General features: G+C 46.1%; 107 protein-coding genes, 1 riboswitch and 2 other annotated features (1 of these 110 cut by a window edge). Of the genes, 38 read left to right on the top strand and 69 right to left on the bottom strand.

The features are described from left to right. Positions 1-712 carry the 3' portion of a TerC family protein gene (locus tag AC0VXY_RS03165; RefSeq protein ID WP_435993411.1) on the top strand. The gene continues 62 nt to the left of window position 1, outside the view, so the window shows 712 of its 774 coding nt (coding positions 63-774); its start codon lies beyond the left edge, outside the window; its stop codon occupies positions 710-712. 43 nt (positions 713-755) lie between these two features. Here the strand turns inward: AC0VXY_RS03165 and AC0VXY_RS03160 are convergent, their stop codons facing one another. From AC0VXY_RS03160 to AC0VXY_RS03125, 8 genes are all read right to left on the bottom strand, one after another. Beyond that, positions 756-1,877, bottom strand: coding sequence for an NADH-dependent flavin oxidoreductase (locus tag AC0VXY_RS03160; protein WP_475526854.1), 1,122 nt, complete (start codon positions 1,875-1,877; stop codon positions 756-758). Between the two features lie 171 nt (positions 1,878-2,048). Beyond that, positions 2,049-3,449 carry a 23S rRNA (uracil(1939)-C(5))-methyltransferase RlmD gene (rlmD, locus tag AC0VXY_RS03155; RefSeq protein ID WP_475526853.1) on the bottom strand — a complete coding sequence of 467 codons (1,401 nt, stop codon included), beginning with the start codon at positions 3,447-3,449 and terminating at the stop codon, positions 2,049-2,051. Between the two features lie 15 nt (positions 3,450-3,464). After that, positions 3,465-4,334, bottom strand: coding sequence for a DNA-3-methyladenine glycosylase family protein (locus AC0VXY_RS03150; protein ID WP_475526852.1), 870 nt, complete (start codon positions 4,332-4,334; stop codon positions 3,465-3,467). Between the two features lie 123 nt (positions 4,335-4,457). After that, the gene (pdaA, locus tag AC0VXY_RS03145; protein ID WP_442970836.1) at positions 4,458-5,231 is read right to left on the bottom strand and encodes a delta-lactam-biosynthetic de-N-acetylase; all 774 of its coding nucleotides are present in this window, start codon (positions 5,229-5,231) and stop codon (positions 4,458-4,460) included. A 194-nt stretch (positions 5,232-5,425) separates the two neighbouring features. Beyond that, positions 5,426-5,998 (bottom strand): DUF4825 domain-containing protein, encoded by a 573-nt coding sequence (locus AC0VXY_RS03140; protein WP_475526851.1) that lies wholly within the window; start codon positions 5,996-5,998, stop codon positions 5,426-5,428. A gap of 125 nt (positions 5,999-6,123) precedes the next feature. Then, on the bottom strand, positions 6,124-7,680 hold the full coding sequence (locus AC0VXY_RS03135) for a fumarate hydratase (protein ID WP_475526850.1): 1,557 nt from the start codon (positions 7,678-7,680) through the stop codon (positions 6,124-6,126). 82 nt (positions 7,681-7,762) lie between these two features. Continuing rightward, positions 7,763-8,209, bottom strand: a complete 447-nt coding sequence (locus AC0VXY_RS03130) for a GNAT family N-acetyltransferase (RefSeq protein ID WP_435993427.1) — start codon at positions 8,207-8,209, stop codon at positions 7,763-7,765. A gap of 219 nt (positions 8,210-8,428) precedes the next feature. Next, positions 8,429-8,611: an SE1561 family protein gene (locus tag AC0VXY_RS03125; protein WP_034761313.1), complete on the bottom strand. Its 183-nt coding sequence runs from the start codon at positions 8,609-8,611 to the stop codon at positions 8,429-8,431. Positions 8,612-8,727: 116 nt separating this feature from the next. Here AC0VXY_RS03125 and yfkAB point away from each other — a divergent pair, with 116 nt between their 5' ends. Beyond that, positions 8,728-9,855 (top strand): radical SAM/CxCxxxxC motif protein YfkAB, encoded by a 1,128-nt coding sequence (gene yfkAB / locus AC0VXY_RS03120; protein WP_475526849.1) that lies wholly within the window; start codon positions 8,728-8,730, stop codon positions 9,853-9,855. Positions 9,856-9,941: 86 nt separating this feature from the next. On the opposite strand, the gene AC0VXY_RS03115 is transcribed toward yfkAB, so the two are convergent. The 4 genes from AC0VXY_RS03115 to cax all read right to left on the bottom strand — a co-directional run bounded on the left by AC0VXY_RS03115 (position 9,942) and on the right by cax (position 14,997). Next, entirely contained in the window at positions 9,942-10,118 is a 177-nt protein-coding gene (locus AC0VXY_RS03115; protein ID WP_475526848.1) for a hypothetical protein, read from the bottom strand. Between the two features lie 104 nt (positions 10,119-10,222). Next, positions 10,223-11,065: a YfkD family protein gene (locus AC0VXY_RS03110; protein ID WP_475526847.1), complete on the bottom strand. Its 843-nt coding sequence runs from the start codon at positions 11,063-11,065 to the stop codon at positions 10,223-10,225. A 231-nt stretch (positions 11,066-11,296) separates the two neighbouring features. Then, the gene (locus AC0VXY_RS03105) at positions 11,297-13,756 is read right to left on the bottom strand and encodes a hypothetical protein (RefSeq protein WP_475526846.1); all 2,460 of its coding nucleotides are present in this window, start codon (positions 13,754-13,756) and stop codon (positions 11,297-11,299) included. 125 nt (positions 13,757-13,881) lie between these two features. Next, positions 13,882-14,997, bottom strand: a complete 1,116-nt coding sequence (cax, locus tag AC0VXY_RS03100) for a calcium/proton exchanger (protein ID WP_475526845.1) — start codon at positions 14,995-14,997, stop codon at positions 13,882-13,884. Between the two features lie 31 nt (positions 14,998-15,028). Between cax and AC0VXY_RS03095 the strand changes: the two genes are divergently transcribed. Then, positions 15,029-15,442 (top strand): pyridoxamine 5'-phosphate oxidase family protein, encoded by a 414-nt coding sequence (locus AC0VXY_RS03095; protein ID WP_435993440.1) that lies wholly within the window; start codon positions 15,029-15,031, stop codon positions 15,440-15,442. 111 nt (positions 15,443-15,553) lie between these two features. Here AC0VXY_RS03095 and AC0VXY_RS03090 read toward each other — a convergent pair whose 3' ends face one another. Further along, positions 15,554-15,964, bottom strand: a complete 411-nt coding sequence (locus AC0VXY_RS03090) for an OsmC family protein (RefSeq protein WP_475526844.1) — start codon at positions 15,962-15,964, stop codon at positions 15,554-15,556. A gap of 130 nt (positions 15,965-16,094) precedes the next feature. Between AC0VXY_RS03090 and AC0VXY_RS03085 the strand changes: the two genes are divergently transcribed. From AC0VXY_RS03085 to AC0VXY_RS03060, 6 genes are all read left to right on the top strand, one after another. Beyond that, a complete protein-coding gene (locus tag AC0VXY_RS03085; RefSeq protein WP_435993444.1) occupies positions 16,095-17,279 on the top strand; it encodes an MFS transporter in 1,185 nt (394 codons plus the stop codon). A 213-nt stretch (positions 17,280-17,492) separates the two neighbouring features. Further along, on the top strand, positions 17,493-19,409 hold the full coding sequence (locus AC0VXY_RS03080) for a heavy metal translocating P-type ATPase (RefSeq protein WP_475526843.1): 1,917 nt from the start codon (positions 17,493-17,495) through the stop codon (positions 19,407-19,409). 413 nt (positions 19,410-19,822) lie between these two features. Then, entirely contained in the window at positions 19,823-21,457 is a 1,635-nt protein-coding gene (locus AC0VXY_RS03075) for a PTS transporter subunit IIBC (protein WP_435993448.1), read from the top strand. 3 nt (positions 21,458-21,460) lie between these two features. Then, on the top strand, positions 21,461-22,258 hold the full coding sequence (locus AC0VXY_RS03070) for an endonuclease/exonuclease/phosphatase family protein (protein WP_475526842.1): 798 nt from the start codon (positions 21,461-21,463) through the stop codon (positions 22,256-22,258). Between the two features lie 164 nt (positions 22,259-22,422). Beyond that, positions 22,423-24,144, top strand: coding sequence for a pyruvate oxidase (locus AC0VXY_RS03065; protein ID WP_475526841.1), 1,722 nt, complete (start codon positions 22,423-22,425; stop codon positions 24,142-24,144). Positions 24,145-24,195: 51 nt separating this feature from the next. Beyond that, positions 24,196-25,776: an FMN-binding glutamate synthase family protein gene (locus AC0VXY_RS03060; protein ID WP_475526840.1), complete on the top strand. Its 1,581-nt coding sequence runs from the start codon at positions 24,196-24,198 to the stop codon at positions 25,774-25,776. A gap of 64 nt (positions 25,777-25,840) precedes the next feature. Here AC0VXY_RS03060 and AC0VXY_RS03055 read toward each other — a convergent pair whose 3' ends face one another. Together AC0VXY_RS03055 and AC0VXY_RS03050 are read right to left on the bottom strand one after the other, a co-directional pair. Continuing rightward, positions 25,841-28,798 carry a carbohydrate binding domain-containing protein gene (locus tag AC0VXY_RS03055; protein WP_475526839.1) on the bottom strand — a complete coding sequence of 986 codons (2,958 nt, stop codon included), beginning with the start codon at positions 28,796-28,798 and terminating at the stop codon, positions 25,841-25,843. A gap of 443 nt (positions 28,799-29,241) precedes the next feature. After that, complete coding sequence (locus AC0VXY_RS03050; RefSeq protein WP_475526838.1) at positions 29,242-30,267, bottom strand: LacI family DNA-binding transcriptional regulator; 1,026 nt, start codon at positions 30,265-30,267, stop codon at positions 29,242-29,244. A gap of 139 nt (positions 30,268-30,406) precedes the next feature. Here AC0VXY_RS03050 and AC0VXY_RS03045 point away from each other — a divergent pair, with 139 nt between their 5' ends. Beyond that, entirely contained in the window at positions 30,407-32,092 is a 1,686-nt protein-coding gene (locus AC0VXY_RS03045) for a DUF3159 domain-containing protein (protein ID WP_435993460.1), read from the top strand. A 38-nt stretch (positions 32,093-32,130) separates the two neighbouring features. Here AC0VXY_RS03045 and AC0VXY_RS03040 read toward each other — a convergent pair whose 3' ends face one another. The 12 genes from AC0VXY_RS03040 to AC0VXY_RS02985 form a co-directional block, all read right to left on the bottom strand. Then, positions 32,131-32,688, bottom strand: coding sequence for a GNAT family N-acetyltransferase (locus AC0VXY_RS03040; protein WP_475526837.1), 558 nt, complete (start codon positions 32,686-32,688; stop codon positions 32,131-32,133). A gap of 611 nt (positions 32,689-33,299) precedes the next feature. Further along, complete coding sequence (locus tag AC0VXY_RS03035; protein WP_156030071.1) at positions 33,300-33,473, bottom strand: hypothetical protein; 174 nt, start codon at positions 33,471-33,473, stop codon at positions 33,300-33,302. Positions 33,474-33,580: 107 nt separating this feature from the next. Continuing rightward, the gene (gene proS / locus AC0VXY_RS03030) at positions 33,581-35,011 is read right to left on the bottom strand and encodes a proline--tRNA ligase (protein ID WP_475526836.1); all 1,431 of its coding nucleotides are present in this window, start codon (positions 35,009-35,011) and stop codon (positions 33,581-33,583) included. Between the two features lie 78 nt (positions 35,012-35,089). Beyond that, positions 35,090-35,295 (bottom strand) — a binding site (T-box leader). 46 nt (positions 35,296-35,341) lie between these two features. After that, positions 35,342-36,367, bottom strand: coding sequence for a hypothetical protein (locus AC0VXY_RS03025; protein WP_475526835.1), 1,026 nt, complete (start codon positions 36,365-36,367; stop codon positions 35,342-35,344). A 27-nt stretch (positions 36,368-36,394) separates the two neighbouring features. Beyond that, the gene (locus tag AC0VXY_RS03020; protein WP_475526834.1) at positions 36,395-37,618 is read right to left on the bottom strand and encodes an MFS transporter; all 1,224 of its coding nucleotides are present in this window, start codon (positions 37,616-37,618) and stop codon (positions 36,395-36,397) included. 59 nt (positions 37,619-37,677) lie between these two features. Continuing rightward, positions 37,678-37,929 (bottom strand) — a binding site (T-box leader). Positions 37,930-37,981: 52 nt separating this feature from the next. After that, positions 37,982-38,545 carry a hypothetical protein gene (locus AC0VXY_RS03015; RefSeq protein ID WP_435993470.1) on the bottom strand — a complete coding sequence of 188 codons (564 nt, stop codon included), beginning with the start codon at positions 38,543-38,545 and terminating at the stop codon, positions 37,982-37,984. Between the two features lie 68 nt (positions 38,546-38,613). Continuing rightward, entirely contained in the window at positions 38,614-38,814 is a 201-nt protein-coding gene (locus tag AC0VXY_RS03010; protein WP_034761269.1) for a hypothetical protein, read from the bottom strand. A 326-nt stretch (positions 38,815-39,140) separates the two neighbouring features. Then, on the bottom strand, positions 39,141-40,589 hold the full coding sequence (locus AC0VXY_RS03005; RefSeq protein WP_475526833.1) for a carbon starvation CstA family protein: 1,449 nt from the start codon (positions 40,587-40,589) through the stop codon (positions 39,141-39,143). A gap of 303 nt (positions 40,590-40,892) precedes the next feature. Beyond that, entirely contained in the window at positions 40,893-41,606 is a 714-nt protein-coding gene (locus AC0VXY_RS03000; RefSeq protein WP_475526832.1) for a LytR/AlgR family response regulator transcription factor, read from the bottom strand. Next, entirely contained in the window at positions 41,603-43,342 is a 1,740-nt protein-coding gene (locus AC0VXY_RS02995) for a LytS/YhcK type 5TM receptor domain-containing protein (protein WP_475526831.1), read from the bottom strand. Before AC0VXY_RS02995 ends, AC0VXY_RS03000 begins: the two co-directional genes overlap by 4 nt. 117 nt (positions 43,343-43,459) lie before the next feature. Next, positions 43,460-44,302, bottom strand: coding sequence for a YihY/virulence factor BrkB family protein (locus AC0VXY_RS02990; RefSeq protein WP_435993478.1), 843 nt, complete (start codon positions 44,300-44,302; stop codon positions 43,460-43,462). A 17-nt stretch (positions 44,303-44,319) separates the two neighbouring features. Beyond that, positions 44,320-44,739 carry a hypothetical protein gene (locus AC0VXY_RS02985; protein ID WP_475526830.1) on the bottom strand — a complete coding sequence of 140 codons (420 nt, stop codon included), beginning with the start codon at positions 44,737-44,739 and terminating at the stop codon, positions 44,320-44,322. 255 nt (positions 44,740-44,994) lie between these two features. Between AC0VXY_RS02985 and AC0VXY_RS02980 the strand changes: the two genes are divergently transcribed. Continuing rightward, a complete protein-coding gene (locus AC0VXY_RS02980) occupies positions 44,995-45,222 on the top strand; it encodes a DUF1128 domain-containing protein (RefSeq protein WP_435993482.1) in 228 nt (75 codons plus the stop codon). A gap of 74 nt (positions 45,223-45,296) precedes the next feature. Here the strand turns inward: AC0VXY_RS02980 and AC0VXY_RS02975 are convergent, their stop codons facing one another. The 10 genes from AC0VXY_RS02975 to motA form a co-directional block, all read right to left on the bottom strand. After that, positions 45,297-45,812 (bottom strand): type 1 glutamine amidotransferase domain-containing protein, encoded by a 516-nt coding sequence (locus AC0VXY_RS02975; RefSeq protein WP_060671407.1) that lies wholly within the window; start codon positions 45,810-45,812, stop codon positions 45,297-45,299. A gap of 75 nt (positions 45,813-45,887) precedes the next feature. Beyond that, positions 45,888-47,195 (bottom strand): lysine N(6)-hydroxylase/L-ornithine N(5)-oxygenase family protein, encoded by a 1,308-nt coding sequence (locus AC0VXY_RS02970; protein WP_475526829.1) that lies wholly within the window; start codon positions 47,193-47,195, stop codon positions 45,888-45,890. A gap of 860 nt (positions 47,196-48,055) precedes the next feature. Then, positions 48,056-49,063: a class I SAM-dependent methyltransferase gene (locus AC0VXY_RS02965; protein ID WP_435993486.1), complete on the bottom strand. Its 1,008-nt coding sequence runs from the start codon at positions 49,061-49,063 to the stop codon at positions 48,056-48,058. Then, the gene (locus AC0VXY_RS02960; RefSeq protein WP_475526828.1) at positions 49,060-50,376 is read right to left on the bottom strand and encodes an FAD-dependent oxidoreductase; all 1,317 of its coding nucleotides are present in this window, start codon (positions 50,374-50,376) and stop codon (positions 49,060-49,062) included. Before AC0VXY_RS02960 ends, AC0VXY_RS02965 begins: the two co-directional genes overlap by 4 nt. A 274-nt stretch (positions 50,377-50,650) precedes the next feature. Beyond that, positions 50,651-53,056 carry a PAS domain-containing protein gene (locus tag AC0VXY_RS02955; protein WP_475526827.1) on the bottom strand — a complete coding sequence of 802 codons (2,406 nt, stop codon included), beginning with the start codon at positions 53,054-53,056 and terminating at the stop codon, positions 50,651-50,653. 158 nt (positions 53,057-53,214) lie between these two features. Next, positions 53,215-54,144, bottom strand: a complete 930-nt coding sequence (locus AC0VXY_RS02950) for a pseudouridine-5'-phosphate glycosidase (protein ID WP_475527800.1) — start codon at positions 54,142-54,144, stop codon at positions 53,215-53,217. A 19-nt stretch (positions 54,145-54,163) separates the two neighbouring features. Continuing rightward, positions 54,164-55,258: a carbohydrate kinase gene (locus AC0VXY_RS02945; RefSeq protein ID WP_435993492.1), complete on the bottom strand. Its 1,095-nt coding sequence runs from the start codon at positions 55,256-55,258 to the stop codon at positions 54,164-54,166. Positions 55,259-55,390: 132 nt separating this feature from the next. Next, the gene (locus AC0VXY_RS02940) at positions 55,391-56,782 is read right to left on the bottom strand and encodes an alanine/glycine:cation symporter family protein (RefSeq protein WP_435993494.1); all 1,392 of its coding nucleotides are present in this window, start codon (positions 56,780-56,782) and stop codon (positions 55,391-55,393) included. A 345-nt stretch (positions 56,783-57,127) separates the two neighbouring features. Beyond that, on the bottom strand, positions 57,128-57,919 hold the full coding sequence (motB, locus tag AC0VXY_RS02935) for a flagellar motor protein MotB (protein WP_435993496.1): 792 nt from the start codon (positions 57,917-57,919) through the stop codon (positions 57,128-57,130). After that, positions 57,906-58,697, bottom strand: a complete 792-nt coding sequence (gene motA, locus AC0VXY_RS02930) for a flagellar motor stator protein MotA (protein WP_435993498.1) — start codon at positions 58,695-58,697, stop codon at positions 57,906-57,908. The genes motB and motA overlap by 14 nt, the downstream gene beginning before the upstream one ends. 177 nt (positions 58,698-58,874) lie before the next feature. On the opposite strand from motA, the gene AC0VXY_RS02925 reads away from it, so the two are divergent. Both AC0VXY_RS02925 and AC0VXY_RS02920 read left to right on the top strand, forming a co-directional pair. Next, entirely contained in the window at positions 58,875-60,356 is a 1,482-nt protein-coding gene (locus AC0VXY_RS02925; protein ID WP_435993500.1) for a methyl-accepting chemotaxis protein, read from the top strand. 44 nt (positions 60,357-60,400) lie between these two features. Further along, positions 60,401-60,586, top strand: a complete 186-nt coding sequence (locus AC0VXY_RS02920) for a histidine kinase (RefSeq protein ID WP_159361192.1) — start codon at positions 60,401-60,403, stop codon at positions 60,584-60,586. Between the two features lie 38 nt (positions 60,587-60,624). Here the strand turns inward: AC0VXY_RS02920 and AC0VXY_RS02915 are convergent, their stop codons facing one another. Further along, a complete protein-coding gene (locus AC0VXY_RS02915; RefSeq protein WP_435993503.1) occupies positions 60,625-61,002 on the bottom strand; it encodes a DnaJ family domain-containing protein in 378 nt (125 codons plus the stop codon). Between the two features lie 172 nt (positions 61,003-61,174). Here AC0VXY_RS02915 and AC0VXY_RS02910 point away from each other — a divergent pair, with 172 nt between their 5' ends. Continuing rightward, entirely contained in the window at positions 61,175-61,342 is a 168-nt protein-coding gene (locus AC0VXY_RS02910) for a hypothetical protein (protein ID WP_435993505.1), read from the top strand. A gap of 165 nt (positions 61,343-61,507) precedes the next feature. On the opposite strand, the gene hmpA is transcribed toward AC0VXY_RS02910, so the two are convergent. Further along, complete coding sequence (gene hmpA / locus AC0VXY_RS02905; protein WP_475526826.1) at positions 61,508-62,716, bottom strand: NO-inducible flavohemoprotein; 1,209 nt, start codon at positions 62,714-62,716, stop codon at positions 61,508-61,510. Positions 62,717-62,877: 161 nt separating this feature from the next. Between hmpA and AC0VXY_RS02900 the strand changes: the two genes are divergently transcribed. Further along, complete coding sequence (locus AC0VXY_RS02900; protein ID WP_435993509.1) at positions 62,878-63,330, top strand: Rrf2 family transcriptional regulator; 453 nt, start codon at positions 62,878-62,880, stop codon at positions 63,328-63,330. Positions 63,331-63,461: 131 nt separating this feature from the next. Here AC0VXY_RS02900 and AC0VXY_RS02895 read toward each other — a convergent pair whose 3' ends face one another. Then, positions 63,462-63,854, bottom strand: a complete 393-nt coding sequence (locus tag AC0VXY_RS02895) for a hypothetical protein (RefSeq protein WP_034761232.1) — start codon at positions 63,852-63,854, stop codon at positions 63,462-63,464. A gap of 226 nt (positions 63,855-64,080) precedes the next feature. Between AC0VXY_RS02895 and AC0VXY_RS02890 the strand changes: the two genes are divergently transcribed. After that, positions 64,081-65,313: an aminopeptidase gene (locus AC0VXY_RS02890; RefSeq protein ID WP_475526825.1), complete on the top strand. Its 1,233-nt coding sequence runs from the start codon at positions 64,081-64,083 to the stop codon at positions 65,311-65,313. Between the two features lie 331 nt (positions 65,314-65,644). Here the strand turns inward: AC0VXY_RS02890 and AC0VXY_RS02885 are convergent, their stop codons facing one another. After that, complete coding sequence (locus AC0VXY_RS02885) at positions 65,645-66,226, bottom strand: DUF6944 family repetitive protein (protein WP_475526824.1); 582 nt, start codon at positions 66,224-66,226, stop codon at positions 65,645-65,647. A gap of 184 nt (positions 66,227-66,410) precedes the next feature. Here AC0VXY_RS02885 and AC0VXY_RS02880 point away from each other — a divergent pair, with 184 nt between their 5' ends. Continuing rightward, a complete protein-coding gene (locus tag AC0VXY_RS02880; protein ID WP_435993515.1) occupies positions 66,411-67,700 on the top strand; it encodes an MDR family MFS transporter in 1,290 nt (429 codons plus the stop codon). A gap of 42 nt (positions 67,701-67,742) precedes the next feature. On the opposite strand, the gene AC0VXY_RS02875 is transcribed toward AC0VXY_RS02880, so the two are convergent. Both AC0VXY_RS02875 and AC0VXY_RS02870 read right to left on the bottom strand, forming a co-directional pair. Continuing rightward, positions 67,743-69,068: a hypothetical protein gene (locus AC0VXY_RS02875; RefSeq protein WP_475526823.1), complete on the bottom strand. Its 1,326-nt coding sequence runs from the start codon at positions 69,066-69,068 to the stop codon at positions 67,743-67,745. 33 nt (positions 69,069-69,101) lie between these two features. Next, complete coding sequence (locus AC0VXY_RS02870) at positions 69,102-70,292, bottom strand: hypothetical protein (protein WP_475526822.1); 1,191 nt, start codon at positions 70,290-70,292, stop codon at positions 69,102-69,104. 383 nt (positions 70,293-70,675) lie between these two features. Here AC0VXY_RS02870 and AC0VXY_RS02865 point away from each other — a divergent pair, with 383 nt between their 5' ends. Continuing rightward, entirely contained in the window at positions 70,676-70,804 is a 129-nt protein-coding gene (locus AC0VXY_RS02865) for a YflJ family protein (RefSeq protein WP_098438104.1), read from the top strand. A 63-nt stretch (positions 70,805-70,867) separates the two neighbouring features. Here AC0VXY_RS02865 and AC0VXY_RS02860 read toward each other — a convergent pair whose 3' ends face one another. Further along, positions 70,868-72,682 (bottom strand): solute:sodium symporter family transporter, encoded by a 1,815-nt coding sequence (locus tag AC0VXY_RS02860; RefSeq protein WP_435993521.1) that lies wholly within the window; start codon positions 72,680-72,682, stop codon positions 70,868-70,870. 191 nt (positions 72,683-72,873) lie between these two features. Beyond that, positions 72,874-72,975: riboswitch (purine riboswitch) on the top strand. Between the two features lie 144 nt (positions 72,976-73,119). On the opposite strand from AC0VXY_RS02860, the gene AC0VXY_RS02855 reads away from it, so the two are divergent. From AC0VXY_RS02855 to AC0VXY_RS02815, 9 genes are all read left to right on the top strand, one after another. After that, on the top strand, positions 73,120-74,313 hold the full coding sequence (locus AC0VXY_RS02855) for a NupC/NupG family nucleoside CNT transporter (protein WP_435993524.1): 1,194 nt from the start codon (positions 73,120-73,122) through the stop codon (positions 74,311-74,313). A gap of 109 nt (positions 74,314-74,422) precedes the next feature. After that, the gene (locus AC0VXY_RS02850) at positions 74,423-74,908 is read left to right on the top strand and encodes an acyl-CoA thioesterase (RefSeq protein ID WP_475526821.1); all 486 of its coding nucleotides are present in this window, start codon (positions 74,423-74,425) and stop codon (positions 74,906-74,908) included. A gap of 271 nt (positions 74,909-75,179) precedes the next feature. After that, positions 75,180-76,157, top strand: a complete 978-nt coding sequence (locus AC0VXY_RS02845; protein ID WP_475526820.1) for a BMP family lipoprotein — start codon at positions 75,180-75,182, stop codon at positions 76,155-76,157. Positions 76,158-76,178: 21 nt separating this feature from the next. After that, a complete protein-coding gene (locus tag AC0VXY_RS02840) occupies positions 76,179-77,840 on the top strand; it encodes a methyl-accepting chemotaxis protein (protein ID WP_475526819.1) in 1,662 nt (553 codons plus the stop codon). Between the two features lie 456 nt (positions 77,841-78,296). Beyond that, entirely contained in the window at positions 78,297-79,301 is a 1,005-nt protein-coding gene (gene mreBH, locus AC0VXY_RS02835) for a rod-share determining protein MreBH (RefSeq protein WP_034761217.1), read from the top strand. A 191-nt stretch (positions 79,302-79,492) separates the two neighbouring features. Beyond that, positions 79,493-80,056, top strand: a complete 564-nt coding sequence (locus AC0VXY_RS02830; protein WP_475526818.1) for an RNA polymerase sigma factor — start codon at positions 79,493-79,495, stop codon at positions 80,054-80,056. Beyond that, positions 80,053-80,763 (top strand): anti-sigma factor, encoded by a 711-nt coding sequence (locus AC0VXY_RS02825; RefSeq protein WP_435993536.1) that lies wholly within the window; start codon positions 80,053-80,055, stop codon positions 80,761-80,763. The genes AC0VXY_RS02830 and AC0VXY_RS02825 overlap by 4 nt, the downstream gene beginning before the upstream one ends. Before the next feature lie 161 nt (positions 80,764-80,924). Then, complete coding sequence (locus AC0VXY_RS02820) at positions 80,925-82,280, top strand: copper amine oxidase (protein ID WP_435993538.1); 1,356 nt, start codon at positions 80,925-80,927, stop codon at positions 82,278-82,280. Positions 82,281-82,532: 252 nt separating this feature from the next. Then, complete coding sequence (locus AC0VXY_RS02815) at positions 82,533-82,754, top strand: hypothetical protein (RefSeq protein WP_435993540.1); 222 nt, start codon at positions 82,533-82,535, stop codon at positions 82,752-82,754. On the opposite strand, the gene AC0VXY_RS02810 is transcribed toward AC0VXY_RS02815, so the two are convergent. The 8 genes from AC0VXY_RS02810 to queF all read right to left on the bottom strand — a co-directional run bounded on the left by AC0VXY_RS02810 (position 82,705) and on the right by queF (position 90,029). Next, a complete protein-coding gene (locus tag AC0VXY_RS02810; protein WP_475526817.1) occupies positions 82,705-82,854 on the bottom strand; it encodes a nitric oxide synthase oxygenase in 150 nt (49 codons plus the stop codon). The two genes, AC0VXY_RS02815 and AC0VXY_RS02810, sit on opposite strands and share 50 nt — an antisense overlap. A gap of 139 nt (positions 82,855-82,993) precedes the next feature. Further along, positions 82,994-83,263, bottom strand: a complete 270-nt coding sequence (locus tag AC0VXY_RS02805; protein ID WP_475526816.1) for a hypothetical protein — start codon at positions 83,261-83,263, stop codon at positions 82,994-82,996. Continuing rightward, positions 83,260-84,231: an NAD(P)/FAD-dependent oxidoreductase gene (locus AC0VXY_RS02800; RefSeq protein ID WP_475526815.1), complete on the bottom strand. Its 972-nt coding sequence runs from the start codon at positions 84,229-84,231 to the stop codon at positions 83,260-83,262. The genes AC0VXY_RS02805 and AC0VXY_RS02800 overlap by 4 nt, the downstream gene beginning before the upstream one ends. A gap of 86 nt (positions 84,232-84,317) precedes the next feature. Next, complete coding sequence (gene abc-f / locus AC0VXY_RS02795) at positions 84,318-86,192, bottom strand: ribosomal protection-like ABC-F family protein (RefSeq protein ID WP_475526814.1); 1,875 nt, start codon at positions 86,190-86,192, stop codon at positions 84,318-84,320. A gap of 219 nt (positions 86,193-86,411) precedes the next feature. After that, on the bottom strand, positions 86,412-86,531 hold the full coding sequence (locus AC0VXY_RS02790) for an RAxF-45 family protein (RefSeq protein ID WP_475526813.1): 120 nt from the start codon (positions 86,529-86,531) through the stop codon (positions 86,412-86,414). 79 nt (positions 86,532-86,610) lie between these two features. Then, the gene (locus AC0VXY_RS02785) at positions 86,611-88,248 is read right to left on the bottom strand and encodes a DUF2339 domain-containing protein (RefSeq protein WP_475526812.1); all 1,638 of its coding nucleotides are present in this window, start codon (positions 88,246-88,248) and stop codon (positions 86,611-86,613) included. 110 nt (positions 88,249-88,358) lie between these two features. Continuing rightward, a complete protein-coding gene (locus AC0VXY_RS02780) occupies positions 88,359-89,207 on the bottom strand; it encodes a YitT family protein (protein ID WP_435993554.1) in 849 nt (282 codons plus the stop codon). A gap of 324 nt (positions 89,208-89,531) precedes the next feature. Next, on the bottom strand, positions 89,532-90,029 hold the full coding sequence (queF, locus tag AC0VXY_RS02775; RefSeq protein ID WP_113968655.1) for a preQ(1) synthase: 498 nt from the start codon (positions 90,027-90,029) through the stop codon (positions 89,532-89,534). 346 nt (positions 90,030-90,375) lie between these two features. On the opposite strand from queF, the gene AC0VXY_RS02770 reads away from it, so the two are divergent. The 4 genes from AC0VXY_RS02770 to AC0VXY_RS02755 all read left to right on the top strand — a co-directional run bounded on the left by AC0VXY_RS02770 (position 90,376) and on the right by AC0VXY_RS02755 (position 93,136). Further along, complete coding sequence (locus AC0VXY_RS02770; protein WP_475526811.1) at positions 90,376-91,026, top strand: cobalamin B12-binding domain-containing protein; 651 nt, start codon at positions 90,376-90,378, stop codon at positions 91,024-91,026. Positions 91,027-91,132: 106 nt separating this feature from the next. Continuing rightward, positions 91,133-91,630, top strand: coding sequence for a hypothetical protein (locus AC0VXY_RS02765; RefSeq protein ID WP_435993558.1), 498 nt, complete (start codon positions 91,133-91,135; stop codon positions 91,628-91,630). Positions 91,631-91,653: 23 nt separating this feature from the next. After that, a complete protein-coding gene (locus tag AC0VXY_RS02760; protein ID WP_475526810.1) occupies positions 91,654-92,211 on the top strand; it encodes a beta-class carbonic anhydrase in 558 nt (185 codons plus the stop codon). 481 nt (positions 92,212-92,692) lie between these two features. Continuing rightward, the gene (locus AC0VXY_RS02755) at positions 92,693-93,136 is read left to right on the top strand and encodes a GNAT family N-acetyltransferase (RefSeq protein ID WP_475526809.1); all 444 of its coding nucleotides are present in this window, start codon (positions 92,693-92,695) and stop codon (positions 93,134-93,136) included. 45 nt (positions 93,137-93,181) lie between these two features. Here the strand turns inward: AC0VXY_RS02755 and AC0VXY_RS02750 are convergent, their stop codons facing one another. Then, positions 93,182-93,496 carry a phospholipase gene (locus tag AC0VXY_RS02750; protein ID WP_475526808.1) on the bottom strand — a complete coding sequence of 105 codons (315 nt, stop codon included), beginning with the start codon at positions 93,494-93,496 and terminating at the stop codon, positions 93,182-93,184. Positions 93,497-93,669: 173 nt separating this feature from the next. Between AC0VXY_RS02750 and AC0VXY_RS02745 the strand changes: the two genes are divergently transcribed. Next, complete coding sequence (locus tag AC0VXY_RS02745) at positions 93,670-94,173, top strand: peroxiredoxin family protein (RefSeq protein WP_435993566.1); 504 nt, start codon at positions 93,670-93,672, stop codon at positions 94,171-94,173. 44 nt (positions 94,174-94,217) lie between these two features. Here the strand turns inward: AC0VXY_RS02745 and AC0VXY_RS02740 are convergent, their stop codons facing one another. Further along, positions 94,218-95,129 (bottom strand): phosphotransferase, encoded by a 912-nt coding sequence (locus AC0VXY_RS02740; protein WP_475526807.1) that lies wholly within the window; start codon positions 95,127-95,129, stop codon positions 94,218-94,220. A 110-nt stretch (positions 95,130-95,239) separates the two neighbouring features. Here AC0VXY_RS02740 and AC0VXY_RS02735 point away from each other — a divergent pair, with 110 nt between their 5' ends. Together AC0VXY_RS02735 and aldA are read left to right on the top strand one after the other, a co-directional pair. After that, complete coding sequence (locus AC0VXY_RS02735; protein WP_475527799.1) at positions 95,240-96,259, top strand: NADP-dependent oxidoreductase; 1,020 nt, start codon at positions 95,240-95,242, stop codon at positions 96,257-96,259. A gap of 169 nt (positions 96,260-96,428) precedes the next feature. Next, entirely contained in the window at positions 96,429-97,880 is a 1,452-nt protein-coding gene (gene aldA, locus AC0VXY_RS02730; RefSeq protein WP_475526806.1) for an aldehyde dehydrogenase, read from the top strand. A 183-nt stretch (positions 97,881-98,063) separates the two neighbouring features. Here aldA and AC0VXY_RS02725 read toward each other — a convergent pair whose 3' ends face one another. Together AC0VXY_RS02725 and AC0VXY_RS02720 are read right to left on the bottom strand one after the other, a co-directional pair. Next, positions 98,064-99,437, bottom strand: coding sequence for an IS1182 family transposase (locus tag AC0VXY_RS02725; protein WP_475526805.1), 1,374 nt, complete (start codon positions 99,435-99,437; stop codon positions 98,064-98,066). A 235-nt stretch (positions 99,438-99,672) separates the two neighbouring features. Beyond that, positions 99,673-99,906, bottom strand: coding sequence for a hypothetical protein (locus AC0VXY_RS02720; RefSeq protein WP_475526804.1), 234 nt, complete (start codon positions 99,904-99,906; stop codon positions 99,673-99,675). Between the two features lie 159 nt (positions 99,907-100,065). Here AC0VXY_RS02720 and AC0VXY_RS02715 point away from each other — a divergent pair, with 159 nt between their 5' ends. Then, positions 100,066-100,485 carry an RDD family protein gene (locus AC0VXY_RS02715; protein ID WP_475526803.1) on the top strand — a complete coding sequence of 140 codons (420 nt, stop codon included), beginning with the start codon at positions 100,066-100,068 and terminating at the stop codon, positions 100,483-100,485. Here the strand turns inward: AC0VXY_RS02715 and AC0VXY_RS02710 are convergent. After that, a complete protein-coding gene (locus AC0VXY_RS02710; protein WP_475526802.1) occupies positions 100,462-100,941 on the bottom strand; it encodes a GNAT family N-acetyltransferase in 480 nt (159 codons plus the stop codon). The genes AC0VXY_RS02715 and AC0VXY_RS02710 overlap by 24 nt on opposite strands. A 133-nt stretch (positions 100,942-101,074) precedes the next feature. On the opposite strand from AC0VXY_RS02710, the gene AC0VXY_RS02705 reads away from it, so the two are divergent. Both AC0VXY_RS02705 and AC0VXY_RS02700 read left to right on the top strand, forming a co-directional pair. After that, positions 101,075-101,875 (top strand): VLRF1 family aeRF1-type release factor, encoded by an 801-nt coding sequence (locus tag AC0VXY_RS02705; protein WP_475526801.1) that lies wholly within the window; start codon positions 101,075-101,077, stop codon positions 101,873-101,875. Between the two features lie 157 nt (positions 101,876-102,032). Next, positions 102,033-102,320: a hypothetical protein gene (locus AC0VXY_RS02700; protein ID WP_060671453.1), complete on the top strand. Its 288-nt coding sequence runs from the start codon at positions 102,033-102,035 to the stop codon at positions 102,318-102,320. Between the two features lie 49 nt (positions 102,321-102,369). Here AC0VXY_RS02700 and AC0VXY_RS02695 read toward each other — a convergent pair whose 3' ends face one another. Both AC0VXY_RS02695 and AC0VXY_RS02690 read right to left on the bottom strand, forming a co-directional pair. Continuing rightward, positions 102,370-104,328, bottom strand: coding sequence for a phospholipase D-like domain-containing protein (locus AC0VXY_RS02695; protein WP_475526800.1), 1,959 nt, complete (start codon positions 104,326-104,328; stop codon positions 102,370-102,372). A gap of 277 nt (positions 104,329-104,605) precedes the next feature. After that, a complete protein-coding gene (locus AC0VXY_RS02690) occupies positions 104,606-105,409 on the bottom strand; it encodes an RDD family protein (RefSeq protein ID WP_475526799.1) in 804 nt (267 codons plus the stop codon). Between the two features lie 104 nt (positions 105,410-105,513). Between AC0VXY_RS02690 and AC0VXY_RS02685 the strand changes: the two genes are divergently transcribed. Beyond that, complete coding sequence (locus tag AC0VXY_RS02685) at positions 105,514-106,470, top strand: stage II sporulation protein M (RefSeq protein ID WP_475526798.1); 957 nt, start codon at positions 105,514-105,516, stop codon at positions 106,468-106,470. Here AC0VXY_RS02685 and AC0VXY_RS02680 read toward each other — a convergent pair. The 10 genes from AC0VXY_RS02680 to AC0VXY_RS02635 form a co-directional block, all read right to left on the bottom strand. Further along, complete coding sequence (locus AC0VXY_RS02680; RefSeq protein ID WP_475526797.1) at positions 106,462-107,820, bottom strand: DUF58 domain-containing protein; 1,359 nt, start codon at positions 107,818-107,820, stop codon at positions 106,462-106,464. The genes AC0VXY_RS02685 and AC0VXY_RS02680 overlap by 9 nt on opposite strands. After that, positions 107,771-108,700 carry an AAA family ATPase gene (locus AC0VXY_RS02675; RefSeq protein WP_435993584.1) on the bottom strand — a complete coding sequence of 310 codons (930 nt, stop codon included), beginning with the start codon at positions 108,698-108,700 and terminating at the stop codon, positions 107,771-107,773. Before AC0VXY_RS02675 ends, AC0VXY_RS02680 begins: the two co-directional genes overlap by 50 nt. Next, on the bottom strand, positions 108,697-109,827 hold the full coding sequence (locus tag AC0VXY_RS02670; RefSeq protein ID WP_475526796.1) for a DUF4350 domain-containing protein: 1,131 nt from the start codon (positions 109,825-109,827) through the stop codon (positions 108,697-108,699). Before AC0VXY_RS02670 ends, AC0VXY_RS02675 begins: the two co-directional genes overlap by 4 nt. Positions 109,828-109,863: 36 nt before the next feature. Next, positions 109,864-110,493, bottom strand: coding sequence for a DUF4129 domain-containing protein (locus AC0VXY_RS02665; RefSeq protein ID WP_475526795.1), 630 nt, complete (start codon positions 110,491-110,493; stop codon positions 109,864-109,866). 63 nt (positions 110,494-110,556) lie between these two features. After that, positions 110,557-111,483: a hypothetical protein gene (locus tag AC0VXY_RS02660; protein ID WP_475526794.1), complete on the bottom strand. Its 927-nt coding sequence runs from the start codon at positions 111,481-111,483 to the stop codon at positions 110,557-110,559. A gap of 225 nt (positions 111,484-111,708) precedes the next feature. Next, positions 111,709-112,341, bottom strand: coding sequence for a response regulator transcription factor (locus AC0VXY_RS02655; RefSeq protein ID WP_475526793.1), 633 nt, complete (start codon positions 112,339-112,341; stop codon positions 111,709-111,711). Then, entirely contained in the window at positions 112,334-113,383 is a 1,050-nt protein-coding gene (locus AC0VXY_RS02650) for a sensor histidine kinase (RefSeq protein ID WP_475526792.1), read from the bottom strand. Before AC0VXY_RS02650 ends, AC0VXY_RS02655 begins: the two co-directional genes overlap by 8 nt. Beyond that, entirely contained in the window at positions 113,380-114,111 is a 732-nt protein-coding gene (gene liaF / locus AC0VXY_RS02645; RefSeq protein WP_435993596.1) for a cell wall-active antibiotics response protein LiaF, read from the bottom strand. The genes AC0VXY_RS02650 and liaF overlap by 4 nt, the downstream gene beginning before the upstream one ends. A 135-nt stretch (positions 114,112-114,246) precedes the next feature. Continuing rightward, positions 114,247-114,900 carry a PspA/IM30 family protein gene (locus AC0VXY_RS02640; protein WP_435993598.1) on the bottom strand — a complete coding sequence of 218 codons (654 nt, stop codon included), beginning with the start codon at positions 114,898-114,900 and terminating at the stop codon, positions 114,247-114,249. A 24-nt stretch (positions 114,901-114,924) separates the two neighbouring features. Next, positions 114,925-115,260, bottom strand: a complete 336-nt coding sequence (locus AC0VXY_RS02635) for a lmo0954 family membrane protein (protein ID WP_475526791.1) — start codon at positions 115,258-115,260, stop codon at positions 114,925-114,927. Positions 115,261-115,343 lie beyond the last annotated feature (83 nt).

The raw sequence follows: 115,343 nt of genomic DNA, 5'->3' as shown, positions 1-115,343 counted from the left end.
ATTATCAGCAGATAATGCCCTTGTCCTGGCCGTGATTGCAAAACATTTATCCGAAGAGGAGAAGAAGAAAGCCATTAAATATGGAATCTTCCTGGCGTTCGCCTTCCGGTTTGTGGCCCTCTTTGCCATTTCTTTCATCGCAAACGTCTGGCAGATTCAGGCGGTCGGGGCAGCTTATCTGCTTTATTTGGGTCTGAAACATGTCATCAAAGCGAAGTTTGGGAAGGACAATGAAAAGAATCAGGAAGAAACGGAAGAAGAAGCAGCAGGCAAAGGATTCTGGCCGACGGTTGGTAAAATCGCCCTGGCAGATCTTGCTTTTGCCATCGACTCAATCCTCGCTGCTGTCGCCCTTGCCCTTGGCCTGCCTGATTCACCACTCGGGGATTTCGGCGGCATGGACGGTGGCCAATTCATCGTGGTCGTACTTGGCGGTATTGCAGGATTGATTCTTATCAAATATGCAGCCACCTGGTTCGTTCAGCTTCTGGAAAAACGCCCGGCACTTGAAACGACGGCTTATGCCATTGTCGCCTGGGTCGGTGTGAAGCTTGCGGTCATCACCCTTGCCCATGAGGATATCGGGGTGCTGGATCATGATTTCCCACATAGCACCGTGTGGACCTTGATTTTCTATGGAGTCCTCGTGGGGATTGCCCTTTTAGGATGGTTTGCTCCTGGGAATAAAGGATCTAAGCAAAGTTCAGTGTAAAAGAAAACGTCCTGTGAACGAATCACAGGACGTTTTTTTCATATTATACTCCAGGGAACCAGCCAGGAGTGTTCACAATCGCATTCCATAACGGATCAGGAACGACCAATTCTTTCTGCTTTCCTTTGTCGATCTCCGTCACGATTTCATCTTCTTTTCCTTCTTTGATTTTTTTCAGCCAATCAGGATCGATGATGAGTTCGCGGCCGAGAGCAAGTAACGGGACGCCTGACGCGAACGCTTTATGGGCATCGTCTGCAGAGTAGATGGAACCTACCCCGATCAAAGGCGCGCGGTCACCGATCGTTTCCAACAGATAGTCCATTCTTGTTTTCTCCAGATCCGCAACGCCCCTTCTTGGCTTCGAGAAGAAATCGAACAGGGATACATGAAGGTAATCGAGATCCTTGTCTGCCAGTGCATCCACAAGGGAAAGGGTATCCCCCATCGTGAATCCATTGTCTTCAGGCTCCTCTGGTGAGAAACGGTATCCAACGAGGAATGATGGATCCGCATGCTCCTCGACCACACTCTTCACTTTGTCCACAATGGCAAGTGGGAACATCATGCGATTTTCAAGGCTTCCGCCAAAACGATCTTGTCTCTGATTGGTCAACGGTGAAAAGAACTGATGAATCAAGTACCCGTTCGCTCCATGAATCTCGACACCATCATAGCCTGCTTCAATCGCGCGGCGGGTCGTCTCACCGAAGGCTTCGATGATATTCTCGATTTCTGCTTCCGATAAGCCTCTCGCTTTCTTCTCTCCATTTTCACCCATGACGTCACTTGCACTCACAACATCCCCATCAGGAACCAGGTCAGGTGGGCATTGTACACCTCCGTGGAAAATCTGGAGAACGGCTTTAGCGCCCTGATCCTTGATTCCTTTCGCCAAACGTTCAAGGCTTGGAATCATTTCATCGGAATCCCCACCAAATTCACCGGGGAACCCCTTACCATCAGGCGTTACGTATGTGCAGGCCGTAATCACCATGCTGACATCCTTGGAACGTCTCGCATAGTAAGTAACCTCAGCGTCCGTGACGTTTCCATCCTCGTCCGAAGAAAAATTCGTCATCGGTGCCATGATGATCCGATTCTTTAATTCGACTCCGTTTTTAAATGTATAGGGAGATACTAACTCTTTATATTTGCTGTTCATGATTTTGCCTCCTTGTTGTTGTTCAAGGGACATATTAATGGAAGAAGCGGTTTTTGAACAGACATCTGCTTGGAGGATGTGTCCGCATGATCTAAAATGGGCCTCCCTCAAAAATTGAGGGAGGCCCTAGTGTTTGCATTAGAGTGTGGTTTTAACCAGGTTACTCGATATCTATTTCAGAACCAGCTTCGCCACAACCTCCACATGCGCAGTCTGCGGGAACATATCCACCGGCTGCAAATATTCCACCCGGTACTGCTTCTTCAAATAGTCGATATCCTTCGCGAGAGTCGACGGGTTGCAGGAGACATACACGAACGTCTTCGGCTTCACTTCTTTCAGCGTATCCAGAAGCTTGTTGTCACAGCCCGTCCTCGGCGGATCGACCACGACGACATCTGGACGCCAGCCTTCGTTTTTCCATTTTGGCATGAGGGTTTCGGCACCGCCGACAAAGTATTCGGCATGCTCGACTCCGAATTTCTTCGCGTTCTTCTTTGCGTCATCGATCCCTTCCTTGATGACGTCCATGCCGCGGATTTCTTTCGCTCCGTCTGCAAGCCATAACCCGATCGTTCCGACACCACAATAGGCATCGACGACTTTTTCTTCACCTGTGAGGGCCGATGCTTTCTTTGCTTCGTTATACAGCTTGCTCGTCTGGATCGGATTCAGCTGGAAGAAGGCCCGTGCGGACAGTTCATAGGTGAACTCTTCCAGACGTTCTTCGATACTTTCTTTACCAGACAAATGGATTGTTTCGTCCCCGAAGACGAGGGCCGTTTTCTGCGGATTGATGTTTTGGGCGATGGAAACGACTTCCGGAAGACGTTTCTGGATTTCCGAAATCAGCAATTCCTTGCGGGGGATTTTTTTCTCGGACGTCACAAGTACAACCTGAACCTCGCCTGTTTCAAACCCGACACGCGTCACAATCGTTTTCAGGATCGGCTTTTTCTTTTTATCATCAAAAACAGGGATGTTGAAGTCGTTGATGATCCGCTTGATTTCGTTTGTCACTTTATTCGTGAGCGGGTGCTGCACGATGCACTCATCAATGTCGATCAGCTTGTTGGAATTCATGCTGTATAAGCCTGCAATGGCCTTTCCGTTTTGTGTCCCGACCTGGAACTGACTTTTGTTCCGGTAGTGCCACGGGTTGTCCATGCCGATCGTCGGACGAATATCCATATCTTCAAGTTTGAGCTTCGTATGGCGCTCAAGTGATTGAAGAAGGATATCCCGTTTGGCGTCGAGCTGTCCTTCATATGACAGATGCTGAAGCTGGCATCCTCCGCATAGCTCATAGACCGGGCATGGCGCTTTCACACGCTCGGCTGACTTCTTCCGGATCTTTTTGATACGGGCTTCGGTGAATTTCGGGTGGACCTTGGTCACTTCAACGACCACTTCTTCCCCTGCAAGGGCTCCCGGTACGAAGACGATCTTGCGCTTGAAGAAACCGACTCCTTCCCCGTTGATGCCGATTTTCTTTATGGTCAGAGGAAATTGTTGTTTCAGCTCGATTTTCACTTCATTATGTTGTGGCTTTTTTGCGTATTGTTTTTTCATTGGTTCACGTCCGTTCTATTCGATACTTCTCCATAAATACAGTGATGCATAGCTTAAATAAGGGTGCCAGGCCGCGCTGAATTCATCCAGCTCGTCCATGGTCGGCTTTTGTTCCATTTGGAATAATTTTTTGATGGCGTTTTGAATGCCGATGTCCGCTTTCGGGAAAAGGTTTGGCCTTCCGAGTCCGAATAGCAGGAAGCTTTGGGCCGTCCATGGTCCGATGCCGCGGATTTTTGTGAGCTCTTTGATGACCGCTTCGTCCGTTTGTTCCGCCAGTTGATTCAGGTCCAGTTCCCCACTTGACACCTTCTGTCCAATTCCGATCACATACTCCGCTTTTCGCTGACTGAATTGGAGCTCCCTGAGTTCTTCCACTGTAAGTCCCGCTACTTTTTCCGGTGACGGGTAGAACCAGACTCCACCCTTTTCCCAGCCATATGTGGTGACGAATCGATGGGTCAGGGTGAAGGCGAACTTCAGATTCAGCTGCTGATGGATAATGCTTTTGATGATGGTGGCGAAGGGATCGAACTCCAGGACAAGTGGTGTTCCGACATGCTCCTCAAAGATCGGCTTCAGATCGGTTTCTAGGAAATGCGTGTGCATGTCATGGAGACCTGTCTGCCATTGAAAAATGTCTGAGATTCGGTGTTGCTTCGCTTCCAGGTTTTCTTCATTTTCAAACGTGATCCTGAATTCAGGCTCATCCGTTGTTCCTGTTGCCTGAATCTCGATGACCTCACCATTTTCCCCGCCATGATAATAGGGGACCTTCACGCTTCGATCCTCCTGATCCACTGCATTCAACGGATCAAGCGCCAGCCTGTCCAGCACACGGTCAAAATCATACGGACCTTCAATCTTAACATTCCTAACTGCCATACTCCTCACCCTTCCGCACAAAACTTGTATGTGTATTATAGCACATGCGTGGTGTAACGCATCAAGAAGAGGGACGGACCTCAATTCCTAGGACCTGGTCCTAGGAATGAGGGTCCGTCCCTCTTATTTCATCATCGGATGCTCATCGAGGCTTTTGAAGGTGTAGCCCCGTTTTTTGAGGTCCTGGATGGCTTTTTCGAGTGCGTCTGCGTTGTCTTTGGAGACGGAGTGCAGGAGGATGATGGCACCGGGATGAGCCTGGGCCATTATGTTGTCATAGGAATACTTCCATCCTTTTTGCTGGTCTGTCTTCCAATCGATGAAGGCAAGGGACCAAAAGACGTGGGTGTAGCCTTCTTCTTTCGCGATTTGAAGTGTGCGTTCAGAGAAGACGCCCCTTGGCGGACGGAGGTACTTCATTTCCTTCTGTCCCGTCAGTTCTTTCGTTTTCACTTTCACTTTTTGGAGCTCTTCCCTGATCTTCTGGTCGGAGCTTGCGGTGAAGTCCGGGTGATGCCACGAATGGTTCCCGATAATATGTCCCTCTTTCACCATTCGCTTGACGAGATCCTCGGCACTGAGCAAATAGTGACCGGTCACGAAGAAGGTGGCTGGTACTTTTTCCTGCTTCAATACATTGAGAATCTTTTCCGTATAGCCATTTTCATATCCGTTGTCGAATGTAACGTAGAGCACTTTTTTATCTGGTGAACCTTTATAAAAGGCATCGTACTTATCGAGCAGCTGGTCATAGGCAGCGCCTGCTTCCGGCTGTACCTCATTTTGACTCTTTTTGAAACCCCAGCCGATCGGATTATTGGATACTGCATAAGCCTCCGCCGGTATGAGCAATACTAAGATTGCTGCTATGATCAACACTTTTAGCGATTTTCGCAAAATTGAACCCTTCTTTCCCTTGCGTTTCCCTTAGTTTTTGAGAACGGGAAGGATTCATGTGTACTAATAGTATCCAGAAATGGGTGTTCATCTGGTGATTTTAATTAGATTTGGGACCGAAGCACATGATGGATCCGCTCTGTAGCGGCACTTCATTAATTTTTACGTCGCTTTCAAACCCAAGGTCCGTCCCTCTATTCAAAAAACGTCTGATACTTCGTTGCCATTTCGGTCAGTTTGCCTTCGTGTTCTTCGATGAAGGTGGAGACGATCTTTCTGTCCCAGATGTCGTCGCCTTTCGGGAAGTCGTTGAATTCCTTGGATAAACCTGCGACCATTTTATCCCTGGAGACTGATACCATGGATTCGTCGACGGTGAAGTGATATTCTTTCCCATTCGGTACAAGAAGCGTGAGGTAGATCGCGTTGTAGTAAAAGTTTTTCCGGTTGACGTTGCTGCCGTCAAACCAATACTCATTCACATCGCTTTCAGATAACTTCCCTTCTTCTTCATAGCCGTATGTCACCTTCACCATTTCACCGGAAAGATCGATTTCCTTGATCGTTTCAGCCCCTGGCAGGTCTTGTAGGATCGCCTGTACTTTCGAGTTATCTCCTACATAGGTTCCGCTATTTTCTTTCAATGTATCCACACTAACATCGTCAATAGACGTGATATCCGCTTCTTTTTCAGGATTGGCCGCACATCCTGATAAGAAAATCATCAAAGTAAGAATCAACATGCCAAATAATTTATTAAAAATCATACTCACCCTCCAACTCCTGTTTATATGTCATACGAATGAACGCTCGTTAAAGTTTCATCCTGATTTTAACATATATAACCAATAAAAAAACCACCCCGCAGCATGTACAGGATGGTACCAATTTCTTATTTAAAAACCTTTTCCTTGAACTGTGCCAGTTTTTCCAAAGAAGATTTGTCGACTTCCGCGTGCAGGCTGTTTCCGTGTGAATCCATCGTCACAACCGCCGTGAATCCTTCTACATTCAGATGCCACATCGCTTCCGGGATACCGAACTGCATCAGGTCGACTCCGTCTACGCCTTTGATACAATCTGCGTAGTACTGGGCCGCTCCACCGATCGCATTCAGGTACACCCCGCCATGATCCTTCAGAGCGTCAAGGGTTTTCGGTCCCATTCCGCCTTTACCGATGACGGCACGGATACCGAAGCGCTTCATGATATCGCCTTGATAAGGCTCCTCGCGGATGGACGTTGTCGGGCCGGCCGCTTTCACGTGCCAGTTGCCTTTATCGTCCTTCAGCATCACGGGGCCACAGTGATAGATGATCTGTCCGTCGAGATCAACCGGGGCATCGTTTTCGCTAAGATACTTGTGAATCGCATCACGGCCAGTGTACATGCGGCCGTTGATGTGAACGACGTCTCCCATTTTCAGTTCACGGATTTTCTCTTCCGTGATCGGAGCTTCGAGGACCACCACATTTGGCTGTTCCCCAGAAGTTGCCGCAGCCGTTTCAAGCTCAGCAACTGACCTTTCTGTCAGGTCGATCTTGTCGCCTTCCTGATAGAACCACTCGTCGACTCCGCCTGTTGTTGCGTCAAGCTTCACGCCCAGACGACGGAACGCCCAACAGTTATAGGCAACAGATACGAAGAAGCTTGCAGGAATCCGGTTCATGACGCCCACTTTACAGCCAAGAAGGGTCGTTTCCCCGCCGAATCCCATCGTGCCGATACCAAGCTCGTTCGCATTGTCCATCACATACTCTTCCAGCTTGCGAAGATCTTCATTCGGATTCACATCCTCAACGGAACGGAATAATTGTTCTTTTGCAAGATCATAACCGGAAGAACGGTCTCCGCCGATTCCGACGCCGATGAACCCGGCGCTGCAGCCCTGTCCCTGTGCCTGATATACCGAATGCATCACGCATTTACGGATTCCGTCAAGGTCGCGCCCGGCACGGCCAAGTCCTTCAAGCTCACAAGGAAGGCTGTACTGGATGTTCTTATTTTCACAACCGCCGCCTTTTAAGATCAGGCGCGCATCGATATAATCCTTTTCCCACTGTTCGAACTTGATGACAGGCGTCCCAAGACCGAGATTGTCCCCTGAGTTTGCCCCCGTCAATGAATCAACAGAGTTCGGACGAAGCTTCCCGTCCTTTGTTGCCTCTACCATGGCCGCATAGATCGCTTCCTTGATTTCAAGCTGATTCACGCCGACCGGAGTCTTTATTTTAAAAGTAGGAAGACCTGTATCCTGACAAATCGGGGATACATTGTCATCCGCCATCTTCACGTTATTTGAAATCGTGTCCAGGCTCATCGCCGCACGGGTCCCTGCATTCTCACGAGCTTTCGCCGAGCGGATCGCACGCCGTACATCTTTCGGCAGATTCGTGGACGTTTCCACAATCAAATCGTACATACTTTGCTGTAATGTCTCTTTATTCATCGTTCTCCCCCTCTAAAGATCTCAAACAGTCTCAATTTTCATTCATTATTATACTCCTATAAGAATAAGATTGAAAGGGATTTCACAATGGAATTTCCTTCTCGAAATAACACGAAACCTCGTCTTCTTCCATATAAGTAAACCCGTTATTTTTATAAAATTTGATGGCGTCCGCCCACTGTTTGTTTGTTTCGAGAATGAGTCTGTGTGCGCCAAGGGATCGCGCTTTGTTTTCGAGATGCTCGAGCATAAAGCGGCCAAGTCCACGTTTTCTGTAGGAGGATAGAACAGACATCCGCACAATGTGATACGTATCTTCTGATTCTTTCCGGATTGCTCCCGTACAGATGATGTGGTCATTCTCTTTACCTACAAAAAAATGATGCTGCGTACCATCATACTCTGTGGAAATGTCATGAATATCGGGGTTCAGTGTGTGATCGATGAATCCGAACCGTTCAAGGAATCCGGAGAGGATCACCTCTTTCGCCTGTTCGCTTTGTTTTTTTTCGATGGGTGTGATGATCATTGGGGTGTCGCTCCTTTAATAGATGGTTTTGTATTAAAGTTTGACATGTTGATAGGGAAATCCTGCTTGTGCATTCCTGTCTTATATGGGACATAGGATGGAAGATGGGGATATCAACTGTTAAGGGGATTTATCGACCGTTCTGCGAAAAACGACAAATACCGACTTCCCCCACCAAGGTCCGTCCCTCCAAAAAAATAAGAGTCCCACAAAGGACTCCTACTCACTCTTCTTAAATTGCTCGCATTTTACTTCTATGTCATCGATCATGGCGATCAGGCGATCGATATCGTCAATGTCCGCTTGTTCCGGGTCGATTGAGTCCAGCACGTCGACGAACAGGTTCAGGCGTTGTTTCAAATAGCTTACTTGTGAGTCTTTATCATTGATAGCTTTACCCAAGAGTTCTCTCTCCTTTCAATACGTTTACTATGGTAACCAATAACTTTCCGATTGACAAGGGCTGACCCTTTCTCAATAATGGATAGATGACCTAATCTTAAAGGAGCTTTTTCAAAATGAAAACTGACACTCTCCCCAAGAAAATGTCGATTGACCATGACCCTTGGGAGGCTTATTTAGACGTGGATGAGCATGGTGATATTACGCTTTCCAATATCGAATTCACCACCACCACGCTTTGCAATATGAGATGCGAGCACTGCGCCGTAGGATATACATTATCACCGAAGGACCCGAGTGCCCTGCCCATTGAACTGATCCTCGGGAAACTCGACGATATCAAAACGCTCCGTTCCCTTAGTATTACCGGCGGGGAGCCGATGATGTCAAAGAAATCGGTTGAACATTACGTTCTCCCATTACTCAAGTATGCACATTCCAGGGGCGTACATACCCAGATCAACTCGAACCTGACCCTGGACCTCGACCGCTACTTGATGATCGCCCCGTACCTCGATGTCCTGCACATCTCCCATAACTGGGGAACGATCGATGAATTCATCGATGTCGGCTTTGCCAATATGGAACGGAAGCCAACGAGGGAACAGCGCCGTAAGCTGTTTGACCGCATGATTGAAAACAGCCGTGCCCTATCCGAACGGGGTGTGCTCGTGTCTGCGGAGACTATGTTAAATAAAAACACCCTGCCTTATTTAGAAAAAATTCATCGCCAAGTAGTCGATGAAATGAAGTGTGGGCGTCACGAAATTCATCCTATGTACCCTTCCGACTTTGCATCAAGCCTTGAAACTCTTTCATTGGAGGAAACGCGTGAAGCGATCCGGGATATTCTTAGGTTCCGCGATGAGAAGGTGTGGATGCTATTCGGCACTTTGCCATTTTATCCATGCAGCTCTTCACAGGAAGACTTGGATTTTCTGAAGGAACTTTATTCTGCGAAAAAAGTGAGTGTGAGAAATGACCCCGACGGCCGTTCCCGTCTGAACGTGAACATTTTCACCGGCGATGTAATCGTCACCGACTTCGGGGACACACCGCCACTCGGGAATATCACTAAAGATACACTGCCTGATATTTTCGAAAAGTGGAAGGAGCAGCCTCTCGCAAAAGAACTGAACTGCCATTGTCCCATGGCCCGCTGCCTCGGACCAAATGTACTCGTGAAGTCAATGTATTACAAAGATGTAGACTTTTCGAAGCGTGAAGCGAAGATTTCCCGATAAAATGAAGGTTGAAAGCTCAAATCTGTTATGGATTCGGGCTTTTTTTGGACGCAAAAAAACACCACGGATATTCATCCGAAGTGCTTTTATCCTATGGGATTGCGGTCATTTTTGGGGGTGGTGATTTTTTCGAGTGCCGGGTCCATGACGTTGTATTTTTGTTTCTTGATTTCTGCATAGATTCTGGCTCTTCTGGCGCCGAACCATACGCGAAGTGCGGTGAATGCTACCAGCAGCCCGCCGAATAGTAATAGATATTCCATGTTATCCCCCATTTAATTCAGAATATTCTAATTATTATAACATATTAACAGAAATAATAAAAGAGTGAAATTAGGTTTTACCCGATTTCACTCTTCCTTAAACATTATCTTGGAGATTCGCTTGCCATGAATCCGAAGTGGACGTGATCCTGAACCGGAATCCAGGCTCCTACTCCTTGTGAAGTCACGTTTTTCACGACGATGGACCGTTTCGTTCCTTTCATGACGAGGAACACTTCCCCATAGGTTACTTTCCCTTTTTCGTTGATGGCTGGTGCATATGCATAGAGGTAGCCCAGTCGTTTAGGGGAAATGTTGTACACTTGATCCTTTTTTGTCCCTGCCCCCACGATGGTTTGGAAGGCGAGTGGCAATTTGGATTTATCCATGGCTTTGATGAGCATCATTTTTTCCACATCATCTGCATGGGGAACTTTTGCCGTAAGCCCACCCTTTACGACCTTTTGTGCTTCCTGGACGTAATGGATTTGATAGTTGGATTTTCCTCCGCGGTTATCAAAGTAATTCGTGTTGACCTTTTGATACTCCCAGTTCGGGGAGGTTTCCGTTGATGCATAGTTCAGCGGCCATTCCCCAAGATAAATGGTGGCACGAAGCCCGATCGTCGGTGCTTTATTGACCGTGGACTCGTTCAGGATGCGGATCAGGTTCGGGTTTTCGATCCTCACATTGGAGGTCTCGATCAGCTCCTGACTCCATTCGCTCGGTTGCAGATAAGGCTGATCCTGTGTAGAATTTGGATACGTATTTTCCTTGGCGATATTCAATACTGAGTTCGGGATCTTCACGCTCGAATCCTCAGTTGATGCCGGTGCCTTCTCCGTTTTTGGCTTCGTTTCCTTTTTAGGACTGTTTTGGGCGTGAATCCCTGTAGTTGCAACGAAAAATGCGAGTATGACCATAAGAGCAGTGCGCATTAGTTTCATGTATTTGACTCCTTTCAAGCGTATAAGGGTTTGCCGTTAGTTTTTCCTAGAAGGTGCAGCTTATCCAAAAAACTTAATTTGAAAGAATATTTACAAAATTCTCATTTTGTTTTATACTATCATTATTGAAGCGGGAACGTCCGAGCTTCTCCTACAAAGCAAATCGGCGTTTCCGATCATTCCTGCATTCCCTATAAAAAGCCATGGAATCCCTAAGATTCCATGGCTTTTTTAATCGTCATCCATTTTTTTCGAAGAACAGGCAAGAATGGTGCAACCCGGATGGGATACGATCCTTTTTCCTTTCCAAAAGATGAATGCCCTGATTGTGATACTCTCGGTCATACCGTGTTTTGGGGTGATGTCTGCTGCATAATTCCCGTCTTTATCCGGGATCGCAGGATTTGGCATGATGAGACTTTTCAAATGTTCCTCCAGCACTTCAAAGTATACTTCGATCTGTTTCATATCTTCACACTGGACTTTTCCCGTGAGGCACCCTCCCCTGCAGCTTACAACCACTGGAACATTCAGGGATAAACACGGATGCGCAGTTTCCTTGAAATCTGAGATCTTCTCCTCTTCTTCATAAATGTTTTCAGTTTCTGCATTCGAAGACACGACGTCATTTGAACGACTTTTTTTATCATCGGTTAAGTTTTCAAGAAGGAGCATTTCGCAGTCTCCTGGAGTTCCTCTGGCACACTCTCCATTCCCGCTACTTTCTTCCCAGCAGTCAATTGGTTCCATTTCATCCAGGTCGTCCTTTGGGTGAGAGCATGTGCAATGAATGTTGATTATTTTCTCCTCAACGATTATTTCCTTACCATCAATTAAGGCAATTGCCTGAACCACAGCTTCTCCGGATACATGTGAATCCGGGGTAAGCACAGCTTCATATTCCCCTTTTGCATTCGTTTTGATTTTATCGGGGGTAATGGACGCAACGTCAGGGGTGACTTTCAGCTTGATCCCGGCATTGGCGACAGGCCTTCCATTACAAGTGAATTTCCCTGTAATCGCTGCTCCTTCGCATTCTACACAATCCGGTACACATAAAGTCAGCTTAGGCTTTTCGCAAATGAGACACCCGGCGTAGACGAATACCATTTCCGATACCGCTTTTCCACCTACCACAGCTGTCGCCGTAAATGGGACCTCCCTGAATGGGGTATTCGGAGGAACAAAGGCAAGGGTTGAAAATTCCCCGTTCTCATCAGTAGTGACAACCTGTGGCTTAAAGGTTAACACTGGACTTGAAAACGAGACCTCTTTATTCGTCAGTGGAAATCCTTCACAGGAAAGACAGCCTGAAATGATCCCTTTACAATTCAGCTTTTTGTTCTCTTTTATATGAATCTTTGGATGCTTGCATCGACAATCGATGGTGATCTCCCCGGATGCGACGACCTGCTCTCCGAAGGCGGTGGCCGACGCTTTGATCATGATCGTTTCATGGACTCCGAGTCGTGGGCAGAGCTCGGTGACATATCTGCCTTCTTCATCGGTAAATGCCGGATTCGGATCGATCTCCACTGCACCTGGATCCGTGGCCGTGACCGTAAACGAAATCCTGGCATTCTTAACAGGCGCCCCGTCGCAAGTCAGCCTTCCCGTCAATTTCGTTCCTTCGCATGTGACGGTCTCACATGGGACTTCAAGGGTCAACTTAGGATTACGGCACTTTTTGCACCCTGCTATGACGGTATCCGTGGCACTGATGGTTTTCCCATCGATTACGGCTGTAGCTGTATAGGAAGCGGTTTGAAACGGTGTCCCTTTTTTCACGGTGACAACAGATGAAAATCTCCCGTTCTCATCCGTGACGGGATTCGGTGTCTGGAACATCAGGATGGATGAACCTGTCAATGTGACCGGTACATTCGCCTGTGGGACTCCATCACATGTGACCTTACCTGAAATGGTTGAGCGGCAGTCGATTTTCTTCAACTTGTTCAGCTTGATGGCCGGATTCTTACATTTCACACATCGCACAGCCACTTCCCTCGTTTTCGAAACGACCTTTAATCCGCCGATTTTCGTCACGGCCGTAATGCGGATCGTTTCATCCACATCGGGAAAAAGAACCAATGTCGCCGTGTATCTCCCGTCACTCTGTGTAATCGCGGGATTCGGGGTGATGACGACACGGTTGGAGGCGGATTCGATGATAAATGATATCGCTGCATTCCCGATTGCCTGGCCGTCACAAATAAGTCTGCCTTTGATCTGTGTGCCCTTGCAGCCGACCGGACAAGGAATCGGCTCGAGTGTCAGCACTGGGTTTTTACATAGGATACAATCCACTCTTACAAAAATCGTATCACTGATGGTCTTTCCGATCACGACCGCCGTTGCTGTGATCCTCACATTCGGTGTAATCGGTGTCCCTGGGGGCACGGTCACCCTCGTCGAAAACCGGCCCGTGCTGTCAGTGACCGGTGTCATATCCTCAAATACGAGCCCCGGAAATGAAGAGGTAAGCGTAACCGTCACACCTTGCAGGGGCTGATAATCGCACAGTACCCTTCCGCTGATGATGCCTTCGCAGCTGATGATGCCGATATCATCCAGTTGAATGGTTGGATTCGTGCATCCTTCGAAAGGAAAAATCCCTGGACATCCTCTCGGAGGTAAATCGATTTTGCAATTAATGGCTTTACCGTTCGTCGGTCTTTTCTTTTTTCTCACGCTACTCATTCCTTTACACAAAAACTCTCCTGTTATCTTATTCAAGAATGAGTAGGCGGTTCTCACGGAATTGATTTTCCCGCAAAAAGACCCGGCAGAAATCCTGCCGGGTCTTATCTTGACAACTATAGTAAATAAAATCCGATTCCCATGATGAAGTAAGCGGCTAGAAGGGTCAATCCTTCAAACCAATTCGTTTCCCCATCATTGGAAATGATCACTGTGAGCAGGACGGCTGAGACCATTGCCACGAGTTCCGGTAATGTAAACACGAGTGACATGCTTTTTTCAAAAAATAATGAAATCAGCACGAGCACTGGTGCGACGAACATGGCGACCTGCAGGGTGGATCCTACAGCAATCTCGACAGCGATATCCATCTTATTTTTATACGCCATGATTACGGCTGAAGCATGCTCCGCCGCATTCCCTACAATCGCTACAATGATGACCCCGATAAAGAGCTCGCTCCAACCGAAAGCTTCCCCTACTTCTTCAAACGTATGGACAAGGCGTTCCGATACATAGGCGACCGCAACAGTCGAGAGAGCGAGGATGAGTAACGCTTTCCCCTTGTTCCATTCTGGTTCCTCATCATGTTCGTGGGCTCCTTCGTTGTTCTCACTTTGATACACACCGCGGTGCGTCACGAGTTTGAAGAACAGGGCGAATAAATAAAGGAGAATCAAGATGACCGAAATCCCGATGGAAAGGCTCATCGTCCTCCCTTCATTCATATCCATGGAGAACACTTCCGGAATGACGAAGGCTACGATGATGGCGAACATGAGGAGCCCGGAATTATGGCGGGCATCGAACACATTAAACTTTTGACGCTTGAACTTCACGCCTCCGACAAAGAAGGACAATCCTGCAACCAGGAGAAGATTCCCAAGGACGGACCCGGTCAGGGAGGCCAATACGACCCCGATCAACCCTGCTTTCAAGGCAAAAATAGAAATGATCAATTCTACAGCATTCCCGAAAGTCGCGTTTAACAGCCCACCGATACGGGGACCCGACACGACGGCCAAGCTTTCCGTCGCCCTTCCCATAAACGCCGCCAGGGCAATGATCGTGACGCAATAAATAACAAACATAATGACACTTGGCCAATGAAGCAGAGAACCGATTACCGAAACCGGGACCCCTGCAAATACAAGCAGCGTAAATACTTTATTCACGTTTATGATCCATCCTTTTTTAAGAAATTTGGTTAAAACAAGTCTGTTTAGACACATTATAGATAGAACCTGATTAGGAGGAATATCCATGGCACAAACCTTAAAAGATAAAATAACAGAACTGTTTTCCCATCATAAAATTGGCACCCTTGCCACCATCCGTGACAATAAACCGTACTCACGGTTTATGATGTTCGATCACGACGATCTTACTCTGTATACGGCAACCAACGAACATGCCCACAAGGCAGAAGACATTGCACAGAACCCTCATGTGCACATTCTCCTTGGCTATGACCGTGATTCCGATCATGAACACTATGTAGAAATCGAAGCTGAGGCATCCGTCGAAGACTCCCCGGAACTGAAAGCGAAATTCTGGAAAGAAGAGCTCAAACACTGGATCGCAAGCCCCGATGATCCCGAATACCAGCTCCTCAAACTCATCCCCAAAACCATCCTCTACTACTCAAAACCCGGCAGCGAACCCCAGGAGCTGTAGGTGTAGAGGACTCTTGAGGGACGGACCTTCAAATGGTTAGACGCATGGCCGTGTTCTTTCCATTTAGAGGTCCGTCCCTCTCCTCTTCACGCATTTCACTCAAAAATCCTCTCATTGAGGGACGGACCTCACCTTTCTTTCCCCCACCAACTCAAACGTTTCTTCAATCTTGATGCTGTCCTGCACCGATTGCACCATGGAGCAGTTTTTGCGTGTGAGCTTCATGGCTTTCTCGATCTTGGCTTCGTCAAGGTCCGTCCCTCGGATTGAAAAGTGGAGGGAGATGGCTTCGACGCGGTTGGCTTCGTCTTCGTTGCGGGTGACGTCGGCTTTGATGTGGATGTCGTCGAACTCGATGCGCATTTTTTCAAGTACTTTACGTAGTACGCCACCGCTGCATACGGCGACAGATGACACTAATAATTGAAATGGGCGGAAACCATATTCTTCGTTACCCGATACTTCCAGCTTTCCAAACCCTAAATCACTGTAAAATCCGCCTTCTTGCATTTTATATTCCATTTCTTCATCATTCCTTCCTTAATATGCTAGTAGATGTTTTGATTTTACTCTATTCCCCCCATATTGCCAAACATTGAAATTGGGGGTACCATCAAAGAAGATATTTACTATGATTGGGAGTTTTGACAAAATGAATCAAACATTAGCCTTCCGTTTCAAGGTACTGGTCGGGATCGTCGCCATTTCCGGTTTCTCACAGGGAATGCTCCTTCCTCTCATCGCCATCATTTTCGAACAGGATGGACTGTCCTCTTCCCTGAACGGCCTAAATGCAACGGCCCTCTACATCGGAATCCTGCTGGCCTCACCATTAATGGAACGACCACTGCAGAAAATCGGCTATAAACCGATGATCATCATCGGGGGGATCATCGTTGCCGTATCGCTCTTACTGTTCCCGGTCTGGAAATCCTTCTGGTTCTGGTTCGCCCTTCGCCTTCTCATTGGGATCGGGGATCACATGCTCCACTTTGCCACCCAGACGTGGATTACGTCGTTTTCGCCGAAAGAACGCCGGGGACGGAATATATCCATTTACGGGGTATCCTTTGGGATCGGATTCGCCGTCGGGCCGATGATGACGCAGCTCATCACGATCCATCAAGCCTTACCGTTCATCATTTCTTCCTTATTAAGCCTGACGGTATGGATGTTCGTCTTTCGATTACAAAATGAATTCCCCGAAGAGCAGAACATCGGCAGCGCCTCGTTCCTCGGATCGTTCCATCGTTTTGGAAAGGTTCTCCAGTATGCCTGGGTCGCTTTGCTGCCGCCTCTCGGATATGGCTTCCTGGAAGCGTCATTAAATGGGAACTTCCCTGTATTCGCCCTGCGAAACGGTCTTTCCATTGAAGCCGTGGCCATCCTCCTCCCTGCTTTTGCAGTGGGAAGCATCATCTCACAGGTGCCCCTCGGTATTCTGAGCGATAAATATGGAAGACAACATGTCCTCCTCATTGTCATGATGATCGGATTCCTCTGTTTCTCGGCTGCGGGAATCGTTTCTGAGTCCACAGTCGGACTGTTCATTTGCTTCACGTTAGCCGGCATGGCTGTCGGTTCGACGTTTTCACTCGGCATCAGTTATATGACGGATCTCCTCCCGAAAGAGCTGCTGCCTGCCGGAAACATCATGTGCGGGATCTTCTTCAGCTTCGGCAGCATGATCGGCCCTTTCATCGGTGGAATCACGATCGACTGGTTCAAAGGGTCCAGCTTCTTCTATTTGATCGCCAGCATGATGCTGATGATTTTTGTGAGCCTCCTTGTCTTTTCCCTGCAAAATCGGCGTGGAGAAATAACCGAGAATAACTAGCACAAAATGCTTCCCATCCTCATATACATGTGGTAGGATTAGATTATAATAATTACAAATTACTAACATTATATACTTTCAGCTAAGAGCACGTGCCGTTTTGCTGTCACCTTTCACTGGTGGCAGCTTTCGTCGTTTTATAGGGGTAATGACGTTGATTATTATTCTCAATGAGAAACCCCCATTTTCATTTACTAAAGAGGAGGAATACTTATGAGCTCACAATCCAAAGCACTATCCATGGGGACACCGAAAGATAACATACACTTCATTGAAAAAATGAAGCCTCATGCCGAATTGATCGCTGCCCTCATCAGCGGTGTGTTCATCCTACTCGGCTGGCTGACATCCAATGAGGACTCAAGCATGAGCACCATCTTCTACCTCCTTGCTTTTGCCATCGGAGGTTTTGCGAAAGCGAAAGAAGGAATCGAAGAAACCATCGAAAACAAAGAACTGAATGTGGAAATGCTGATGATTTTTGCCGCCGTCGGATCCGCCATCATCGGTTACTGGACGGAAGGTGCGATCCTGATCTTCATCTTTGCTGTCAGCGGAGCCCTTGAAACGTATACGATGAATAAAAGTCAGAAGGAAATCTCCGCCCTCATGCAGCTCCAGCCGGAAGAAGCATGGCTTGTCACAGGCTCTGGCGAAAAGAAAGTCAATGTTTCAAGCCTCGAAATCGGTGATCACATCCTGATTAAACCGGGTGAACGGGTACCGACGGACGGTGTGGTCGTAAAAGGCACCACGTCCATCGATGAAGCAGCGATCTCCGGTGAAGCCGTCCCTGTGACTAAGGGGCAGAGGGATGAAGTGTTCGCCGGAACCGTCAATATCAACGGCGCCATCACGGTGGAAATGACCAAACCGAGCAGCGAAACCCTCTTTCAAAAAATCATCGACCTTGTCCAATCGGCTCAAAGTGAGAAATCCCCTTCCCAGCAGTTCATCGAACGCTTCGAAGGAACCTATGTAAAAGTCGTCCTTGCCGTGGTGTTCCTGATGATGTTCCTCCCTCACTTCCTCCTTGGATGGAGCTGGACGGAAACATTCTACCGGGCCATGGTCCTCCTTGTGGTAGCATCACCGTGTGCCCTGGTTGCAGCCATCATGCCGGCAAGTCTTTCGGCCATCTCAAACGGCGCCCGCCACGGGATCCTTTTTAAAGGCGGTGCCCACCTGGAGAACCTGAGTAACATCAAGGCGATTGCCTTTGATAAAACAGGAACACTGACGAAAGGGAAACCCGTCGTGACGGATATCCTGATTGCAGATACGATGAATGAACGTGACGTGATAAGCGCGGTTGCTTCCATTGAAAATCAGTCGAACCATCCACTCGCACAGGCCATCGTCGGACACGCAATCCAAGAGTTCAACGTACAACTATTCCAGCCTGATTCCCTGGAGGATGTATCCGGATGGGGAGTCAAAGCCCTTGTCGACGGATCAGAATGGAAAATCGGGAAAGCCGACTTTGTGGATAAACTGTTGGCAGAACGGTTTATGAACGGAGCATACGGAAGAATCGCCTCTGAAGGAAAGACGACCGTTTTTGTAGCAAAAGAAAATGAAATCGTCGCATTGATCGCCCTGAAAGACGTCGTCCGGAATGAAACCATCGAAGCACTGAAGCTTCTGGAAAAAGAAGGCGTCCAGACCATCATGCTGACAGGAGACAATGAAAAAACGGCCCGTGCCATCGCAGAAGAAGCGGGCGTCGCTTCTTTTATTGCCGAATGCCTGCCGGAAACGAAAGTAGACGAACTGAAAAAGTTGAAGGATCAATTCGGTACGGTCGGTATGGTCGGAGACGGAATCAATGACGCACCGGCCCTCGCAACGGCCAACGTCGGAATCGCCATGGGAGAAGGCACCGACGTCGCCCTTGAAACAGCCGATGTCGTACTGATGAAAAACGACCTGACCCGGATCGCCGAAGCCATCAAGCTATCGAAAAAAATGAAGCGCATCGTCCAGCAGAACGTTATTTTCTCCATCGCGGTCATCATGCTGTTGATTGCCTCCAACTTCCTGCAGATCCTCGACCTCCCCTATGGAGTCATCGGGCATGAAGGAAGTACGATATTGGTTATTTTAAATGGATTACGCTTACTGAAATAATGATAAGGAGCATCCACCCTTGGTTGGATGCTCCTTTTTTGCATGAACGACCAATTTATCCACATGTGAATACCCCCTCCCACCATCGAACGTTATCCACAACCTCACACCCACTACTAAACAACTATCTCTCAATTCCCCGCCCCCTCCTCCTACCAAGGTCCGTCCCTCTCACCATTAATATTTTACTAAAATACTATTTTGTTATTGCTTTCTTGAAAGGGATATCATAAAATGTGTTTAGCTAGTGCAAACGGTTGCATTTACCTTGCACTCATTTTTATGTACATAGCACCATACCATGAAGACACAGCGACACGCATTTCATTTTAAGCTGAAATGTAAACGCAAACATGTCATCCATTGTAAGAAATATAGTTCAATAGATTGATATTAAAGGAGGAAACGGGTTTATGAAGAATGTATTGTCATTTGATTTTTGGCAGAAGTTTGGGAAAGCATTGCTTGTGGTCGTGGCCGTCATGCCAGCTGCAGGGATCATGATTTCCCTCGGTAAGTTGATTGCAATGATGGGTGGAGACATCACATTTGTGCAAACGATTGCAAGAGTTATGGAAGATATCGGGTGGGGAGTCATCACTAATCTCCACATCCTGTTCGCAGTCGCAATCGGGGGCTCATGGGCGAAAGAACGTGCAGGAGGTGCCTTCGCTGCCCTGATCGCCTTCATCCTGATCAACCGGATTACAGGAGCGATCTTCGGAGTGAGTGGGGATATGCTAGGTGATCCCGAAGCAACGGTCTCTTCCCTGTTCGGACAAACGCTGGTCGTTTCAGATTATTTCACATCGGTCCTTGGTGCACCTTCCCTTAATATGGGTGTGTTCGTCGGAATCATTTCCGGTTTCCTTGGAGCCAACCTTTTCAACAAGTATTACAACTACAGCAAATTGCCTGATGCCCTTTCCTTCTTTAACGGGAAACGTTTCGTACCGTTCGTCGTGATCGTCGGATCGGTCATCATCGCCGTCATCATGTCGATTGTATGGCCATTCATTCAAGGACTTCTGAATGACTTCGGTCAGTGGATCGCCACATCGCGTAACACGGCGCCTATCATCGCCCCATTCGTATTCGGCGCATTGGAGCGTCTGTTACTGCCATTCGGTCTGCATCATATGCTAACGGTTCCAATCAACTACACGGAACTTGGCGGGACGTATACCATCTTGACAGGTTCAAGTGCAGGATCGACGGTTGCGGGACAAGATCCACTATGGCTTGCCTGGATTGCCGACCTGAACAATTTCCTGGCAGCAGGAGACACAGCAAGCTACAAACAATTGTTAAACGATGTGACACCGGCACGTTTCAAAGTCGGTCAAATGATTTTATCCACAGCTGCTCTGATCGGTATCGCGTACGCCATGTACCGCAATGTGGATAAAGATAAGAAGAAAAAATACAAATCCATGTTCTTCTCAGCTGGTTTAGCTGTATTTTTAACAGGTGTTACCGAACCGATCGAATTCATGTTCATGTTCGCTGCTCCATTGTTATATGTGGTGTACGCAATCATGACGGGACTTGCTTTCGCGATTGTGGATATCGTTCACATCCGCGTTCATTCTTTCGGATCCATCGAGCTTCTCACCCGTGTACCGATGATCATCAAAGCAGGCCTGTGGGTCGACCTTGTAAACTTTGTCATCGCGTGTCTCGTGTTCTTTGGTTTGAACTTTGCCGTTGCCAACTTCCTGATCAAAAAGTTCAACTTCCCGACACCGGGTCGTAATGGAAACTATATTGAAGATGAAACGACAACCGGCAGCGGAAGTGTAAGTGCCGATTCAATTGCACCTAAAGTCGTTGCCATGCTTGGCGGCAGTGACAACATCGTGGACGTTGATGCCTGCATGACCCGTCTTCGTGTAACGGTAAAAGACACGAGCCTTGTCGACACTGAACAGGAATGGAAGAAAAACGGGGCACTCGGCCTCATCCTGAAAGATAAGGGCGTCCAGGCCATTTACGGTCCGAAAGCAGACGTCATCAAGTCGGACATTCAAGACCTACTGGGAGCATAATCCATGAAATTACTCACGCTGAATTGTCACTCATGGCAGGAAGATAACCAGCTCGGGAAAATCTCGGTTGTAGCCGATGACATCGCGGAGAAATCCTACGATGTCATCGCCCTTCAGGAAGTCAGTCAGCTGATTGAAAGCGAAATCGTCCATGGCTTGGTCAAAAAAGACAATTTTGCCTTTGTACTCCTTGGAGAACTGAAGAAGCGAGGCGTAACAGATTACACACTTGTCTGGGACTTCGCTCATATCGGCTACGACGTCTATGAAGAAGGCATCGCCATTTTGACGAAGCACCCCGTCGTGGAGGAACATCGCTTCTTCATCTCGAGAAGCCATGATCAAGCCTATTGGAAAACCCGTAAGATCCTAGGGGCCACCATTTCTTATCATGGTAAGCCCCTCACCTTCTACTCCTGCCACCTCGGCTGGTGGAGGGACGATGAAGAACCATTCAAGTACCAGGTAGACTCCTTAATGGAGCAGGTCACCCCTGAATCCCCGTACTTCTTAATGGGCGATTTCAATAACAATGCCCTGGTTCGTGATGAAGGGTACGATTATCTCCTTTCCAAAGGGCTACTGGATACATTCGGGGAAGCCCTTGAACGGGACAGCGGCATCACCGTCCGGGGAAACATTGCCGGTTGGGATAAGAATACAGTCGATTTACGGCTCGACCTTATCCTGTCCAGCAAAAAAATAAATGTAGCTTCATCCCGGGTCATCTTTAACGATGATAATAAACCTGTCGTATCGGATCATTTCGGAGTGGAAGTGGTGTTAGGAGAAAGCAACTGATCGTGGATCGGTTGCTTTTTTATTTTGCGTTCGGAGAGGTCTCGTGGAAGGATATCGACCGTTCTACATCTATCGACAAATTTCGCAACCACCCTCTCTCCCCCACGTTTAACAAATCCACATCAGTGGTAAAAAATCACTATACACAATAAGGAGGTTCAACTATGGGACATAAACTCGCAGGGCAGGCAGCTGCAGATATCATGGAACAATGGAAGATCAAGCATGTATTCGGTCTTCCCGGTGATTCCATCAATCACTTTGTCGACGTACTACGAAGTGAAAAAGAGGAAATTGAGTTCATCCAGGTCAGACACGAGGAAGTCGGGGCACTTGCCGCCTCGTCGTATGCCAAACTCACGGGGAACATCGGGGTATGTTTATCCATTGGCGGACCCGGGGCCATCCACCTGTTAAATGGATTGTATGACGCGAAGGCCGACGGGGCACCCGTGTTGGTTTTGGCCGGACAGGTCGCGACTGCGGAGCTTGGCATGGACTCATTCCAGGAAGTTCATCTGGACCGGGTGTTTGCTGACGTTTCCGTATACTGTGAACGGGTGTCTTCACCTGAGTCACTTCCCGATCTCATGAATCAGGCAATCAGGACCGCTTATGCCAAAAAAGGGGTGTCCGTGCTGATCATCCCGGACGATATCCCTGGTCAAAAGATCAAGGACACCATAAAAGACACATCCAGTATCCCGGCAGCGACCATCGCCGCTCCCCTGGAACAAGATGTGAGGACCGGACTGGAATACGTACATAAAGCACAACGTCCGGTCATCCTTGCAGGAACGGGTTCCAGGCATGCCGCCCGTGAACTCGAGGCTTTCGCCGAAAAAATCGCGGCTCCGGTCATCTTTACACTTCCGTCTAAAGGAATATTCCCTGACAAGCATCCCCATAATCTCGGACAGCTCGGTCAAATCGGGACGAAACCCGCATATGAAGCGATGGAAGAAGCAGATCTTCTCATCATGATCGGTACGTCGTTCCCTTATCGTGATTTCCTACCCGATGATACGCCCGCCGTTCAAATCGATGCGGATCCGGCACAAATCGGAAAGAGATATCCCGTTTCCATCGGGATCGTCGGAGATTCGAACCTTGTTTTGAAGCAATGGAATAAACAGCTTCCCGTCAAGGAGGACCGATCCTTTTTAGAAGAATGCCAGAACAATATGAACAACTGGTGGAAACATGTTGAAAAAGACGAAGTGGAAGCGACGACGCCCATGAAGCCTCCTCAAGTCATTGCGGCCCTTCAGAAGATTGCAGACGACGATGCAATCCTGTCCGTCGATGTCGGCAATGTAACCGTCTGGACCGCGAGACATTTTAAAATGACCAACCAGAAAATGATTATTTCCAGCTGGATGGCAACCATGGGCTGCGGACTTCCTGGTGCAATCGCAAGCGGCCTGGCAGAGCCTGAGCGCCAGTCCATCGCCGTATGCGGAGACGGCGGATTCACCATGGTGATGCATGATTTCGTCACGGCCGTCAAATACAAGCTGCCGATCATCGTCGTCATCATGAACAATCGAAAGATCGGCATGATCAAATATGAACAGGAATCCATCGGCCACCTCGAATATGAAACGGATCTCCAGGACATAGATTTCGCCCAGTTCGCCAAAGCATGCGGAGGGGAAGGCTATCGCGTCATTAAACATGAGGATCTTCAGCCTGCCTTTGAAATGGCAGCGAAATCCAATAAACCGGTCATCATCGATTGTGTCATTGAAGATCAGCCACCCCTACCCGGTAAGATCAACTTCGAACAGGCGGCGGGTTACTCAAAGCATGTCATGAAAAAATTCTTCAAGAAGCATGAGGCCGAAATGCCACCGTTACGCAAAGCCATGAAACGACTATTTTAATAAGAAGATGAGCCTTTAAAGGGGCTCTCTTCCCCTATTGGAGGAATGAATATGAACAGTATATCCATCATTCAATGGATTCTCCTTACCGTCATCATTCTCGCACTGCTTATCCCTGCTGCCCTTATTCTCTATTTATGGATGACGGATGAGAAACAAAAAGAACATGCCGTGTTAAGGAACTTCCCGGTTCTTGGAAAAATGAGATACATCCTCGAGAAGATCGGTCCTGAACTGAGACAATACCTCTTTCATAATGACAACGAAGGAAAACCCTTCTCGAGACTTGAATACACGAATACCGTCATGGCGGGAAAATATAAATCCCGGATGCTGGGCTTCGGATCGGAACGGGACTTCGAAAAGGAAGGCTACTACATACGCAACACCCTTTTCCCTGTCCAACGTGACGAACTGCGCATCGATAACTCACAAAAAGTCAAAACCAAAATCTACAAGCTTGATAAAGATAATTTACTCAGCCGCAGGGAACATCGCGAAGAATCTGAAGCAGATCCCTTTCTCCTGAAAGACGAAGATGCCCAGGTCATCGGTGAACACACCTGCCGATATCCCTTTACAGTGAAAGGCCTCGTCGGTCAATCCGCCATGAGCTACGGGTCCCTCGGTGAGCAGGCCATTACGGCATTGTCAACGGGTTTAAACCTCGCTTCAGGTTCCTGGATGAATACCGGTGAAGGCGGATTATCCAAGCATCACCTGAAAGGCGGAGTCGACATCATCTGCCAGATCGGCCCGGGCTTATTCGGCGTCAGAACGAAGGACGGCGAATTCTCATGGGAAGAATTCAAGAAAAAGAGTGAACTCAAGGAAGTGAAAGCCTTCGAATTGAAACTTGCTCAGGGTGCCAAGACCCGTGGCGGTCACGTTGACGGAAAAAAAGTGACACAAGAGATTGCCAACATCCGAAACGTGGAACCTTGGAAATCCATCGACAGCCCGAACCGGTTCAAGGAATTCAGCAATAATGAACAGATGCTGGGTTTCATCGAACAACTCCGGGAAGTGGGCGGCAAACCCGTCGGAATCAAACTGGTCGTCGGGAACACGAATGATATCGAAAGCCTCGCTTCCTATATGGCCACGTCAGGAAAACATCCCGACTTCATCACGGTGGACGGCGGGGAAGGAGGAACAGGTGCATCGTATCAGGAACTGGCGGCTTCAGCCGGGGTCCCGATCAAATCGGCCCTTCCCTTCCTTCACGACACCCTGGTGAAACACGGTGTCCGGGATAAAGTGAAGATCTTCGCTTCTGGAAAATTGTTAACACCCGACAAGATTGCCTTTGCACTCGCACTCGGTGCCGACTTTGTCAACATCGCCCGTGGACTGATGTTCTCCGTTGGCTGCATCCAGGCTCAAGTATGCCACACGAACAACTGTCCTGTCGGCGTTGCCACCACCGACAAGAAACTGCAGCGGGCACTGATCGTCGAAGAAAAGTCATTTCGCGTCTGCAACTACATCATCTCCCTCCGCGAAGGCCTGTACAACCTGGCCGCGGCCGCTGGGATCGATACACCGACAAAATTCGGGCGTGAGCACCTCGTATTCCGGGATGAAGAAGGACGATTGCATCCGATCAAGCCGGAAAAGGCACTGTCATAATGGAAAGAAGCAGCCGAGCCGGCTGCTTCTTTTTTTGAGGTGACAAGACGCCGTGCCCCAACTCCTACTTCAATTCCACATTGTCAATCACCACGTCATGAACACCAATCGGCGAACCGCTTTTCCCAATCAGGAACTTAAGACTCGTGTCCTCGCTCACAGGTGTCGTAAACGTATACTCATAATGCGTCATCTCTCCACTCAACTGAGCGATTTCTGATAAATAGCGCGTATACGTAGCATTTTCGATCGTCACTTCCATCGTCCGGCCAACCGTCGAACTCGCGTCGAAGGAAAGGGTGTATTCCACTCCCGGCTTAAGCTTCAGTCCTTCTTGAAAAAGCTGAACACTCCAGGTTTCGTTCCCTTCGTTGCCGATCGAGATCTTTGCCTGACCATCTTCAGAAGAAATACCCGCAGAAGCATCGAAATGAATGTAATTTGCCCAAAATTCTAAATCGGAATCAAACGATCCGTTCTGTAGGACATTTTCACCCGCAGGTCCCGCTTTCTTCTTTAACCAAAGGTTATCGATCTTCACTTCATCGGTACTGCCACCAAGATCAATCACCAGCCGGGACTCCATATCCGTCACATCAGGCATCGTGAACGTCATGGCATGCTTCTCCCAATCAGCTGTGAAAGGGATTGTTGCCGCTGCATACACTTCTTCCCCATCCTTGCTTCTCAACTCGACCTGAATATCACGACCTCTTTCTGCCTCACCGTCAAACGTCAATTCATATTCATTCAACGCCTTAAGCTGGATCCCTTTTTGCAAAAGCCCTGCCTCGTCCGTTTCGCTGGATGGCTTGGACGAGAATACCCGCTCGTCAGGGTCCACTCCTTGGGCTTCCCCGGAGCCTGCCAGATGCCAATAGAGAAGGCGGTCAGGGAATCCCTGGTCGAATGTTCCATTATAAATAAGGTTCCCCGTCGGCAGTTCAGGTTTTGAAGCATCCGGATCCACTTCGACCGGAGGGATTTCTTCCACCCGGATATTTCCTAGCCACACAGGGAGCTTGGACAATCCGAGATTAAATTCCACACGGGCTGCCAAATCATTTTCCTCGGTCATCTGGAACACCATTTCATAGGATTCCACCCCGTCTTTCAGTGAAAAGGATTCACTGTTTGAATAGGCACTGTATCCCCTCTTTTCACCACCGCCGACTTTTACATTGACCTTGCGTGATCCGGTCGATTTCGCATCGAAGGATACCCGGTAGTAACGGCCCTTCCCGAGTGAAACGTCCTGGATGAGCTGAACGGAATAAGGCTGGCTTCCCGGTTCTTCCACATCCACTTTGGCAAAATTCCTTCCCTCGATCTGATCGACCGAGACATTGGCTTTCCCTCCGAAATCAGGGACGGTCAAGAAGTACCAGTAATCCGTATTTTCCACTCCAGGAATGCCGTCAACATCTTCCCATTCCTGATCAAACCCGGTATTGTACATAAGGTTTCCATCTTCAAGGGGCTGCTTCGCATCGTCAGGCAATGGAGCTTGTTCAAATTCCGGCAGTTCCGGCGTTTGATACGGTCTTCCCGCCAAGTCATACACACGTACATAATCCACATCCATGGATTGAGGGAACATCGTCTCTTCCGTCGGTTCACCGTCGAAATTCCCGCCGATCGCAAGATTCAACAGCATATGGAAGGATTGATCAAACGGTGCGGGATACGTGAAGTTGGCAGCGTTACCGGTCCCTTTGCTGTACCAATTGTTCTGGGTCTGGCGGAGTTTCCCGTCCACATACCAGCGGATTTCCCCCGGCTCCCATTCAACGGAGTACACATGCTCGTCGGCAATCGTCGATCCATCTTCAAACCTATAGTGATCACCTGTATATTTATTATTCGGCCACGATTCCCCGTAATGAAGCGTCCCGATCGCTTCACCCGGATTGCTGCCCTGTGCTTCTAAAATATCAATCTCACCTGAAGCAGCCCATCCGCCATACCGGTCATCTTCCGGAAGCATCCAGAACGCCGGCCAATATCCTTTTCCAACCGGCAGGGAGGCCTTCATTTCAAATTTTCCATACGTTTTGGAAAACAGGCCCTTCGTCTTCAAACGGGAAGACGTATAGTCGTATCCTTGATAGTTTTCTTTTTTAGCCGTAATCAGAAGCTTCCCGTCTTCAGTCCTAGCATTTTCAGGACGGTCCGTGTAGTATTGCTTTTCATTATTCCCCCATCCTGAAATGAAGGTACCATTCGCATCGGTATATCCGTTGCCGATATCGAACGTCCACTTGTCACGATCGATCTCATCCTCATTGAATTCATCATTCCACACGAGGGACCATGGCGTGACAATAGAAGAGGCGTCACTCGTTTCTTTTCCATTCCATGTGATGATACTATCCAAAGTGGCTTTTTCGATGGAACCTTGTCCAGCGATGGCCGATCCTTTCCCTGATTTCGATACGAGAAGCTCCTTCACCACACCGTCAGACGTAAGGGAGATATTTGAAAGCGCGTTCAATTCTACCCGATCGGCAATTCCGTCAAGTTCTACTTGTGCTTCTCCCTTTTTCCCTGTCGTCGAAATCGTATCGAATTCACCTTTCAATTCGGCTTTTTTCGTTTTTACATTTGATGCTGAGACCATAACATCTTGAAATCCTAAGGAAGTAATCTCGTTTTCTTCCAATAACACATTTCCTCCCAGAAGGGTTTGATCAACGACCGAATCTCCGGAAACTGTGATCTTCGACAAATGACCAGGTCCTTCAACTGAAAGACTCTTCAACTCGGAATCTGTCAATTGTAAGGTATCGGGTGCTTCTCCCTTGATCAGGGTCCTTCCTTGTACCGTCACGTTTTCAAGAGTGATGTCCTTTCCGGCTGCCGGCGTGATCACGAGATCGCCTTCTATCGTTCTATCTTTTAAGGTTGAATCTTTGAGGTGGAAAGGTTTGTCTTTTTGTGGTGAGGCTTTTCCTATATTCGCGGGTGGCAGAGTCATGATGAGACATGCAGCGGTAAACGAAGTGACTGCTTTTTTTAACATGTGAACTCCTCCTGTTTTCATTTATGTCTCACGTGGGACATTTGTATATAACTATAAGACCACTTGGTTCGTTTGACAACATTTTTCTACCATAATGATTTCCCACTCATTAAAAAAAAGCCCGTCCTTAAAAGATAAAGAAGAACGAGCAAAAGTAGAATAAGCGGAGTTTTTCCGGTTACATTCTGAGTGACCTTGTTTCGGGAGATAAATAAGCGGACGTTTTCCGGTTATCCACAGAAAAATCACCTATTTTTGTATTTTTGGAGTTAATAGGCGGAATCCCTCCGTCTATTTCGGCCTTTTTTAATAGAAATGACTACTTAAGCGGAATATTTCCGTCTATTGATCAGCTCTGGGGCTTAGCCTGATGTCCCAACAGAAAAGTACGATCCCCTATTTCATTTAATAACATGCACCCGAAAACGAAACCCCAAAGGGAATCAGGCTTTTTTCTCTGAACAGGAATTCCTGATGACCAAAGAAGCTTCAAAAGGAGTCATCGTTTCATATGGCTTCCCTTCAACCCTTTGTATCAGCTGCTCTACTAACGCAACCGCCATCTCCACTCTTGGAACGTTCATGGTGGAGAGTGCAGGTGATGTGTATTCTGTCAGCAAAATATTATCAAAACCGATGAGAGAAACGTCCCCGGGGACATCCCGTCCCGCTTCCTTCAGTGCCTTGAGGGCCCCGAAAGCGATATGATCATTGGAACAGACGATAGCGGAAGGAAGGTTCCCCTCCCGGATCCAATGATGGACGGCCTCCCTTCCCGATTCTTCTACGAACCTGCCCGTATAGATGTACTCGGGCTTCACACTGATTCCTGCTGCTTTCAATGCCTTTTGGTAGCCATTGAAACGCTCCACCGCTGCAGGATTATCTTCATCACCCGTAATGATCCCGATCTCTTCATGCCCAAGCTGAAGAAGGTGACGGGTCGCCTCCATGGCACTCGCTTCATTTTCCAATACAGGCATGGGAATGGAAGGAGTACGATGGGTCAGATTGTTCTGATCGAAGACACCGACCAAAAAGTTGACGGAAAGGATTTCATCAACGATCGACTGGACGTTGCTCCAGCTTATGATAATGCCCGCATCGATGCTTTTTTCCCGGTAAAGCTTCAACACGGGAGACGGATCATCCACCTCCGCCATTGTCACAAGAACTTTATACCCCCGAAGAGAGCAGGCATTGATCACCGCCCCGATTACCACGCTGTAAAAAAGATCATCGGAATAGATCCGATCCTTCCCTGGATCCTGAATGATGAATAGCCCGACCGTGTGGGTTTTTTTCTTCACCAGTCTCCGTGCTGAAACATTCGGCTGATACTGATGCTCCTCCATGATCTTCAATATCCGCTCCCGGGTCTCGGTCCGTACCTGGGGCGAATCATTCAACACGCGCTGAACCGTTTTCCGCGACACCCCAGCCAGCCTTGCTATATCAAATATATCCATATTTTCCTCCTGAATGGTTGCTTCTTCCTATTATAACGGATGATGAGTGGGTTATGCGGTAAAAAACAAATGAAACCTCCCTGCCCCCTCATCCGTATATACACTATAAACAGAATCACAACCTTGAAAGGGGAACACTATGGGAAACATCTTACTATTTTCATTGATTGTCGGATTGGTCATGGCCTTATTGCTCGTACCGATGGCCGTCATGAAAAAACAAAATAAAAAAGAGGGATACCCATCCTTCCCGGCACTATTTGGAGCCACATTACTCATCACGACCGTTGTGGTATTCCTGTTCTATTACCTCTCGAATCTCGATCAGAACTTCACGAGCATATGGATCCTCCTGATCATTGCATCAGGATTCGGGGCAGCCTTTGCCACGGGGAAAGAACGGATGGTAAAAGGGCTTCTGTTCCTGGCGAGCATCTTCGTCGGTGCTTACTTCCTGACTGCGTTCGTCTTCAATGCTGATGAGAAATTCGAATCGGCGAAAATGGATGTCAAAACAGAGATCCAGGCTTTTGATGAAAAGGAGACGCCTGCAAGCGTACCTCCTCAATTCGCCCGTAATAAAATGAAGAAAGCGTTCGGTCAGGTTCCGAATACAAGTTATTATGAACTCGGCAACCTGCAGATCCAGAAAGTGGACGGTGAGTATGTATACATCGCCCCTGTTGAATTCTCCGGTTTCTTCAAATGGTTCAAAGGGGACGAAACTCCCGGGTACTTCAAGCTGAGTGCAACGGATTCAAACGCCAATCCTAAATTCATCAAAGAAGAAATGGTGTACACACCTTCTTCTTACTTTAATAAAAAAGTGGAGCGACATATCCGTTTGAATTATCCGAAGGAAATTTTCAACGGGGATGTGCAGCTTGAAATCGATGATGATGGAAAACCTTTCTATATCCAGACGTACGGAAACTTCATCTCTGCCCGTAACGGTTTCGATGTGGAAGGAATCGTCCTGGTCGACCCGCAAACAGGGAAGACGAAGTCCTATGCCATCAAAGACGTACCGGCATTCATCGACGGCGCGGTTTCTCCTGAAACGGTCAGCCTTCAGAACAGTTATTTCGGTAACTATGTGAAAGGTTTCTGGAACAGCCGCTTCGGTAAATCGGATGTGAAACTTCCATCAGATGAAGGAACCGAGGCGAATGTGAGCCCTATTTTCGACGAAAATGGTGACATGTACTACTTCACCGATTTCACGTCACCTAAAGAAGGCGTCGATTCCATGCTCGGATACTCCCTGACGAACTCAAGAACGGGAGAAGCAACGTTCTACACAGGAAACCTTGAAGAATCGTACATGGATTCACAAGGAGCCCTGCAAATCATCCAAAAGAAATTCATCGAAAAGAAATGGGACGGCGAAATGCCTGTGCTCTATAACTTCTACGGTGAAGCAAGCTGGCTGACACCGGTGCTTGATGCGAATGGTTTCTTACAGAACTACTTCATCGTATCAGCCGCCAACCCGGAAATCTCAGCTTATGCGAACACGCCGAACCAGGCATTGAAAGCTTATAAAACCGCTCTCCAACGCGGAGGCGGAAGCGTCGACGGCAGCTCGAAAGCCGAGGAAAAGCAAGCAAACGGTACGGTTGTCCGGGTGTACAAAGAAAAATCCGGTGATTACACCGTGGTATCCTTCCTTCTGAACAACGGGAAGAACTACATCGTTTCTTCTGAAAACAGCTTGCTCGCGATCTATCTGAAGGAAAATGACAAAGTGAACGTTACGTATATGGATACAGGAGAAGCCTTCCTCCCTGTAAAAGACATGACGATCGAAGGATTACAACAATAAAGAAAGGCCGGAATCATTAGCTGATTCCGGCCTTTTATCTATTCTCCCGCATTCACATAATACACCAGATTATCCGTCCACTCTCCAAATTCATAAATGAACCCTTTACGTGTGCACTCATACTCCATCCCCACGGCTTCCGCAAGTCGGATTGAAGGCGTATTGTCCAGATTGATATGGGCTTCGATCCGGTGAAAATTCAATTTCACGAATGCCAGCTGAAGGGCTGCCTTCATCGCTTCCTTCCCAAATCCTCGGTTCCAATAGCGATTATGTATCGTGTAGCCCGCCCTGCCCCAGTTAAAGTTGTACCGCATGAGCGTCGAAAAATCGATCGTCCCGATATTCGCTCCATTCTCTTTCAGAAAGATCCCGAGGATATATACCTGATCTCCCTCGATCATTTCGTCATGTTTCTCAAGCATTTCCCTGAACCAGAACTCCGTGCACTCACTCATATCCTGATAGCCGACATCATACTTATGCTGTGACGGGAGCCTGTTCAGATGTTCGCTCAACCAGTTTTCATAATCACTGTTCACAAAAGGTCTGATGACCAACCGTGGTGTTTCGATGGTTAAGTCCTTATGCTTCATCTCTGCGCCTCCCTCTTATGTAATAAGTTAATAGTACCAACCACCTAAGTAGATTGGTAGTTCTTTTCTCAAAATTGTTGTTTTCTTACATAGGAACTGCCAAGGCTCTGTCTATGTGTGAGTGCTATAGATGGTGATGGGAACGGCTTCGCTTTCCAGCGCACGAACGGCCAAGCCTCCTCAGCTTAGCCGAACGGGGTCTCGGCACGCCCGTTTTTCCGCAGAAGTCTACGCCGTTCCACTCACCACCAAAATGAGATATCATGACAGAGCTTACTAGTGAAAAACCGAATAAAATAGTATTTTATTATTCATGTTAAAGTCGATCACTGGATACGATGAAGATTGATGTTCTCAAAAGGTATGGAAGGAAATTTATCCTCCGTACTCTTAGAAATGATTGGAGCGGAAGGTGCTCGACTCCGACGGGAATAGCGGGAAAGTTGAGACCCCACAGGGCGAATGCCCGAGGAGGCTCAACTCACGCCCCGCGGAAAGCGAGCACCTGTAGCGGAAATCAACCACCACTCGCTACCTTACCAACAAATTATGCTAAAAGAGACTTTTCATAAAAAAGGAAGGCGCCTCTCTACGGAGAAACGCCTTCATCGTTATTTCTCATTATTCCACTCTTCCTCTAATTCCTTCTCGATCTCCTCATCGGATAAATACTCCTCATCAAGCTGCTGTACATGCTCGGTGATCCGGTTGAGCTTGGAATGCACGATCCATAGGCTGATTACCACGAATACCATAAAGAAAATAACGATGAGTCCCACATCCATATTAATCGACGCCTCCTTTACCTATATTTATTAAGTAAACATAGAAAAAAGAAGACTTTAGTCAGAAAAAGCCAGAAAGGTCCGAAAGTCCCCTGCTTATGTGGAACTCAATACGCCTTTGCCCAATACACCAAGTGTTTCGCATCCTTTTCACAGCAAACGCATGTATCGGACACCTGCTCCTGTTCAAACGGCATGCATCGTGATGTGGCACTCGTTTCTTCCTTTATCTTATCTTCACAGTCTCGATCTCCGCACCACATCGCTTTGATGAAACCCCCCTTTTCATTCACCGTCGTTTTGAACTCATCAAACGTTTTGGCGATCGTTGTTTTTTCTTCACGGTGTTCTCTCGCTTTTTCCAATAGATTGCGTTGGATGTCTTCAAGCAGTGCTGCTACTTTCCCTTCCAGCTCTTCCAACGTGACCGTGTTTTTTTCACCGGTATCACGTCTCGCCAAAATAACCTGCCCGTTCTCGATGTCCCGTGGACCGACTTCCAAACGGAGTGGGATTCCCTTCATTTCGTACTCATTGAACTTCCAGCCAGGCTTTTTGTCACTGGCGTCAATCCCGACGCGGGCAACACCTGAAAGCTGTGTCTTCAAATTATAGGCAAAATCAAGGACGCCTTCTTTATGCTGGGCAATCGGCACAATCATCAGCTGTGTCGGAGCAATCCGTGGCGGTACGACAAGACCCCGGTCGTCCCCGTGCACCATGATCATGGCCCCGATGATGCGGGTCGTGAGTCCCCATGATGTTTGCTGTACATATTGAAGCTTGCCGTCACGGTCCGTGAACTGGATGCCGAATGATTTTGCAAATCCATCCCCGAGATGGTGGGAAGTCCCCGATTGCAAGGCTTTTCCGTCATGCATCAAACTCTCGATCGTGTACGTATACTTCGCACCGGCAAACTTCTCTTTCTCCGTTTTCTGTCCCTTTATGACAGGAATCGCCAGCATCTCTTCACAAAGCTCTGCGTACACTTCGAGCATCTGAACCGTTTCCTCATGGGCATCCTGATCGGTCTCGTGACATGTATGTCCCTCCTGCCACAGGAACTCAAGCGTTCTGAGGAATGGACGGGTCGTCTTTTCCCAGCGGACCACATTCGCCCACTGGTTGTAGAGCTTAGGCAGATCCCGGTAGGAATGGATGATATTTTTATAATGCTCACCGAATAGCACCTCGGACGTCGGACGCACGCATAGCCGTTCCGCTAGTTCCTCATCACCGCCATGGGTCACCCAAGCGACTTCTGGTGCGAACCCTTCGATGTGATCCTTCTCTTTTTGCAACAGGCTTTCAGGGATGAAAAGGGGCATATACACATTTTCATGCCCGGTTTCCTTGATTTTCCCGTCAAGGGCATCCTTGATGTTTTCCCAAATTGCATATCCGTAAGGTCTGATGATCATCGAACCCCGGACACTGGAATAGTCGATCAGCTCCGCCTTCGTCACGACATCGGTATACCACCGGGCAAAATCTTCATCCATGCCCGTTACATCTTTTACAAACTCTTTAGCCATTTGAGAGCACCTCGTTTTTTTAGTTGGATTGGTTTTAACGGCGAATCCCCGACAGAAACAAAAAAAGCCCTGCTTATCATCAGGGACCATTTCTGGCGATACCACCCTGATTCAAAGCAAAGCTTTACACTCATTCCATGATAACGGTTTCGGACCGCTGATATCTTCATTCGATACAGAACTTAGAGGCAGGTTCAAAGGTTCATCTATGGGAGCTTCTCACCAAATTGGCTCCCTCTCTTAAAAGACAAGATCCCTTTACTGATCCTCTTCAATGTTTCAGTTATTTTAGATGATTATATAGAGATTCTATGGGGGTGTCAATATCTGCTAGAGGGAATAAATTCGGTCCATTTCCCGTGCAAAGAAATCATTACCGTTCCTCGCATCAAAATCTTCCGCTATTTCCTCCGCCACTTCACTCATCACGTCCACGGCAAACCCCGGGCGATGCCCCGCTTCCAGGAGCTTCCTGTGGAGGACGATTGCACTCATATAAAAATAGAACATCCCATACGGGTCTTTCCCGCTGTCGGCATACTCGATGTGACGCTCCAGTACCTTGATGCCCCTGAGAGGTTCCGTTAAAGCAAGAAATCGGATATGCTCGGAGGCCTCAATGAGAAAGTGGGGTTTATCGTAAATGAAAAAGTATCCCTCGGATTGGTAACGTACGGCTTCCTCCACGCGGCCGTCCTCATAATAAGGAAGGAGCAGCTTGCTGTACGTAAGATGCGGAATTTCTCCGCAGCACACTTCTTTGGATAATAACAGCTTTTCGATGGGAGCCGCTTTTTCCTTTTCCCCTGTAAAATAGAAGTACTCAAGCTGTGTCTGATATTCACACGCTTCACAATCCGCCAGGGAATCCCGTTCTGCGGCGAGCCATTTATGATAATAGGCGTGGGCTTCCTCCACTTCGCCAGTCTTCAAAGCCCGTTTATGCTGATGCTGATAATAAGGGCGCAGACTGTATCCGTAGCGGTCATAGGCTTCCTGAAAATCATTGAAAAAAGTCTCCAGGAGCTCCATTTCAATGCCCGGCATCTTCACCAGATGCTCCGCCATCCATTTATAGATCCATAGGAAGCTTTCCACCCAATCCTCCAAGTTCTCTTCATTATCTAAAAAGAATCCGTTGCACCATTCGAAATGATCGAATAATTCCTCATACTCTCCAAGATAGTTGACGGTCCTCATGATTCCGAACCGACAGCAGAATTCCTTATAGAGATCCCCGTCTTTTTGGGCGATGAACAACAGATCCTCCAACCCATCCCACTTCTCAAAGCTCGCTTCTTCCCGACTCATCAATTCTTCCCATTTATCCCAATATTGATCCACCGTCATCTTCATCCGCGAACCCCCTTCATGAGTGCGTTTTTATTTATTATAACATTCTGAATTATAATTTAACTGTTTTTTCCAAGAATTCTTCCTCAGTGCTCCCCATAAAAACAGGGTGACCACGAGCATGACAATCGAACCTGCAACGACGGCACCCCGAACCGACACCCCTTCTGCCCCCACTCCGATCAGGACCGTCAGTAAGATGACGAGGACCCCTTCAAGCAATCCATACAGGCTCCCTACCCGCCCCATGATCTCAACGGGGATATGTTCTTGATAAAAAGTCTCGAACCCTGTTGTCGCAAAGGCCAGGGCAAAGGATAAAAGAGCGAATCCAATCGCAATCGTCAAGAACCCGTGTGAAAATGCATACACGATATATCCAATAGAGACGATGACAGAGCCGACACCCATGAGGTGCATATGATGAAGCTTATGAGAAAACGCCGCATTCAGGAGAGATCCCAGTACAAATCCTCCCCCTGCAATGCTCACCAGATATCCGTAGGTGCTATTGGAGAGATGCAGCACATCCTTAGAAAAAGCGGCTTCAAGGGAATCGATGGCGGCGGTCATCACAAGCATGCATGTGAACAATACGTATAGGATCATCACGTAAGCCGCTCTCTTGCTGAAACCCCACACCACCCGCCAATCATCCTTAATGATTTCCCACTCAAAGGTACTTGTTTCTTTCAATGAATCCCCCTCAAGTTTCGGCAAAAACAGGGTGATCACTCCTGATAACAAAAGGGCAAGAGCATTCATATATAGGGCAAAATCCGGTGTTCCCATCAGGAATAATATCCCTGCCACCCCGGGCCCGATCAGAAACGCCCCCGATCCGACCAGTCCCCGAAGAGCATTGAACCGCTGCCTGTTCCCCTTCGGAATCAAGGTCGTGATGTACGCCATCGACGCCGGATAAAAGACGGCACTCCCCATATTGATGAAAAGCACGACAACATACATCCACCAATCCGTCGCAAGGAAAGGCAACGCCCCTATCAATACCGCCCTGAAAAAGTCCAATGCCGCCATCAGATTCCGCTTATTGACCCGGTCAATCAAACTCCCGGCCCAACCATTTGTGATAAGCGCCGCAAATGGCTTCAACACATATAACATCACCACCGCCACAGGCGATCCCCACTCATCCAATACAATCAAATTCAGGGCGATCAGATAAATCCAACCCCCGATACTCGAAATCCCGATACCCGATAAAAGCAACATAGGATCCTTCCACTTTTTCATCCACTATTCCTCCCCGCGATTTTTGTAAGACAAAAAAATCCCACCCCCAAGACGTTGGTCTTGGGGGCGAGATTATTGATCGCGGTGCCACCCCAGTTCACCAGCATGTCACCATACCGGCCTTTTCGGGTACGGTCCATCGGCGTATACCCTAGCTCCGTAACGGGAGCTCCCGTCACACCATCCCCGTTCCCGGTTCCGATGCGCTGCTCAGAGCCTTGGTTCAATACCGTCCTTCCTGCCCCTTTTCAGCTGCCGGAGCTCTCTTTAAAGAAGTCTTTGATATCTACTCTTCTCTTCATGGCATTTTTTTGAAATTTTTATTATGGTAGCATGGATGGGGTGAGAATGTAAATAAAAAAATCACATGATCATCTTTTGTTTCAATAAACCTTCATACCCTGGTTTTCGTTTGATGATGTGGATGATAAGTTCTCGAAGTTCATCCATTTCCCTGGCGTCAGCAGTCGTATTGCAATCAGAATACCGGTATTCATACATCTTTTTATTCATCCTGATTTTCATGGCATAGCTTCTACTCGGTTGGATATAACAATTTCCCTCATCAGAAAGATATTTTTCTTCTATTAAATCCAAACTCTTCACTTTTGTAAAAATCTCCTCCGTCTCCTGTTTTGTAAAGGTCAACTCTTTCCTCTCCCCCTCCTCGCTAGTCAGGGAGTCAGAGAAAGTACTTATCTTCATTCCGCCATCGTACAGAATCTCCACATCAAAATTAGACTTATTGGTAAAGAAACCACTCAGCTTCTCGCTCCCCAGGAATCCCCATTGTTCACCCTTCACTACAGCAAACCCGAATAGGAGGATGAAAATCATCCCCAAACTGATAAAGGGGGCATACCATCTGCGTCGATATTCTTTTCTCGGTACTTTACCGCCTGCTTTATTTCTGACCTTTTCCTTCATAACGTGTACACCTCCCCAAAAAATCCACACAAAAAAGAGCACTCCAAAAGAGCGCTCCTCTCCCCCAATTAGCTACCCATCTTCCGGCGGGTATTACTCGGCTTCTTCGTTTGCTGACTTTGCATGCGTTGGTTGGATGCAAGACCGCCTGTTGCCTGCTTGCCGCCTGCCTGTGCTTCTTTCTTCTTCGCAAGCTGCTGCTTCATCGCTTCCTGAAGGCTGATTTTTTTCTTTTCTGGCTGTATTTGTTGATCATTAGTATTCGACATAATGGGATCTCCTTTTTGAGACTACTAAATTTTTGAAACTACCTCCATTATAATACATCCTACCGGATAAAGACATCTGCCAGAAAAAGAAAATAAGCCAACCCCATAAAGGATTGGCAAAAAATATTTCTAGTGATATCCATTCTGTCCGTTTGCAGATCCGGAAGTTTTTTGTTTCGGTGTGTGTTTCCCGTTTTGCTTCGTACCGCCGTCTTTTTTCGTTTTCTTTGTCATGCTGATCACTCCTACCATATAGTTTGTGAATCAATATTATTTTGTGCAAAAAAAGAAAAGAGTTTCCCGGTAATAACCGGAAAACTCTCCATTTACGCTGCTGGCTGCGGTACCTCTTCGTCGACCTGGATGACCGAACCATCGTTTAAGCGCTTTCTCAATGTGTAGATAAAGGCCAGGATTGACACAATCGTTATGACTGCAGCTCCCATATAAGCTGTGCCCATGGAAAGCCCGAATCCGATCGGAGCGTTCAGGATATACGTGAACGTGACCATGGTCATAAAGATAGCCGGGATCGTTGCGACCCAGTGTGGTTTCTTTTGCAGGGCCAGGTACATGGCGCCTACCCAAAGAGCAATCATCGCCGTCGATTGGTTTGCCCAAGAGAAGTATCTCCATAAGAGATTGAAGTCCATGCGTGTCAGTACGACTGAAATCACGAACAGTGGAACGGCAATCCAAAGGCGGCTGGACATTTTCACCTGTCCGACCTTGATGTAATCAGCAATAATCATCCGTGCACTTCGGAATGATGTATCCCCGGAAGTGATCGGAAGAACGATGACGCCAAGGATGGCAAGCGTTCCGCCGATGGAACCAAGCATCAGAACAGACACTTCACTCACGACCGCTGCCGGTCCTCCGTCTTTCAAGATCGCATTCAGTTCACCAGGCTCAAACAGGCTCATGGCTGCTGCTGCCCAGATCATCGCAATAATTGCTTCTAAAATCATCATGCCGTAGAAAATCTTGCGTCCGTTCTTCTCGTTTTGAGTCGTTCTTGAGATGATCGGTGACTGTGTTGCGTGGAAGCCTGAAAGGGCACCACAAGAAATCGTCAAGAATAGTAAAGGAAAAATAGCGATAGAATCAGGATGCATATTCGTCAGGGATACTTCAGGGATATCCGCTCCCGTAATCACCAATCCCGCTCCGATTCCTACTGCACTGATCAGAAGTAGAGCTCCAAACAGCGGGTATACTTTACCGATGATTTTATCAATCGGCAATAACGTTGCGACAATATAATAAATGAAAATGGCAGCGATGATCACGCCAAGTGAAATCCATGCTGGAGTCAGATTCGCAATCAGGGCTGCAGGTGCGGTAACGAACACCGTACCAACTAATACAAGTAACAGAATCGAGAATGCGTTGACCACATGCTTCATCGTTTTACCAAGGAAACGTCCTGCAAGCTCCGGTAAATGAGCCCCTCCGTTACGGATCGAAATCATTCCCGTTAAGTAATCATGAACCGCTCCGGCAAAAATCGCTCCGAGTACGATCCAAAGGAAAGCAACCGGTCCGTATAACGCTCCCATGATCGGACCGAAGATCGGGCCGACACCAGCGATATTCAACAGCTGGATCATGGAGTTCTTACCTGTTTTCATCGGAACATAGTCCACTCCATCCGCCTTTGCATAAGCAGGGGTGGAACGACTTTCATTCACTCCAAAAATCTTTTCAATCAATTTTCCATATGTGAAATAACCAATAATTAAGACAACAATTGAGACCAGGAATGTGACCATGTATATGATCCCCTTTCGTTCAGTTATGAATACGCTTTCATTATAGCAAGCATATTCACATTTTCGTCACATTCTGTCCAAGATGTTAAAAATCAGTGCTGAAATGCAGGAAGCAGGGATTGACGTGCTTTTGGAAATGGCCGGTGCCTGGTACTGATTGCGTAATTCGTGCCTGGTACAGATCGAGTGTTTTGTACCAGGCACCCATCAACCATTTTGTACCTGGTACAAAAATCAAAAAATGTACCAGGTACAAGTCCCTCCGATTGTACCTGGTACACCCAAACTACACTACAACTACAACTACAACTCCAACCGCTCCCGCAATTCCTTCACATAATTCCGGCTCACAGGAATCGCCTCATCAGCCCCATGAACCTTCAGCTGGTAGACCCCGCTTCCCCATGGAATCAGTTCTTCCACGAAGGGCAGCTGAACGAGATAGCTTTTGTGGACGCGGAAGAACGGATAGGTGCTGAGTTTTGCTTCCAATTCCTTGATTGGCAGCCTGCACGTGTATTTCTTTTTTTCCGTACAGATGAATGTTTCCCGCTCTTCCCTGAAAATGTAGAGAATATCCCCCGGCTTGACGAATACAATCTTATCCTCATCATGCACGGCCAGTTTCCCCAGGGATGGATTCTCACGGTGTTCGATCTTTACCAGGGACTTCAACCTCTCCATCGTTTGGGCAAGCTGATCCTCTTCAAAAGGCTTCAGCAGATAATCGACAGCCTCGACCCTGAACGCTTTAAGGGCATAGTCAGGGTAAGCCGTGGCAAAGACGATTTCCGGCTTATGCTTCATGTTCTGAAGGGCCTCGGCGAGATCCACTCCGCTCATGCCGGGCATCTCGATGTCCAAGAACAGGACGTCAGGTTCTTTCGTCAAAATGATTTCGAGGCCCTTCTCGGCTGAGCTTGCTTCCCCGACCACTTCCGCCCAGGGATAACTGCCGAGGAGATGCTTTATTTCCTCCCGGCTGTATGGTTCATCATCGATGATCGCGATTTTCATTCCTTTTCACTCCTTAACGTAAAGGCAACGGTGGTTCCACTTTCCTTTGAAGATGAGATCTTTAGCCCTGCTTCTTTTCCCATCATCATTTCCAGGCGTTTGTTCACATTGTATAGACCGATCCCTGTGCCTCCCTGTGATTCCATGGGCTCCGATAATAGCTTACTCATTCTGCCTTCAGCGATACCACATCCATTATCCGTCACGCTGACGTTCACTTTCTCTCCTTCTTTCCTTATGGAGATCGTTAACATAAACCCTTCTTCTACATTTTTCATCCCATGCTTGATCGCATTTTCCACGAGGGGTTGCAGGGTGATGGAAGGGACTTTCACCTGTAAGGCATCTTCATCGATCTGGTACACGACTTCCAGCCGGTCAAAGAATCGCGCTTCTTCAATGGCCAGGTATGCTTTCACATGCTGTCCTTCTTCTTTGAGAGTGGACGTTGATTTCGTGCTCCCCGTCAGATTCTGGCGGACGAATTGGGAAAGGGAAATAAGCAGTGTCCTGGCCTTATCCGGATTGATCCGCGTCAATGACACGATGACATTGATCGTATTGAACAGAAAATGGGGATTGATCTGGGCCTGGAGCGCCTTTACTTCGGACTCTTTTGCAAGCTCCTTATGGGTATCGATTTCCGCAAGCTCCAGCTGATGACTAAGAAGTGTCGCAATCCCCTTGGTTAACTCCATCAATATCGGTGAAATTTCCTTTTCAGAGTGAAAATAGAATTTAAGGGTCCCGACGATGTCGTCCCCTTTTAAAAGCGGGGCCATGATGGCCGCTCCTAATGGACACCCGCTCCGGTCACACTGGATATCCTCCCGTCCCACCTTCATCAGGTCACCGGTTTCGATGACCCGTTTCGTTGCTTCCGTTTGTATCGGGCGCCCTTCATGGTGGTGATCAGAAGCAAGTCCGACATGAGCGAGGATGTGGGATGTATTCGTGATCGATACGGCCAGGGCATTGACATCCCTCATGAGGATTTCACATGTTGCCCGGGCTGACGATACGTTCAATCCTTTTCGCATATATTTCACCGTGCTGTCTGCCAGGCGCAGTGCTTTCTGGGACTGAGCAGCCCCCATCCGTTCCTCTTCTTGAAATACACTTTTAATGATAAGCAGGAAGATCCCTGTCCCGACAGCATTGGCGATAATCATCGGCCAACCGATATCAGACACGAGCAGGTAAGCATCGTCAAAGGGTTTCGACAATAACAGAATGAGAAGCATCTGCATCCCCTCTGCAATAAAGCCGACAAGAAACGCTTTTTTAGGGGAGACGAGCCTATTTTTCTTTTCGCGCTTTCCTATCCAGCCTGCCAACAGACCTGCGAGCACCGTCGAAATCCCGCATGAGAACGCAGTGAATCCCCCAAGGAAATACCGGTGGACACCCGCTACCAATCCGGCCCCGAGACCGATCCATGGACCACCGAGGAGTCCTGCTACCACAACGCCGATTACCCGCGAGTTCGCAATCGCTTCATTTTGTTGAAGATGCCATTGCCATTTCGTATATTCTTCCTGAAACGGATTCACGATCAACCCTGTATATGTACCAACGATTCCGAAGAAGCCAAACAGCAGGATAAGGAGGAACGTCTGGGATTTCTTCACATGTGTTCGCTTCTCGATCAGATGCCGGAAGAAGCTGATCCTCGTCATCACAAAGGCAATCGTGACGATGATGCCGAGCCGTTCTACCATTGCAGCAATTAACATATCCCACACCTCACTTTCTCTATCACATAAAAAAAGAAGACCCCTTAAACACGAATGTTTAATAGAATCTTCCCCTACTCCAACCTTTACTATGTCAGGGGAATGATTTCCCCTATTTTAACACGAATCTTTGTCTTTAATCGTGACGAGTGCATTGATTTCTCCACCAATCATGATGATGATTCCCGTCAAGTAGAACCAGATCATGAGGACGATGATCCCACCGATGCTGCCGTATGTGGCGGAATAATTTCCAAAGCTCCCTACGTAATACGAAAAGGCCAAGGACGCGAGTACCCAACCAAGCGTCGCAAAGATCGCTCCCGGAAACGCACTTAAACATTTGATCCGTTTACTTGGAGCAAAAAAATACAATCCGACGAAAATGATAAAGAGAATGATGGGCGTGATGGCCCAGCGAATTCCGTTCCATATCGTTAAAAATTGATCTGAAAATCCGAATTGAGAAAATAGGAAAAGACCAATCTGCTTACCGAATACCGGAAGCAGGAGAGCGATGACAAATACCAGGATCATGGCGAATGTCAACAGAATGGACATCAGGCGCGTGGCAATGAACGACCTTGTTTCCTCGACATCATATGCCCGGTTCAAGCTCTTCACAATGGCATTCATCCCATTGGAAGCCGACCAGATCGTGGCGATGATACTGACGGAAAGTAAACCTGAATTGCGGTTGGACATGACGTCCTGCAGCGTTTCCTCAATCATCGACATCGTTTCACCCGGGGCAAAGTCCCTTACCAATCCAAGAATATCCCCCTGTTCAAAAGGCAGATACGGAAGAAGGGTGACAATAAATATCAGCAGTGGGAAGAGCGATAAAAGAAAGTAATAGGCAATTTGCGCAGCAAGGCCCGTTACGTCATTCGCACTGATATTGGCGAAAAGACTTTTCGAAAATCCTTTCCATTCTCCTTTGACCGTCTCATCCGACATGCTTTCACCTCATTTCGTTAATACCCCTTAAATGAAGAAGCAACCGGCTGGCTCTCTTCATCCTGAGCAGTTAGTTCATTCGATGGTTCTTGACCTGAAAATGTATCTTTATACGATTCTGAAGAGTCTTCAAACGTTTCTTTCGTCTCCTCGATGATCTCTTTCACCTGAGGGGTCATCCCTTTGATTTCATCTACTTTTTTACTGATGAAGTGAATGTCCCTCGAGACTTGATCGGCCGTCATGCGCAGTTTCTCATACACTTCCCTGGAAGATTCAAATAATCTCTGAGGATTTTTTGAATAGGTGGATATATACTGTCCACTGTTTTTTAAAGTAGAGCCCACTTCCTGACGTGTCGACCTGTCCAGTAGAGCCAGAAGCCCTCCTGCAACAGCACCAAGCATGACCCCTTTGTAAAACTTATTTCTTCCCATATGTATTACCCTCCTTCAAATGATTATTGTTTTTTATTCAGCAATCGGCTGCAGCCGGATTCCACTTCACCATATACTTTCTGGCGGCATTCTCACGTATTAGCTTATCTACTCATTTCCCATTCCTTTATAGTGTAAAACATTCTCCGAAAAAAATCCTCCAAGAGTCACTTCTATCCATGCCTCATTGACAAGATGAAGGAATCATGGAAAGATAAATGTACTATATTGCACGTCAGAAAGGACGATTCGAAGATGGATTTATCACAAAACACAGCAGAGAACATCGAATTCATGGTCACATCGATTAAAGAAAAATTAAGAATGGTCAATGCAGGTGCCGTCAAGCCTGAAGATTTCAATGAAGAAATGTACGAAGATCTCCACGACCTTTATGTCATGGTGAATCGCAAGGATCATTTCAGCCCGAGCGAAATGAACGCGATCATTGAAGAAATGGGTAACCTTAGAAGAAAAGCGTGATCAGTGACTAAAAAAAGGGACATTCCCACAAAGGTACAAAATACCTTGGGGAATGTCCCCTTTCATTTATCTGCCTATTTTGATAGAAGCGCCAGTGATTCACGGTTGAATGCCGGAATATCATCGGGCGTTCTGCTGGTTACAAGCTGATTGCCGCACACGACGACTTCTTTGTCCTCGTATGTCACACCGGCATATTCCATATCGACTTTGATGGACTTGAAGCCTGTTGCTTTTCGTCCTTCCAGCGCTTTTGCCGTAATAAGTAATTGTGGTCCGTGGCAAATCGCGAATACCGGCTTTTTCTCATCCATGAAATGCTTGGTGAATTTCACGAAACGATCATCTGCACGCAGCTGATCCGGAGAAAATCCGCCTGGTAATAATAAGGCATCAAAGTCTGCAGGATTGACATCATCGATGCTTTCATCGATTTTCACCGTTGCATCGCCCTGTTTGCCTTTGACTGATTTTCCTTTTTCTTTTTCAATCGTCACGACTTCGTGGCCTGCTTCTTTAAACGCTTTTTCAGGATCTGTAAATTCTACGTCTTCAAACATGTCTGTAATTAATGTTGCAATCTTAGCCATAAAATAGAACACTCCTACTATTGTTTGATTTATTATCACACTTATACTTTACCCGGCACACAAAAATTAAAACCCTTAATTATCCATCGTGAATTGAGAGAAGATTGTATCCCTTTGTACTTCATACACTTCTTTCCCCACGATGTCATTAATGATATGAATATTCCGGTCGACGGCCAATCCAAGATTCGTCGCCCCGGCACCGTGGGAGTGCTCCAGATTCGTCACTGTGTAAAAATGATGATCGCGATCCGGCTTTTCTTTAAACTGAAGCTTATAGTTCCGGGAAACCTTAAATTTCTTATCATCTTCCCACACGATGTTGTCTTCAAATTCTTCAAAAAACCATTCAGGAATATTCGGCTTGTACCCTGTCGCTAAAATCACTTTATCGCTTTGATAAGTGAATTCACGGTCTTCCTGCCATTGGCGGCAACTCAATACGTAACCATCCCCTTTATTCCGGATCTTGTTCACTTCCGTCAGGGGCTGGATGGTCGTGCGGGGGGACTGATCGCTGCCGGAATGGTTATAGAGAATGTTATAAATATTGTTAAGGGTGTCCGGATCGATCCCGTTCCTGAGCTGATCGAGGGTTTTCAAGGCTTCCATCCGCTTTTCATACGTCAGTCCATGGAAATAGTCCACATAATCAGGGGCAAAGAATTCCTGCCCGAGCTTCGATGACTCAAGCTGCAGGATCCCCTCTGAACGGGTCAGCCATGTCAGCTGATATGAATGATTTTCCTGCTCCTTCAATAAATCATAGAACACCTCGGCTGCACTTTGACCGGATCCCACAATCGTGATGGAGGCCCCTTCCATCGTCGTTTTTTTATGGAACAGATACTTGCTCGTATGATGGACGTCCTCATCCCGCAACCCTTCCATTTCATCTAAAATAAGAGGCTTGCTTCCCGTTCCCATCACAATATGCTTCGCATAATAAACCTCACGCTCATCTTCCAGCCGGTTATCGACCACCACTTTATAACAATCGCCAACATCCGTTACCCCGATCACTTCACTATGAAATTGGCATGAACTCAGCTGACCCGAGACCCAGCGGGCATACTCATTGTATTCCTGACGCGGCATTTCAAACTTTTGAAAAAAGAAAAATTTATATAAACGATTATGGGTATGTAAATAATTCAAATAACTATACCGGCTCTGTGGATTCGCAAACGTCACCAGGTCTGCGATGAACGGCACCTGCAAATCGGTCTGGTCGATCAGCATCCCCGGGTGCCACTGAAACTCCGGAGTCTGATCGAAGAACTTCACTTTCAGATCTGTCCTCTCCTCCATCAGGGCAGCCAAACTCAAATTGTACGGCCCAATCCCGATTCCGATACAATCATATATTTCATGTTTACTCAATCGGCTCTCCTCCACATTCATGATCTACTTTTCTATTTTTACCCTAAAATAACGAGTGATTACCCTGTTACATAAAAAAATTATGATGAATGTGTGACCATGGTGTTCAGCAGCTGAATCTCTTTAGGTTTTTGACAGGTGAAGCTCTGGCGCTATTCAGCAGCTGAACTACAAAGCAAACCCCAAACAAAAGAAGCTGGGACATAACTAAATCCGCTTCTTCTAGAGACGAACAATCAAAAAATAGTTAGGGATCACTTGTTACACCGCTTTTGATTTCCGTGCAAGACTTCGCTTTCCTCGGGCGGAAGGCAAGCCTCCTCGTCACTGACGCTCCTGCGGGGTCTTACCTATTCCGCTTTTCCCGTAGGAGTCTTCGTCTTGCACTCCAATCAATAGCTAGAACCTGCTATATAATAGGCAAATTTCACCAAGGTCTTTGTTACTCATACATAGACTATAATTTTCAAATGTTCGATCATTCAGGCAGTGTAGGTGCAGAAAAAGTATTTGTATAAGCAACGGTTATCAGTCACTGCAACTAATAGAATAAGAGTTGGTGTATGCATTGGGAATCAATCTCGACATTACAATGTTATAAGTGAAACACTTACGCTTCGAAAGTTGATTGGAGCGGAAGGTGCTCGACTCCTGCGGGAAACGCTGGACAGGTGAGACCCCGGAGGCGAAGCCGAGGAGGCTCACCGCCAGCCCCGCGGAAAGCGAGCACCTGGAGCGGAAATCAACCACTACTTACTACATCCAAAAGTAACAATATGTATGTAAACATCCAAATGAAAAATCCGAACGATTTCGATGTATAAATAAAATTTCGAATGATCGTTCGGTTTTTCTTTTAACTAAATACTTTTGTCCCAACCTCTTTTCCTGAATATCATTACGTACCATCCGCCTTCTTTCACGATCGGCTCGACGGACTCGACTTTGAAATTGGTTTTCCCGGCGAGTGTCTCCATTTCCTTCTGGGAAGGAATCGGGTACAGGTTCTGGAATGTCATGAAGAAACTGTTGAAGGCACTGGAGAATTGTTTTCCATGCTTGGATTTCTGCATTGGTGTCAGGACGAAGAAGACCCCTTCGGACCCGAGCCACGCAGATGCTTTTTCAAAAAATTGCAGACGTTCGGATGGATCGATATAGTGAAAGAGATTATTGGCCATGATCATATCAAAGTGCTGTTCGGGCTCATATTCATGCAGGTCTCCACAGTGGATATCGATATTTTCGAAGTCTTTAAGAGACTTTTCTGCCGCTTTGGCAACGGCTTGATGGATCTCGACCCCCACCATTTTCTTATCAGGATAACGCTCTCCTATCCTCTTCACATACCCTCCTTCACCGCATCCCAAGTCCAGTATGGAGTCCGCATTGTATTTCTTAATCGCCTTCTGCACCTTTGGAAAAGCAAATCGTTCCAATAGGATCGACGTTTTCGCTACGGTTGAGCCGTGGACATCCGAGTTAAAGTGCTGTTTCGTCTGATTCCGGAGTAGTTGAGGGTACGATAACAGGGCCGGGATATGCAGCTCCATCATTTCTTTCAGCAGGATCCCCGATGAGTGGGGATCTTTTTTGGATGTAGGAAGCTTCCATCTGTTCCTCGTCGTGACTTTTGCGTCCTCCACCCGTTTCAAATGCTTAATGGTGATCCCTACTTCCACCCATTGTTCAAGGAGGTCCATTTCGATGTTTTGAGAGAGCGCCACTTCCTGAATGGAAGCAGGCTTTGTAAATTGATCGAACAGATCCATTTCATATCCGACATAGGCATGCCAGCTGTATAAGAAAGGGACATTCTTTTTCATCCAGGTACGCGCCCGCCATACCTTTACCATTTCTCCAATCATTGTAACGCCTCCTTTCCTTTCCAGGGATAGTCCTGCTTTTCAGTAAATGCAGTCGTTGATTTTTCTTCTTCTGTTAATGAATCAAGTCTGATCGGAAGCATGCCCCCCTGGATCATCCGGTCATAAAGGGTTTCCCTCCACACGCCGAGACCTGAAATGTTCAGCATCTGTTTGTAATGGGAAATCGAATCCTTTTCCATCCTCTGCAGGCTCTTATTCCGGAGCCAGCCGACGGGTCGGTAAGGATAGGAATAGACGAGGGCCGATAAGTGACTGAGGTGCATCTGATGGGCGACCCTCTTTTTTCTCACGTTTGGATACCATTCCAAATTGGCCGGATCTAATTTCCCCTCTTTATACATGTCACATAATAGCTCACCGAGGATACTGCCATCCTGAATCGCCATATTCATCCCTTCACCCGCCATGGGATGAACCGTATGGACGGCGTCTCCGATAAGGGCGAAATGATCCTTCACATAGGTCTCAGCATGATATTTCAATGGGACCATGAGCTGGATTTTCTTCCAATCGTCTATCTGATTCACATACCCGTCAAGATCCGGGCACATGTCAATATAAAGTTTATGAAACTCTGAAATCGGTTTTTTCCGGAGTGTTTTGTATTCACCTGCCGGGATAAGATAAACCGACCTCACCTCATTGTCCGGTAGTGGAAACAAGCCTAAAAATGACTGATATGTAGAAATGATGCGCCCCTTCACCATTTCCTTTGGTCGTGGGAATGTAACCGTGAGGAAATGATGATTGTACTTTTTCTCTTTCACATCCACTTCCATATAGTCGCGGGTGACTGAGCTCCTTCCCTCTGCCCCGATAATGAAGTCACTGTGAATCTCAGTTTCTGCCTTCGACTCCCGTTCCAGGACAGTCACCGAATGACCATTTATCTTTTTACAGACGGTATTCGCCCGATAATGGAAGGATGGATATGCTTCCCCTTTTTTTCGCAGGATGCCCTTTAGCGTTTCATGATGGATCATGAGGGAAAATGGATACGGAGTCGGGAGGATGGAATAGCTCATGGTTGAATGTTCTGCCTTCGATTTGGCCCGTTTCAATTCAATCAGTTCCAGATCGGAAATGCTGTGTCCGTTCTGGAAGACATCGTCTATGACACCCAGGGAATCGAATATTTCCAGGCTTTTCGGCTGGAGAAGCTCACCCTTGTAAACGGAACCCGGCCCCGGCAACCGCTCTACGACGGTTACATCGATGTTACACTGGGCGAGTTTCAGTCCGAGTGTCAGACCTCCAATGCCTCCACCGCTTATAAAGACGTTCGTCTTCATCTCTCTTCACCTCTTTCCATTCATTTAACCTATTTCCAGGATGTTGAAACTTGCCGGTGTGCTCCCGACAAGAGGTGACAAGTTCCTTCCAAGAAAACCTTCATGAAGAAATTTGTGGAAGAGGCTATTTCCCGGGAAAATATCAGTGTTACCACTCACTTCCCTCCAAATTCTTTTTCATTATTTGTCGGATTATTTCATTTAAAAAATCGACAATACCCGTGTAAACAAAAAAACTCCACGACAAGATTCATCTCTCATCGTGGAGTACTTTCTAATGATCTTTGGCAATCGGCAAAAGGATCGTGACGGTGGTCCCTTCGCTGACGTTGCTTTGAATCGATAGTGAGCCGTGATGCTCCTTGATGATTTTCTGACAAATCATCAGTCCGAGTCCGGTCCCTTTTTCTTTCGTGCTATAAAACGGTTCGCCCAGGTGTTTCATGCGCTCAGGAGGGATCCCGCTCCCGTTGTCCTGAATCGAGATTTTCCCATGGCCATCCACCTTTTCTAACTGAACATTGAGGAGTCCCCCGGCAGGCATGGCTTCCAGGGCATTTTTCATCACATTCAAGATGACCTGTTTCATTTGATGGGAATCACAGTGAATTTCGGCTTCTTCCACAGAGAACCTTACATCGACCCCCTGCTTCAGGCATTCCATCTTGATGAATTCAACAGAGCTCGTGAGAAGGGTTGTCAGGGATGTCAGGGAAAACTTGACGGCCCTTGGTTTTGCCAATGCCAGAAACTCATTGGTGATGATTTCGATCCGGTCAAGCTCACCCTGGATGACACCAAAATAAAAGTCATCTTCGGCATTTTCCTTCATGAGTTGTAAGAATCCTTTCAGAGTCGTCAGGGGATTCCTGATTTCGTGAGCCACGCCCGCTGCAAGCTGACCGATCATCGCCAGCTGCTCTGACTTCTTCAGCAGGTCTTCGTTAAGCTTCTTCTCGGACAGATCACGTATGATGGCAGAAATCCCGATCAGCCTGTCATTATCATTCAAGATTGGATTCATATTAAACGCAATCTCAACCGGTGAGCCGTCTTTCCGGTACCGGATGGTTTCATAGTCTTTGATCCGTTTCCCGGCCATCACTGTGGCCAGGTTTTGTTTGAACTGACCGACCTGATCTTCCTGATGGAGAAAGGTGATTTCCCTTCCTGTGATTTCATCCTTTGTCCACCCGAACATCGATTCAAATTGTTGATTCACTTTTAAGACCTTTCCTTCCGGATCCAGAAGGGCGATCCCGTCTCCTGCATGCTCGAAATAGGCTTCAAGCAGCTCTTTCGCTTCTTTCAGTTCTTCTTCCATCTGCAGTTTTTCCGTGATGTCCTGTCCAAATCCGTAAATCCCGATCACCTTATTCTTTACACGGATCGGGATGTTGGTGACGGCTACATGTCTTTTGCCACCTTCTTCATTTTCAAAGGTGGTCACGAATCTCGACGCTTCTCCTTTAAGGGCGACTTCAAATTTCTTGATGGCCGTTTTCTTACTGCCCTCTGCTATGAACTCACTGAAATGGCTTCCGATCATATGCGGTGAAATGTGGTCCCACTGGGTTTTCACCGCGGGATTCACCTCTTGTATGATTCCGTTTGTATCGACCATATAGATATTATCGGGACTGTATTTTACGATTGATTTATATTTCTGTTCGCTTTCGATCAGTTTTCTCTGGATATCCTTGATCAGGGAAATGTCTGATATGGACACGATGATTTCCACCACGGCACCTTTTTGAACTACCGGGACGATGGAAGCCAAATACTCCAATTCCTTGTATTCGTCTTCATAGGTCAACTCTTCTCCCGTTTCCCATATCCGCTTTAGCTTCGGCTGGATTTTCCCTAAATGGTGGGAATCGAACACTTCCTGAATCGTTTTCCCGATCACTTTCGAAGGAGTCAAATTCAGCTTATTCAATAGCTCACCCGCTGCCATTTCAATGACAAAGTCCTGATCGCTTTTCTTTATCTTGTACGTGATGGTCTTTTGAAGGCGGAGGGTATTTTCAAGTTCCACCTTCAAGGACATCAATTCATTTTCATATTTTTTCTTTTCTGTGATGTCGTGAAGGATGATCCCCACACTGTCCACCGTTCCATCACTCTGATAATTGGCTGGAGAAATGGTGATGTTACAGGTGATTTTCCGATGCAAACCCATATCGAAAGTAACTTCTTCTCCTGTCATATTCAAGCCTTTCAAGCCATTTTTCACAATGGAACGAAAGGGTTGATTCTCTAGGGGCTGTTGCTGACAGAGGGGTTCTCCAAGAATGGCATCAGAAATCTGAAACAGCTCCTGGAAAGACTGATTCATTTCCATCACGTTTCCGATTTTATCAATGATACATACACAGGTAGGAGTGTTGTGGATAAGGGCTTCATAAATCGCCGAATGAGAATGATTGGAATCGTCGCGTGAAACGCCGGACCCCAGTGGGATCATCATAACCAATTCTTTGGATGCATCAATCTGTTTCCTCTTGAATCCGTAGTATTGATGATGCAAGCGAATGGAATAATCGTCATCCTCTAACATTTTCAGGAGAAGATTGTCTTCCTTGAGGGTGATCCCCCTCCATTCTTCATTTTGTTCTATAAAAGATGGTTGGGTCACATCGATTATTGCTGCCGGGGCTGGAATTGAATCTACATTCAATGCATGATTAGGGTGCATTTGAGCCATAGTACCTTCCTTTATCGTAACGTTATTACCACCATTTTACCCTACCTTTTCGAACATATAAACGACGAATGTCAATTCACACGAAAAACCCGGCACATCTTTCTGCCCGGGTCATTTACAGTCAACTATATTCAAATCGCTTCAATCCGGCGAAGTTCGGAGTACCGAACGGCAATCTCTGCCCCGATATGAGCATTATGCTTCACGAGGGCGATATTGGCCGTCAGGCTCTTCCCATCCGTCAGCTCCTTTACTTTTCCAAGCAGGAAGGGAGTGGCTTCCTTTCCTTTGATCCCTTCTGAATCCGCTTCTTTTAACGCGGCTTCAATGATACGATCCACCTTCTGTTCATCCATGGCATCCCCTTCAGGAATCGGATTGGCTATAACCACTCCACCCTTAAGACCAAGTTCCCATTTCGCTTTCAGTATGCCTGCAGTCTCTTCTGCTGATTCAACTTTATAATTCACGGAATAGGGGCTGCTTCTTGTATAAAAGGCCGGCAATGAGTCGGTTTTGTATCCTAACACGGGTACTCCCTTTGTCTCCAAGTATTCCAGGGTCAGGCCGATATCCAATATGGATTTAGCCCCGGCACACACGACAGCGACATTCGATACAGCCAGTTCCTCAAGATCCGCCGAAATATCCATCGTCACTTCCGCATTCCGGTGTACCCCTCCGATCCCGCCCGTCACAAATACCGGGATATCAGCAAGTTCTGCACAAATCATCGTTGCCGCCACCGTCGTCGCCCCGTCTTTACCGGAGACCAGGATATAAGGGATATCACGGCGGCTCGCCTTGGACACGTCTCTTGCCTGCCCTAAATATTCAAGCTCCTCCCGGGATAATCCGATTTTAATCTTTCCATTCAAAATCGCGATCGTTGCCGGTACCGCGCCTTTTGATCGAATGATATCTTCAACTTCCCTTGCCGTCTTCACATTTTGCGGATATGGCATACCGTGTGAGATGATCGTTGACTCCAATGCCACAATCGCCATGCCCTTCCTTTTTGCTTCTTTGACTTCCTCAGAGTACTCCACATATGAATGGATATTCACAACCATTTCCCCCTTAATAATAGAGACTGAACTCCTGTTGCAGCTTACTTTCGTTAAGAGTTGGCGCCACCGTATGCCTCGACTGAAGGGTGATCGAAGAACAAATCACACCGATCCTGCACGCCCCGTCCGTATCGGACCCCTTTAAATAGCCGAATAATATGCCGGCTACGAGGGCATCACCCGCCCCGGTCACATCCTGTACCTCAACCTTTGGAGGCAGGATGGCCGTTGCTTCCTTGTATGTAGTGTAATAAATCAGCCCCTGATCTCCACGGGTAATGACAGCACGCTCGGCGCCTCTCATCGTCAGGTCCTTCGCCGCTTTGAAATAATCCCCCTCGGTTTCAATCGTCATATTCAGATACATCTCTGCTTCGCCTTTATTGCAGATGAACCATGACACCCCTTCCAATGAAGGAGGGAGTTTCTTCACCTTTGGAGCCGAGACAGGGATCACTGCCAAAGGAACCCCTTCGGATTGGCATCTCCGGATAATGTACTTCAATACGTCTTCCGGAAAATTCGTATCGAGCAGCACCATTTCTGAAGAGGCAATCAAGCCCCATCGTCTTTCTATAAAGCCAATGTCAACGCTTTCATAAATGTTCATATCAGCCAAGGCAAATAACAGTTCACCCTTTTCGTCCAATACGGCAGAATAAGCCCCAGTGCTTTCATTTAATAGCCTCTGGGACCCGGACACATCAGCGAAGGTTTTCGTCTGGTCCATGAGCCAGCTGCCTTCTGGGTCTTCCCCTACGACGGTGATGAGATTAGTAGACTTTCCGAGTCTCCCAAGATTCTCAGCAACATTTCTCGCCACACCGCCACTCGTCTGTTCCGAGCTCGCAGGATTGGATGTCTCCGGGATCATCTCACCCAGCAACTGCATCTTGCGGTCGACGTTGGCTCCCCCTATGCAGGTGATCCCGTTCCTCTTTGGTATCACATACGCTCGCCCTAAAATTTTCCCCTGTCTGACCAGATTGGATATATAACCGGCTACGGCCGATCGCGAAATCCCACTTCTTTCGGATAATTCCTGCTGCGTCATAAACGGATTCTCTTCGATGAAAGACAATAAAAGCTTTTCTTTCTCGTTCACTTTCTCCCACCCCTATAAAGAAAAGTAACTTTTGTTAATATTCTAAACTTTTGTTTTATTTTACACAAGTTGGAAGTTTTGTTAACAGAAAAAAAGACTTGCTCTTCCCATTGGAAAAACAAGTCTATCAGTTTAAGATATTTTCTTTTCTTTTACCTTACCCGTGTCCTTTAAATAGTATTCTTCGGAAGTAAAGAACTCATTGGTGAGTCTTTTAACCTCTTTACTTAATAAAAGGACCGCGATGATATTCGGAATCAATATGGCTGCAAGGGCTAAATCAAGGAACTGCCAGATGACCTTTGCAGCTCCGACCGATCCAAGGACGATGGCAACGGTATAAACCACTTTGATTCCCTGAGCCGCCTTCCAGCCGAACAGGAATTCAGCCTGCTTTGCACCATAAAAGACAATGACGATGATCGTGGACAAGACGAAGAAAATCAATGAAATCGTGACAAGAATCCCGCCAAACTCACCGAAATAGCTCGTAAATGCCTCCGTTGTCAGGGCTGAAGGATCATCGAGGGCATTTTCTGAGGTCCACACTCCTGATGATAAGACGACAAAAGCAGTAGCTGTACAGACAATGATCGTATCAATCACAATCCCGACAATCGCCCAAAGACCCTGTCGCACAGGATGATCCGTTTGCGCCGCTGCATGAGCAATCGGAGCAGTTCCGAGCCCTGCCTCATTGGAGTATAATCCCCTGGCAAATCCCCAGCGGATCGTCTCTGCGATGGCAACCCCGGCAAAGCCTCCCATTGCAGACATAGGTTGAAAGGCATGTGACAGAATCAAACTGAAGAATTCAGGTACTGCCTCAATATTCATAAACAAAATCACTAAGGCGCTCCCTACATAAATCAGGGCCATGAACGGAACGAAGATCTCCGTCACCTTACCGATCCTTTTGATACCGCCGAATACAATCAGCACGACGATAAGCGCAACGACAATACCCGTAATCAATCCATCTACCTTAAAAGTTTCTTCTACGGTAGAAGCTACAGCATTCCCTTGTACCATGATGCTTGGAATCAACTCGATCATAAGGGCAAAGGCGAACCAGACGCCAAGCCACCTCATGTTCAATCCTTTCGTCATATAGTACATGGGACCGCCCACATATTCCCCTTTTTCATTTTTCTCACGATAGCGGACCGCAAGTACACTCTCCGAGAACTTAAGCGCCATCCCGATAAGGGCAATGACCCACATCCAGAAAATAGCTCCAGGACCACCAAACATGATCGCAGCCGGGACCCCGACGATATTCGCCGCCCCGATCGTGGACGACAGTGCGGACGTCAGCGCCTGGAGGGGAGTGACCGTCCCTTCTCCCTTCGGCTCTTTAAACACACTTCCAACCGTTTGCTTAAAAATGTAAAGAGGATACCTAAATTGTATAAATTTCAATAAAACTGTTAAGTACAAACCCGTTGCACCCAGGACGATGATCAATGGTGGACCCCATAACCACGCCGAAATTTTACCTATGATGTCAAAAAACGTACTCAATCGTGCTCCTCCTTTGATAGAGGCAGTGGCTAACTTTTGGAATAAAAAGCGGGGGAATAGCTGTTTCCTACGTATGTATAAAACCTATCATTTAATTAACACAGACCCCGAATCCTGAAAAATCAGCCACTACTTCTACATGCTTTTCCAGACTTTTTCCCTAATAGAGGGGCTGTAAAACATTTTGAGGAGAATTCTTATTAAATGCGTTCAGAAGTCCCCTGTGGGAGGTCATCACCATGAGAAATCAGTCATTCTATGAGTGACTTCCTTCGACAAGATCCCTCCATTTCCCCGGAAATACGTCAAAAACCTGCAGCCGATCCATCAGCTGCAGGTTCCCTTCTATTCTGTCACCCTCGGTAATATCAACACTTCCACCCGACGGTTCTGTCCCCGTCCTTCTGCTGTTCCATTGTCTGCGATCGGTTCGAATTCACCGAATCCTTTCGCGCTGAACCATTGGGGGTCAAGAGCGGAATTGTCTAAAATGATTTTCATGAAATTGACCGCCCGCATGACGCTAAGCTCCCAGTTCGAGTCGAATTCTGCATTCCGGATGGGCACATTATCTGTATGACCGCTGATGATGATGTTTCGCGGAGGATTCATTTCGAGAAGGCCCGATAATTCCTCAGCAACATTCTGGTCACTGCCCTGGACCGTGGCAGACCCCGAGTCGAATAATACATTGTCGCGAATCGTGAGGAGGAGCCCTTCATCCGTCAGCTTGGTGACGAATTGAAGCTCCAGATTATTCGTTTTGATGTATTCGTTTATTTTTTTCTGGATTTCCTTCAGCTCTTCCTGGTCCTTTATAAAGGCCTGCTTTTCAAGTGCTTCTTTACTTAATTCTTTTTCTTTTTCCTTATCTATCCCGGCTGATGCAGCCTGCTTCTGTTCTTGATCGCTTGACTGCTGGGGGGCGACAGGGCTTGGATGCTCCATCATCCCCGTGCCTCCGGTGAAGATTTCACTGAATACCTGAGAGAGTTCCTTGAACTTCTGGGCGTCCACCGAGCTTGATGCGTACAAGACGATAAACAGGGCCAATAACAGGGTGAGTAGGTCAGCATACGGAATGAGCCAGGATTCATCCATATGTTCGTCATCATGTTTCTTCTTACGCCGCCTCATCCTCATCCCCCTTTAGTAACATGATCCGTTCACTTGCCGGCAAATAGGATGCAAGCTTCTGTTCAATCACCCGGGGAGATTCTCCCTCAATGATGGAAAGAATGCCTTCCACCATCATCATTTTCATTTGGACTTCACGCTTGGATTTCCGTTTCAGCTTGTTGGCAAAAGGATGCCATAAAACGTAACCTGTGAAGATACCAAGCAATGTCGCAACGAAGGCTGCAGAAATCGCATAGCCGAGCTCATCGGTATTATCCATGTGGCTGAGGGCTGCGATCAACCCAATGACGGCCCCCAGGACCCCAAGTGTCGGCGCATACGTCCCTGCCTGTGTGAAGATGAGGGCTCCTGCACTATGACGCTCTTCCATGGCATCGATTTCTTCATGAAGCACATCCCTTATGTAATCGGCACTCTGACCATCCACCGCCAAGGAAAGTCCGTCCCTGAGGAATGGATCATCCACTTCCTGGGTTTTCGCTTCCAGTGCTAGCAGCCCTTCTTTCCGTGCAAGATCCGCCACTTGTGAGAAGAATTGGATCGTTTGTTTGGGGTCCTGCAATTTTTGTTCTTTAAACAATATGCCGAAGAGTTTCGGTACTTTTTTGATTTCGTGTGTCGGGAACGCGATGGTCACTGCGGCCACCGTCCCCAGTAAAATAATTAAAATAGCTGCAGGGTTCAATAAGGCAACCGGGCTTACTCCTTTGAACACCATACCTACTCCCACCGCTATCAATCCTAAAATGACTCCTATTAAAGACGTCTTATCCATCTGATCGCTCCACCTTACTCATCGTAGTCTATTACTAATATCGGATAAAGCCGCTGATTATTGAGTGATAGTTTTATTCAAAATTTTGTAAAAATTACTGTAAAACGTTATGAAGAATCAGTCTGCATTTGTCGATATATGGAATATAAGGGATTTTATTAAAAGGAGAGAAACGTCATGACCCCCAAGCAATTGAAAGAAATCGATAGTAAAAGGAAGAATCTTCTGCTTCTGATCACGTATGGAATCAGCCTTGCTGCTGCGCTCTCGTATTCGATCATCCATAAGTCAGGAACGATTACCGTCACGATATTTTCCCTGCAGATCGCTTTTCTTGCAGGATATTTCGTTGTGCTGCAATTGATATTAAAGAAACCTCATTCCTATGTTTATTTCAGCATCCCGACTGTGTATGCCCTGATGGGAATCTGGCTTTTTCTTGAAGGAGCCAATCCACCCGATTTGGTCATCCTTTTATTTTTAGCAGTAATCAGTGCTATTCACTTTAATCCTGTCATCTTTGGAATCGGCTTCACATCCGGTCTCGTCCTACTCGTCATGAATGGGGTGCTTGCTCCAAAGGGAGATCCGATTTACGCCGAACTATTTGTCCCTGCTTTACTGTGCTATGTATTGCTGGGCATCGTCCTTTGGGTCGTCATCCGCTTAAACCGCACTCAATTCATGCAGCTTCAGGAATTCATTCATCGGACAGAAAGTGAAAGTAAGGAAAAAGAAAACCAGCGAAACTTTTTACAAAAAGAACTGGCGACCATCTCAGGAAGCATTCAACAAATCAATGAACAGGTCCAAACCCATCTCGTCTCCCATGATGAAATGAAGACGGCAGTGAATGAAATTTCAGCAGGGAGTGTCACACAGAGTGATCAGATCAATAACATCGCCCTGGTAACAGAAACGACAATGAGTAAAATGGAAGAAGTCGCAAAGCTTTCAGATGATCTTACCGCCCACTCAACCGATGCGAATGCGATTGCCGCCTCAGGAAGCGAACGGGTCATGGACCTGCAGGAAAACATGATTGAATTGAAAAACATCATCGAAGGCCTACACCAGACCTTTAAAGAGCTCACCAGCAAAATTGAAGAAACCAACAGCTTTATCGGCAGCATCCAGGATATTACGGACCAAACCAATCTTCTCGCTTTGAATGCATCCATCGAGGCTGCACGGGCAGGAGAAGCAGGACGCGGCTTCAGCATCGTAGCCGATGAAATAAGGAAATTGGCCGAAATCACGAGGAATACGGCGACTCGCATCAACGACAATCTCGCATCCGTCAATGCGGTGAACTCCTCTGCTGTTGAAATCATGAATCTAAGCTCTGAGAAACTCAATGAAAATGTGGGGGCTACCGGTGAAGTCACGGCGTATTTCAAATCATTGCGGGAGAAGCTTGACGCTCTGTCAAATGAATTCCAGCGCCTCACCACCACCGCTTCTGACGTAAGGGGGCAGACCGAGGAAGCCGAGCTCTCAACGAAGGAACTGGCGGCTGTCATCCAACAGACATCTGCGGGCCTTGAGGAAATCAGCGCCACCATCGAAACCCTTCACGGTGACAACCGGACGATTGCGCAATACGTTCAAGATACTGCCACAAGTGCAGCCCGTATTCAGAACAGTGTCAACACATAATCTGTGGTAAACTGAGAAGAGAAGCTTTAAAGGATGTGGCACTGTTGAAAAAACGATTCACCATGATCATTCCCATCATGATACTCGTAGCCGTTGCATGTTATTGGATGCTCGGCAAATATTATTCCGAGATCGAACCTGGTTCAAAATTCATGCTGATCATCGGAGGCACTCTTCTATCCGGCGTGATTTCCTTCTTCTTATTTAAAGAAGACGGAGAACCAAAATAAAGAAAACACCACTTTCATCACAGAAAGTGGTGTTTTCTTTATTTCAGCAACTTGTCTTCCAGCTTATGCTCATAATTTTTGAATAAGGAACTATTTGTTTTGATTCTCTTCTTCGAAAGCATGCTGTTGTATTTCAGCAATTTCTCATTCAGATTCTGCTTTAATTCCTGTTCTTCCTCTTCATTATCACAGACTCTGATCAAGTCCTCGATCCTCATCATTTCTTTTTTTATATTCATTTCATCGGTTGTGAATCCTGCGTTCTTCATGATGCGATGGGCCATTTTCAGTTCTTCGGGAACGCCTCTGTCATCGTCAAGGTTAAGCGGTTTTCCATAGCCGGGAAGGTTCTCGAACTCCCCGTCCTCGTAAGCCTTCTTAATTCGTTGCTCCGAAACAATGGTTGAAAAATCCAACACTATCACCCCTTAGGAATGGATTAAAGTAGCCACCCGTTACTACCAGTATATTCAATCGGACGGGTTGCTGCACATGTGAGATGCGTCTATTTTCTGACAATTCACTTTCACATATTTTCAGTTCCCCTGGAAAAACTACCTGTATCAAAGACGAAAAGGAGTGGCTGATATGGCACGTGGTAAATCTTTCGAATCAAAGAAAAAAGGACACCCGGGGAACTTCCCTCAAAATAGTACATCTAGTAAACATTCTGAGGATGCAATCGGTGATGAAGAATTGATCGTGACACAGGAAGCGTTTAAAAATCGTGAAGATAACGATGAACATCGCTACTAAGGTCGAAAAACGCTAGGAATCCTAGCGTTTTTCTGTTTTCCATCATCGAAATGAACTAAATCTGGATATTTATTTTCAAATCAGGAGGATTTATTTTCATTGTTACAAGTTTATTTTCAAATCGGCAGCTTTTATTTTCAAAACCGCGATTATATTATCAAATCGTTAAACCGTCACACTTTCCTGCTTACTTAAATCCATTGCCGGACCGAAGAACTCGAAACGTACCTTTGCTACACCCATTTCCTTTAATGTGCCGATGACAGCTTTCATAAATGGTGCAGGGCCACACACATAGCATTCGGTTCCAGCGTCCACATACTGTTTCAGGATCTCTTTATTTACATATCCAGTAAAGTGGGATGGAGATTCTTCCCGTGGATTTTCATAAACAAAGCACGCTTCCCCGTTCTCAAGTTCCGTCATAAGCCTTTCGACGTCCCCTTTAAAGGCATGCACGCCTTCATGTCTGCTCGCATGGATAAATGCGGTCTTGCGTTCCGGTGTGGATTTGGCCACTTGTTCGAGCATACTCATCATAGGTGTGATCCCAACGCCTCCGCTTATAAACGCAACAGGTGAGTCCCCATCCTCTAAATAGAAATCCCCGGCAGGCGCGCTGACTTCTATCTCGCTTCCTACGACTGCTTGTTCATGTAAGAAGTTGGACACCTTCCCTTGTGGATCGCACTCTGCTTCTCTCTTAACAGAAATTCTGAATTGATGGTCCATGGGCGCACTTGATAAACTGTACTGACGAATATGGGTGAATTCTTCTTCAGGGATCGTCACTCTGACAGATAAAAATTGACCAGGCATGTAGGTTGGGACACTGCCGCCTTCTTTCGGTTGAAGATAAAAAGAAGTGATGACGTCACTTTCCACTACTTTTTTAGCAATGATGAACGGTTTAAAGTCTCTGTAGCCGGCATCCTTGTTTTCAGTTTCTTTATACATTTCTTCTTCTACATCGATGAATACTCCGGCGATGACACCGTATGCGTCTCCCCATGCTTCGATGATCTCATCTGTCGCTGCATCTCCAAGAACCTGTTTGATGGCTTGAAGCAGATGCTCGCCAACGATCGGATAATGCTCAGGCTTAACGCCTAAACTTCTATGCTTGTGAGCGATTTGCTTTACAACAGGCAGGATCATCTCGAGCTTATCGATATTCTGAGCGGCAGCATACACTGTATTGGCCAGCGCGGTTTGTTGTCTGCCCTTTTTCTGATTGGCATGATTGAAAATATTTAGTAATTCCGGGTGATTGGTAAATAAATTTTTATAAAAAACAGATGTAATTTCTGTTCCTTTGACTTCTAATACAGGAGCAGTGGATTTCACGATTTCAATGGTTTTTTGAGATAGCATTTTGGTCACCTCTAAAGATATATTTTGAATACATCTTTAGCCTACTCCTGCTCACGGATTAAAGCAATATATTAAATACATCTTTAACAAAACATTCACATTTAGACACAAACTTGCATCCTTTTGTATAATGGGGATAATGGAACGGAAAGGTGAGATACATGAGACTAACTTTATACACTGACTACTCACTGAGGGTCCTGATTTTTCTGGCTTCAAAACCGAAGGACGAACTCTCTAATATAAAAGAAATCGCTAATGCCTATAGCATCTCAAAGAATCATCTGATGAAAGTGACATATGAACTCGGAAAAATGGGGATGATCGAAACAATCCGCGGCAGAAACGGTGGAATCAGGCTTGCACAGGCAACCGACGACATCAATATAGGCAAACTCGTCCGTGCGACGGAAGAGGATTTCCACCTTGTCGAATGCTTCGATGCCGCAAACAACTCTTGCATCATCACGCCGGTATGCGGTTTGAAGCATGTCCTTGGCAAAGCATTGAACGCCTATCTCTCTGTCCTAGATGAATACACCCTGTCCGACCTTATCCAGAATCCCATGGACTACCGGTTCCTCTTTCAAGAGCAGAAACAGGTTGAATCGTGAACTTGAAGATACTTCTCACCCATTTGCGGTGGGGAGTTTTTTTATTCAGCTGCTGAATATTTCTCAATAATCAGCAGCTGAACGATTGACCGCCATACACCAAAAAGCCTGCCCTCCAACCAGAACGGGCCTTACTTCTTACTCTCGCTATACTTGAATGTCATCAATAGAAACAGGAAAAAGCTGAGTAACAGCGTGCTTCCCCCAACAATATAAAAGACGGTCGTAAAGCCAGCAGGCAGATTGAATGGATTTAAATTGTACATCCACATCCCGACTGTCAATCCGATCGAACCGATGATCGCCGTCCACACGTGGGCAAATGCCAGTTTAGAAGATTTCGGTACCTGATAGGATCGATAATAGGAAGAGTAGGCAAATAAGCTCAACCACCCGACCACCAGGATATGGGCGTGGATCGGCTTGAAAGCATACGATCCGGCCCCGGCCATATGAGACCCGAGAAATGCTCCGATAAACCCATAAATGGCAGACATTCGTAATAATAGGACATTCCAAGGCATGTCGTCTTCCCCCTTTTTATAAACGCGCTCCCATCATTATAATATAGTTGTCCGAATGGAGGCTATGAATCTTGAGTCGATGCCATACAACGTTCAAATTCAGCCTGAATAAATACTTTCCACTTCTTTAACATACGATACAAAGATAGGTGTAAACACTTGCAAACGGTGTGCGCCCTGATACAATAAGAATGTAATGGAACATTCTGAAAAAAGGAGAATACATATGACTAATTTCCAACAAAATTTAGAGAAATACGCAAGTCTTGCAGTCGAAGTCGGAGTGAATGTTCAAAAGGGTCAGACCCTCGTCATCAACACGTCCATCGACTCTGCAGAATTCGTCCGCTTAGTAGTAAAGAAAGCCTATGAAGTAGGAGCTAAGCATGTATATGTAAACTGGAGCGATGACACTGTCAACCGTACGAAATATGACCTTGCCCCGGATGAAGCATTCCAGGAGTTCCCCGAGTGGAAAGCACGTGAAGTCGAAACGCTTGCTGAAGGCGGAGCTGCCTTCATGAGCATCGTCTCTTCAAGCCCTGACCTGTTAAAAGGCGTCAATCCGGATCGCATCTCGAACTTCCAGAAGGTTGCCGGTAAAGCGATGTCCAAATACCGTCAATTCATCCAATCTGACAAAGTCAGCTGGTGTGTGCTGGCCGCCCCTTCGAAAGACTGGGCTGCAAAAGTATTCCCGGATGCTTCTGAAGAAGAACGAGTGGACCTGTTATGGGACGCGATCTTCAAAGCGGTTCGTGCCGACCAGGCTGATCCTGTTCAGGCATGGAAAGATCACGACGCAAACCTTCATGAAAAAGTGGAATACCTGAACGAAAAGAACTACCAGAAGCTTCATTACACAGCTCCAGGGACGGACCTTACCATCGAGCTTCCGAAAGGTCATCTGTGGGTAGGAGCAGGAAGTGTGAACGAAGAAGGAACGACTTTCATGGCGAACATGCCGACGGAAGAAGTATTCACGGTTCCACTTAAGACCGGAGTAAACGGTACGGTATCAAGCACGAAGCCACTTAGCTACGGCGGCAATGTGATCGACAACTTCACAATCACATTCGAAAACGGCCGCATCGTGGACGTAAAGGCTGAAGAAGGCGAAGAAATCCTGAAGCGCCTTGTGGATACCGATGAAGGATCTCATTATCTTGGGGAAATCGCCCTTGTTCCACATCAATCGCCGATCTCTCAATCGAACGTGTTATTCTACAACACATTATTCGATGAGAATGCCTCAAATCACCTTGCCATCGGTAATGCTTATGCATTCTGTATCGAAGGCGGAAAGAAAATGAGCGAAGAAGAGCTTGAGAAAAATGGCTTGAACAACAGTATCACTCACGTTGACTTCATGATTGGTTCTGACAAAATGAACATCGATGGAGTGAAAGAAGACGGCTCGACTGAAGCAGTATTCCGCGATGGCGGTTGGGCGTTTTAATTTTCGTATGTAGTGTGAACCCCTGGGAGGCGGCTTGGCTGTCTTTTTGGGGTTTTTTTGTTTTGGATGGGGGGCTGGTTGGTTGGTTGGTACACGGACATTTGACTGAGCGCTCACTTGAATGGATACAATTGTAAAAAGACGCAATTCTATTTGAAAAAGACGCAAATATTTAAAAAATGACGCAATAAATTTTATTTTGACGCAATCACCATTAAAAATGACGCAATTCCTTCTTCCAGACTGAGTTTGAAACATTCAATCCCCTTGCCAAACTAGCAAATATCCATTTATTAAGGACAACCTCACTCTTTCAGTCCAAAGATTACCCCTACCCATACTGTTTCGTCAGCGCAATGGCAGCGATCGTCGCACCGGCTGCCTGGGCATAGCTGCCGAAAGTGGTGATCTGCAGCCCTAGTTCCCTCATTCCTTTCAAAATGTATATCTCCCCCACTGCTTCAAGGGCGGCCCCCAAGGATTGAATCGTATTTCCAGCAGCGAGGAGATCGGAATAGGCAAGTGTACTTAACGTTGCCCCGTAGGCTTCGAGTCCTGCACCGACAGACTGGACGGTGTCCCCGACTATATCCAGATTCAATCCCTCCACCTCTTTACCGTAAAATTGAAGCTCTGCAGCAAAAACATTCGTGACGTTCCCTGAAGCCTGGATCCAGTCACCGGCCACCCGATAAGTCTCACCTATGGAGCCATCCGACAATTTTTCGGCACCGACACCCTGCAGAGAATTACCAGTAGCCTCGAAACCATTTCCGATGGAGACCAGTCGAAATCCGAGAGGTTCAAGTTCCAATCGCTCTTCCTGGATGATCATAGTCTCACCGATGGCAGCAATCACTGTCCCGACGACCTGGGTCCACGCCCCAGTAATGAGAATTAGTCTATCGCTCACCACCATCCACCCTTTCTTCCTCAGTACTTCTAATGTATTCCAAAAGGTGAACAGGGGATTTAGAGACACCCCACTAGTATGAGTAAATATTTTGTAAAATTCCAGTAAATCAGTCTTGTTTAATTTGTCCTGTCGAGCTATGATATTCTAGTTCATCTAGAGTTACATAAGGGGAGGGATTTAGGTGAGAATTCGGGATTGGGACCGTAATCTGAAGGTCCGGCTGTTTGGGGAAGCAGCGATTAACATTACTTTCTGGATGTTCTTTCCGTTTTTGACAATCTATTTTACAGAGTCTTTCGGAAAGCAGACGGCAGGATTATTATTGGTTCTTTCACAGGTATTTGCGGTACTTGCGAATCTTATGGGAGGATACTGCGCGGACCGTTTCGGCCGCAAGCGGATGATGGTCATTTCTGCGTTCGGACAAGGCTTTGCTTTTCTAATCTTTGGACTGGCCAGTTCACCTTGGCTGGATTCTGCCATGATCGGATTTATCTGCTTCAGTCTGGTCGGGGTATTCGGCTCGTTTTATTGGCCGGCAAGTCAGGCCATGGTCGCCGATGTGGTGGATGAGAAAGATCGGAGTCATGTGTTTGCCGTCTTCTATACATCCATCAACATTGCCGTCGTGGTCGGGCCGATATTAGGGGGTATTTTCTACGTCCACTATCGCTTCCAATTATTGATTGCAGCAGCACTAATATGTATGCTTTTAGCTCTGTTACTATATAAAATGACGAGGGAAACGGCACCTGCAGATAAGAATAAGCTTCTCGTCACCGAAGGAAAGAAAAAAGCATGGCATAGTGTATTGTCAGATCAATTCAAGGATTATAGTGTCATATTCAAAGACAAAACGTTCTTATTGTTTATTTTAGCCGGAGTTCTTGTAGGTCAGACGTTCATGCAATTGGACCTCTTGATTCCTGTATATATTAAAGATATTATGGATGAGGCCACACTGTTCAGCTTCGGGGACTGGTCATTGACCCTCGTGAGTGAGCAGGTATTCGGATTGATCCTGTCGGAAAATGGGTTCCTGGTGGCCCTTCTGACAGTATTCATTACGAGATGGATCACTAAATTCCGTGAACGAAATGTGTTCATTCTGTCTTCTATTATCTATGCGGTTTCGATCTTCATGTTTGGTCAGACGAGTTCCGTATGGATGTTCGTGATTAGCATGGCTGTGTTCACTTTCGCAGAGTTGATGACGGCCGGTATCCAGCAAAGCTTCGTATCGAAGCTGGCACCGGACCATATGAGGGGACAGTATTTTGCCGCTGCCAGTCTGCGTTTCACGATTGCAAGGACGATTGCGCCTTTATCTATCACCCTGTCTCTTTATGTAGGATATGATTGGACCTTTATCATCCTTTCAATCCTGGCTCTTTTGAGTGCCGGACTCTTCTTCATCATGTTCGAGCGGTTTGAGAAAGAAGAATTTGAACTGAAGAAAGCTGCTCATTAAAAAAAGGAATGATCCGCGATGGATCATTCCTTTCTCATTCTATTACAGTCCTAAATCAAATCCTTCATCATCAGACTGTAGCATTGTATTTAGACCAAGCTCTGTTGAAAGACCAAGGTTGAACTCTGAATCTGAAGACTCTTCATTTTCCCATTGCGAGTAACTTGCATCTGCATTTACACCAAGGTTTGATAGAAGAGAAGATTCATTGTCCTCATCAGACACTAAGAATCCAAGAGCTGTATCCGTGCCTGCATTCAATCCGGCACTCGTATACTCTTCATCTTCAGAATCCATTGATTCAGCCCATAGTCCTGCATTCACTGCGTTCATGACAGTCGCTGCGGATTCATTGTCTTCATCGTTTGTCATAGCACCAAGCATCAGGTTATTCGCTGCATTTGCTTCGAACTTGGAATAGTCGTCGCTGTTTTCAACAGTCGTCATGACAGAAGTATTGTTCATAGCTTCTACTTTAGAAGAATCACCATCTTCTTTGTCCATTGTTCCAAGTACTAGACCATTTGCAGATTCAGTACCGATTGACGTTTTCGAAGAATCGTTTTCTTCACTGCCTTCTGTCATTACCCATACATCGGAATCGGTCATCGCATCAGCCATTACTTCATTCTCTTCATCAGATGCTGAAGCATTAAGACCAGAAGTAAGGTTCCCGGAAGTAGTAGAAGCATAAGAATCATCTTCTTCATTGTACATTGTTTCGTTCATGATCCCAGCGTCGGACATAGCGTCAACTTCTGCCGATCCGTCTTCTCCTTCAACCGCTGCGTCTACATCCTGGGATGCTCCCGCTTCTGTCTTAGAAGCTGCTGAATCTTCTTTTACTGTCGTTTCGTTCATGACAGCTGCGTCTGTGTCTGCATTCACTTCTGCCGATCCGTCTTCTCCTTCAACCGCTGCGTCTACATCCTGGGATGCTCCCGCTTCTGTCTTAGAAGCTGCTGAATCTTCTTTTACTGTCGTTTCGTTCATGACAGCTGAGTCTGTGTCTGCATTCACTTCTGCTGATCCATCTTCTCCTTCAACCGCTGCATTCACATCTGAAGTTGCTTCTGCACCGTTGTTGGTCGTAACAGAATCATTCTCTTCATCTACAACCGTTTCATTGACGACGTTTGCATCTGCATCAGCACTTGCATCCGTATTCGATTCGGCGTCTGATCCACCGATGTTCAATCCATCTAATAGTCCATCTTCTGAATCCAGGATGTTGACGTTTTCCAATAATCCATCATTGCTATTCAGCAATGAATCATTCCCTGCTGCTAAGCTTGTGTGACCTCCGATTGCAAGACTTGCTGCTAATCCACCTGTCATAACCAATGTTCTAAATACGCTTTTTCTCATTTTATTTTTCTCTCCTTTTAAAAGTTTTTAAGTTTATATACTTTTGAAAAGAAGAGAATCTTGAGGTGGCTGGGACGGTGGTGCGTTTAACCACTGATCATAGTAGAGATTGGATTTCTCATACATATTGGCTTTTTGAAAGTTGACGGCCGTTGCATATTGCTCCGACACAACCCATAAAGAAGATGATCCTGTTACCTGAGCGCTCGCTCCACTAGTACTGGATGATTGACTTGTTGAATTCATCGTAGTCGTCGTCAGGACCGGTTCCATCTTTTTACGGGGTGGAAAAGGCTGTTCGTTCTGATTTTTAGATTCTGCCATCTTCACGTAACCCGCCTTCTCCACTTCAACCGGCTTTATAAGTATGGTTTCAATTCGTTTTTTGGCTTTGCTGATTTGAATGGAGCTTTGTTCAAGTTCGACTGAAACTTCTTCTTTGATCGGTTCCTTTCGAACATCTTCTCTCTCCATTTCGACGTCGCGATCTTTATCCTCTGTCTCGACCAAAGACTTGTCGGCCACTTCTGTTTCAACGTCCACTTTGACAGCTGGTTCCTTTGAAACATCGGCGTCGACTACTCCGGTATCCACTTTGACCTGTGGATCTTTGGACACTTCGACATCGACGACCCCTGTATTCACTTTCACTTCAGAATCATCTGACAGATCCACTTCCAACAAAGGTTTATCGTCTGACAATGAGTCCGTCACAGGTTTCGTTGTTTCTTCCACCGTATTGGTGACCGTCTTCGTCGTTGAATCAACCGTTCCAGTTACAGAATTCGTTGTTTGTTCAACAGTTTTTGTAACGATCTTGGTGGTATTGTTCACCGTTTCCGTTACAGGAGCCGCTGAGTCCCCCGCAATATCTGTAACTGGTTTTGTCGCTTGTTCAACGGTGCTGTTCACTGTGTTTCCGACGGTCTTCGTTGTAGCGTTCACTGTACCTGTAACCGATTCTGTCGTCTCATCGACCGTGTCTGTAACCGAATCAACCGTATTGGAAAGAATATTTCCTTTGGTTTGCTGATCATCCTTAGAAGGTTTGTCCTTCTCCTCGTCAGGAGCGAACGCGGCTTCATTCACGGTCGTTGTCGCTTTGTCAGTGACAGCGTTGACTTCATCCGTCACATTGGAGAGAAGTCCTCCCTCTGCTGAAGCAAAGGTTGGAATACTGATGACTCCAAGAAAAAGCAAAGCCAGAATTAGGCGTTTTTGCACTGCGTCTTGTCACCTCCTTCCGATTCAAATAGCGGATGCTGAATTGTTTTTGGGGGGTGGTGCTGTATCTGTTGTACCTGGTACAAAAAGCATTCATTGTACCAGGTACAGTTTGCGATCATCACGACAGAAAACCCTCCTGCATCCAATTTTCACAAAGCTAACGAAGCTGGTTTATATTTGGATCATTTTTTTATTAAAAAATATATTTTCTCCTGATAAATTTTCAGAAAAGGAAGAATCCGAAAAATTCCGTCCACCCCCTTTTTTCATCAAAAAAGAGATGTTACAATGTACAACCGTAAGCAATCTTAACGTAGCTCATGTACAGAGCTAGTCGGAGATTCCAATCAATACTACGCAAAGAAAGGATGTTTATTTCAATGCATATCGGAAGCAAAGGCTGGTACGTAGAAGAACTAAAAAAAGCGGGGGTACGCCGCTACGAAGAACGCAAAGTAGAATCATACAAAAAACACGTCCTGGCAAACCTGTTGGAACGCACAAGATAAAATGAGAGGGACGGACCTCGATTCCTATGACCAGGTCATAGGAATGAAGGTCCGTCCCTTTTTTTATTTTGAGTAGATTGGGTTCAGCTTTGGTTGAATGGTGTATTTTTTTGTCCGATTCAGTTTGTATGTTTTGTTTTTGAGTAAATATTTTCTGTATTTTTGGTTCCAGCTTTTCATCGACCAGACTATGAGTGCTGCTGTTAGGAGGAACAGTCCTCCGGTGGCAGGCCAGAAATATGGTGAAAGGACCGCTGACTCATATGCAAGACCAATCGGTGAAAAGATGAAATACGTCTGTACGACCGAAGCCATCAGGACGATGGATAATGGAATGCTGTATTTCCATGGCATCATGTCCACTTTCGGATTATAACGGTATTCGTACGGCTTCTTCATCGGTTTCCACCATCCGATCACAAGCATCAGGGCCACTTCTGCTACAAAGAGAATCCCATAGATGTGAATGAAGTTGATATCGATGGTGAATCCGAATAGATGTCCCGTACCCCACACGAGCATATAATACGTGATGACATGAAGGATGATGACCGTTTTCGCAGCCAATGCCGGGATCCGTTTTGTTAATACCCCGACTAGCAAAACCACGATGATCGGGATATTAAAGAATCCCGTGAATCGTCTGATCAAGTCCCACAATCCGTCCGTCGCATTGATTAGTAACGGGGACACACACATGGATACTACGGCCAGCAGCGCTCCGAACCATTTACTGATCGTGATCAATTTCTGATCACTCACTTCCGGATTGAATTGAGGCTTGTAAATATCAAGAGCAAAAAGCGTCGCTGCACTGTTCAGCAATGAATTAAAGGAGCTTAACACAGCTCCAAGCAACACAGCCAGGAAGAATCCTGTTAAATAAGATGGCAGTACGGCGTTTATCAATGCTGGATAAGCTAAGTCAACACTTTTCAAAGAGTCACCATACAGATGGAAGGCAATGACTCCGGGAAGCATCATCATAAAGGGAACGAGTAGTTTATAGAAACCTGAAATGATGACACCTTTCTGTCCTTCCGCTAAGTTCTTCGCTCCAAGCGTACGCTGAATGACATACTGATTGGAAGCCCAATAGAATAAATTCGCAAAAAGCAGACCGGTAAAGATGGTTGAAAACGGGACGGAATCCGATGCGGACCCGATAGAATTCAACTTCTCAGGGTTCTTTGTTGCAATTTCCTTCACTCCTGAAAGGATGTTTCCTTCCCCCAGAGCATAGAATCCTAAAATCGGGACGAGAATCCCAATGATCAGTAACCCTACTCCATTCAACGTATCAGAGACGGCCACAGCCTTCAGTCCGCCGAAAATAGCATAGATACTGCCGATGATCCCGATTGTCCATACAATCAGCCAAATAGATTGAGTGTATGAAATTCCGAGCAGTTCGGGAACATCGAATAACTTCAAGACAGCAAGTGCCCCGGAATAGAGCATCGATGGAATCGTGACAAACACGTACCCAAGCATAAAGAGAATGGTCGTATATTGACGGACACCCTTGTCATAACGCTGATTCAGAAATTCAGGCAGTGTAGTGAAGCTCCTCCCCAAATATTTCGGAAGCAAGTACAGTGCCATGATGATGATGGCGAAAGCGGCGGTTACCTCCCACGCCATGTTCGACAGGTTGGCACGGAACGCCTGTCCATTCAGCCCAACCAGCTGTTCTGCCGATAAATTTGTGAGTAACAGCGATCCGGCAATGAACGTTCCTGTAAGCCCCCTCCCCGCCAGAAAATAACCAGTGGAATCATTCAAAGACCCCTTCGTTTTTATGTATGAAACCCATGCAACCAATCCCATAAAAAATACACAGGATAAGATTGTAAAAAGCAAACCATTCTCAAACATCGATCCTCTTCCCTTCAAAATTATTACATGTGTTTGAGAAAGTTCCCCAAATGTTATACTAGTAAACTATCATTTTTGGAATTTTGTTAAAAATAGTCATAAGGAACCACCACGTTGTTCCACCGGATTCTTTTTGAAAAAACGGTTGTGGAGGGCTTTCACCCTGTGATAAAGTAAAGAACATATTTTAAAATAACTTCATACGAATTCCTTATATATCTATGGTGATATGGACCATAAGTCTCTACCTGGCAGCCGTAAAGTGCCGGACTATAAGGAAAGTCTTTCCTATATACTGTCTATAAGTGTGTGGAGGCTTTCCCTATATTAATAGAGAATGTCTTCATGCACTTTTTTATTTATTCTTTTAAGAAGTCTGACATCATACGACATCAACATGAGGATTCGATGAAGAAACTATTTGGAGGATTGGTATTGTGAGTTTAGTGTATGGAATCTTATCTTTACTTGGCGTTTTATTTCTTGCGTGGCTGTTGAGCAGCAACCGCTCAGCCATCCAATGGCGGACGATCATCATCGGAATCTGCCTGGAATTTTTGCTTGTTCTTTTTGTATTGAAGGTTCCATTTGGACAAACCGTTTTGAAGAAAGCCGCCCTTGGTGTCCAGAAGGTTATAGATTACAGCAATGAAGGAATCATGTTTGTATTCGGTGGATTTTTTGAAAAAGGGACGAACATTTCATTCGTGTTCGCCATCAACGTGTTAGGCGCCATCATCTTTATTTCAGCCCTGATTTCAGCTCTTTATTACTTACGGATCATCCCGTTTTTCGTAAAATATATCGGAATTGGACTCGGAAAAATCCTGGGTACGACAAAGGTGGAATCGTTTAATGCTATCGGGAATTCGTTTCTCGGATTGGCGGAAGCTCCCCTGTTGATTAAGCCTTACTTAGTGAAATTAACACGCTCCGAGCTTTTTGCCGTCATGGTCGGGGGAACGGCTTCAGCAAGCGGGGCCATCCTGATCGGATACTCACTGATGGGGATCGATATGAAATTCCTCCTACTTTCTGTATTCAGTGTTCCCATCGTATCCCTTGTCATCTCGAAGATCATCGAGCCGGAAACGGAAGAATCTCAAACAAATGGAGACATTTCATTAGGGAAAACCAATCATACGAATGTATTTGAAGCAATATCCGAAGGTGCCCTGAGTGGTACACAATTAGCGATTAATATCGGTGGACTATTGATTGCGTTCATCGGGATCCTTGCTGCCGTAAATGGATTGTTGGGACTTGTCGATTTGAGCCTTTCTACGGTATTCGGGTACGTATTCTATCCACTGGCACTCCTCGTCGGGATTCCCATGGATGAAGCATTCCGGGCAGCGTCCATTATCGGGACGAAGCTTTCTGTGAACGAGTTTGTGGCATACAAAGAACTTTCAGGAATGATGAGCGAGCTTTCACCTAAGACCGTTGCGATCCTTTCAGTCGCTCTTTGTAATTTCGCAAACCTGTCGTCAATTGGTCAGTTGATCGTCGGACTTGGTTCTTTAGAGCCGACTCAACGGCCGATGGTGTCCAAGTTAAGCTTGAAAGCCATCCTTGCAGGAACCCTGGCAAGCTTTATCACAGCCATCATCATTAGTATATTTCTATAATTTTTTGTCACATTTATGTTTTTCCCGGCATCATTTAGTGAATAGTAAAAGGTAGCAATCATTTTCACATTGACAACGGAAGGTGAAACCATTGAGAGAAAAAAAGTTTATGAAAGAAACGAAAACAAGTAAAACGACCCACGTTCTTCCACCTGACACGAACCATCATGGTACGCTGTTCGGTGGAAAACTGATGGCCTATATAGACGATGTGGCCTCCATTGCAGCCACCCGTCACGCCCGTAAGCCCGTCGTAACGGCTTCTACGGATTCCGTCGACTTTCTTCAGCCCATTAAAGTCGGAGACGCTGTTACATTGGAAGCGATCGTCACCTACACCGGGCGCAGTTCCATGGAAATTTGTGTGAAAGTGACCTCTGAAGTCCTTCTCACAGGAGAAACCAATGTGGCTGCCATTTCCTTCTTGACGTTTGTGGCCCTGGAAGGAAATAAGCCGGCGATCATTCCTGAAGTCGTGCCGGAAACAGAAGAAGAGAAATGGCTGAACGAAACAGCCCAAAATCGTGCCGAGCACCGTAAAGCACGCAAAAAACATAGTCAAGAGCTGGCGGAATTTTTCCGTAAAGCGTATTAGGATGGTGGGAGATGCTTGTTATAGAGCATCTCCTTTTTTTATGTGGCAAAGACAGCGTTCGCCGATATTCCTTCCCGCCCCCCCACCTATTCTTGTACGGAAACCTCTCCAAAACCTACTATTCTCTCCCATTCGCAACCAGACACGGCACATCCACGCTCCTTCCCCTACTTTTTTCCACATCTCCTTTAAAAATAGGTCCGTCCCTCCGATAATACAGAGGTACGGACATGTAACATGTCTTATTATCACCATATTTGGAGGTTTCGGTTTGAAAAATATTATCAGTATGTTTCTTCTTGTCATGCTTTTCGTGGCAGGGTGTTCTACGCCTATGACGGAAGAAACCAGCACAGAGAAACAGCAAAGTATCGGGATCCTTCTCTCAGACACAGGTCTTGGGGATGGCTCATTTAATGATTCTGCCTTCAGGGGGCTCGAACGTGCCCGTGACGAATTAGGTATTGTATTCGATTATAGAGAAGCTCCTGACGGAAATTTTGAAGGTGCCCTTCAGGAACTGGTTGAACAAGATCATGAACTTGTGATCGGACTTGGTTTTTCGATTCAGGAGGCACTTGAAAAGGTCGCAGCAGAAAACCCTGATCAAAAATTCCTATTGATCGACGGTTATTCAGAAATGGACAATATTACGTCGATTACATTTAAGGAACATGAAGGAAGCTTCCTTCTCGGTATGGTTGCCGCGATGAAAACCAAGACAGGGACGATCGGATTCATCAGCGGAGCCGATGTACCGGTCATCGCGCGCTTTGAAAAAGGATATATACAGGGTGCGAAATATATCAATCCCTCTATTAAAGTATTAAAGGACAATGCCGATAACTTCGGTGACGCAGAACTGGGCAGGCAGATTGCAGAGAAACAAATGAAACAGGGCGCGGACTTTATTTACCCGGCTGCCGGTTTTACAGGGGTAGGGGCCATCCAGGCTGCTCAAAAAGCAGGAAAATTATCTGGCGGAGTCGATTCAGATCAATATTTCATTGCTGAAAAATCCGTTGTCACTTCCATGGTCAAAAAAGTCGACAACGCCGTGTTTAATCTAACGAAAGAACTTATCAAGGACGGTAAAATCTCTCAACATGCTTATGAACTTGGCCTTAAAGAAGACGGTGTCGGTCTTGCCCCGATCCGCGTCACCAGTCTCTCTCCAGAAGAAACAAAAAAACTGGAAGACGCTAAAAACAAGATCATCTCGGGAGATATCACGATTACCCTGCCATAAATTCACCTAAGGAGCAAAGTCATGCCATTAAAAAAACGTTTACTGATCTTGGGGCTGATTCCCCTTGTCCTTTCGACCATTATTATCGGCTACATCGTTTCTCAGTTAATTTCACTCCAGAATTCTGCAAAGGAAGATGTGCAGGTGCTGCTTGAAACGGAAACATTACGAGGGGATCTCATCGTTACGAAACAAGCCCTTTCGAACTACTCGGTCAATTCGACGGAAGAAAATAAACAAATGGTAGAAAGCTTATTGGAACAAACCACGGCTCAAATCACTGAGTTGAAGAAACTTATTTCCATTAAAAATCAAACACAGACCCTGTCTTCCATCGAGTCCAAATTCACCGAACTGAAGTCGGCTTCGGATTCCGCTCTAGGTGAAATGAACAAAGCAGAGATCAAGCGGCAGTCGATACGTATTTCCGGGGTTCTGAACGATATGTATCTACTGAATAAACAAACAAATGAGTGGTACCAAGGTCTATTAAAAGAGAACAAGCGTGAAATCCAGTTCATCGTCTGGGCTTCGGTCATCGGTTTCATCGTGACGATCCTCCTCTCTCTTTTGGCATCTAACGTGCTTACAAGGAGAATCGTTAAGCCATTGAACCGGATGGTAGAAAACGCTGAAAAAATGGCCGATGGAGATTTAACGATCTCAATCGACCCAGTTAAAGAGAAGAACAGCAGATTCGAAGTCGATAAGCTGCAAACGGCGTTTCACCATATGGTCAATAATCTTCGGAAAACGGTCCAATCCGTCCATGACATCGGATCCAATGTAGAAAGATTCACACAAGATGTCCGTTCTCAAATGTCGAATCTGACAGAAAGCAGCAACCAGGTGGCACTTTCCACGGAGGAGCTCGCCAAAGGGAGCCAATCGATTTCTGAGGATATTCAATCCACCGCTTCCCTTATGGCTGTGATGGGTGATGACTTTGCCCAGAATGTCGAACAGAGTGCAGAATCTGCCGAGAGTAGCAAAGTCGCAATGACATCTATAGGAAACGGACGAACTTCCTTAAATAAGCAGCAGGAATTTGCCGAGATGATTGCCGAATCTTCGTCCTCTATCATGGACTCGGTTGAATCCTTTGCCCAATATACGGGGGAAATCGAGAATGCCGCCGAGGCGGTCAGGGAAATTGCAGATCAAACGAATCTCCTTGCCTTGAATGCAGCGATCGAAGCCGCCCGGGCAGGAGACGCCGGGAAAGGATTCGCCGTTGTGGCTCAGGAAGTCCGGAAGCTTGCGGAAGACTCATCCGTTGCCACAGAGCGGATCGGAAGCATGGTGGGAAATATTAAACAGGGTATTCAGTCCATCATGGATGCTTCCCATAAAGGGAAAACCCTTTCCACCCAGCAGGTGGATTCCATGAGTGTGACGGAGCAGGCTTTTGAAGAGATTTCTGAAAACGTTTCTACAATATTCGATAATCTCGCCAAGCTCGAGAGCGGAATGCTTGCCTCTTCTGAGCGCACCAATCAGGTGATTGCCGCCATTGAAAACATTTCAGCCATCACGGAAGAAACCGCAGCCGGTACAGAAGAAATTTCTTCATCCACGGAAGAACAGCTTCGATACTTTGAACGTATGAATGAGCAAGTTGGCGAATTGAACAAGATGACGGCGGACATGAAGAAAGAATTGGAGCATTTTACGCTTTCATAGAATGAGAGGATGCCTTGTGATGGGGCATTCTCTTTTTTTATTGTGGCAAAGACAGCTTTCGCCGATAAATTGAAGATTCGCTGATATCCCCTTCCCGAAGTCCCGGGTATCTCTCACATTCCACTCAACTTCCACATTCCGACAATAACCTCACACCATTACCCTATACTCCCCTTCCCCCACCCTTAAATACTAGTCAAAATCACCCCTGTGATTATTACAGAACGTTTAAATTTTTTTAACGAACAAAAAGGGAAGTTCCGTCCCTATATACGTATCTGGGTATGCGAAAAGGCTTTGTAGAAACGTTTTGTTTTTTGAAGGGCGCTTTCATATCTGTCATAGTTTGTAACAATTTGTCGGTGGTAAATATCTCCACCTTCATAACCCCCGAAAATCTCCTATACTGTATAGAAGGTTATAGTGTGTAGAATTCTTATAGTTGGAGGAATACTGATGTTATCAAACTCTGAAATTGGGATCGATTTAGGAACAGCAAATATACTTGTTTATAGTAAAAATAAAGGAATTATACTTAATGAGCCATCTGTAGTGGCGATTGACACTGAAAACAAAACGGTTTTGGCCGTTGGTACTGAAGCCAAAAGCATGATCGGGAAAACACCGGGCAAGATTGTAGCGGTTCGCCCTCTTAAAGATGGTGTGATTGCCGACTTTGATGTGACGACTGAAATGTTGAAGCAAGTGATGAAAAAAGCAAGCAAAAAACTTGGATTTTCTATCCGCAAACCGACTGTTGTCGTATGTACGCCTTCCGGTGCGACAAGTGTCGAGAGAAGAGCGATTCAGGATGCTGTGAGAGGAAGCGGAGCGAAATCCGTGACCCTTATCGAAGAACCTGTAGCTGCCGCGATCGGAGCAGACTTACCAGTCGGAGAGCCTGTTGCCAACGTCATCGTTGATATCGGTGGTGGAACGACGGAAGTTGCGATCATCTCTTACGGTGGTGTGGTTTCTTGTAACACGATCCGTATCGGTGGAGACCAAATGGATGAAGATATCGTCCAGTACGTTCGTAAACGTTATAATCTCCTGATCGGTGAAAGAACGGCTGAATTGGTGAAAATCGAAGTAGGTCAGGCATTGATCGACCATGAGGAAAGAACGATGGATATTCGTGGACGTGATCTTGTCACTGGTCTTCCTAAAACGATTGAACTGTCATCGAATGAAATTCAGGATGCATTGAAGGAATCCCTCCTTCACATCTTGGAGACGATCCGTGCGACATTGGAAAATTGCCCTCCTGAACTGAGTGGGGATATTGTCGACCGCGGTGTGATTCTGACTGGTGGTGGAGCATTATTGAACGGACTTCAAGATTGGTTGAGCCAGGAAATCGTTGTACCGGTTCACTTAGCTCCTAACCCCCTTGAATCAGTTGCCATTGGAACAGGACGTTCACTCTCCGTGATTCACAAACTGCAAAAAGTAAAATAAGAAAGAAGCCATCCCCCATTCGTTGGGGGATTTTCTTATACCCAAAACTTCAAACTCATCTATATACCCCACTTACAATTTTTCAAACATTTGTGATCCAAATCCTTACTACCCTCGTTAGCTTATTAAAATTGAGTTCCGCTCCGTTGTTTAGTATCCTTATTTTATATGTCAAATATAAGGAGCGTACTATGCCCAATGACCGTCAGGATTTAGAACTATATCAACAAGTTTTGGCAAAAGATTCGACTGCATTACGACAGCTTTATCAGCAATATGAAAAATTGATTTATTCCTTTTCATATAAAATGACAGGAGACCGTGAGATCGCGGAGGAAGTGATCCAGGAGGTTTTCATGAAGCTCTGGAAGAAGCATTCTCCCTATGACCATAGCAAAGGGAAATTTTCATCATGGTTGTTGACGATGACACGGAACACCTACCTCGATGCCATTCGCAAACGAAAGAAGCATGAGTCTGTTGAATATATAGAAAAAGACTCCCTTCAGGTCACCTATGAAACGCCCGCCGATCAATTGGAGTGGAAAGAAAAAGGGAATGCGATCAGGGATTGCATACAAACCTTGAAAGAGGATCAGCAAAAAATCGTGCAACTTTTCTACTTTAAAGGATTGACTCAAGCATCCATCGCTGAATCCACAGACACTCCACTCGGGACGGTTAAAGGAAGGATCCGTTTAGCTCTTAAACATTTACACACGTGTCTAAAAGGGAAAGGAGGTACATTCGAATGACCACACAACCATGCGATCATTTACTGGATTACTACAACGGACATTTATCTGAACTCGAGAAAGCTCAATTTGAGAAACATCTGAAGATCTGCCCCCAGTGTCAGGAGGAACTTCATGAACTGGAGCAGTTAATGGACTATATGCCGTTCGCATCTGATGTTGTCGAACCTCCCAAGGACCTTGAAGACCGTGTGATGGCCGGCATTCTCGGAGAAGAGAAACGAACCGCAAATGTCGAGCCTCCGTCCAAAAAGAAAACATGGTTCCTCCCTTCTGTCGCTGCCGCTCTATTCCTTTCCTTGATCGGGAATGCCTATTTATTTTCACAGCTTGAAGATCAGGATGAAGTCGTGGAACAGGCAACGATTGATCAGGTCGTACAATATGTCGATCTGGCTGCAGTCAACGGAACCGCCAAGGGAACCGCAAGCATCATCAAGCAGGGTGCACAAACAAGCATGGTCGTCCAGGCTTCTGAACTGCAGGAACTTTCAAATGATGAGGTGTATCAGGTATGGCTCATTAAAGATGATAAGCCTGAGCGCGCCGGTACATTCGTCACCAGCAAGGACGGAAAAGGTTCGGTTGTATTCAAATTCAACGAAGAGTTTACGAAGAAAGATTGGGACACGGTGGCGATCACCCTTGAGCCCGATGCCAATAGCCAGCTTCCACAGGGGGACATCGTGTTAGCTTCCGACATTTAAAACATTTTCATACCTCTTTCCCGTCCGGCAGTCCTTTACTGCCGGGCTTTTTTTTGCCCATAAAAAAGAATTTAAAAAAAGTGTTCAAAAAAGTGATCCATGTTTCAACCTCTGTCGTTAGCTTTATGAAAATATAAAAAACCAAAAGGAGAGATACCATTATGAAAATGAAAAAAAGTTATTTAGCCGTCCCATTAAGTATGACACTACTGATTCCAACTGCAGGTGCTGTATCAGCACATAACGGTGAAGATCATTCACATGACGCTAAAGTAGATACGCCGGCTGGAGAATTAAGAACCACACTGGATCGCTTACTTACAGAACATGCATACTTAGCCGTTGAAGCCATGAGACGCGGAGCAGAAGGCGCTGAAGATTTCGACGCAGCAGCTGGTGCATTAAATGATAACGCAGCCGATTTAAAAGGCGCGATTGCCTCCGTTTATGGTGAAGAAGCTGGAAATCAGTTCAACACGATCTGGACCAATCATATCGGATACTTCGTTGATTATGTCAAAGCGACGGGTGCTAATGATCAGGCTGCAAAAGATGAGGCCCTTAAGAATCTATCAGGATATAAAGAAGAATTCTCTAATTTCCTTGAGACAGCCACTGGTGAACGATTAAAATCGGATAGTCTGGCAGAAGGACTTCAAATGCATATCAATCAACTCATTGGTGCATTCGATAGTTATGTAGCAGGAGATTATGAAAAGGCTTACGAGTATGAGCGTGAAGCGATCGGACATATGGGAATGGTAGCAAAAGGACTATCAAGTGCGATCACAGACCAATACCCGGACAAATTCGAAAATACGATGGCGGTAACACCGGCAACGGATTTACGCTCTACGCTTAACCATCTTTTAACAGAGCATGCTGCCCTTGCGACGATGGCAATGCAAAACGGAATAGACGGTTCTAAAGACTTCGATGCTTCCGTCAATGCCCTGAATGCCAACACCGAAGACCTTTCAGCAGCTATTGCTTCTGTATACGGTGAAGATGCCGGGAACCAATTCAAAGACATGTGGTCCAAACACATCGGATTCTTCGTGGACTATGTAAAGGCGACCGGTGCTGAAGATGAAGCCGCAAAAGAAGAAGCAATCAAGAATCTTGACGGCTACCGTGCTGAATTCTCTAAATTCCTGGAAACAGCCACAGACGGCCGATTAGAATCAGACGCTCTTGCAGATGGCCTTCAGATGCACGTTGAACAACTGATTGGTGCTTTTGACAGCTATGCGGCCGGCGACTATGAAAAAGCGTGGGATGGAATCCGTATGGCATATGAGCATATGCTGAACCCTGCAAAAGGTTTATCAGGAGCTTTCGCTGATCAATTCCCTGACAAATTCAAAGCGAACATGCCTTCTGAAATGCCTAATACCGGTATGGGGGGAACGGCTGAAGACAATGGATTCCCATTCGAATACCTTCTTGCAGCACTATTGATCATCGCGGGTGGTACAACCCTTGGAATGAAAAAATATGCTTCACACAAACAATAATCTTTAACATGAGAGGGACGGACCTATAATAGGTCCGTCCCCCAGTGTGAAGATGAAAGGAGTGGCTTCACATAATGTATACTATGGGGGTTGTACTACTTGTGCTTGTACGATTGCCCATTTTCTCCTGTTCTTGTCCATAATAATCACTTTCACCTTAACACCTTAAAGCAGCTCGGCTTCTTCCGATGCTGTTTTTTTATGGATATTTTTAGAAGAAAAAGAAACCCTACTAGTAAGGAAGGTGATAGCATGAATGAGGAGCAGTTGGAAGATTTGTTTCAATTTTACGGATATGATGATTTGTACAAACGATTTAAGACTCCCCTTTATGTCACGGGGATCATGGATGATGCCGACGCCGGACTGATCGAGGATTTCTTTGAGAACTTCACATTCGATGGTCCTGTACTATTCGACGAGTTCAGGTTCTGGTTTCAATATTATGAAGTGTCCAAGCGGCCGCCGTTATGATCGGTACGCCATGCCACTTCAGTCCAAGGTCCCCGAACCAGTCAAATTCAGGGTGACGAAGAGGTACCTGAAGGGCAAAATGCGGTTTAACTACCCTCATCTCTGGTGGCTGATCCCCAAATTTGTACGACCCAGGGGAGAACATCAAAAAAAGGAGGAAGTGTTCCATGCGCCATCGAAGTACATTTCCCCCAAAGTTTTTCCTTGGGACATTTGAACAACCGTTGAATTTTAGAGGGTTACCGCTTTTTCATAGCATAGATACTCCTGGTCCCTTTATCCATTTCTTCCTCAAAATAATCCCTGCTTGGGTACTGGTCATTCCATTGCAGCAAGTCCTTTTCATCAAGATCATGTTTACATCTGATATATACGTCCATAACCGTGTCAATCTGCTCTTTCGTTGCCTGTCTTAATTGTATGTTCATGAAATTCCCCTGCTTATCGTTTAGTTTATGTACCTTTTTGTAGTGTTTGTTCAGAATATGGTCGTTATACGGACCGATCATATTCCCTTCAGCTTCTCTGCCAGGCCGTCACCTGCAGACACCCCCGATAAATAGGCACTCTCAAACCGCGTGCGTCCGGCTTCATCATTCTCCCGGAGGAAAGCATCCCCACATAGGATGATCCGTCCTTCTTCACCCACATCCACGAAAGGAGTGCGGACCACAACTTCTGCTTCGGCATACTTCCATCGTTTCAACTGAGCTCCTGTCACCGCGCTTCCTTTTTCAAGATAGCTCTCCGCCACCTCTTGAATTTCCCCTAAGATAGCGTCGTCCTCAAGCCTTTCGTTACGCTTCGACCAATCCCCCTTCATATATACACTGACTGTAACAGTGGAGGAAATGCCTTTCTTATTGTGATCCACCACCCGCTCCACACCGTCAGGGAGCCCTTCATCCACATGACCTGGTGACGAGATTCGGCTTGCTCCGTCAAAGGTGAACATGCCCACGAAGCAGGGGGCAAAAGAAATAGTGGGGAGGCGTGACTGTGCCGTTTCCGTAAGCAACTGTATGGCCTGGGGTGCGGGAGCCGTCACGACGCAATGGTTCGTCAGGATCCTTTCTCCATTTTCAAGTTCCACTTCCAGAGGCCCGTCCCTCCCGTCTCGAATGGAAGATACCCTGGCGTTCAGTTTGACAGGGATGGTTACTGCCAGTTGTTTCGCGAGGGTGTTCATGCCGCCTGGGGATGTGTATCTGGGGTAGGGATTGCCAAACCAGCGTTTCACCCACCCTGCTTCCAGCCACTTCCCTACATCCTCTTGCAGTTCCGGGGAACGGACCGTGAAGAACTGGGCTCCATGATCTGCTTTTCCTTCCCCGATCCGCCTTGTGGCAAGCCTCCCACCGACACTTCTGCTCTTCTCCACTATGAGGATATCCTCTACCCCTTTTTTCATCAGCGTCCTGGCTGCCATGATACCTGACAGGCCGCCTCCAATGATGATCACTTCTTTGGTTTCCATGTTTTCTCATCCTCTCTTTGTTTCATTATACGAATGTAACCTGAAAGATTGGAAGGGAGATGACTCCATCCGTCATCTCCCTTTCCCTAAGCCAATAATTCTTCTAAATCCTGATACATTTTGTTCCGGTCCCGTTCCTTCTGTTCTTTTTCCCTGTACAACTCCTGTATGACATCCAGGTCTCCTTGTAAGAGAAGCTTCTCTTCAATGGCAAAGATCTCTTCTTCTACCTTTTCAAGCCCGGCTTCGATTTCTTCCATCGTTCGGGAAGGCTTCTCCGGGACTGCTTTTGGCCTCGCTTCCTTCACCACCTGTACGACAGGCACTTCCGGTGCGAGTTCAGGCAGCTTCTCCTTCGCCCAGCTGTAAGGCCCGTCAAAGAAATAAAGCTCACCCTGGTGGATCCAATAGGTTTTCTTAAATAGCTTATTCAAAAAGTACCGGTCATGGGAGACGGCGAGGATCGTGCCATTGAAATCCTCCAATGCATCCTCCAATACTTCTCTTGAATCAATGTCCAAATGATTCGTCGGCTCATCGAGTACAAGGAAGTTGATGTCCTGGTGCATAAGCTGGGCAAGTCTTAGCCTCATCTTTTCCCCGCCGCTCAGCTGCCCCACCTTTCGGAACACATTCGGTCCATAAAATAAGAATTTGGCGAGTATATGCCGGGCATCCCCTTCTGTTACCGGTACCTCTTCCCTGAACGCATCGATCAACCGGACAGTCGGGTCTGCCACCGTAAAGTGCTGGGAAAGATAGCCGAGTTTCACATTGCTTCCGATTTTTACCACACCACTATCCGAGGATTCTTCCCCGAGAAGCATCTTGATGATGGTGGATTTCCCTGCACCATTCTGACCGACGATGGCGGTTCGGTCCTTGAAGTGGACGTGAAGGCCCGCATTCTCAAATAAAATCTTTTCCCCGTAGGCTTTCGAAACCTCCTCCATGGAAAATACGATTTTCCCGCTCCGGTCCGTTTCTTCAAATTCCAGCCCAATTTTCTTGCGGTCCAGGATCGGCCGCTTGATCTTCTCCATCCGTTCCAATGCTCTTTCCATATTCCTCGCCCGCTTGTGCAGGGCCTCATTCGGTGGGTTCGCCTGATTCGCCCATTCCCTCAGCCTTTTGATGGCCTCCTTCATCTTCTTGATTTTCTTCTGCTGCTCCTGGTACGCCTGGAACTCGATCATCAGGCGCTCTTCCTTTTCCTTTACAAATCCTGAGTAGTTCGTATGGTAAATGGTCAGCTCCCCGTCCTCCAGGTCATATACCTTTGTAATGACGTGATCGAGGAAATAGCGATCATGGGAAATGCAGACCACGGTCCCATCATATTCTTTCAAGAAATCCTCAAGCCACTCAACCGCCCCGATATCCAGATGATTCGTCGGTTCGTCAAGAAGCAGCAGGTCCGGCTTCTCGAGGAGGATCAGACCGAGGCAAAGCTTTGTCTGCTCCCCGCCGCTGCACGCATTGAACTCCTTCTCGACCAGTTCCCCAATGGAGAGACCGTTCACGATCTTCGCAATATCGGACTCGATCTCATATCCTCCAGAAAGGGTGAATTGATCCTGAAGCTTTCCGTATTCTTCTAGTAACCGGTTGAGAGTATCCGGGTTCTGTTCATTCCCCATTTTATTTTCAAGTTCTTTTAACCGGTGACCGATCTGGATCAGTTCAGAAAACGCTGAACGCAACACATCGATTCCTTTCGTACCTTCCTTATACTGTGGAATCTGAGCCAAGTACCCCACCTTTGCTCCTTTTTTCAGATGAATGAGCCCCTTATCCGGATCTTCCACCCCTGACAATAATTTAAAGATGGTCGTCTTCCCTGTCCCATTCCGCCCAACAAGGCCAATTCGGGCTCTCTCGGGTATTTCAAAGCTCAAATCCTCAAATATCAAGTGACCACCAAACATTTTACTTAGTTCCTGTGCGCTGCAAATTATCATTTTCCTCTTCCTTTCAAGTATCTATTTAGAGGTAAGAGGTTCATAAAAAAAGCCCTGGGGGAGCAGAAGGCTCGCCCAGGGCTTTACAGAAATGCGGGATTGACTGCACCGCACTTCCACTTTCATAAAAGAAGGGACAAAAAAAGAGAGCGAAAACGCCCCCTTTTTCCGATTCTTTAAAGAAAGTGATTGGAATTGAGACCTCTTACCGTTCAGTATTCATATCCAATTGCTGAAAAAGGGCATACGTGTCCCCTTAAGCGCAAATGCATGAAAAATTGCACGGCAAATGTAAATATAGTCTAAATACTTCCCACGCAATCCTACAGAACGATTCATCTCAATTCCACCTCCTTCTTCATTACACGAATGTTGATACCATCATTATATAATTATTCTGAAAGCTTTTGCAATGTGTTTATTCTTTTTTATACAGAATCCTTGATAGCACAAGGCCGATTACGCCGATCGGAATCAGAATCATCGCACGGATCGTGAAATCGAGGAAAACAAGATCGGCAAGGAAAAACTTCAACAGAGCCAGGGCAAGGAAGATGATTCCCACCCACCGGTAGAACATGTCCTTTCTGCTTTCCCCATAAATGAGATACCCGATTGACAGCGCGGCAATCGCGACGGTGAAGGCTGTCGTCCGCGGGGTGTAATCCCAGTCGATGACGATGAACTCGGTCAATCTCAGGATGAAGAACATCACGAGCCCGGTCAAGACGACTTTCAGCGTGGTCATTGACACGTTCAGGAAAGAGGATTCCTGCTGATTGAAATGGGAAAACAAATAGACATAGGCAAATGCCAGGATGAAAATCGGCAGTTCAACCGCAAAGAAGTCGGCTTGTGATCCTGTCACCATTCCAAGAAATGAGAACAGCATCAATAACAAGGAACCTGCAAGGCTGACATAACTCTCTCTTCTCCCCGCCAGCCACAGAAGGGTATTGGCTTGTATAGCAATCAATACGAAGCGCCAATCGTATTCAAACAGCTCAAACAGGAAAAGAAGCATATGCAGGAATCCGAGTACGAGCAAAGTATCCTTCGTTCTCTTCATTTCCTTCGGTTCAATAAAGGCAGCCCCGATATAAACGCCTGCAAAGATGACATAGTAGATATGAGGTATCGTCGAATAAACATCATTCAGCAATCCCAAAAGGATGAAACTGCCCGTCACGAGGGCCGGTATCATCTCAGCGGTCACCCGTTCATCCCGGTTAAGGACGATCAGGAGCAGGATATACGCATGCTGAATGGCAAATGGGATGAGGACGGTCAGTGTAATCTCCCCGACGCCAAATGCCGCAAAGAAAAACAGTGAAAAATACAGTAAATAATAATGAATATTCCAGGCTATCCGGTACCTTTTCAACGTACTGAACGTCATCAATACGAAGAACAGCACAAGCTCATAGCCGTAAAACAGCCACTCATTCCGCTCATCCCCTGCGAAAATGAACGGAAACAGGTATGCCCCTGCCCCTATCAAACAAAGAATCAGTTGAGAACTGTGCTTATGAGACGCCCACAGTCCCACAGAAATAATAAGGATTAATAAGAAATTCGTGATGAGGCCACCTATATAACCGTATAGGATATTAGCCGAAAATAATGTAATGATGGCGAGGACGATGCTTCCCGAAAGAAACGTAATGGATAATCTACGCTGATCCCGGCTGAACCTTTCACCAAGCGCATACATCACGATACTGATCACGCCACCCGTCAACACCCGGAGCCCCGGTGAGACCCATCCGTTTTGAGAAGCCGCCATGAATCCCCAAATGCTTCCTATGAGTAGAACGAACAAGAATACTTTCGGGAGCCAGCGTTCGACTGAGAAATCAAAAGGTTCTTTTTCCAAGATGGGCTGTCCTGATTCAGCAGGAATTGGTTTTTCAGGTTCCGGGTAGACCTCTGCTTTTTGGATGACAGGTGACTCATTTTCACTCTTTGCCTGAATCAACTGCCGTTTCACGAGATAAAGCTCTTTTTCCAGAAAGTTGATTTTTTGTTCCAACCTCTTCAGTTCTTCCTTTTCCATACTTCCACCCCCCTACTTCTATTTATACAGGAAGTATGGAATATTTTCCTATATTTTTTTGCTAGCCACGATAAAAAAACTCCACCCTATAAGCAGATGGAGTTTCGTTTCTATGCTAATCGTTTAAAGTTTTGCCCAAGAATTTCGTTCATCGTGTGAACGGTGATGAACGCACGGTTATCGACCTGGGTGATGAAGCCTTTCAGCTTGGTGAAGTCCTTGCGTCCAAGGATGGTCGTGATGACTTCCTTTTCATCGGACGTGAACGCTCCCGTTGCCGTATGGATCGTCGCCCCTTTTCCAAGTTCGTGAACGATATACGACTTGATCTCATCACTGTAACGGCTGATGATCACAATCTCTTTATTTGAATTGAACTGCTGCAGTGCATAATCGATAACCAGTCCGTTCAGGATGACACCGAAGAATGCATACATTCCGACTTGCGGTCCGAATAATACAGCTGAGGACATGGCGATTGATAAATCGGCCAATAATACGCCTCTGCCTACATCTATATTGAAATATTTATTAAAGATCAGGGCCACGATATCCGTTCCACCCGTTGATGCCTGCTGGTTGAACACAATCGCCATACCGATTGCGGCAATGCATTGACCGATGATCAGTTGAATCAAGATATCATCACTTAGTGGTGCACTCATCGGAGCAACTGTCTCGAGTAGCCAGACATAGAATGAAAGGGCGAAACTCGCGTAAATCGTTTTCGCACCGAAATTAAAACCGAGAAAAATCACACCGACAATAAACAGAATGATATTGATGATAATCATGAACAGTCCAAGAGACAAACCTGGGAACAGATCGTTCATGATGATCGACAATCCACTAACTCCCCCTGTCGCTAAATTATTGGGCGATAAGAAAAAATGGACATTCACCGAAACAAGAAACGCCCCAAGATTCATCATTAAGAAGGAAAATATTCTTTGTCGCATCACCGCAACCTCCTTTTTCTTTAAAATTTATTTTGGTTATCCGTAAATAGTTGAACAACGGGATTATAAAGCCCATCAAGCCTCTTTGTAAAGGGAATCCGGACAAAAAAATAAGGTTTAATAATTGTGAAAATTGGAAGGGTTTTCAGATGTGATGAGGACAAGGATTAGGTTTAGAGATTTATTTTCAGGGTAAAGGGGGAATTTTAGCTGATTTGTTGAAAAATCCGGCCATTCCGACGAACAATCCAGCCGTTTCGGTTTAACAAAAAATCCATATAAAAAACAAAAAAACGATCCCTTTTCAGGAATCGCTCTTACACTTTATCGATTATCGATTTTCTCCGGATACAAATCATGGTTCATTAAGCGATGGTCTGCCATCGTCTCATATTTCGTCCCTGGCTTTCCGTAGTTACAGTATGGATCGATGCTGATTCCTCCACGCGGGGTGAATTTCCCCCATACTTCGATATAACGGGGATCCATCAGTTCGATGAGATCGTTCATGATGATGTTCATGCAGTCTTCATGGAAATCACCGTGATTACGGAAGCTGAACAGATAGAGCTTGAGAGATTTACTTTCCACCATCTTTTCACCAGGGATGTAGCTGATATAGATGGCAGCAAAATCCGGCTGACCTGTTTTCGGGCAGAGACTGGTGAATTCAGGACAATTGAATTTCACGAAATAATCCCGGTTCGGATGCTTATTATCGAATGCTTCCAAGATGTGTGGAGCATACTCGAACAAGTAATTTGTCCCTTGATTCCCTAATAATGATAAATCTGTTAAATCTTCGTCTTTTCTTCCTGACATGTAAAAATCCTCCCCTTCAGAGTGCCTCGAATGAAGGAGGACATAGCATTAGCCTAAGAATCGACATAACAGGCAGGTAAATTGAAAAAAATGTTATATCCTGTTATGCTTAAAGGATAACATGTTTAAGAAAACCCCTTGTTAGATTCATAAAACCATAGTTTTTTATAGAGGGTTAATGCTATGAACCTCTCTCAGGTACTTGAGCGATAATTAGTGTTACAGAGGTTATATTAAATAAGAATTTTGGGAAAGTCAATCCAATTATAGGTTGAAATTTGCAGCAGGAATTTCGATTCTATCTATGGAATATAGTAATTGGTATTTTTGCTGGGAGTGATGATGAATGAATCAGCTGGTCAAGGCTTTCACCAAGTCTATTCTCGCAGGAGACGTGCATTCATTACTGGAACTGCATTCGTCTTCCATCGATTCAAAGATAGATAATTTTACGTTTTACGAGAAAATCATTAAACCATCTATGTATAGAATTGGTGAGCTTTGGGAGAAAAATCAAATTACCGTTGCAGATGAACATTTAGCTACTGCAACCCTTAAATATTTACTTGCTACTGTTTTTACCCATCAAGAAGCTTTAGAAAACCAACCTAAAGCTCTTTTATTTTGTATTGAGGGTGAACATCACAGTTTGGGACTGGAGCTTGCAAACGAAGTATTCAAAGAAAAGCAATGGAATACCCGTTACTTGGGAGCCAACGTCCCTGTCAGAGATGCGTTAACCTTCATTAGCGCCTGGAAACCCCATGCCATTGGTATATCCATTGGTATGACGACGGAACTGACCCGATTAAAAGAGTGCATCGAAGAAATCAGAGCGCATCATCAGGAGATTGACATTCTCGTCGGTGGCAGACTCGTCTCCCACTACTCTCTTGATTTCTTGGAAAAATCAAAGGTGACAAGCTTTTATGACTTGTTGGAACTCAATGAGTATCTTAACGATATGTCCAACGGGCTTGTTTCCCTGAAGGGCTAACTCCTTAATCACATACAGCCGACAATATAAGGTTCTGGATTTCGTATCATTCGTCTTTGTACGAGACGCAGAGTGACGTCCGGAACCTTCTCTAAGGAGTGATCATGTGGAAAATTTACACCTATGCCCTATTCCATATCTATTACTGGATAGGCAGTTTAACTTAATAGATGCTTCAAATTCCGGCTATGACTTCTTGATGCCCGGCGAAAACTTCATGTCCATCGTGGAAGAAGAAAGTTCACCAAAGTTTGCCCGGATCATTCATAAACATCCAAAAGGCGAAATGGAACTGAATCTAAAGAAAAAGGATTCATTTGAGCTATTCGACATCTTCTTTCAGTTTTCAGATGTTCAGCAGTATTTCCATGTTGCCCTTATTGCCAAGGATCATCAATACAAAAAAGTATCCGAGCAAATGAACGGCTTGTTCGATTTGATGGGTAATCCCGCTTATTCGAGGAAAGAACCGAACCTCACAGAAGCACTGGCGAAAATTTCTTCTCTATTTTTAAAACTTTCCAATACATCTGATTGGAATCGGCAAGAAGTTATGGATAAAATAAAAGAGATAGAACATCACATTCAACAAAATGTGAAATAATTTTATTTTATAGGAGAGACAATATGACTTTATTAACGAACATACTTGATTACAACCAACAATTTGTAGAAGAACAATCGTATGAAGAGTACCGGACCACCAAGTTCCCGGACAAACGCTTAGTGATTCTTACCTGTATGGACACTCGTTTAGTAGAGCTGCTCCCTAAATCCATGAACATGAAAAACGGAGATGTAAAAGTCGTCAAAAACGCAGGCGCCATCGTAAGCCACCCGTTCGGCAGCATCATGCGCAGCCTCCTCGTCGCGGTCTATGAACTCCAGGCAGATGAAGTACTTGTCATCGGCCACCACGACTGCGGCATGAGTGCCATCAACAGCAACGGCATCCTCGATAAAATGAAGGAACGCGGGATTCCGGAAGAAACACTCGACACCGTCAACTACTCCGGAATCGACCTTCACGACTGGTTGAAAGGCTTCAGCTCCGTACAGGAAAGCGTCGCCCACAGTGTCGACATGATCAAGAACCATCCATTGATGGACAAAAAGATTCCCGTTCACGGCCTAGTCATCAGCCCCGAAACCGGAAAACTTGATTTGGTAGTCGAAGGGTACTAAGAAAAGCGGAGGCGGCTTGAATAGAGGCGACAAGCATAACTGTTTAAAAAACCATGAAGGCGAATTCTCCTTCATGGTTTTTTTGTATCCTTTAGAGGGACGGACCTCAAAATCACACCTATTTGTGAGGTAAACCTTGTCATATCAATATTTACGGATAAAAAGTGGAGGTCCGTCCCTCGGTATACAATGTAAAGACGTTGAAGTTAAATTTTCCATTATATGTATTTTTGCGCATATACACTTGTAAATGACGCAATTCCGTGGAGAATGACGCAATAAATTTTAAAATGACGCAATCAACCAGAAAAATGACGCAATAAATGTTAAATCGACGCAATTCTCTTTTATTTCCCCTGTCTAAATAACCTGATTCCCCACTTAAGCCTCCCGTTTAGTCTATTTTGTTTCAGACTTTACCCTTTTTCACGTCATGTTATTCCCCGTCTATCATAAAATAGTGTATGGAAGGGGGTATTGGATGAAGGTATTTCGTGCTCGCCTTTCAGACTTGGAAGGCCTTGTTGAACTTTTTAATGATTATCGCATGTTTTATCACCAGAAATCGGATACGCATGGAGCGAGACAGTATCTTGAAGATCGCCTATCATATGATGAATCTGTGATTTTTGTCGCCATTCACGATGATGAATATGCAGGGTTCACCCAGCTGTATCCTTCTTTCTCTTCCGTTTATATGGAACGTATCTGGAAGCTGAATGACCTTTATGTCTCAAGAAAAGCTCGTAGACTGGGTGCCGGACAGATGTTACTGGAAGCCGCGAAGGACCATGCGGTGCAAACCAATGCAAAGGCAGTTATTTTGGAAACTGACCGGGACAATGTTCAGGCACAGGCATTGTATGAGAAGAATGGTTATATAAAGGAGGAAACGGTTTATCACTATACCCTGAATCTAAAATAATTGAATCAATGAAAGAAGGTCCAATGAAACGGACCTTCTTTTATATTATATCCAAGACCCCCTGCATCGGCCTCTTCCACATCGATTCCCCTGACACTTAACCTTCGTCTGCAGTTGCATGTATTGATAGAAGAGAAAAGCATGCCGACCTTTTCGGGTATGCGGGTCGATTTCGCTCTCCAGTTTCCTCATGAACATCCTGTCACACTCACATGTCGGGCCATACTGGTCATAGCAAAGGTCATGGGCTTTGCAGGCGGCATCAACCGAATTGACGGGTGCCCCCGGTCCACTGCATCCCGGACCGCACCACTTGTATTCAGGGAAAATACATAGTTTCGGTCTGTCGTTATTTCTCATCGTATTCTTCCTTTCCCGTCATGTTCCACACATTAGTACGTTTCATTTCTCAGCAAAAGGGAAATACACCTTATGAAAGAAAATTACATTACTATATTGTATGTAATCGCAAGAGGTCAGGTTTGTCCTAACGCCTATTTGACTAAAAAGAAAAACAATAGGAGGAATGAATAATGGCAACTTTTCAATTAAAAGATACGGTACCAAATTTCACTCTCCCGGCAGTTTCAGGTGAAACCTTCTCGTTTGAGGATCATCAGAAAGAACATCAAAGCTGGCATCTCATCGTCTTCTTCAGAGGGTCATGGTGCCCTGTATGTCAGGAAGAATTAAGAGAGCTGCAAGCAAATAAAGAATACCTTGAAAAAGAAAATGTTCATTTACTGGCAATTTCAAGTGATAAGATGGCAGATTTACAGGAATTCGCGAACAAAGAAGATCTCACTTTCCCTATATTAGCCGATGAAAAATTAGAGGCGATCAAAGCCTATGATGTCTTTTATCATGGAGAAGATGCTCCCTATGACGATCACGGACAGCATGGTGAACCGGCCTACTTCCTTGTGAATGAAAAAGGACAAGCCATGTACCAGCAAAGACAAACGAGTCCATTCGGACGTCCCCATGCCAATGAACTGCGTAAAATTGTCAAATATATTCAAAAGAATGTGAAGTGAAAGAAGTAGAAAGCCTGGTTGACAAAGAGTCAATCAGGCTTTTTTTATGTCAGGGCAAGCTTCAGGCTTTTCTGAGCTTCCACTATTGTATGGGGCTGTTTTTCATGGTAGCCGTAAAGAAGTAAAACCACGTTCGTATAGATGGCTTTGAACCGCGCGTATTCCAACTCGACCTCTTCTACCTCTCCGTATTCCCTAAAAAAAAATTCACGACCTTCTGGAGTGAGAAAACTGTATACAAGGTTTAAATCAATGGCACGATGACCAAGATGCACATCTCCCCAATCAAGGACCCCTGATAGGATGCCCTCTTTGTTTATCACGATGTTTTTAAAGTGAAGATCCCCATGTACGAGAGTTGTTTCTTGTGGCAAAGACTTCTTTGGTAAGTGTTGAAGATACTCTTCTAATTCTCCTGTTTGTTGTAAAAGGTTCAGCTTCTTGATTTCATTTAAGTTCTCCTTCAAAACGGACTGCCGCTTTTCAACATCCAACCGATTCAGCTCGTCATAAGGGACTCCCCGCTTTTCTGCTTCCGCCACACTCGTTCCGTGAAGCTTTTTAAGAAACCGTGCCATGGCAATGGCAGACTCACCCTCTCTCTCGACAGAGGCTGCATTGGATGGAATCGTTCCCTCCACAAAACGATACCCGAGAAACGGCCATTTGTACTGAGATGAAGGCTTTCCGTAAAAAACCGGGACTGGAATCTGAAGACCCGCTCGGCTTTCTTCAAAGAATGGCAAGAGCTTTCCTTCCGTTTCCAAAAGCCTTACAGCGATCTCACGCCTGGGAAAGCGGAATACCCAAACGCCATTTACTTTCATGACCGTATTGTCAAAACCATAATCCATAATTTCGATCTCAGCAGGGATCAAGTCCTGAAACTGGGACTCGATCATCTTTTTAGCCTGACAAGGGGTGATCGCTACCTCTGCATCCCATAGATGTGCCACATTTACCACACCTTTCTCAAGTGTTATTCTTTGTAGAATCTGAACTTATTGTGATAAGTTTCAAGTAATCGAAAAAAATGAAAATTAATATTCAAGGAGGAATCGTTATGTTGCCTGAAACACAGAAACAAATTCAATTAGTATCCCGCCCTGAAGGAATGCCTGTCAAAGAGGACTTCCTTTACAAGGAAATTGACGTACCAACTCCATCCAAAGGAGAAGTTTTGGTGAAGACGTTGTACCTTTCCGTTGATCCTTATATGCGGGGCAGAATGTCTGATGCCAAGTCCTACGTTGCTCCTTTCCAATTAAACGAAGCGCTCTCCGGCGGAGCCGTTGGAGAAATCGTGGAGTCAGAGTCTGATCATTTCAAAAAAGGGGATTTCGTCGTCGGTATGCTGCCGTGGCAGGAGTATTCACTTGCCCATGAGAAAGAGGTCCGCTCCATCGATCCGGATGTCGCCCCGATTTCTACACATTTAAGCATCCTTGGGATGACTGGGTTGACGGCATATTTCGGACTTATGGATATCGGCCAGCCGAAAGAAGGCGAAACCGTGGTCGTATCAGGAGCTGCAGGTGCAGTGGGATCGGTTGTGGGACAAATCGCCAAGATCAAAGGTGCCCGTGTTGTGGGGATTGCAGGATCAGAAGAAAAAGTCAGCTATCTGACCGATACCCTGGGATTTGACGAAGGAATCAATTATAAAACGACGGATAATATTTATAAAGCGTTAAAAGAAGCATGTCCAAACGGCATCGACGTGTACTTTGAAAATGTCGGTGGTGAAATCGGTGACGCTGCCCTTAGTTTACTAAATAAACATGCACGTGTACCAGTATGCGGCGCGATTTCTTCTTATAATAAGACAGACAGGGACCTAGGACCGCGTGTTCAGACGAAACTGATCAAATCAAGCGCACTCATGAAAGGCTTTGTCGTCAACGACTACAACGACCGCTTCAAAGAAGGCGCAACAGAGCTTGGCCAGTGGCTCTCACAAGGAAAACTGCAATACGAAGAAACCATCACAGAAGGCCTCGACAACGTAACCGACGCCTTCCTCGGACTCTTCCAAGGAAAAAACATCGGCAAACAACTCGTCAAAATCGCCGACCCAAGTAAATAATCCTTGAGGGACGGACCTCCATATCCTCACCTAAAACCCTGATGTATCAACATTCAGGCAGGTGTGAGAGAGGTCCGTCCCTCTTTCTTTTGCACATCCTTATGTTTACTCCTCCCCATTGGACGGGAAAAGAGGAAGATATGTGATTAACAGTTCAGGAGGAGGAGTAATGGTGAAGAAGTATCAGTTATTTATTAATGGTGAGTTTGTTGATAGTTCGTCAAATGAGACGATGGATGTCATTAATCCTGCGAATGAGGAGACGATTTCTTCCATACCTTTAGGCACGGAAGAGGATGTCAATCAGGCAATCGAATCAGCCCATACGGCTTTCCTATCGTGGAATAAGGTTCCGTCCAAGGAACGGGCGTCTTATTTATATAAAATGGCAGACAAATTGGAAGAGCGGAAAGATCAATTTGTGCAGATGCTGACGGAAGAAAACGGGAAGACATTGGAGGCCTCTGAAGGCGAGTTGGATTTCGCCATCGAGTATTTCCGCTACATGGCGGGATGGGCGCTCCGTTACGAAGGGGAAATCCTTGAGAGCGAACGGTCAAACGAGAACATCCTCGTGTACAAGAAACCGATCGGTGTCGTCGCAGGAATCGTTCCTTGGAACTTCCCGATGTTCATCCTGGCGAGAAAAGTGGCACCGGCTATCGTGACGGGCTGTACCATCGTACTGAAACCCAGTCAGTATACACCGAATACCGCGTGTGAGTTTGCTAAGATTGTAGATGAAGTAGGGCTGCCCAAAGGTGTCTTCAATCTTGTGACAGGGAAAGGATCGGATATCGGGAACCCAATGTCCAGCCACCCTAAAGTGCGCATGGTGTCCATGACGGGAAGTTACCCGGCAGGTTCAAAAGTGATGGAAGCAGCTTCAAAGTCCATCACAAAAGTAAACCTGGAACTCGGCGGCAAGGCTCCGGCCATCGTCACGAAACATGCCAATATTGATCTAGCCGTTGAAAAGATCAAGACATCCAGGATCACAAACTCCGGTCAGGCGTGTACGAATGCCGAACGGGTATATGTTCACGAGGATGTGGCAGAAGAGTTCATCAGTAAAATGACCGAAGCAATGAAAAACACAACGGTCGGGGATCCAACAAACCGCGATAACGAGATCGGTCCTCTTGTGAATAAAGACCGCCTCGAGACCGTGACGAAAATGGTCAACACCGCCGTCGAAAACGGAGCCAAAGTCCTAACGGGCGGGAAACCGGTAAATGTGGAGAAAGGCTTCTATTATGAACCTACCATCCTTGTGGATGTGAAGCAGGAAATGGACATCATTCAGGAAGAAATCTTCGGACCGGTATTGCCGATCATGACGTACAAGGATTTTGATGAAGTGATCGAACTTGCCAACGATACGGAGTATGGTCTTTCGTCTTCGATTTTCAGCGAAAACCTGCATGAAATCATGAGAGCCGCAAACGAGCTTCGATACGGGGAAACCTTCGTCAACCGTGAAAACTTCGAAGCCATCAATGGATTCCATGCCGGCCGTGGCCAATCAGGAATCGGTGGTGCAGACGGGAAACACGGACTGAATGAGTACCTTGAAACACATGTTGTTTATCTCGAGTATGATGAAAACTACAAGGGTTAACAGAACCAAGAGCCTGACCGCTGATAGCGGTCAGGCTTTTTAATAAGATACATTTCCCCCAACAAAAAAAGCCCTGCGCTTGGGGCTGTTGACAAAAGGGAAAGGAGCTTAGTCTCCTTTCCCTTTTTCCTTCTTTTTTCGTTGTAAGTGTCGCTTTTTACTTTTTGTCTCCTCTCTGTGGTGCTAATTCAATCCTTTAATCATTCTTTTAAGATTTATTGCCATCGCCGAAAAGAGGCATTGTTCCAGGATTTTTCCTATGCCCCTTTTATATGTCTTATATAAATTGTGTTTTGTTTTCAGCGTGCCAAAAGTTCCCTCGCACCAAACCCTTCTTAGTTTCTGAATCCTCTTATACTCTCTTGTTTTGGTTCTCTCTGCATTTGCTTCTAACAATTCATGTGAAATTGGACGGGCGATTGTTCGCCTACTGGCTGTCTGGCCGAAGCAGTTAATCCTAAATGGACATTCTTTACAGTCTTTTGCCTTAGCCGCGTAGGTCTTCATATAATTCCCATTATTACTTTTAGCCAAATGCGTAAAAGCAAGGACTTTTTGATTGGGACATGTATAGTGATCCTGTTCTCGATCATAGGTAAAGTCTTTATACGAGGTTGTTTTGAAAGCTGTGTTGGATTCAGTAGGGCTAATATAACCAGTTATCTCAAGGGTAGTAAGGCCATGGTGGATCTGGGTGGTGTCATATCCCCGATCAGCTCCGATCTTTTGAATCGTCAAATTAAACTTTTCTTTTGTCACTTTTAACCGTTCAACAAATGGTTCACAATCGTTAACGTTTCCAGCCGTTGGATGAATATCGACAATAATCCCATGGGCTGCATCAATGGTGGTATGAGCTAAATAGTGAGGGCCATGAGGTTTTCCTGGACGGTTTAATACACCGGCATCCTGATCCGTTGTCACAACGGATACCGTATGAGTTTTCTTTCCGTTTGGCTTGCGTCCGCGCTTCTGCTTTCCGGTTTCTTTTCTTTTTCTCTCTAATCCCTCTTCGATCTTTTTCGTTTCTTCTTCAAGAGTATTCAAGTATTGTGAAGGAGTTTTGGTCACTTCAACTTTTTGGACTTTGTCTTTTGACGCACTGGCTTTTATATGGGTCGAATCGGTCACCACTACTTCTCCTGTCACAAGTCCCTCCATAATACAGAGCTGAACCACGTGGTCAAAGATTTCCTGGAACACCTCCCCATCGTTAAATCGTCTGCGACGATTCTGACTGAATACAGAGTGATCGGGAACGGGGTCCGTCAGATCCAACCCTAAGAACCAGCGATAGCCAACGTTCAATCTCACCTCTAATTCTAGCTGCCGTTCAGAATCAATATTGAATAGATAGCCGATCAGCAGCATTTTAAACAAAATGACAGGATCAATGGATTTGCGGCCAATCGGTGAATAGTACTTTTCCATCTTTGTATAAATAAACGAGAAATCAATCTTTTTTTGGATTTTTCTCAATATGTAATTGTCAGGAACCAGCGCATCTATATCAATAAATTCTAATTTTCCTTGCGTATCTTCCTTACGTCCCATCATAAGAATACCCCCAATAAAAAATCGGTGTTGAATATTAATTCGACACCGATTTTAGAAATTCCTATTAGATTGTCAACAGCCCCGCTTCAGGACTTTTTAATAAACGGTATATGAAACACTTAAGAAATGATAAAGAAATTCGCCAACGCAATTAATAGTAGAATGATAGCAACACCAGAACTCATCCAAAGGATATCGTTAAAATCCATTTTCAACTCAGCCATTTTATCTTTGTTTAGCAACTTACTTCACTCCCTTGAAGATTTTCAATAAAACCGATGACTTTAAAGAGGGACAGGTCCATTTTAGGATTTGTCGATGTAGAGCAATTCGAGCACTCTATCTGATTTACATTCATCGTGGAACGAAATTCATTCGAACAACGTGTACACTCCAGAATATGTAAGTCCCTCGTCTTCCCCTTCCGATCAAATTGAATGCGCTCTCTGCCCTGATTAATATAGCTCATGTTATTCTCTCCCGTCGAATGTTATTTAGTACATATTTACCCGATGTAAAGAACATAAAACATGATTTATCTGATTTCTTGAAGAAATTGGCTTTGCAGAACATCGCCTAATTCTCTATATGCTACAATAATCACAGACTATTGAAAGGAGGCGGCGATATGATCAGTCAACCAGCAGGGTTTTGGATCCGGGTAGGGGCAGGAATCGCCAATGGGCTCTTTATTAATCTTCCATTACTTGTCCTTTTCGCTATTGTGACGGACGAGTTTAACCCGGAGGATCCATTTGTTTCGTCCATTATGTTTCTTTACTTTCTACTGACACCCGTCTTTTGGAAGGGGTATGATGTAGGGAAAAAGACAATGGGCATACGAATCGTGAAGAAAGATGGAGGAAACGTACATATCGGAAACATGTTGATGCGAAACGTGGTTGCCGGAATATTTTATCTGATCACTTTTGGTTTCGGTGCCCTTCTAAGCGCATTCTTCGTTATTTTCCGTGATGATAAGCGTGCAATCCATGACTTTATGGCCGGAACGTATGTGACAAAATCATCTCCTGAAGAAATGTCCTAGTAGCTGGAGAATGAAAAAAACAACCAGCCTCGGCTGGTTGTTACAATTGTTTCTCATGAAATGCTGACTCTGTCCCTTCGGAAAATCCTTAAGGACACCAAACTCCTTATATCCCATTATTTTATAAAACGCCGGTGCCTGGAAGCTGAACGTGTCCACCATAACGAGTCGGCACCCTTTTTCCCTCGCATACTCTTCTGCCTTATGAAGTAATTTCGCCCCATATCCACCTTTCCTATAATCCTCCGACACCCAAAGGAAATCCACATGGAGATGATGCCAGAACATCTGACCGGTCACACCACCAACGATTTCACCCCCATCATTTCTCATGACAAAACTGACCTTTTCAAGTGGCATTTTCGTTTCTTCATCAATCTGGGACATATTGTACTCAATCAACTTTTGCCGTATGGAATCACTGTCTTCTTGAACCCACTGTCTCTTGATTTCCATCTTCCTTCCTCCTCTATCACTCTATTTTTCCTGAACATCCACTCCCAGCGAATTCCCTTTTTTACCAAAATGATGTTTAAACACTTCCTCAACCGTTTATATGAAAAGTAAGAAATTCATAAGGAGGAGTTCCATGTCTTTAAGGAAAACAATAAGTGTGTTGGAGAATTTATACTTACAAAAGCCGGACAAATTATTGACAGTCTACTTAAATACCGACCGCAGCGATCCTGATCAGCAGGGTGGAGAGTGGAAGATCGCTCTCAAGAATGGGTTCAACCGACTCGAAGAATATCTTGAAAGCGCACCGGAGGAAAAAGAAAGGCTTCAAACCATCCGTCCGAAAGTAGAGAACTACGTGCATAGCCTGGAACGTGAATTGCCTCGGAGTTTCATCATTTTCGCTTCAGCTGACAGTGGAATCTGGGAAACGTTCGAACTTCAGGTGTCTGTGGAAACGAATTTCTACTGGGAGGAGAATCCTCATCTTGACCAATTGAAGGCTCTCCATGAAGAACATCCCTATACGGGTCTCGTGCTTCTTCAACAAAATCAAATCAAAATTCTTACTTCTGTATTCGGAGAAATCCAGTCCAGCGAGTTCATGGAATTCGATTTGGAAACCGATGACTGGCGCAGGCACGAAGGACCGCATCATGCAGATGTCAGCATGGGAAGCGGCGGCGGAAAAGCCAACCAGCAGGAGGAATACGAAAACCGCTTGAAAGCCAATCAACAGCGTTGGTGGAAAAGTCTCGGCAGCATCCTCGACAAAAAAGCAGCCGATGAAAAATGGGAACGAATCATCCTCGTCGGGGATAAGGAAGAAGCCGCTGTATTGGAAGAAAGCATGAATAAAGACGTTCATGAAACCATCGGGAAAAACCTATTGAATGAGAATGAACATAAAGTTGTGGAGAAAATCCTGGCATAATGACAGTGTCCACCGTCCTTCATCTGGACGGTGGTTTTTTATGAGATAAGAATATCCGCCCCCCCTTCCCATCATTCGGAATCTAAAACAATTCATTCAATCAAACAGGCACAAGTCCCCCTAACGTTCATACACTGAAATAAGGAGGTGTGTGTCCGTGCTTTCACGTATAAAATGGTTGTCCTTTTCAATTGAATTATTTTTGGCTGTTCCCATCTTTGGTAATATTGCCGGAGAATCGATTCCTTTTCTCCTCTGTCTAATAGCCCTGTGGCATGCGAGCGTATTGTACATTTCCCGGTCGGAAGATCAGCCGATCCTCGGAAGCATCCTTGGAATCCTCGCTTCCTTCTTGAACTTCTTCCCGATTATCCGATTGATTGCCCATGCAATCACTGCAATTGTCCTTATCTTTGAAATTCAGAAGGCCCCCGGGATGGAATGACCTAGTAAAAAGGATGGTTCTCGAAATGAGAACCATCCTTTTTTCATATTTATTGAAGCATTCCGCCGGCATTCGCGTATCTTGCATTGAACTCCTGCAGGAATTGATTCGTGATGCTATCGTCATGGATGATGAGCATATTTTCATCATTTACATTATTGCCGTTTTCACTCCAGTTGGTCGATCCCACAATGACGGTTGGATCACTGGTGGTATCCGCGTCGATGAGCATTGTTTTGGCATGAAGCTTGCGGCTCTCATTGGCAGCGTATACCGGTGCAGGATTCGCCCAGCGTGTATTTGGGTTATTCGTACTCGTCTGAGAGGCCGTTCTTCCGGTCATTTCGATGCTTGCCGACCACCATTGGTTCCAGAAGCTTGGATCGAATACGCCTTTTACGTCAAAACCTGTCAGCGTTCCCTGATTATCCACATAGCTTCCTTCCCATTTGTTCTTCAATTCGTCCACCAGCGCCTGATCACTCCAGGCGAAAATGGTGAAGTACGCGTTTTCGTCCGCTTCCGTTTTCACGAGATCCCTCATGCGTCCAACAGCGTCATCTCCGGAAGAGAAATAAATTTCAACCTTATCGCCGCCGATCGTCAAGGTATGAGGCGTATTATCGATTTTCCGTGTACTGAAATTTGAAACTGCATTATTGGGTGTCATCGTCCCGCTTCCCCACATCTCTTCAAATTCTGTTTTATAAATCGAAGCAAGCTCAGGAGAATGGACCTCTACGACATGCTGCTGATTCCCATCAAGGATTCCTTGCTCCATGTTTTCTTCCGTTCCATAAAGTCCTGTAACGGTAAAGTTCCAGCTGCCCGTGAAAACCCATTTTCCATCAATCACAGCAAATTTGTTATGCATCTGATTGCCGGGAGAATAATAGCTGTCCGTGTCTTTCAATTCTCCTTCAACAAACATATAGCCTGTTGTCGCCGTGTTTCCGACTGTCACGTTCCGCTGCGGGAAATCATTGTAGCTTGCTGGTAAATTAAATGCCGCACGCTTCGTTGCATCTTCTACTACAAACATGGGAGAATCAGATAAAATATGGGCGTCGTCCCCTGTCCCGACTATTCCATCCTTCCCGCGGACAAGCTTCTCCAAGTTTAGTCGCATCGTTTCATAGCGTTCTGCATAGTGGGGATCACTTCCGTCCTTCGCATCTGCCAGAATTCGTACGTCCACCCCTTGAGCGGCTTTTTCCATTAACGCCTCGACTACCCGTGGCAGATTAATTTCGTATGTGGCGAAATCAATGGATGTGCCTGCAGCATTCAGCCGCTTCAATAATCGATCCTCGAGATTGACATTGTAGTTGGCTTCATTACCCGGCATGGCGTATTGAGTAGAGGCGCTTTTATTGAAATAGACATTGATGGCACCAAGCTCTTCGCTCACGTTGGTAAGGGATTCACTCCCATTACCCGACGGTGCTGCGGCATTAGCCGCTTTAGGTGTCCCGAATCCACCTTCGTATGAAGTGGTTGCCGTACTCCAATTCGTTGATACAGTTCCACCGACAGATGGATCGATTCTCGACATCGTCGCTTTCGTTGTATTGTCCCCGGCATACCATCCATCCACTTCATCGATGATGGTACCAGATGCATCTTTCAAGTACAGGGTTTCATTGGAATTCCCAAGGCTTCCTGTATATACTTGATCGGCTGCAATGGTTGAAATCGTGCTGTCGCTCGTTCTTTCCAGCAAAAAATAATCCTGTGCCGCAACCGTCCCGCTTAAGGCAATGCTCGGTGAACCGTCCTCGGCTTCAAGTGTCCAACCATCAAGGGCAAGATCCGTTGAAGTTGTGTTGTGGAGTTCCATCCATTCATTGTTGTAGGAACCTGTCGTCCCCATCCATGCCACTTCATTGATGACGGCTGACTGGGTTGCAGCTTCCACGCTCTTATTTCCACCCTGTGGCTGAATAAATCCTCCCGTAAGTAAAAACAGGATACTGATGCTCGATAGTGATACCTTTTTTGTCCTCATGCCCTTTCCCCTTTCAGAATACAAAGATATTAAAATGATTACAGTACAAGTATATTTTGTCGCATTTTGTAATGTAAGGGGAGAATGGACATGATTTTTCTAACCATTTTGTAAATTTTGTAGATTCAGTGTAAACCGCCATCACTATATTCCTACTAGTTTTACTTTATTTACTAATAGATTTGGTCTATTTGGAAACAAACGTTTACATTAAAGGAAGAAACCCATTCAGGTACAAAGACCTAATAAAAACAGCAGAGTCTTCAGACTCTGCTGTTTACAATTCGATTTCCCAATCATCCCTCATTACCAAATACAGAAGGAGAAGCGTATTTTCCAGTTCTTCATAGGTCTTCCCATCCATATCGATTCCAAGTTTCGGAAACAGGATATCGGCCAATTTTTTGCTTAAATGATTCCTCTTTGCAAGGGGCAATTGCAGGAACCGGTTCGCGTACGTCCTGACCAGGTTCCACTCTTTTGTACCGAGCTGCTTCAACGTCCACTCTTCAACTGACAGATTTTCTTGTCTAAGACCACGTTCCCGGATTTCTTTTTCAATGGCCTTCTCTTTCTTCTTCCCTTTCACACGGCGTTCATGCACGACGATGGTTCCTGCCACGATGTCCCCCAGCCGTTTGTGCTTGGAGTGAAGGAAGATCATGATTATCCCGAGAAAATAGGAGACCGGGAGCATGTCGATGATTCTCATCAGATTCCGGATGAAGCAAGATAATAGTGTCACACTGTGGCCATTTTCCTGTATCACACGGATGCCTAACATCCGTTTACCAACTGTTTTCCCTCCCCAGAAGTATTCCAGGGCGAAGAAATATCCCCAATTAATGACGAAGATGGTGATCAAGAAGAACCCCAGGAAAACTGAATTGAAATCGAACATATTTAATTTCAGATTATCGTCTGCGAGGGCGAAAAACAGGAGCACCACAATCAAGATATTAATGATAGTCAAGATGATTTGATCGATCATAAGGGCCGCGGCACGGCTTCCAAGGCCCGCCGGCTGAAATTTCAGGGATACATATTCGGGCGTCCGGATATCGACCTGTTCTTCATGCATATCCATCCCCTCCTTTTGGTTGAATTTACCTTTAATGGTTTCTATTTTTTTCTAAACTTACTATAATAAGAGATAAGAAATCCAATGAACGAGTAGGTGTCACAATGAAAGTGAAGCAATTTGTCAAACAGCACCGGGATGATTGGAAGGCTCTTGAGGATCTCCTCGGAACGTTGCGAAAAAGAAAAAATATGAGGGGAACGTCCATTGATCAATTCAATCGCCTCTATCAAAAGGCTGCCCAAAACTTATCGTACAGCCAGACCTATTTTCCCGAAGAAGAAGTGACGGATTATTTAAATGGACTCGTTTCGAAATCTCACAATCTCTTTTATAAAGATCAGATCTCAAGCGGAAAGCAAATCCGGCATTTTTTCTCCACGACGTTTATCGGTCTCCTTCTCGATCAGTGGAAATTCGTTGTCCTGGCAATGGTCTTGTTTACGATCGGCGCACTGGGTGCCTTTCTTTCCGTCGTGAATGATCCCCTGCACCTTTATTCCATCCTCCCCCCTGAAATGTCACAGGGAGTGGACCCCGGAAATCTGGGAAAAAGTGACGGTGAGGTGAATTCTTCCATCATGTCGGCTGCCATCATGACCAATAATATCAAAGTGGCCTTCCTTGCTTTTGCAGGCGGTGTCACCTTCGGTTTATTGACGATGTATATGCTTGTATACAATGGCATCATTGTCGGTGCCCTTGCCGCCGTCTTCTGGCATCAGGGAATGAGCTACGAATTCTGGGCGTATATCGTCCCCCACGGCATGATTGAGCTTACGGCCATTTTCATTGCCGGTGGTGCGGGATTGTTGATGGGTTATAAGCTTTTCGTACCCGGACGCTTCACGCGGGGATATCAACTGAAGGAGCAGGCGAAACGATCCGTCCAGCTCCTCCTCGGTACGATTCCGCTATTTATCATCGCCGGGATCATCGAAGGCTTCATCACGCCGGCCGCGATCTCACTTCCTGCGAAGTACATGGTCGCTCTGTTGACAGTTGCCGGTCTGATTCTCTATATGGCCATCGGCAAGCTCCGCCTCAGCAGGCTACACTAATCCGCGATTCATCAAATCTATATAGTACGAAACGGCCGTCGTTGCCAGTTTCTCTTCTCGGGCCTCCACCATCAGGAGGCCCTGTTTCTCCCACTTGGATTTCTCCCTCTTTTTGACGAGCATCTGTTTCTGGGCCATACTCTTCATCATCGCCTGTATCTCGTCAACCGGCTCCGACTTGATCCTTTTCATCAACATGTCATCTTCTATCCCGATCATTAAAAAGAGATGCTGCCTGCGCAGTCGCTGCAGATAATATAGGGCATTATCTTCATGGAGGAAGGTGTGGATATCGCTGAATAATAACAGCAGACTCCGTTTCTTCTGGACCGTCTGGAGGTAATGGAGGACGGCTGCATAATTGGATTCCGCCGCGTCCACCTCGAGATTATAAATGCGGTGAAGGATGGTCTGGAGATGCGCCATCCCCTTGGCAGGCGGGATATACACCTTCACATTCTTACTGAAAGCGAGGACCGATACATAGTCCCCGTTTTGAAGGGCAGCCGCCGTGACGGTCAAGGCGGCTTCAAGGGACCTCTCCAGCCGGTTCCCTTTCTCAAGCTCCGCCCCCATCATCCGTCCGCAGTCAATGAGAATCGTAATATATTTCCCGTGTTCAGGTTCATATTCATTCGTCATCACTTCTCTGAGCTTTGCCGTTTGACGCCAGTTGATCTTTCTGGGATCATCCCCGACGACGTAATTCCTGATTTTCGAAAACTCCCCTGCCCCACTCTGCATCTTCCGGATTTTCACCCCTTCGTACAGTAAAAATCGCTGGGCATCTTCGAGTACCCTTCTCGTTTCAGTAAGATCGGGGATGACTTTCACCTTATCCATCGTTTCCACGGTTTTTTGTTTCTCCCATAAGCCCAGAGAGCTCCGGTAGCGGAAATAGAGCCTGGTTAACTGATAATCCCCCCGTACAGGGGTTATCACATCATATGAGGGCTTTAGGGTTGAATGACCGGCAAGCTTCCCTTCAAGTGGGGATGTGGCTTGAAAGCTTTGCGGTGTCCCGTCCAAGATACGGTACGACATATCCCGATCCGATGTGTTATGGATCGTTAATTCGACCGTATAATCAAGTCCTCTTTCCATTTGATCAGGGATGCTCCTCCTTATTTCAATATTCTTCTTTGAAGGAGTGAACGTTAAATCGATGAGGCTCAAAACGAGAAACAAAGCATTCAATATAAAGATCCATGTCCATGACAGCCCAACCAGCGTACCTCCAAAAAGGATAACTGAAAAGCATGCGTACACGATCAGCAGCCTCCCAGTCGGCAGGACACCCTTATCTTGGAACAGTAATCGACCCAATAAGCTCCTGGATGACTTGGTCAATGGTCAGTCCCTCCAATTCTACGTGCGGAGATAGCTGGATGCGATGTCTGAGGGCAGGTCTTGCCACCATCTTGATATCATCAGGGGTGACATAGTCCCGCCCTGACAGATAGGCCCATGACCTGCCTGCCTTCCCGATTGAAATGGCCGCCCGTGTACTTGCGCCGAAGCGGATCGTTTCCGTTTCCCGGGTTTTCCTGACGATCTGCATGATATAATCCAATACCGCGTCGCTCAGGGTGACATCCTCGATTTCTTTCCTGATGGATAAGAAGGTTTCAATGTCGAGGACGGCCCCCACTTCACTCCGGTCGATATGATTCTCGATCACCTGTTTTAAAACGGACTTCTCTTCTTCAAATGAAGGGAAATCAATATCGAGCTTGAACAGGAAGCGGTCCTGCTGAGCTTCCGGAAGCGGGTAGGTTCCTTCGAATTCAATCGGATTCTGTGTTGCCACAACAAAGAATACATCTTCAAGGGGGTACGTCGATCCTTGGATCGTTACCTGCTTTTCTTCCATGGCTTCCAAGAGTGCCGCCTGGGTCTTCGCCGGTGTCCGGTTGATTTCATCGGCTAATAGGACGTTGGTGAAAATCGGTCCCTTGATCGTTTGGAAACGGTTGTCCTTCATGTTATAAATCGTACTTCCCGTTATGTCACTCGGCAGCAGGTCCGGGGTGAATTGAATCCGGTTAAAGCTTCCTCCAAGCAAACGGGACAATGTTTTGACCATTTGAGTCTTCCCGGTGCCCGGGACCCCTTCGATCAATACATGTCCTCCTGCGAGAATCGAAGACAGCAAGAGTTTAAGATTCGTCCCCTGTCCCACGATGCGCTCTTCAAATATCTCCATTAAGGATGTGATTTCTGGTTTCAACGATCCTCCACCTCTTTCCTGAATAATTCTATTCTTTTCGACCATAAGATATATTCCTGTTTACTGATTCTCTCTTTATTCAGCACACCTTTCATCCCCATTAAAAAGGAGGCGATTTCCTTTTCGGAAACGGTACGGAGTCTCCGTTCCAGCGGTTCTTTCAAGTCCCCCCACTCTTTACTCGTCGGGATCCCCCACCGCTCCTGGAACAGGAGTCTTACATATTCAGCCTGGATCAGAAGTGACGCCTTGTACTGTCTCCCTTTTAAGTACCATGCTGAAAGGGCCTTGATTCGTTCATCACTGAACCGGACCATTTCCTCCCGGGGTACAAGAATGCCCCCGAACCGTTTCCCCTGCATCCAAAGCCCGAGTAAAGTGAAGATGGCTGATTGAAGGAGCAGGAGCAATAGCCATTGCGGATACAGGGTCGCTAGGGATGCCCCGCTTTCTCCTCCATGGAGGTATTCATCAAACAGGATGGCCCCTTCGTCCGCGCCACCTTCTTTTAACAAAAGAAGGATCAGGGAAAGATGATCCTTCTCAAGGATACTGCCATTCGTCATCCATGCCGGTGTGGTAGAAACAACGAGGTGACCCTGCCCCACTTCAGTCTTATAGGCAATGGTTCCGTCCACATCATCCAGTAGGACCGTATCCCTTTCTCCTTCTTCAAGGCGGACGCTTGATAACGTATCGGTTTTATATGTATTTCCTTCCACATCACGTACAAGAGGAAGCACCGGATCGTTCCCTACCCCTTCCGCCTTGATATCGAACATCCCTTTTGGATTATCTTTCATAAGGAGGATGGTATTGCCCCGCCTCATGAAATCCTCGTACTCTTCCATTTCTTCCTGATCCGGGACTGTAAACGGCTCCGCCATGATCAGAAGCTGGCCGGATCCTTTTTTGGACAACCGGTCTGGTGAAAGGGACCAGCGACGAACGGAATCCCCTTCGTCCTCCAAATAGGTGTAAAGGGCCTTAATCCCTGTTGGAGAGGGGGATTCTGATACATAGGCCGGATACTCCTTCAGCTTTTCCGGAGAAAGAAAGACCCCGATCACGATGAATGCACCAAGAAGACCCACCAGAGGGATCCATCTTTTTATTGTTAACTTCAATGCCCGATCCTACCTCCTTTCCCTTACACTGTCCATCTATGAATCTCCTTTTTCCAACCAGCCGCTGGCTTCCTGTTTATAATGGAGATACTCCTCTTTCTCCACTTCACGTTCACCATACGCAACCTCGTCGAATAAAAGGGCAAGCCGGTAGAATCGATCCGCCCATCCTTGATTCACTTTACGCAGTTCATCGTAATACTCCCAGTTCGTCTTCCACACGCGTGCTTCCAGATACTCCCTTTCATGAAAGTACAGAAGCAGTGCCAGGAACATGTGACGGGTGGCTTTCGTATAATCACCCAGGTCCTCCTGCTTACGCGCTTCCTCGAGATGCCTTGTATAGGACCACTCCATCTCGTTCATGGATTGAAGGGGCTTGTTCGAGCGGAACCTGCGTCTTCTCACCCCGTTTCGCACCACATTGAATGCTATGAGGAGAAGGATGCCCACAACGATGACGATGAGCGTTATCAGGATTCCCGACGCCGCCCCGCCCGTCGGTTCAAGAGAAGGGTTAATATTACCGAGCAGATCCCGGATCCATTCCTTTGCCTTTTCCCACAGGCCCGACAGCAGGTCCTGATTAGCCTGGAGGTAGGCTTTGTATTCTTCCCCTTCCAGAATTTCTTCGAGTTGATCCCTTGCTCTGTTTTCATTCAACACTTTCTTCACCTAGCTTTCAGATCAAAAGCCCGGAACCCCGGGCCAGACTGGATACTTCCTTGGTTAAATCGTATGGTAGTCATCGATCATGTCATTTAAATCATCCGCGTCATGTCTTGTTTTAAGGTCAAAGAACATCACTCCGAAGCCAACAGCGAACAACATGGTCGTAAATAATGTCACTACATTGAGGATCATCCCGTATAAAACACTATTTCCCAATACGAGGCCGAACGTCAATTCAAATGCGGTATTGACGATCCCAAGGATCAGACCGAACACGATATACAATCCGATGATGGTGAAAGTGCGCTTTTTCGTCAGTCTCCAGCTTCTACCAAGTCCCGGGGCGTCATGCTCAATGGCCGCTGCTCCCAGGTAGAAACTCCAGCGTGCCAAAAGATAAGCGACTATAGCCGCAATGAGGAGGAATAAGACGACGATCGTAATGATCACCCCGACCCCTGTATCAAACAAAGCAGCACTGAATACCCCTGCGATCCCGATTGTGAAAACAGGGACAAATATAAAACCAAACACGATCAATCCAAATAGGATACTGCTTCCGATGATCGGCCAAAAACGAGAGAATCCTTCTTTGATGACCAGCTTGACCGAGTAGTCTTCATTTTTCCTCATATGATTCAGAGTAAATAAAATCGCCGCTTGTGCGATCGGTGTCAAAATCATCGTAATCAAACCGATCAGAGCCGTGCCGAGTTCCGCTCCCACGTTCACTGCCGGTCCTTCCTCGGCTGTAAACTCTCCTGAAAAGCTGTTGACGATTCCATCGAACCAGGTTTCCCCTGATCCTGTCGTTCTAAAAAAACTGACTCCCGACGCGAGTTCAATGAGTGCCTGCAATAAATAGACAGGTCCCAATAATACAAGAACGATCAGGAAAAAATCTTTGAAATGGTTCTTACTCAGTCGAAATGTATGATCCAGTATTTCACCGAATCGTTTTGGCTTACTGAATTGTGCGTTCATATTCTGACCCTCCACTGCTTATTTTTCAAAATTTTACAATATATCGCTTATTTTAACATTATTCCTTCTTCAGTTGATGAAATATTTGTCATTTTTTTGCACTTATTTACTATCAACATCGTATGTCCATTCATATGATTCCATTTACATTTGATGCGCTCTGCTTTCTTCTTTCTATACGAAAAAGTGACCCAAAAAGTTTTCTTTTTGGGCCACTTTCTTAAATTATTTTGCGAGATCATGTTTAAAGGCATAGATGACGGCCTGGGTCCGGTCCTGTACTCCGAGCTTGGAGAGGATGTTGCTCACGTGGGTTTTCACTGTTTTCAGGGCGATGAATAATTCATCGGCGATTTCCTGATTCGTTTTCCCCTGCGTCATGAGAAGGAGGATTTCAAGCTCCCGGTTTGTCAATTCCTCATGAGGATGAGAAACAGTCTTCTGCCTCATCCGTGTCATCATCTTCCCCGTCACTTCGGGTTCGAGTATTGACTGCCCGTTATGGGTTTTACGAACCGCTTCTGCAATTTCACTTGCCTTGGATGTTTTCAGCATATAACTGACGGCCCCCGCTTCAAGGGCAGGATACACCTTATCATCATCGAGGAAGCTTGTCACAATGATGATTTTAGCTTCCGGCCAATCCTGGATGATTTCTTTCGTCGCCTGAATGCCATCCATTTCCTTCATTACAAGGTCCATCAGGATGATATCCGGCCTCAGCTCAAGGGCAAGTTGTACGCCTTCTTTCCCGTCAGACGCTTCCCCTACGACATCGATATCCGCCTGGGCCGACAAATAAGATGAGACCCCGATCCGTACCATTTCATGGTCATCGACAAATACTACTTTAATCATTCTTTTCACCTTCATTCTCTACAACGGGAACCTTCACTTCCAAGCGCGTCCCCTTATTTGGCACACTGACAACTTTAAACGTCCCACCGATTTCAATGGCCCGTTCCCTCATATTCTGAAGCCCATACGAGCTCGTCACCTTCGATTCATTCACATCAAATCCGAGGCCATCGTCCACCACCCTTAAGATGATGATGGATTCCCTTTTAATGAGGCGGATGTCGAGGGAAGTGGCCTTGGCATGGCGAAGTGTGTTCGAAACCGACTCCTGCAAAATCCGGAATAAATGATCTTCAATTCCTTTATCCAGGCTCATGTCTTCGATTTTCCATTCGATATCAAGAGGCACCTTTTGAGCTAATTCGACCAACAGCTCCTTCATTCCTTCTTGAAGATTCTTTCCTTTTAACGCAACTGGGCGAAGGTGGAGAAGGAGTGCCCTCATTTCAAGCTGCGATTGATGGATCATCTGCTCGACCATTCCAAGCTGTTTTTCTTCATGAGGAGTGCGTCCAGCCGATGGGGTTTCCGTGATGGCAGACATGAGCATCGACGCGGCGAACAGTTGCTGACTGACCGAGTCATGCAATTCCCTCGCCAAACGATTCCGCTCCTGAGATACGATTTCCTGTATCCTTTTTTCCTGCTCCTCGGCTTTTTCATTGGCAAGTTTCTGGGAGTACCTGGCTTGATCGGTGAGATGCTTCCCGAGGGCATCTACCTTTTTCCACACCTGCTGCACTTCGGAGGTTGCCGTTTCAGGAATTGTGATCGTGCGCCCTTGTTCCACATGATGAAGGGCATCTTCCATTTCCCGCAGCTGCCGCTTATCCTTCAAGCCGCTCCGGATGCCGAAAACAATGCCGATCACAATACTGAAAACGAGAATAAATCCTGCTCCTGGTATATCCATGATTTCCACTTCCCATAAAAGGGACCAATCCTGCAACGGATATAAATAAAAGAAGGAAAAGGATAAAAACAACACCATGATAAGTGAAAAGAGGATACCTGCAACGACCTGCTTACTGACCGTACTCATATTCTCTTCACCTCAAGATCCCCGATCCACATGGAGGTGATGATCTTCACCCGCTGGACCGCCTCATCGTATCCCGGTGTTTGATAATAGAGTGACTGATTGATCGCTTTCGGCTCTACTTCATCAAAAATCTCAATGGATCCCGCCAGGACCGAGTGATGCACACTGACTTCCACGTCATATGGGATCAGAATCTCGATATTCCCCAGTATATTCCGGATGGATACAACGGAAGTCCCCTTTGGAAGTACCGTATTCCCGATGTCGATGACCGAGTCCCCGATGACGCCCTGGATGTTGATATCATTCCATTCATACACATCATCCGGCGTCCGCTTTGGACCGAACCATTCATTCTGAAGAGCGGACCTTTTCATGATGAGCGGTTCATGGCTTTGCGAAAATGTTTCCTTGATGGACGGCGTGATGTACTTCGGATGTTTCTTTGAATCGGCGAAGCGTACAATGATAAATAGAAGAATACCGAATAACAAAAACTTAAACGCCACCGTATTGAAGATATTGATCGCTAAACTGATGATCCCGAACCAAAGCAGGATCTTCCCAGACGTCCTCGGCAGTTTTTTGCGTCCGATATATATGCAGAATGCCGCAATCGATAGAAAGACGAGAACCCCCCCATCATAAAAGGAGACTTCCAGCAGTATTAGCAATGTCCCGATTAAAATGATCCAACTGATTCCGTCAGAACGTAAACGATTGAACATGGGGGTCCCTCCTTTCCGGTTATGTATTTAACGTCCCGCAACCGGCTCATATCCTATGATAAAACGGGGTGAACCCATCATGGGCTCCCCCTTTTTAATTGTTATCTTGTTTTTCTTACCCTAGAATACCATGTTTTAGGACGGAATGGCTTCTGTTTCCTCATTTTTCATGTCTTTTTCCAATTTGGCAATCTTCGCGTCGATTGTGTTCCGATAATAGGAAGAATTCACACCATGCTCGAGTTGATCTAAGTATGTCTCAATTTCATCAAACTTAGAGAATACCCTATTGTTGTAACCTGATGATGATTCAAGTACCGAATTCACTTTATTATTGGCGCGGGCAATATTTTCCCTCCCCATCAGTTCCATACGCTTGATGTACATATCCTTTAGTTTGTGCTTCATTTCTTCATATTTACGCTCAAGTTCTTCAAGCTCTCTTGTCGCTTGCAGCTTGGATTCCTGGATCCGCACGGCACGTTCTTCATAGTATTTTTGTTCCTGCAGGGCAAATTCATACAAGCCTTCTTCACTAGCCTTGGACGCTACCTCTGCCTGATACTTTCGTTTGTCGGCTAAAACGGAAGCCTGTTGATACTCTTTCTGAAACTCTTCTTTTAATAAATACTGCCTTTCGACAAGCTTTCTTACCTTTTCCACTTCCTGCTCACATTGCCTTAAGTAATGATTCAGAACCGCAATCGGATTTTTCTTTTCCTTTTTATCAATTGCTTCGTGAAGGTCTGACATGACGGTATTTTTCAATCGTTGAAATAAGTTTGCCATTGTTAAATCTCTCCTTTAGTTTTTTTATTGTGACCATTCTCTTTCAAAGTTCGTGAAGGGATCCGACGTTTTCTCTTCGATGATGACTTCTTCTTTCTTCCAGTTCTTATAGATTACATACAGGACATACAGAGCAACGAGCCCGAGGATCGCCGGGAAGTTTGATACGGTTGCACTGAATGCGGCAAGACCGATCAGCGCCCAGAGGATTTTCTTCCCTGTGGAGTCTGTCTTGACGAAACCTTTAAAGCTGTAGTACATGATCAATAAAGAGATCGCAAGCCCCACAATCGGTCCTAAATTGGCCAGCAGTACGATCGCTGCAATTCCTCCGGCTAAAAGCAATCCAACTTTCTTCATATGTTTGTTGCCTCCTTTCTTCTTCATGTCTCTATCCTACCTGGTTTCCCGATTTCCCATAACGAGCCGGAGCTTTATTTTCG

Source organism: Rossellomorea sp. QJM3NY_18, from assembly GCF_056173145.1.
Note: the sequence above shows the minus strand (reverse complement) of the source record. Positions and strands in the feature narration are given on the sequence as shown.

Excerpts from the sequence above, each read along its gene's own strand:
- AC0VXY_RS03160 (WP_475526854.1), bottom strand. The coding sequence starts at position 1,877 with ATGAACAGCAAATATAAAGAGTTAGTATCTCCCTATACATTTAAAAAC.
- rlmD (WP_475526853.1), bottom strand. The coding sequence starts at position 3,449 with ATGAAAAAACAATACGCAAAAAAGCCACAACATAATGAAGTGAAAATC.
- AC0VXY_RS03150 (WP_475526852.1), bottom strand. The coding sequence starts at position 4,334 with ATGGCAGTTAGGAATGTTAAGATTGAAGGTCCGTATGATTTTGACCGT.
- AC0VXY_RS03140 (WP_475526851.1), bottom strand. The coding sequence starts at position 5,998 with ATGATTTTTAATAAATTATTTGGCATGTTGATTCTTACTTTGATGATT.
- AC0VXY_RS03135 (WP_475526850.1), bottom strand. The coding sequence starts at position 7,680 with ATGAATAAAGAGACATTACAGCAAAGTATGTACGATTTGATTGTGGAA.
- AC0VXY_RS03130 (WP_435993427.1), bottom strand. The coding sequence starts at position 8,209 with ATGATCATCACACCCATCGAAAAAAAACAAAGCGAACAGGCGAAAGAG.
- yfkAB (WP_475526849.1), top strand. The coding sequence starts at position 8,728 with ATGAAAACTGACACTCTCCCCAAGAAAATGTCGATTGACCATGACCCT.
- AC0VXY_RS03115 (WP_475526848.1), bottom strand. The coding sequence starts at position 10,118 with ATGGAATATCTATTACTATTCGGCGGGCTGCTGGTAGCATTCACCGCA.
- AC0VXY_RS03110 (WP_475526847.1), bottom strand. The coding sequence starts at position 11,065 with ATGAAACTAATGCGCACTGCTCTTATGGTCATACTCGCATTTTTCGTT.
- cax (WP_475526845.1), bottom strand. The coding sequence starts at position 14,997 with ATGTGTCTAAACAGACTTGTTTTAACCAAATTTCTTAAAAAAGGATGG.
- AC0VXY_RS03095 (WP_435993440.1), top strand. The coding sequence starts at position 15,029 with ATGGCACAAACCTTAAAAGATAAAATAACAGAACTGTTTTCCCATCAT.
- AC0VXY_RS03090 (WP_475526844.1), bottom strand. The coding sequence starts at position 15,964 with ATGGAATATAAAATGCAAGAAGGCGGATTTTACAGTGATTTAGGGTTT.
- AC0VXY_RS03085 (WP_435993444.1), top strand. The coding sequence starts at position 16,095 with ATGAATCAAACATTAGCCTTCCGTTTCAAGGTACTGGTCGGGATCGTC.
- AC0VXY_RS03080 (WP_475526843.1), top strand. The coding sequence starts at position 17,493 with ATGAGCTCACAATCCAAAGCACTATCCATGGGGACACCGAAAGATAAC.
- AC0VXY_RS03075 (WP_435993448.1), top strand. The coding sequence starts at position 19,823 with ATGAAGAATGTATTGTCATTTGATTTTTGGCAGAAGTTTGGGAAAGCA.
- AC0VXY_RS03070 (WP_475526842.1), top strand. The coding sequence starts at position 21,461 with ATGAAATTACTCACGCTGAATTGTCACTCATGGCAGGAAGATAACCAG.
- AC0VXY_RS03065 (WP_475526841.1), top strand. The coding sequence starts at position 22,423 with ATGGGACATAAACTCGCAGGGCAGGCAGCTGCAGATATCATGGAACAA.
- AC0VXY_RS03060 (WP_475526840.1), top strand. The coding sequence starts at position 24,196 with ATGAACAGTATATCCATCATTCAATGGATTCTCCTTACCGTCATCATT.
- AC0VXY_RS03055 (WP_475526839.1), bottom strand. The coding sequence starts at position 28,798 with ATGTTAAAAAAAGCAGTCACTTCGTTTACCGCTGCATGTCTCATCATG.
- AC0VXY_RS03050 (WP_475526838.1), bottom strand. The coding sequence starts at position 30,267 with ATGGATATATTTGATATAGCAAGGCTGGCTGGGGTGTCGCGGAAAACG.
- AC0VXY_RS03045 (WP_435993460.1), top strand. The coding sequence starts at position 30,407 with ATGGGAAACATCTTACTATTTTCATTGATTGTCGGATTGGTCATGGCC.
- AC0VXY_RS03040 (WP_475526837.1), bottom strand. The coding sequence starts at position 32,688 with ATGAAGCATAAGGACTTAACCATCGAAACACCACGGTTGGTCATCAGA.
- AC0VXY_RS03035 (WP_156030071.1), bottom strand. The coding sequence starts at position 33,473 with ATGGATGTGGGACTCATCGTTATTTTCTTTATGGTATTCGTGGTAATC.
- proS (WP_475526836.1), bottom strand. The coding sequence starts at position 35,011 with ATGGCTAAAGAGTTTGTAAAAGATGTAACGGGCATGGATGAAGATTTT.
- AC0VXY_RS03025 (WP_475526835.1), bottom strand. The coding sequence starts at position 36,367 with ATGAAGATGACGGTGGATCAATATTGGGATAAATGGGAAGAATTGATG.
- AC0VXY_RS03020 (WP_475526834.1), bottom strand. The coding sequence starts at position 37,618 with ATGAAAAAGTGGAAGGATCCTATGTTGCTTTTATCGGGTATCGGGATT.
- AC0VXY_RS03015 (WP_435993470.1), bottom strand. The coding sequence starts at position 38,545 with ATGAAGGAAAAGGTCAGAAATAAAGCAGGCGGTAAAGTACCGAGAAAA.
- AC0VXY_RS03010 (WP_034761269.1), bottom strand. The coding sequence starts at position 38,814 with ATGTCGAATACTAATGATCAACAAATACAGCCAGAAAAGAAAAAAATC.
- AC0VXY_RS03005 (WP_475526833.1), bottom strand. The coding sequence starts at position 40,589 with ATGGTCACATTCCTGGTCTCAATTGTTGTCTTAATTATTGGTTATTTC.
- AC0VXY_RS03000 (WP_475526832.1), bottom strand. The coding sequence starts at position 41,606 with ATGAAAATCGCGATCATCGATGATGAACCATACAGCCGGGAGGAAATA.
- AC0VXY_RS02995 (WP_475526831.1), bottom strand. The coding sequence starts at position 43,342 with ATGTTAATTGCTGCAATGGTAGAACGGCTCGGCATCATCGTCACGATT.
- AC0VXY_RS02990 (WP_435993478.1), bottom strand. The coding sequence starts at position 44,302 with ATGTCGGATGAGACGGTCAAAGGAGAATGGAAAGGATTTTCGAAAAGT.
- AC0VXY_RS02985 (WP_475526830.1), bottom strand. The coding sequence starts at position 44,739 with ATGGGAAGAAATAAGTTTTACAAAGGGGTCATGCTTGGTGCTGTTGCA.
- AC0VXY_RS02980 (WP_435993482.1), top strand. The coding sequence starts at position 44,995 with ATGGATTTATCACAAAACACAGCAGAGAACATCGAATTCATGGTCACA.
- AC0VXY_RS02975 (WP_060671407.1), bottom strand. The coding sequence starts at position 45,812 with ATGGCTAAGATTGCAACATTAATTACAGACATGTTTGAAGACGTAGAA.
- AC0VXY_RS02965 (WP_435993486.1), bottom strand. The coding sequence starts at position 49,063 with ATGATTGGAGAAATGGTAAAGGTATGGCGGGCGCGTACCTGGATGAAA.
- AC0VXY_RS02960 (WP_475526828.1), bottom strand. The coding sequence starts at position 50,376 with ATGAAGACGAACGTCTTTATAAGCGGTGGAGGCATTGGAGGTCTGACA.
- motB (WP_435993496.1), bottom strand. The coding sequence starts at position 57,919 with ATGAGGCGGCGTAAGAAGAAACATGATGACGAACATATGGATGAATCC.
- motA (WP_435993498.1), bottom strand. The coding sequence starts at position 58,697 with ATGGATAAGACGTCTTTAATAGGAGTCATTTTAGGATTGATAGCGGTG.
- AC0VXY_RS02925 (WP_435993500.1), top strand. The coding sequence starts at position 58,875 with ATGACCCCCAAGCAATTGAAAGAAATCGATAGTAAAAGGAAGAATCTT.
- AC0VXY_RS02910 (WP_435993505.1), top strand. The coding sequence starts at position 61,175 with ATGGCACGTGGTAAATCTTTCGAATCAAAGAAAAAAGGACACCCGGGG.
- hmpA (WP_475526826.1), bottom strand. The coding sequence starts at position 62,716 with ATGCTATCTCAAAAAACCATTGAAATCGTGAAATCCACTGCTCCTGTA.
- AC0VXY_RS02900 (WP_435993509.1), top strand. The coding sequence starts at position 62,878 with ATGAGACTAACTTTATACACTGACTACTCACTGAGGGTCCTGATTTTT.
- AC0VXY_RS02895 (WP_034761232.1), bottom strand. The coding sequence starts at position 63,854 with ATGCCTTGGAATGTCCTATTATTACGAATGTCTGCCATTTATGGGTTT.
- AC0VXY_RS02890 (WP_475526825.1), top strand. The coding sequence starts at position 64,081 with ATGACTAATTTCCAACAAAATTTAGAGAAATACGCAAGTCTTGCAGTC.
- AC0VXY_RS02875 (WP_475526823.1), bottom strand. The coding sequence starts at position 69,068 with ATGAGAAAAAGCGTATTTAGAACATTGGTTATGACAGGTGGATTAGCA.
- AC0VXY_RS02865 (WP_098438104.1), top strand. The coding sequence starts at position 70,676 with ATGCATATCGGAAGCAAAGGCTGGTACGTAGAAGAACTAAAAAAAGCG.
- AC0VXY_RS02860 (WP_435993521.1), bottom strand. The coding sequence starts at position 72,682 with ATGTTTGAGAATGGTTTGCTTTTTACAATCTTATCCTGTGTATTTTTT.
- AC0VXY_RS02850 (WP_475526821.1), top strand. The coding sequence starts at position 74,423 with ATGAAAGAAACGAAAACAAGTAAAACGACCCACGTTCTTCCACCTGAC.
- AC0VXY_RS02840 (WP_475526819.1), top strand. The coding sequence starts at position 76,179 with ATGCCATTAAAAAAACGTTTACTGATCTTGGGGCTGATTCCCCTTGTC.
- mreBH (WP_034761217.1), top strand. The coding sequence starts at position 78,297 with ATGTTATCAAACTCTGAAATTGGGATCGATTTAGGAACAGCAAATATA.
- AC0VXY_RS02830 (WP_475526818.1), top strand. The coding sequence starts at position 79,493 with ATGCCCAATGACCGTCAGGATTTAGAACTATATCAACAAGTTTTGGCA.
- AC0VXY_RS02825 (WP_435993536.1), top strand. The coding sequence starts at position 80,053 with ATGACCACACAACCATGCGATCATTTACTGGATTACTACAACGGACAT.
- AC0VXY_RS02820 (WP_435993538.1), top strand. The coding sequence starts at position 80,925 with ATGAAAATGAAAAAAAGTTATTTAGCCGTCCCATTAAGTATGACACTA.
- AC0VXY_RS02815 (WP_435993540.1), top strand. The coding sequence starts at position 82,533 with ATGAATGAGGAGCAGTTGGAAGATTTGTTTCAATTTTACGGATATGAT.
- AC0VXY_RS02810 (WP_475526817.1), bottom strand. The coding sequence starts at position 82,854 with ATGAGGGTAGTTAAACCGCATTTTGCCCTTCAGGTACCTCTTCGTCAC.
- AC0VXY_RS02805 (WP_475526816.1), bottom strand. The coding sequence starts at position 83,263 with ATGATCGGTCCGTATAACGACCATATTCTGAACAAACACTACAAAAAG.
- AC0VXY_RS02800 (WP_475526815.1), bottom strand. The coding sequence starts at position 84,231 with ATGGAAACCAAAGAAGTGATCATCATTGGAGGCGGCCTGTCAGGTATC.
- abc-f (WP_475526814.1), bottom strand. The coding sequence starts at position 86,192 with ATGATAATTTGCAGCGCACAGGAACTAAGTAAAATGTTTGGTGGTCAC.
- AC0VXY_RS02790 (WP_475526813.1), bottom strand. The coding sequence starts at position 86,531 with ATGAATCGTTCTGTAGGATTGCGTGGGAAGTATTTAGACTATATTTAC.
- AC0VXY_RS02785 (WP_475526812.1), bottom strand. The coding sequence starts at position 88,248 with ATGGAAAAGGAAGAACTGAAGAGGTTGGAACAAAAAATCAACTTTCTG.
- AC0VXY_RS02780 (WP_435993554.1), bottom strand. The coding sequence starts at position 89,207 with ATGCGACAAAGAATATTTTCCTTCTTAATGATGAATCTTGGGGCGTTT.
- queF (WP_113968655.1), bottom strand. The coding sequence starts at position 90,029 with ATGTCAGGAAGAAAAGACGAAGATTTAACAGATTTATCATTATTAGGG.
- AC0VXY_RS02770 (WP_475526811.1), top strand. The coding sequence starts at position 90,376 with ATGAATCAGCTGGTCAAGGCTTTCACCAAGTCTATTCTCGCAGGAGAC.
- AC0VXY_RS02760 (WP_475526810.1), top strand. The coding sequence starts at position 91,654 with ATGACTTTATTAACGAACATACTTGATTACAACCAACAATTTGTAGAA.
- AC0VXY_RS02755 (WP_475526809.1), top strand. The coding sequence starts at position 92,693 with ATGAAGGTATTTCGTGCTCGCCTTTCAGACTTGGAAGGCCTTGTTGAA.
- AC0VXY_RS02750 (WP_475526808.1), bottom strand. The coding sequence starts at position 93,496 with ATGAGAAATAACGACAGACCGAAACTATGTATTTTCCCTGAATACAAG.
- AC0VXY_RS02745 (WP_435993566.1), top strand. The coding sequence starts at position 93,670 with ATGGCAACTTTTCAATTAAAAGATACGGTACCAAATTTCACTCTCCCG.
- aldA (WP_475526806.1), top strand. The coding sequence starts at position 96,429 with ATGGTGAAGAAGTATCAGTTATTTATTAATGGTGAGTTTGTTGATAGT.
- AC0VXY_RS02725 (WP_475526805.1), bottom strand. The coding sequence starts at position 99,437 with ATGATGGGACGTAAGGAAGATACGCAAGGAAAATTAGAATTTATTGAT.
- AC0VXY_RS02720 (WP_475526804.1), bottom strand. The coding sequence starts at position 99,906 with ATGAGCTATATTAATCAGGGCAGAGAGCGCATTCAATTTGATCGGAAG.
- AC0VXY_RS02715 (WP_475526803.1), top strand. The coding sequence starts at position 100,066 with ATGATCAGTCAACCAGCAGGGTTTTGGATCCGGGTAGGGGCAGGAATC.
- AC0VXY_RS02710 (WP_475526802.1), bottom strand. The coding sequence starts at position 100,941 with ATGGAAATCAAGAGACAGTGGGTTCAAGAAGACAGTGATTCCATACGG.
- AC0VXY_RS02705 (WP_475526801.1), top strand. The coding sequence starts at position 101,075 with ATGTCTTTAAGGAAAACAATAAGTGTGTTGGAGAATTTATACTTACAA.
- AC0VXY_RS02695 (WP_475526800.1), bottom strand. The coding sequence starts at position 104,328 with ATGAGGACAAAAAAGGTATCACTATCGAGCATCAGTATCCTGTTTTTA.
- AC0VXY_RS02690 (WP_475526799.1), bottom strand. The coding sequence starts at position 105,409 with ATGCATGAAGAACAGGTCGATATCCGGACGCCCGAATATGTATCCCTG.
- AC0VXY_RS02685 (WP_475526798.1), top strand. The coding sequence starts at position 105,514 with ATGAAAGTGAAGCAATTTGTCAAACAGCACCGGGATGATTGGAAGGCT.
- AC0VXY_RS02660 (WP_475526794.1), bottom strand. The coding sequence starts at position 111,483 with ATGAACGCACAATTCAGTAAGCCAAAACGATTCGGTGAAATACTGGAT.
- AC0VXY_RS02655 (WP_475526793.1), bottom strand. The coding sequence starts at position 112,341 with ATGATTAAAGTAGTATTTGTCGATGACCATGAAATGGTACGGATCGGG.
- AC0VXY_RS02650 (WP_475526792.1), bottom strand. The coding sequence starts at position 113,383 with ATGAGTACGGTCAGTAAGCAGGTCGTTGCAGGTATCCTCTTTTCACTT.
- liaF (WP_435993596.1), bottom strand. The coding sequence starts at position 114,111 with ATGTTCAATCGTTTACGTTCTGACGGAATCAGTTGGATCATTTTAATC.
- AC0VXY_RS02640 (WP_435993598.1), bottom strand. The coding sequence starts at position 114,900 with ATGGCAAACTTATTTCAACGATTGAAAAATACCGTCATGTCAGACCTT.
- AC0VXY_RS02635 (WP_475526791.1), bottom strand. The coding sequence starts at position 115,260 with ATGAAGAAAGTTGGATTGCTTTTAGCCGGAGGAATTGCAGCGATCGTA.